This window comes from Mycobacterium sp. NGS49 (assembly GCF_059812565.1).
The window spans coordinates 1-113,993 of the sequence record NZ_JCALCX010000008.1 but is presented as its reverse complement, the minus strand read 5'-3'; the positions used below and the strand labels follow the sequence as shown (position 1 = coordinate 113,993).

At 63.6% G+C, this 113,993-nt stretch carries 111 protein-coding genes and 1 pseudogene (1 of these 112 running past the window's edge); 50 read left to right on the top strand and 62 right to left on the bottom strand.

Features of this window, described 5'->3' with window-relative positions:
• Both AC5Y7D_RS10445 and AC5Y7D_RS10440 read right to left on the bottom strand, forming a co-directional pair.
• Positions 1–305 carry the 5' portion of a MarR family winged helix-turn-helix transcriptional regulator gene (locus AC5Y7D_RS10445; protein ID WP_071321478.1) on the bottom strand. The gene continues 214 nt to the left of window position 1, outside the view, so 305 of the gene's 519 nt are visible here — the first part of the coding sequence; the start codon lies at positions 303–305; its stop codon lies off the left edge, out of view.
• A 196-nt stretch (positions 306–501) separates the two neighbouring features.
• The gene (locus AC5Y7D_RS10440) at positions 502–1,044 is read right to left on the bottom strand and encodes a cupin domain-containing protein (RefSeq protein WP_071321477.1); all 543 of its coding nucleotides are present in this window, start codon (positions 1,042–1,044) and stop codon (positions 502–504) included.
• Between the two features lie 600 nt (positions 1,045–1,644).
• Between AC5Y7D_RS10440 and AC5Y7D_RS10435 the strand changes: the two genes are divergently transcribed.
• Positions 1,645–2,289, top strand: a complete 645-nt coding sequence (locus tag AC5Y7D_RS10435) for a TetR/AcrR family transcriptional regulator (RefSeq protein WP_071321541.1) — start codon at positions 1,645–1,647, stop codon at positions 2,287–2,289.
• A gap of 264 nt (positions 2,290–2,553) precedes the next feature.
• Here the strand turns inward: AC5Y7D_RS10435 and AC5Y7D_RS10430 are convergent, their stop codons facing one another.
• The 8 genes from AC5Y7D_RS10430 to AC5Y7D_RS10395 all read right to left on the bottom strand — a co-directional run bounded on the left by AC5Y7D_RS10430 (position 2,554) and on the right by AC5Y7D_RS10395 (position 10,387).
• Positions 2,554–3,687, bottom strand: coding sequence for an NAD(P)H-dependent oxidoreductase (locus AC5Y7D_RS10430; protein WP_080691724.1), 1,134 nt, complete (start codon positions 3,685–3,687; stop codon positions 2,554–2,556).
• Positions 3,684–4,379, bottom strand: coding sequence for a dienelactone hydrolase family protein (locus AC5Y7D_RS10425; RefSeq protein WP_278804164.1), 696 nt, complete (start codon positions 4,377–4,379; stop codon positions 3,684–3,686). The genes AC5Y7D_RS10430 and AC5Y7D_RS10425 overlap by 4 nt, the downstream gene beginning before the upstream one ends.
• A 142-nt stretch (positions 4,380–4,521) precedes the next feature.
• A complete protein-coding gene (locus tag AC5Y7D_RS10420) occupies positions 4,522–6,024 on the bottom strand; it encodes an aldehyde dehydrogenase family protein (protein ID WP_158006312.1) in 1,503 nt (500 codons plus the stop codon).
• Between the two features lie 45 nt (positions 6,025–6,069).
• Positions 6,070–6,693 (bottom strand): isochorismatase family protein, encoded by a 624-nt coding sequence (locus AC5Y7D_RS10415; protein ID WP_033719519.1) that lies wholly within the window; start codon positions 6,691–6,693, stop codon positions 6,070–6,072.
• A 681-nt stretch (positions 6,694–7,374) separates the two neighbouring features.
• A complete protein-coding gene (locus AC5Y7D_RS10410; protein WP_095785941.1) occupies positions 7,375–8,181 on the bottom strand; it encodes an SDR family oxidoreductase in 807 nt (268 codons plus the stop codon).
• A 158-nt stretch (positions 8,182–8,339) separates the two neighbouring features.
• On the bottom strand, positions 8,340–9,041 hold the full coding sequence (locus AC5Y7D_RS10405; protein ID WP_033719518.1) for an SDR family NAD(P)-dependent oxidoreductase: 702 nt from the start codon (positions 9,039–9,041) through the stop codon (positions 8,340–8,342).
• On the bottom strand, positions 9,034–9,531 hold the full coding sequence (locus tag AC5Y7D_RS10400) for a nuclear transport factor 2 family protein (protein WP_170924394.1): 498 nt from the start codon (positions 9,529–9,531) through the stop codon (positions 9,034–9,036). The genes AC5Y7D_RS10405 and AC5Y7D_RS10400 overlap by 8 nt, the downstream gene beginning before the upstream one ends.
• Positions 9,532–9,541: 10 nt before the next feature.
• Positions 9,542–10,387: an SDR family NAD(P)-dependent oxidoreductase gene (locus tag AC5Y7D_RS10395; RefSeq protein WP_033719535.1), complete on the bottom strand. Its 846-nt coding sequence runs from the start codon at positions 10,385–10,387 to the stop codon at positions 9,542–9,544.
• Between the two features lie 99 nt (positions 10,388–10,486).
• On the opposite strand from AC5Y7D_RS10395, the gene AC5Y7D_RS10390 reads away from it, so the two are divergent.
• The 4 genes from AC5Y7D_RS10390 to AC5Y7D_RS10375 all read left to right on the top strand — a co-directional run bounded on the left by AC5Y7D_RS10390 (position 10,487) and on the right by AC5Y7D_RS10375 (position 14,904).
• Positions 10,487–11,410 (top strand): LysR family transcriptional regulator, encoded by a 924-nt coding sequence (locus tag AC5Y7D_RS10390; protein WP_033719515.1) that lies wholly within the window; start codon positions 10,487–10,489, stop codon positions 11,408–11,410.
• Between the two features lie 274 nt (positions 11,411–11,684).
• Positions 11,685–13,019, top strand: a complete 1,335-nt coding sequence (locus AC5Y7D_RS10385; RefSeq protein ID WP_033719514.1) for a cytochrome P450 — start codon at positions 11,685–11,687, stop codon at positions 13,017–13,019.
• Between the two features lie 137 nt (positions 13,020–13,156).
• Complete coding sequence (locus AC5Y7D_RS10380) at positions 13,157–13,936, top strand: enoyl-CoA hydratase/isomerase family protein (RefSeq protein ID WP_033719513.1); 780 nt, start codon at positions 13,157–13,159, stop codon at positions 13,934–13,936.
• A gap of 74 nt (positions 13,937–14,010) precedes the next feature.
• Complete coding sequence (locus AC5Y7D_RS10375; RefSeq protein WP_306255277.1) at positions 14,011–14,904, top strand: MBL fold metallo-hydrolase; 894 nt, start codon at positions 14,011–14,013, stop codon at positions 14,902–14,904.
• Between the two features lie 96 nt (positions 14,905–15,000).
• Here AC5Y7D_RS10375 and AC5Y7D_RS10370 read toward each other — a convergent pair whose 3' ends face one another.
• The 7 genes from AC5Y7D_RS10370 to AC5Y7D_RS10340 all read right to left on the bottom strand — a co-directional run bounded on the left by AC5Y7D_RS10370 (position 15,001) and on the right by AC5Y7D_RS10340 (position 21,427).
• Positions 15,001–15,210 (bottom strand): anti-sigma factor family protein, encoded by a 210-nt coding sequence (locus AC5Y7D_RS10370; protein WP_338396531.1) that lies wholly within the window; start codon positions 15,208–15,210, stop codon positions 15,001–15,003.
• A 29-nt stretch (positions 15,211–15,239) separates the two neighbouring features.
• A complete protein-coding gene (locus AC5Y7D_RS10365) occupies positions 15,240–15,863 on the bottom strand; it encodes an RNA polymerase sigma factor (RefSeq protein ID WP_033719511.1) in 624 nt (207 codons plus the stop codon).
• 287 nt (positions 15,864–16,150) lie between these two features.
• Positions 16,151–16,681 carry a hypothetical protein gene (locus tag AC5Y7D_RS10360; protein ID WP_129560190.1) on the bottom strand — a complete coding sequence of 177 codons (531 nt, stop codon included), beginning with the start codon at positions 16,679–16,681 and terminating at the stop codon, positions 16,151–16,153.
• Positions 16,682–16,903: 222 nt separating this feature from the next.
• Positions 16,904–17,905, bottom strand: a complete 1,002-nt coding sequence (locus tag AC5Y7D_RS10355; protein ID WP_033719509.1) for a saccharopine dehydrogenase family protein — start codon at positions 17,903–17,905, stop codon at positions 16,904–16,906.
• Complete coding sequence (locus tag AC5Y7D_RS10350; RefSeq protein WP_080691825.1) at positions 17,902–18,384, bottom strand: SRPBCC domain-containing protein; 483 nt, start codon at positions 18,382–18,384, stop codon at positions 17,902–17,904. The genes AC5Y7D_RS10355 and AC5Y7D_RS10350 overlap by 4 nt, the downstream gene beginning before the upstream one ends.
• Positions 18,381–19,388: a fumarylacetoacetate hydrolase family protein gene (locus AC5Y7D_RS10345; protein ID WP_075545910.1), complete on the bottom strand. Its 1,008-nt coding sequence runs from the start codon at positions 19,386–19,388 to the stop codon at positions 18,381–18,383. The genes AC5Y7D_RS10350 and AC5Y7D_RS10345 overlap by 4 nt, the downstream gene beginning before the upstream one ends.
• Positions 19,385–21,427, bottom strand: a complete 2,043-nt coding sequence (locus AC5Y7D_RS10340) for an oxidoreductase (protein ID WP_033719508.1) — start codon at positions 21,425–21,427, stop codon at positions 19,385–19,387. The genes AC5Y7D_RS10345 and AC5Y7D_RS10340 overlap by 4 nt, the downstream gene beginning before the upstream one ends.
• A gap of 63 nt (positions 21,428–21,490) precedes the next feature.
• Here AC5Y7D_RS10340 and AC5Y7D_RS10335 point away from each other — a divergent pair, with 63 nt between their 5' ends.
• The gene (locus tag AC5Y7D_RS10335) at positions 21,491–22,099 is read left to right on the top strand and encodes a TetR/AcrR family transcriptional regulator (RefSeq protein ID WP_033719507.1); all 609 of its coding nucleotides are present in this window, start codon (positions 21,491–21,493) and stop codon (positions 22,097–22,099) included.
• Positions 22,100–22,194: 95 nt separating this feature from the next.
• Here the strand turns inward: AC5Y7D_RS10335 and AC5Y7D_RS10330 are convergent, their stop codons facing one another.
• Complete coding sequence (locus AC5Y7D_RS10330; protein WP_033719506.1) at positions 22,195–22,707, bottom strand: YkgB family protein; 513 nt, start codon at positions 22,705–22,707, stop codon at positions 22,195–22,197.
• 408 nt (positions 22,708–23,115) lie between these two features.
• On the opposite strand from AC5Y7D_RS10330, the gene AC5Y7D_RS10325 reads away from it, so the two are divergent.
• Both AC5Y7D_RS10325 and AC5Y7D_RS10320 read left to right on the top strand, forming a co-directional pair.
• A complete protein-coding gene (locus tag AC5Y7D_RS10325; RefSeq protein ID WP_236723054.1) occupies positions 23,116–24,375 on the top strand; it encodes a molybdopterin-dependent oxidoreductase in 1,260 nt (419 codons plus the stop codon).
• A gap of 44 nt (positions 24,376–24,419) precedes the next feature.
• Positions 24,420–24,953, top strand: a complete 534-nt coding sequence (locus AC5Y7D_RS10320) for a hypothetical protein (protein WP_306420368.1) — start codon at positions 24,420–24,422, stop codon at positions 24,951–24,953.
• A gap of 152 nt (positions 24,954–25,105) precedes the next feature.
• Here AC5Y7D_RS10320 and AC5Y7D_RS10315 read toward each other — a convergent pair whose 3' ends face one another.
• Both AC5Y7D_RS10315 and AC5Y7D_RS10310 read right to left on the bottom strand, forming a co-directional pair.
• A complete protein-coding gene (locus AC5Y7D_RS10315) occupies positions 25,106–25,882 on the bottom strand; it encodes a DUF427 domain-containing protein (protein ID WP_033719530.1) in 777 nt (258 codons plus the stop codon).
• Between the two features lie 291 nt (positions 25,883–26,173).
• Positions 26,174–26,710 carry a carboxymuconolactone decarboxylase family protein gene (locus tag AC5Y7D_RS10310; protein WP_033719505.1) on the bottom strand — a complete coding sequence of 179 codons (537 nt, stop codon included), beginning with the start codon at positions 26,708–26,710 and terminating at the stop codon, positions 26,174–26,176.
• 101 nt (positions 26,711–26,811) lie between these two features.
• On the opposite strand from AC5Y7D_RS10310, the gene AC5Y7D_RS10305 reads away from it, so the two are divergent.
• From AC5Y7D_RS10305 to AC5Y7D_RS10290, 4 genes are all read left to right on the top strand, one after another.
• Positions 26,812–27,486 (top strand): RNA polymerase sigma factor, encoded by a 675-nt coding sequence (locus AC5Y7D_RS10305; RefSeq protein ID WP_225345393.1) that lies wholly within the window; start codon positions 26,812–26,814, stop codon positions 27,484–27,486.
• Positions 27,476–27,751, top strand: coding sequence for a zf-HC2 domain-containing protein (locus AC5Y7D_RS10300; RefSeq protein WP_033719504.1), 276 nt, complete (start codon positions 27,476–27,478; stop codon positions 27,749–27,751). Before AC5Y7D_RS10305 ends, AC5Y7D_RS10300 begins: the two co-directional genes overlap by 11 nt.
• Positions 27,752–28,108: 357 nt before the next feature.
• Positions 28,109–28,519 (top strand): YHS domain-containing (seleno)protein, encoded by a 411-nt coding sequence (locus tag AC5Y7D_RS10295; RefSeq protein WP_050594578.1) that lies wholly within the window; start codon positions 28,109–28,111, stop codon positions 28,517–28,519.
• Between the two features lie 270 nt (positions 28,520–28,789).
• Positions 28,790–29,371 (top strand): TetR/AcrR family transcriptional regulator, encoded by a 582-nt coding sequence (locus AC5Y7D_RS10290; RefSeq protein ID WP_050594270.1) that lies wholly within the window; start codon positions 28,790–28,792, stop codon positions 29,369–29,371.
• 3 nt (positions 29,372–29,374) lie between these two features.
• Here the strand turns inward: AC5Y7D_RS10290 and AC5Y7D_RS10285 are convergent, their stop codons facing one another.
• Positions 29,375–29,926, bottom strand: a complete 552-nt coding sequence (locus AC5Y7D_RS10285; RefSeq protein WP_075545908.1) for an Mpo1-like protein — start codon at positions 29,924–29,926, stop codon at positions 29,375–29,377.
• The gene (locus tag AC5Y7D_RS10280; RefSeq protein WP_080691824.1) at positions 29,923–30,831 is read right to left on the bottom strand and encodes an alpha/beta fold hydrolase; all 909 of its coding nucleotides are present in this window, start codon (positions 30,829–30,831) and stop codon (positions 29,923–29,925) included. The genes AC5Y7D_RS10285 and AC5Y7D_RS10280 overlap by 4 nt, the downstream gene beginning before the upstream one ends.
• 630 nt (positions 30,832–31,461) lie before the next feature.
• Here AC5Y7D_RS10280 and AC5Y7D_RS10275 point away from each other — a divergent pair.
• Together AC5Y7D_RS10275 and AC5Y7D_RS10270 are read left to right on the top strand one after the other, a co-directional pair.
• Positions 31,462–32,697: an IS256-like element IS1512 family transposase gene (locus tag AC5Y7D_RS10275; RefSeq protein ID WP_065140125.1), complete on the top strand. Its 1,236-nt coding sequence runs from the start codon at positions 31,462–31,464 to the stop codon at positions 32,695–32,697.
• Between the two features lie 126 nt (positions 32,698–32,823).
• Positions 32,824–33,291 (top strand): GNAT family N-acetyltransferase, encoded by a 468-nt coding sequence (locus tag AC5Y7D_RS10270; RefSeq protein ID WP_033719501.1) that lies wholly within the window; start codon positions 32,824–32,826, stop codon positions 33,289–33,291.
• A 185-nt stretch (positions 33,292–33,476) separates the two neighbouring features.
• Here the strand turns inward: AC5Y7D_RS10270 and AC5Y7D_RS10265 are convergent, their stop codons facing one another.
• Both AC5Y7D_RS10265 and mdlC read right to left on the bottom strand, forming a co-directional pair.
• A complete protein-coding gene (locus AC5Y7D_RS10265; protein ID WP_272896424.1) occupies positions 33,477–34,193 on the bottom strand; it encodes a superoxide dismutase in 717 nt (238 codons plus the stop codon).
• A 288-nt stretch (positions 34,194–34,481) separates the two neighbouring features.
• Complete coding sequence (mdlC, locus tag AC5Y7D_RS10260) at positions 34,482–36,074, bottom strand: benzoylformate decarboxylase (RefSeq protein WP_075545907.1); 1,593 nt, start codon at positions 36,072–36,074, stop codon at positions 34,482–34,484.
• A 589-nt stretch (positions 36,075–36,663) separates the two neighbouring features.
• Here mdlC and mtr point away from each other — a divergent pair.
• Together mtr and AC5Y7D_RS10250 are read left to right on the top strand one after the other, a co-directional pair.
• Entirely contained in the window at positions 36,664–38,043 is a 1,380-nt protein-coding gene (gene mtr / locus AC5Y7D_RS10255) for a mycothione reductase (RefSeq protein ID WP_033719500.1), read from the top strand.
• Positions 38,044–38,775: 732 nt separating this feature from the next.
• On the top strand, positions 38,776–39,585 hold the full coding sequence (locus AC5Y7D_RS10250; RefSeq protein WP_239988013.1) for an SDR family NAD(P)-dependent oxidoreductase: 810 nt from the start codon (positions 38,776–38,778) through the stop codon (positions 39,583–39,585).
• A 51-nt stretch (positions 39,586–39,636) separates the two neighbouring features.
• On the opposite strand, the gene AC5Y7D_RS10245 is transcribed toward AC5Y7D_RS10250, so the two are convergent.
• From AC5Y7D_RS10245 to AC5Y7D_RS10230, 4 genes are all read right to left on the bottom strand, one after another.
• Positions 39,637–40,146, bottom strand: a complete 510-nt coding sequence (locus AC5Y7D_RS10245) for a DoxX family membrane protein (protein WP_075545906.1) — start codon at positions 40,144–40,146, stop codon at positions 39,637–39,639.
• The gene (locus AC5Y7D_RS10240) at positions 40,143–40,580 is read right to left on the bottom strand and encodes a DM13 domain-containing protein (protein WP_033719498.1); all 438 of its coding nucleotides are present in this window, start codon (positions 40,578–40,580) and stop codon (positions 40,143–40,145) included. The genes AC5Y7D_RS10245 and AC5Y7D_RS10240 overlap by 4 nt, the downstream gene beginning before the upstream one ends.
• A 279-nt stretch (positions 40,581–40,859) precedes the next feature.
• Positions 40,860–42,071 (bottom strand): cation:proton antiporter, encoded by a 1,212-nt coding sequence (locus AC5Y7D_RS10235; protein WP_082275280.1) that lies wholly within the window; start codon positions 42,069–42,071, stop codon positions 40,860–40,862.
• A 998-nt stretch (positions 42,072–43,069) separates the two neighbouring features.
• Positions 43,070–43,528 carry a GNAT family N-acetyltransferase gene (locus AC5Y7D_RS10230; protein ID WP_033719524.1) on the bottom strand — a complete coding sequence of 153 codons (459 nt, stop codon included), beginning with the start codon at positions 43,526–43,528 and terminating at the stop codon, positions 43,070–43,072.
• A 758-nt stretch (positions 43,529–44,286) separates the two neighbouring features.
• On the opposite strand from AC5Y7D_RS10230, the gene AC5Y7D_RS10225 reads away from it, so the two are divergent.
• A complete protein-coding gene (locus tag AC5Y7D_RS10225) occupies positions 44,287–45,243 on the top strand; it encodes an SDR family NAD(P)-dependent oxidoreductase (RefSeq protein ID WP_033719497.1) in 957 nt (318 codons plus the stop codon).
• A 980-nt stretch (positions 45,244–46,223) separates the two neighbouring features.
• Here the strand turns inward: AC5Y7D_RS10225 and AC5Y7D_RS10220 are convergent.
• Entirely contained in the window at positions 46,224–46,859 is a 636-nt protein-coding gene (locus AC5Y7D_RS10220; RefSeq protein WP_033719496.1) for an FMN-dependent NADH-azoreductase, read from the bottom strand.
• A gap of 162 nt (positions 46,860–47,021) precedes the next feature.
• On the opposite strand from AC5Y7D_RS10220, the gene AC5Y7D_RS10215 reads away from it, so the two are divergent.
• From AC5Y7D_RS10215 to AC5Y7D_RS10205, 3 genes are all read left to right on the top strand, one after another.
• Positions 47,022–47,558: a nitroreductase/quinone reductase family protein gene (locus AC5Y7D_RS10215; protein ID WP_033719495.1), complete on the top strand. Its 537-nt coding sequence runs from the start codon at positions 47,022–47,024 to the stop codon at positions 47,556–47,558.
• 174 nt (positions 47,559–47,732) lie between these two features.
• A complete protein-coding gene (locus AC5Y7D_RS10210) occupies positions 47,733–48,092 on the top strand; it encodes an SDR family NAD(P)-dependent oxidoreductase (RefSeq protein ID WP_050594573.1) in 360 nt (119 codons plus the stop codon).
• 278 nt (positions 48,093–48,370) lie between these two features.
• Positions 48,371–49,536 (top strand): IS3 family transposase gene (locus AC5Y7D_RS10205; protein WP_095764036.1). Its coding sequence is split into 2 segments (ribosomal slippage): positions 48,371–48,655 and positions 48,658–49,536, totalling 1,164 coding nucleotides; the frame shifts between segments, so codons are not numbered across the junction.
• A gap of 166 nt (positions 49,537–49,702) precedes the next feature.
• Here the strand turns inward: AC5Y7D_RS10205 and AC5Y7D_RS10200 are convergent.
• Positions 49,703–50,188, bottom strand: a complete 486-nt coding sequence (locus AC5Y7D_RS10200; RefSeq protein WP_080691821.1) for a response regulator — start codon at positions 50,186–50,188, stop codon at positions 49,703–49,705.
• Positions 50,185–53,736 (bottom strand): GAF domain-containing protein, encoded by a 3,552-nt coding sequence (locus tag AC5Y7D_RS10195; RefSeq protein ID WP_158006309.1) that lies wholly within the window; start codon positions 53,734–53,736, stop codon positions 50,185–50,187. The genes AC5Y7D_RS10200 and AC5Y7D_RS10195 overlap by 4 nt, the downstream gene beginning before the upstream one ends.
• A gap of 244 nt (positions 53,737–53,980) precedes the next feature.
• On the opposite strand from AC5Y7D_RS10195, the gene AC5Y7D_RS10190 reads away from it, so the two are divergent.
• The gene (locus AC5Y7D_RS10190) at positions 53,981–54,619 is read left to right on the top strand and encodes a response regulator (protein WP_033719492.1); all 639 of its coding nucleotides are present in this window, start codon (positions 53,981–53,983) and stop codon (positions 54,617–54,619) included.
• A gap of 5 nt (positions 54,620–54,624) precedes the next feature.
• On the opposite strand, the gene AC5Y7D_RS10185 is transcribed toward AC5Y7D_RS10190, so the two are convergent.
• On the bottom strand, positions 54,625–55,290 hold the full coding sequence (locus AC5Y7D_RS10185) for an NAD(P)H-dependent oxidoreductase (protein ID WP_080691819.1): 666 nt from the start codon (positions 55,288–55,290) through the stop codon (positions 54,625–54,627).
• Positions 55,291–55,710: 420 nt separating this feature from the next.
• On the opposite strand from AC5Y7D_RS10185, the gene AC5Y7D_RS10180 reads away from it, so the two are divergent.
• Complete coding sequence (locus AC5Y7D_RS10180) at positions 55,711–56,361, top strand: cutinase family protein (RefSeq protein ID WP_370530926.1); 651 nt, start codon at positions 55,711–55,713, stop codon at positions 56,359–56,361.
• Positions 56,362–56,680: 319 nt separating this feature from the next.
• On the top strand, positions 56,681–57,367 hold the full coding sequence (locus AC5Y7D_RS10175; protein WP_306454607.1) for a methyltransferase domain-containing protein: 687 nt from the start codon (positions 56,681–56,683) through the stop codon (positions 57,365–57,367).
• A gap of 36 nt (positions 57,368–57,403) precedes the next feature.
• On the opposite strand, the gene AC5Y7D_RS10170 is transcribed toward AC5Y7D_RS10175, so the two are convergent.
• Together AC5Y7D_RS10170 and AC5Y7D_RS10165 are read right to left on the bottom strand one after the other, a co-directional pair.
• The gene (locus AC5Y7D_RS10170; RefSeq protein WP_075545901.1) at positions 57,404–59,266 is read right to left on the bottom strand and encodes an adenylate/guanylate cyclase domain-containing protein; all 1,863 of its coding nucleotides are present in this window, start codon (positions 59,264–59,266) and stop codon (positions 57,404–57,406) included.
• Positions 59,267–59,597: 331 nt separating this feature from the next.
• Complete coding sequence (locus AC5Y7D_RS10165; RefSeq protein WP_033718000.1) at positions 59,598–60,497, bottom strand: haloalkane dehalogenase; 900 nt, start codon at positions 60,495–60,497, stop codon at positions 59,598–59,600.
• A gap of 462 nt (positions 60,498–60,959) precedes the next feature.
• On the opposite strand from AC5Y7D_RS10165, the gene AC5Y7D_RS10160 reads away from it, so the two are divergent.
• Both AC5Y7D_RS10160 and AC5Y7D_RS10155 read left to right on the top strand, forming a co-directional pair.
• Positions 60,960–61,613 carry an STAS domain-containing protein gene (locus AC5Y7D_RS10160; protein ID WP_075545900.1) on the top strand — a complete coding sequence of 218 codons (654 nt, stop codon included), beginning with the start codon at positions 60,960–60,962 and terminating at the stop codon, positions 61,611–61,613.
• On the top strand, positions 61,610–62,221 hold the full coding sequence (locus AC5Y7D_RS10155; protein WP_033717999.1) for a TetR/AcrR family transcriptional regulator: 612 nt from the start codon (positions 61,610–61,612) through the stop codon (positions 62,219–62,221). Before AC5Y7D_RS10160 ends, AC5Y7D_RS10155 begins: the two co-directional genes overlap by 4 nt.
• An 862-nt stretch (positions 62,222–63,083) precedes the next feature.
• Here the strand turns inward: AC5Y7D_RS10155 and AC5Y7D_RS10150 are convergent.
• Positions 63,084–63,662 (bottom strand): TetR/AcrR family transcriptional regulator, encoded by a 579-nt coding sequence (locus tag AC5Y7D_RS10150; protein WP_080691729.1) that lies wholly within the window; start codon positions 63,660–63,662, stop codon positions 63,084–63,086.
• A 58-nt stretch (positions 63,663–63,720) separates the two neighbouring features.
• Between AC5Y7D_RS10150 and AC5Y7D_RS10145 the strand changes: the two genes are divergently transcribed.
• The 11 genes and pseudogenes from AC5Y7D_RS10145 (at position 63,721) to AC5Y7D_RS10095 (ending at position 71,140) form a co-directional block, all read left to right on the top strand.
• Complete coding sequence (locus AC5Y7D_RS10145) at positions 63,721–64,818, top strand: NmrA family NAD(P)-binding protein (protein WP_033717997.1); 1,098 nt, start codon at positions 63,721–63,723, stop codon at positions 64,816–64,818.
• Positions 64,819–64,823: 5 nt separating this feature from the next.
• Positions 64,824–64,952 (top strand): SRPBCC family protein, encoded by a 129-nt coding sequence (locus tag AC5Y7D_RS10140; protein ID WP_217809555.1) that lies wholly within the window; start codon positions 64,824–64,826, stop codon positions 64,950–64,952.
• A complete protein-coding gene (locus AC5Y7D_RS10135) occupies positions 64,949–65,335 on the top strand; it encodes a hypothetical protein (RefSeq protein WP_033717995.1) in 387 nt (128 codons plus the stop codon). The genes AC5Y7D_RS10140 and AC5Y7D_RS10135 overlap by 4 nt, the downstream gene beginning before the upstream one ends.
• Positions 65,336–65,369: 34 nt before the next feature.
• Positions 65,370–66,161: an SAM-dependent methyltransferase gene (locus AC5Y7D_RS10130; RefSeq protein WP_033717994.1), complete on the top strand. Its 792-nt coding sequence runs from the start codon at positions 65,370–65,372 to the stop codon at positions 66,159–66,161.
• Between the two features lie 49 nt (positions 66,162–66,210).
• Positions 66,211–67,242, top strand: a complete 1,032-nt coding sequence (locus AC5Y7D_RS10125) for an SDR family oxidoreductase (RefSeq protein WP_033717992.1) — start codon at positions 66,211–66,213, stop codon at positions 67,240–67,242.
• The gene (locus AC5Y7D_RS10120) at positions 67,239–67,496 is read left to right on the top strand and encodes a hypothetical protein (protein ID WP_033717990.1); all 258 of its coding nucleotides are present in this window, start codon (positions 67,239–67,241) and stop codon (positions 67,494–67,496) included. Before AC5Y7D_RS10125 ends, AC5Y7D_RS10120 begins: the two co-directional genes overlap by 4 nt.
• 314 nt (positions 67,497–67,810) lie before the next feature.
• Positions 67,811–68,653: an AraC family transcriptional regulator gene (locus AC5Y7D_RS10115; protein WP_075545899.1), complete on the top strand. Its 843-nt coding sequence runs from the start codon at positions 67,811–67,813 to the stop codon at positions 68,651–68,653.
• Between the two features lie 139 nt (positions 68,654–68,792).
• Positions 68,793–69,572 carry an SDR family NAD(P)-dependent oxidoreductase gene (locus tag AC5Y7D_RS10110; protein WP_033717987.1) on the top strand — a complete coding sequence of 260 codons (780 nt, stop codon included), beginning with the start codon at positions 68,793–68,795 and terminating at the stop codon, positions 69,570–69,572.
• 10 nt (positions 69,573–69,582) lie between these two features.
• Entirely contained in the window at positions 69,583–70,263 is a 681-nt protein-coding gene (locus AC5Y7D_RS10105; protein ID WP_033717985.1) for an NADPH-dependent F420 reductase, read from the top strand.
• Between the two features lie 141 nt (positions 70,264–70,404).
• A pseudogene (locus AC5Y7D_RS10100) lies at positions 70,405–70,644 on the top strand (putative quinol monooxygenase); the annotation flags it as partial.
• Positions 70,645–70,675: 31 nt separating this feature from the next.
• A complete protein-coding gene (locus AC5Y7D_RS10095) occupies positions 70,676–71,140 on the top strand; it encodes a DUF3237 domain-containing protein (protein ID WP_075545898.1) in 465 nt (154 codons plus the stop codon).
• 151 nt (positions 71,141–71,291) lie between these two features.
• Here AC5Y7D_RS10095 and AC5Y7D_RS10090 read toward each other — a convergent pair whose 3' ends face one another.
• The 6 genes from AC5Y7D_RS10090 to AC5Y7D_RS10065 all read right to left on the bottom strand — a co-directional run bounded on the left by AC5Y7D_RS10090 (position 71,292) and on the right by AC5Y7D_RS10065 (position 78,401).
• Positions 71,292–72,164: an NmrA family NAD(P)-binding protein gene (locus AC5Y7D_RS10090; RefSeq protein WP_071321539.1), complete on the bottom strand. Its 873-nt coding sequence runs from the start codon at positions 72,162–72,164 to the stop codon at positions 71,292–71,294.
• A 62-nt stretch (positions 72,165–72,226) separates the two neighbouring features.
• Entirely contained in the window at positions 72,227–72,484 is a 258-nt protein-coding gene (locus tag AC5Y7D_RS10085; protein WP_050594489.1) for a hypothetical protein, read from the bottom strand.
• Positions 72,388–73,092, bottom strand: a complete 705-nt coding sequence (locus tag AC5Y7D_RS10080) for a tyrosine-type recombinase/integrase (RefSeq protein WP_225345396.1) — start codon at positions 73,090–73,092, stop codon at positions 72,388–72,390. The genes AC5Y7D_RS10085 and AC5Y7D_RS10080 overlap by 97 nt, the downstream gene beginning before the upstream one ends.
• 437 nt (positions 73,093–73,529) lie before the next feature.
• Positions 73,530–74,333, bottom strand: a complete 804-nt coding sequence (locus tag AC5Y7D_RS10075) for a DUF1906 domain-containing protein (protein WP_499923644.1) — start codon at positions 74,331–74,333, stop codon at positions 73,530–73,532.
• 250 nt (positions 74,334–74,583) lie between these two features.
• On the bottom strand, positions 74,584–75,771 hold the full coding sequence (locus tag AC5Y7D_RS10070; RefSeq protein ID WP_499923643.1) for an LLM class flavin-dependent oxidoreductase: 1,188 nt from the start codon (positions 75,769–75,771) through the stop codon (positions 74,584–74,586).
• A gap of 17 nt (positions 75,772–75,788) precedes the next feature.
• Positions 75,789–78,401 (bottom strand): cation-translocating P-type ATPase, encoded by a 2,613-nt coding sequence (locus AC5Y7D_RS10065; protein ID WP_499923641.1) that lies wholly within the window; start codon positions 78,399–78,401, stop codon positions 75,789–75,791.
• 475 nt (positions 78,402–78,876) lie between these two features.
• On the opposite strand from AC5Y7D_RS10065, the gene AC5Y7D_RS10060 reads away from it, so the two are divergent.
• Positions 78,877–79,173: a hypothetical protein gene (locus AC5Y7D_RS10060; RefSeq protein WP_499923640.1), complete on the top strand. Its 297-nt coding sequence runs from the start codon at positions 78,877–78,879 to the stop codon at positions 79,171–79,173.
• A gap of 149 nt (positions 79,174–79,322) precedes the next feature.
• Positions 79,323–79,907, top strand: coding sequence for a hypothetical protein (locus tag AC5Y7D_RS10055; RefSeq protein WP_499923637.1), 585 nt, complete (start codon positions 79,323–79,325; stop codon positions 79,905–79,907).
• A 403-nt stretch (positions 79,908–80,310) separates the two neighbouring features.
• Here AC5Y7D_RS10055 and rnhA read toward each other — a convergent pair whose 3' ends face one another.
• The 7 genes from rnhA to AC5Y7D_RS10020 all read right to left on the bottom strand — a co-directional run bounded on the left by rnhA (position 80,311) and on the right by AC5Y7D_RS10020 (position 85,558).
• Complete coding sequence (gene rnhA / locus AC5Y7D_RS10050) at positions 80,311–80,862, bottom strand: ribonuclease HI (RefSeq protein WP_499923634.1); 552 nt, start codon at positions 80,860–80,862, stop codon at positions 80,311–80,313.
• 54 nt (positions 80,863–80,916) lie between these two features.
• Positions 80,917–82,443 carry an adenylate/guanylate cyclase domain-containing protein gene (locus tag AC5Y7D_RS10045; protein ID WP_499923632.1) on the bottom strand — a complete coding sequence of 509 codons (1,527 nt, stop codon included), beginning with the start codon at positions 82,441–82,443 and terminating at the stop codon, positions 80,917–80,919.
• Between the two features lie 58 nt (positions 82,444–82,501).
• Entirely contained in the window at positions 82,502–82,750 is a 249-nt protein-coding gene (locus AC5Y7D_RS10040; RefSeq protein WP_499923628.1) for a VOC family protein, read from the bottom strand.
• 34 nt (positions 82,751–82,784) lie between these two features.
• Positions 82,785–83,258, bottom strand: a complete 474-nt coding sequence (locus AC5Y7D_RS10035) for a hypothetical protein (protein WP_499923626.1) — start codon at positions 83,256–83,258, stop codon at positions 82,785–82,787.
• Between the two features lie 96 nt (positions 83,259–83,354).
• Positions 83,355–84,359 carry a glycoside hydrolase family 6 protein gene (locus AC5Y7D_RS10030; protein WP_499923624.1) on the bottom strand — a complete coding sequence of 335 codons (1,005 nt, stop codon included), beginning with the start codon at positions 84,357–84,359 and terminating at the stop codon, positions 83,355–83,357.
• 71 nt (positions 84,360–84,430) lie between these two features.
• Positions 84,431–84,760, bottom strand: coding sequence for a hypothetical protein (locus AC5Y7D_RS10025; protein WP_499923622.1), 330 nt, complete (start codon positions 84,758–84,760; stop codon positions 84,431–84,433).
• Between the two features lie 51 nt (positions 84,761–84,811).
• Positions 84,812–85,558, bottom strand: a complete 747-nt coding sequence (locus tag AC5Y7D_RS10020) for an alpha/beta fold hydrolase (protein WP_499923621.1) — start codon at positions 85,556–85,558, stop codon at positions 84,812–84,814.
• Between the two features lie 169 nt (positions 85,559–85,727).
• Between AC5Y7D_RS10020 and AC5Y7D_RS10015 the strand changes: the two genes are divergently transcribed.
• Positions 85,728–85,934 carry a long chain fatty acid-CoA synthetase Faa4p gene (locus AC5Y7D_RS10015; protein ID WP_499923620.1) on the top strand — a complete coding sequence of 69 codons (207 nt, stop codon included), beginning with the start codon at positions 85,728–85,730 and terminating at the stop codon, positions 85,932–85,934.
• A 41-nt stretch (positions 85,935–85,975) separates the two neighbouring features.
• Here AC5Y7D_RS10015 and AC5Y7D_RS10010 read toward each other — a convergent pair whose 3' ends face one another.
• Positions 85,976–88,411 (bottom strand): glycogen/starch/alpha-glucan phosphorylase, encoded by a 2,436-nt coding sequence (locus tag AC5Y7D_RS10010; RefSeq protein WP_499923884.1) that lies wholly within the window; start codon positions 88,409–88,411, stop codon positions 85,976–85,978.
• A gap of 210 nt (positions 88,412–88,621) precedes the next feature.
• Here AC5Y7D_RS10010 and AC5Y7D_RS10005 point away from each other — a divergent pair, with 210 nt between their 5' ends.
• Entirely contained in the window at positions 88,622–89,263 is a 642-nt protein-coding gene (locus tag AC5Y7D_RS10005; RefSeq protein ID WP_499923619.1) for a TetR/AcrR family transcriptional regulator, read from the top strand.
• Here AC5Y7D_RS10005 and helR read toward each other — a convergent pair.
• The 4 genes from helR to AC5Y7D_RS09985 form a co-directional block, all read right to left on the bottom strand.
• Positions 89,206–91,443: an RNA polymerase recycling motor ATPase HelR gene (gene helR, locus AC5Y7D_RS10000; RefSeq protein WP_499923617.1), complete on the bottom strand. Its 2,238-nt coding sequence runs from the start codon at positions 91,441–91,443 to the stop codon at positions 89,206–89,208. The two genes, AC5Y7D_RS10005 and helR, sit on opposite strands and share 58 nt — an antisense overlap.
• An 83-nt stretch (positions 91,444–91,526) precedes the next feature.
• Entirely contained in the window at positions 91,527–92,078 is a 552-nt protein-coding gene (locus tag AC5Y7D_RS09995) for a TetR/AcrR family transcriptional regulator (RefSeq protein WP_499923616.1), read from the bottom strand.
• Positions 92,075–92,398: a DMT family transporter gene (locus AC5Y7D_RS09990; protein WP_499923615.1), complete on the bottom strand. Its 324-nt coding sequence runs from the start codon at positions 92,396–92,398 to the stop codon at positions 92,075–92,077. Before AC5Y7D_RS09990 ends, AC5Y7D_RS09995 begins: the two co-directional genes overlap by 4 nt.
• Positions 92,399–92,471: 73 nt before the next feature.
• Positions 92,472–93,107, bottom strand: coding sequence for an HD domain-containing protein (locus AC5Y7D_RS09985; protein WP_499923614.1), 636 nt, complete (start codon positions 93,105–93,107; stop codon positions 92,472–92,474).
• A gap of 100 nt (positions 93,108–93,207) precedes the next feature.
• Between AC5Y7D_RS09985 and AC5Y7D_RS09980 the strand changes: the two genes are divergently transcribed.
• A complete protein-coding gene (locus AC5Y7D_RS09980) occupies positions 93,208–93,663 on the top strand; it encodes a DoxX family protein (RefSeq protein ID WP_499923613.1) in 456 nt (151 codons plus the stop codon).
• Here AC5Y7D_RS09980 and AC5Y7D_RS09975 read toward each other — a convergent pair.
• The 3 genes from AC5Y7D_RS09975 to AC5Y7D_RS09965 all read right to left on the bottom strand — a co-directional run bounded on the left by AC5Y7D_RS09975 (position 93,656) and on the right by AC5Y7D_RS09965 (position 95,578).
• Positions 93,656–94,384: a hypothetical protein gene (locus tag AC5Y7D_RS09975; RefSeq protein WP_499923612.1), complete on the bottom strand. Its 729-nt coding sequence runs from the start codon at positions 94,382–94,384 to the stop codon at positions 93,656–93,658. The two genes, AC5Y7D_RS09980 and AC5Y7D_RS09975, sit on opposite strands and share 8 nt — an antisense overlap.
• Positions 94,385–94,406: 22 nt before the next feature.
• Positions 94,407–95,237 (bottom strand): oxidoreductase, encoded by an 831-nt coding sequence (locus AC5Y7D_RS09970; RefSeq protein ID WP_499923610.1) that lies wholly within the window; start codon positions 95,235–95,237, stop codon positions 94,407–94,409.
• A gap of 71 nt (positions 95,238–95,308) precedes the next feature.
• A complete protein-coding gene (locus AC5Y7D_RS09965; protein WP_499923608.1) occupies positions 95,309–95,578 on the bottom strand; it encodes a hypothetical protein in 270 nt (89 codons plus the stop codon).
• A 208-nt stretch (positions 95,579–95,786) separates the two neighbouring features.
• Between AC5Y7D_RS09965 and AC5Y7D_RS09960 the strand changes: the two genes are divergently transcribed.
• Positions 95,787–96,440 carry an MspA family porin gene (locus tag AC5Y7D_RS09960; RefSeq protein ID WP_499923606.1) on the top strand — a complete coding sequence of 218 codons (654 nt, stop codon included), beginning with the start codon at positions 95,787–95,789 and terminating at the stop codon, positions 96,438–96,440.
• A gap of 9 nt (positions 96,441–96,449) precedes the next feature.
• On the opposite strand, the gene AC5Y7D_RS09955 is transcribed toward AC5Y7D_RS09960, so the two are convergent.
• The 4 genes from AC5Y7D_RS09955 to AC5Y7D_RS09940 all read right to left on the bottom strand — a co-directional run bounded on the left by AC5Y7D_RS09955 (position 96,450) and on the right by AC5Y7D_RS09940 (position 102,670).
• The gene (locus AC5Y7D_RS09955; RefSeq protein WP_499923605.1) at positions 96,450–97,115 is read right to left on the bottom strand and encodes a nitroreductase family protein; all 666 of its coding nucleotides are present in this window, start codon (positions 97,113–97,115) and stop codon (positions 96,450–96,452) included.
• A complete protein-coding gene (locus tag AC5Y7D_RS09950) occupies positions 97,102–98,631 on the bottom strand; it encodes an Hsp70 family protein (RefSeq protein WP_499923604.1) in 1,530 nt (509 codons plus the stop codon). The genes AC5Y7D_RS09955 and AC5Y7D_RS09950 overlap by 14 nt, the downstream gene beginning before the upstream one ends.
• 156 nt (positions 98,632–98,787) lie before the next feature.
• On the bottom strand, positions 98,788–101,031 hold the full coding sequence (locus AC5Y7D_RS09945; RefSeq protein ID WP_499923602.1) for a carbon starvation CstA family protein: 2,244 nt from the start codon (positions 101,029–101,031) through the stop codon (positions 98,788–98,790).
• A 115-nt stretch (positions 101,032–101,146) separates the two neighbouring features.
• Positions 101,147–102,670 carry an ATP-dependent DNA ligase gene (locus tag AC5Y7D_RS09940; protein ID WP_499923600.1) on the bottom strand — a complete coding sequence of 508 codons (1,524 nt, stop codon included), beginning with the start codon at positions 102,668–102,670 and terminating at the stop codon, positions 101,147–101,149.
• A gap of 112 nt (positions 102,671–102,782) precedes the next feature.
• On the opposite strand from AC5Y7D_RS09940, the gene AC5Y7D_RS09935 reads away from it, so the two are divergent.
• Positions 102,783–103,541, top strand: a complete 759-nt coding sequence (locus tag AC5Y7D_RS09935) for an SDR family NAD(P)-dependent oxidoreductase (RefSeq protein WP_499923882.1) — start codon at positions 102,783–102,785, stop codon at positions 103,539–103,541.
• Between the two features lie 79 nt (positions 103,542–103,620).
• On the top strand, positions 103,621–105,786 hold the full coding sequence (locus AC5Y7D_RS09930; RefSeq protein ID WP_499923599.1) for an acyl-CoA dehydrogenase family protein: 2,166 nt from the start codon (positions 103,621–103,623) through the stop codon (positions 105,784–105,786).
• A gap of 164 nt (positions 105,787–105,950) precedes the next feature.
• On the opposite strand, the gene AC5Y7D_RS09925 is transcribed toward AC5Y7D_RS09930, so the two are convergent.
• Positions 105,951–106,271 carry a Zn-ribbon domain-containing OB-fold protein gene (locus tag AC5Y7D_RS09925; RefSeq protein ID WP_499923880.1) on the bottom strand — a complete coding sequence of 107 codons (321 nt, stop codon included), beginning with the start codon at positions 106,269–106,271 and terminating at the stop codon, positions 105,951–105,953.
• Between the two features lie 101 nt (positions 106,272–106,372).
• Here AC5Y7D_RS09925 and AC5Y7D_RS09920 point away from each other — a divergent pair, with 101 nt between their 5' ends.
• From AC5Y7D_RS09920 to AC5Y7D_RS09910, 3 genes are all read left to right on the top strand, one after another.
• Positions 106,373–107,557, top strand: a complete 1,185-nt coding sequence (locus AC5Y7D_RS09920) for a thiolase family protein (RefSeq protein ID WP_499923598.1) — start codon at positions 106,373–106,375, stop codon at positions 107,555–107,557.
• Positions 107,558–107,564: 7 nt separating this feature from the next.
• Positions 107,565–109,019: a FadR/GntR family transcriptional regulator gene (locus AC5Y7D_RS09915; RefSeq protein WP_499923879.1), complete on the top strand. Its 1,455-nt coding sequence runs from the start codon at positions 107,565–107,567 to the stop codon at positions 109,017–109,019.
• A 114-nt stretch (positions 109,020–109,133) separates the two neighbouring features.
• A complete protein-coding gene (locus AC5Y7D_RS09910; protein ID WP_499923597.1) occupies positions 109,134–110,111 on the top strand; it encodes an anti-sigma factor RsbA family regulatory protein in 978 nt (325 codons plus the stop codon).
• A 722-nt stretch (positions 110,112–110,833) separates the two neighbouring features.
• Here AC5Y7D_RS09910 and AC5Y7D_RS09905 read toward each other — a convergent pair.
• Positions 110,834–110,989 (bottom strand): hypothetical protein, encoded by a 156-nt coding sequence (locus AC5Y7D_RS09905; protein ID WP_499923596.1) that lies wholly within the window; start codon positions 110,987–110,989, stop codon positions 110,834–110,836.
• Positions 110,990–111,290: 301 nt separating this feature from the next.
• On the opposite strand from AC5Y7D_RS09905, the gene AC5Y7D_RS09900 reads away from it, so the two are divergent.
• From AC5Y7D_RS09900 to AC5Y7D_RS09890, 3 genes are all read left to right on the top strand, one after another.
• Positions 111,291–111,797, top strand: a complete 507-nt coding sequence (locus tag AC5Y7D_RS09900; RefSeq protein ID WP_499923594.1) for a homocitrate synthase — start codon at positions 111,291–111,293, stop codon at positions 111,795–111,797.
• A 159-nt stretch (positions 111,798–111,956) separates the two neighbouring features.
• Positions 111,957–112,889 (top strand): LysR family transcriptional regulator, encoded by a 933-nt coding sequence (locus AC5Y7D_RS09895; protein WP_499923593.1) that lies wholly within the window; start codon positions 111,957–111,959, stop codon positions 112,887–112,889.
• A 678-nt stretch (positions 112,890–113,567) separates the two neighbouring features.
• A partial coding sequence (locus AC5Y7D_RS09890) for a PE family protein (protein WP_499923592.1) occupies positions 113,568–113,993 on the top strand: 426 nt, incomplete at its 3' end.

Genomic DNA, 113,993 nt, shown 5'->3' with positions numbered 1-113,993 from the left:
CCGCGCCCGTCGATGCAGTCGGCGGAGTCTCGTCGGACAAGTCCCGCCGCTTCCAGGCGCCCGACCACGCCGGTTAGCCCCGAGCGGGTAATCATGACCTGCTCGGCGAGCTGACTCATCCGTAGCCGCTGCCCGTCGGCTAGCGCGATATGGCGCAGAACGTCATAACTCGTCAAAGCCAATCCGTGCTGGTCTTCGAGTTCCTGACTCATCGCGGCCATGATCAGCTTATGAGTGCGAAGCAGTCCGCCCCAGGCCTGACTATCACTGGCGGACAACATGTTCAGGTCGTCGGCTGATGGCATGCCTGATCACATTACGCGGAGCAGCGGCTCACGAGCGGCAAAGTGCGCGAATGGTTCAGCGCGGTATCGCACGCTGCAGGCCATTGACGTTCATTGGCCTCACGCGGCAGCTGGGCCTCGACTGCGCGTGAATCACTCACGGACGCTGATCCTTAACGCTTTCCGGCCTATGGACTAGGCGACCTCGTGGGGTTGCTCATTGGCGACCGCTGCCGTCGAGAACGCGATCGCCTGGGCCAACTCCGGCCTTGGGCTGTGACCAGCTCTTGTCGGCCTGAGCGCACCAGTAGTTGTTGTAGAACAGTCGGAATACGTCCTCGCTCGGAGGCGGGAAGTCTTTGGGCGGCAGCTCTCGGGCCGCGGCGGGCGTTCCCGATCCCTTGACGACCTGTTCAAATCCCGCGGGTGTGTAGGCGTTGAGCACATGGCAATCGGTCATCGAGGTGAACACATGCACGGTGTTTCGCGGTATCCAGAGAGAATCGCCGGGCCCGGCGGTGAAGCGATCGTCGCCGACAGTGAAGTCAATTTTTCCTTCGAGCACGTAAAACCACTCATCGATGAAAGCGTGGACGTGGGGGATCGGGCCTGATCCTTCCCGCATGTACTGCTCGATGAGCGAGAAGCTGCCGCCGCTGTCTTCGCCGTCGACCAAGATGTACCAGACGATGTCGATGAGCCAGTAGGCGGGCGCGTTAGCGCGGCTTTTGGCGAAGGGTGCGCTGACCTGGGGAATCATATCTATTTACCTCAATATCCAGTAGTGCCACTCGACAGGTTCGACGCGGCAGGTGTAACGGCGCCGCACAACAAGTTCGGCTGCGAATTAGTTTAGATCAGCATTCGTCGCTGTCCTTGAGAGACTCGGAGGTCAATAGATCTGTCTTCCGATGCCGGCCTCAGCGACGGCTCCCGGCCGGTCCCCCAGTGCATGGGGAAACGCTCGCGCGGGGCGCGCCGTCCGACATATCACGAGCCAACTCGCGACGAAACCTGGTAGTCCCGCCAGCCTAAATATCTGCCCTGCTGCGTCAGGGTCACACTCATCAGCTAGTGGGTCCGAATCCCACCCGATCCCACGCGCGTCAAGAGCACGGTAAGCCGAATTAGTGACTTGGCATTCCAGCGGCCATCAGCGGTTCCACGAGCATGACTGTCACACACTGCGGCGCCCCTGCCGAGGGAGTGAACAGTCCTGTACTTTTGAAATGCGACCGCTTCGAGCATCCGCGGCGACGCTCGGTATGAGATCTTCGGACCGAGCCTCGTCAGGTCCGGGGATGCAGCGGTGAGCCGCGTCTGACTCGCCGACCCGCCATTAGGGATTATGGTAGTCCTGATGCCGAACGTTAGCCTCGCTAAGACCGCCCAGCTGCCTGCCACTGATCGTGGGCGTCGCAGTCGCGCGGCCATTATCGACGCCGCAGCGACCATAATGTACCAACGGGGTGTAAGTGCCGCCAGCCTCGATGACGTACTGGCCGCCGCGGGCTGTGGCAAGTCGCAGCTCTACCACTACTTCACGGATCGCTCGGAACTGGTGCAGGCGGTGATCGACCGCCAGCTCGAACTCATTCTCGCCAACCAGCCCGCTTTGAACAAAGTCGACTCGTGGGCAGGTCTGAGGCGTTGGGCCGACCAGATCCTTGACAAACATCGAGTTCCTGGTGGACCTTTCGCCTGCCCGCTAGGCTCCATGGCTGCCGAATTAAAGAACGACGAGGCCTATTTGCCAGCCCTTGACGCCGCATTTGATCGCTGGGAATCGGCTCTGGCGGCGGGCTTGGAGAAGATGCGTGAGCGCGGTCAGCTTCGCAAAAGCGCCGACCCGCACCGCCTTGCTGCTGCGCTACTCGCAGCGTTGCAGGGTGGAATGCTGTCCGCACGCGTTCACAACGACATCACTCCGCTTGAAGACGCGGTCGACAATGCCTTGCTGGCGCTGCGCCATAAGGCGGCGGCGCCGCGAATTGTCAAGCGCTAATGCCGACACTGCTCGGAGCGCACGGCCCTCGTCGACGTGCTCTCAGACGGTCTCGAACCTGTCAATACGGCTGTCAACTCTTCAAGTCGAGCCATGCACTCGAGCCGACACTGGCAGCAGAGGTGCAAGGCTCTAGCCACTGCTCCACCTCGATCACAACAACGTCAGACTCCCGACGGCAATAAGCTGCATGGGTGATTGCGACTCGCCCGGCGAAGGGAAGCTGCCACGTGGGTACCGCAGTCTGGGACTCGATAGGCGTCATCATCGCACGCTCTGCGATGCGCTTGCCCGTTGCTGATCAATTTCTGGTGGTGTGGCAAAGATCTGCATGCCCCAACGTGGCGCCAGATCGATGAGGCGTGCTAGGTCTTCGGCGGTGGGTGCCACGGTTTGAGTGCTGCCGTCGGGCATGGGTGTCCCCGCGGCTGCGAAGTAGCTTTCCACCCCGGCGGGGGCGGCGATTACGAATGTGCGTGCAGGATAGGCTGTTTCATTCTTGAATTGGTGGATGACGCCCAAGGGGGCGGCGACGAAGTCGCCGGCGGTTGCGTCTACGCGGGTGCGGTTGGCGCCGACGTAGAAGGTCAGCTCGCCTTCCAGGATGTAAAAGCCTTCATATTCACGCTCATGCAGATGCGGTGGGGGACCCCCGCCGGGTGGCACAAAGAATTCGAACGCCGCGTAGGCGCCTCCTGTGTTGTTTGCGGCGGCCTTGATGATGTAACTGTCACCGGCCATCGTGTAGCTAGGGCCTGTGCCGGCGCGGGCAATATGTGCGGTGGGCACCGCCACGCTGCTCATGTCGATGACAGGCTCCTGCTCGCCGAGTTTGTCGACCCACGCCGCGAGTCGATCCAGCAGCATCGTGATGAACCGACGAGTGGGTTCATCATGCAGGCTGCCGTCATCGCTGAATTTGTTTTTGGCGCTGTCGATCAGCACCTCGGGCTGGTTGACGGGCAGCATGTCAAGGTAGGACAACACCTGTCGCAGATGGAGCTGGGCCCGCCCGGATCCGGATCTGCCGGTAGATGCGCCGATTAAAGCGACCGGTTTGCCGGCCAATACGTGCTGCCCGGGAGGGGCGCCGATTGGCGTTCGTGACAACCAGTCCAACGCGTTCTTGATAGGTGCTGAGTAGGAATGGTTGTACTCGGGGGTGGCGATCAGCAGCGCGTCGGCGGCGGCTACCCGTTGTGCCAACCGCGTCACGGCAGGCAACAAGCCGGCGCTTTCGGTGTCTTCGTCGAACATCGGCATCGCAGCGAGACTTTCGATCTCGATTGTCATGCGCGTCGGAGCCAGTTCTTGGGCAGCCACCAACGCGGCGGTGTTGTAGGAAGCGCGACGCAGGCTACCGGAGAGTGCTAGGACGCGAATATTGCTTTCTGTCATGGTGATTCACTCACTTCGGGGCTGATCTGAAACTCGTGGGCGGTGAGGACTTCCGCGAAGAAGTCGAGCATGCGTTGCCAGGAGCGTGAGTCGGCCTGGGGATCGAGAACGGCTTCGGGGGTCCGTTCGGCGCCCAGCGATCCTTCGCCGGTGAAACTGTGTTTGGCGCCGCTATAGATGCCGATTTCCCAGTCAGCCTGAGCGGTGCGCATCTCATCGCGAAATGCGGAGACCTTTTCGAACGGCACGACAGGATCGTCGTCACCGGTTAAGACGAGGACTTTGGCGAGCAGATCACCTGGGAACGCGGGAAGGGGTGTGTCCAGCTCGCCATGGAAGCTGACCACGCCGCGCACCGGTGCCTGGTCGCGGGCTAGCTCGAGTACTGCGTTGCCGCCGAAGCAGTAGCCGATCGCAGCAACCCTGCTTGCGTCACATTCCGGTTGAGCGCACAACGCGTCAAGCGCTGCCCGGATGCGCCGCCGCAGGTATCGGCGGTCCGATCGGAAGGGTGTGACGACGGGGCGAGGGCCGGCGTCGAGATCGGTGATCGGGTAACCGAATACGTCAGCGGCCATCGTCGCGTAGCCCGAGGCCGCCAGCTTGTGCACGCGGTCTCGAATTGAGTCGGTGATGCCCAACCAGGCCGGCACCACTAATACGCCGGGGCGCGGTTCGTCTGCTGCCGGCACAAAATAACCGCGGAGACTCTCTTCGCGGTCGTGGTAATCCACCGGTCGACCTGACGCTGTCGTTGTCATCGGGGCTCCTGAGTCCTCGCGGTCACGCCGGGGTGTGGTTGCGGCGTGGGGCGGCTGGCAGTAATCGCCGGGATCAATGGCCGAACGGGACGTGACGTGCGCTCGGTGACAGCGTGACCCACTTGGTCTGGGTGTATTCGGCCCAATTGACCCGCGCGCCGTATCGGCCGCCGTTTCCGGATAACTTCACGCCGCCGAACGGCACGTAGGCGGCGTCGTCGACGGGCTTGTCGTTGATGTGCACCATGCCTGATTCGATGGCCAGCCCGACACGGCTCGCGCGCTGCGGGGATCCGTAGACCGCCGCCGACAAGCCGTATGGGGTGTCATTGGCCTTATCGATCGCTTCTGCGTCGGTGTCGAAGGCGGTGACAGCGGCAATCGGGCCGAAAATCTCCTCTTCCCAAGCGCGCATTCCCGGCGCCACCCCGGACAAAATGGTGGGCGGGAAGAAGGGGCCCCGCTTGGAGCCGCCTAAATGCAATGTTGCACCTTTGCTGACGGCGTCGGCGACGATTTCCTGCATGCGGTCGACCGCGCCGGGCAGCGTCATGGGGCCATACGATGCCTCGGGGTTGGCCCACGGGTCGTCGACGACCAACTTGGTCGCTTCGGCGGCCAGTGCTTCGATATACCGGTCATGCAGCGCGCGGTGCACGAGATGTCGGCCCGCGGCCATGCAGACTTGGCCCGAAAAATAAAACGATGCGTACAAGGCGGCCGAAATCATCTCGTCGAAGTTCTCGACATCGTCGAGAACCACGAACGGATTCTTGCCGCTGCCGCTGATGGAGACGTGCTTGAGGGTTCGGCTGGCCGCTTCGGCGACTCGTTCACCGGTGGCGGTGGAGCCGGTGAAGTGCACCATCGAGATCAACGGGTCGGTTTCGAACGCTTCGGCGTCGGCGCCTTCAGCAGGGATGCAGTGGAAGAGATTCTCGGGGAATCCGGCTTCTTCCAGGACGCGTGCGAAGACGAACCCGCTGGACATGATGGCTGTCTTATGAGGTTTCAGCAGCACAGCGTTGCCGGTAGCCAAAGCCGGTGCCACGTAGCGGGCGCCCAGGGTGAGCGGAACATTTGACGGAGTGATACCTGCAGTGACCCCGAACGGAATCTGCAACGCGTAGCTGTGGCGGTTGTCGCGGTCGGCGAGGATCTCACCGTGGCTCTGGGTTGGGTACGACGCGGCCTCAAGGAACTCGTCGGCGAGGAATTCGATCTCGAATCGGGCTTTCGATCGTGGTGCGCCGACCTCGCGTACCACCCACTCTGTGTACTCCTCAGCAAAGCTGCGCATCACTTGTTCGGCGCGAATGAACAAGCGGCGCTTCTCTTCTGGCGGGACACGTACCCACTCACGTTGCGCTTGGGCGGCCATGCGGGCCGCTTTGGATACGGTTTCGGCCGATCCCAATCCGACGGTGGCAAGTACCGCACCGGTCGCTGGCTCGACGACGTCGACCCGGCTATCGCCCTTAACCCACCCGCCGCTGTAAATCGCACCGTCCAGCATGTGTAGGTCGAAGAGCCTGGGTGTCGTTGTGGGCGCAGGGGAGTCCATAACTGAGGACATATGTTCATCCATCCGTTTCGTAGTGTGATTATTTCTGTGGCGGTTTCAGTCGCGCGCGGCGAGCTGATGGGTGATAAACCCGAAGTTGGGTACCCGTCGTGCGTATAGGTCCGCGAGCGGGGCGGCGAACTCGCCGCCCCAGTCGCTCAGAATTTCGGCGATCACCATGTTTGCGTTGGCGATCTTCACTCCGGCTTGACTCATCCGCAACATTGCTGCAGACAGCGCGTGGTGGTTGAGCGTGCCCGAGGCATCCATGACGGCATATACGTCATAGCCGTCACTAACGGCCCCGAGTGCCGGGAATGTCAGGCACACGTCGGCCGTCACACCGGCCATGACAAGTTTGGTTCGGCCGGTGATACGTACAGCCTCGACAAAAGCGGGATCCTGCCAGGCGTTGATTTTCAACCGGTCGATGACGGGCGCGGTTGGCAGGGCGGCAAGCAATTCCGGGAACAGCGGACCATTAGCTCCGTCTGGGTTGCTGGTCGTCAAGATGACCGGTAGCCGAAATGCGGCCGCCGATTCCGCCAACCACAGCGTCTGATTCTTCAGTTGTAGCGCTTCGACATCGGTCAAACCGAAATTCATTGTGCCGACTTGGTGGTCGATCAGGAGCAGCGCGCAATTGTCGGCCGTCAGGGTCTCGAAGAAACGCTCAATCATCTGCTGCCCTCATCGTTGGTTGCGGGGCACGCCCCGTTGATCGCCGACGAGCGCCGGCAGGGTGTTCATGGACGAGCCACCCCGTTTCTGTGGTGCAGTTCCGTCAGCGTGTGCCACGGCCCTCATGTACCCAGCGTGTCAGGGCGCGGCGCTGTGCCGCCATTCCGAAAGAGTTGGGTAGCGCGGTGATCGATCGGGTGAAGGCCACCCTGTCCGAAAGTACGGAAAACACGGTGCCGGACGGCGCCCTCCTAGGGGTTGGCCGCGCACAGGGGTCAGCGCGCGGTCCCGTCTGACGAGCAGGAAAAGCGGATCAAGACCGCACCGACCCATACGGCGGCACCATCTGAACGCCCCAGTACCGACGCTGGCCACGCACCCGGTTCGGGGTGGAGCATCTTGCGCGGATGGATTCGCACGCCATCACCGGACGCGGGTAGACGAGTCGGCGTACCAGCGTGATCGGCGCGACCTCGCGCCGATGAACTCGTCACGGGTGTAGACGGCGACTGAATACCATGACGCGGCACCTTGCTGTCGGCTGTTCAGCTTTCGGTTGCCGTTGACAGATGTTGATTCCAGCCGACCCAAGCCCGCCGCCTGCGGCGAAGGTAAACGGGAATCATCAAATCTTCTCGCAATGTCATGTCTGGTGCTTTGAGATTGCGGTGGGGTGGTGAGTCATCCCCAGCCGATCCAGCCGCCGTGGACTTCGACCACGATCCCGCTGGTGAAGCTGGCATCAGGAGAGGCTAGGTACACATATGCGGCGGCGAGTTCTTCGGGTTGTCCGATTCGGCCGGTAGCGGACATTTTTGGTGCGGCGTGCGGGAATGCTTGAGCCGTTTGCGGAGTGTTCAGCGCCACCTGGAACGGTGTCCAGATGGCGCCAGGGGCAACGGCGTTGACTCTGATGCCGCGGGGCCCCAGGTTGAGCGCAAGGGCTTTCGTGAAGGCATCGATTGCTCCCTTAGTTGCTGCGTAGTCGACGAAGTTGGCGGCGCCGTAGACACCGCCGACGCTGGACGTCGAGATGATCGCGTCGCCCACCGTCATGTGAGCGAGCGCGGCCTGCGCCAAGTGGAAACACGCCAGGATGTTGACGTCAAAAACGCGCCTCAGTTGTGCCTCGTCAATGTCTTCGAATCGTTGCCGCTCGCGCCCGTAGGCGGCGTTGTTGACGAGTATGTTGAGGCCTCCCAGAGCATCGGTTGTCTCATCTACGGCGTGTCGACAACCGTGGCGTGTGGCCAGGTCGACCTTGAGTGCAACGCAACGGCGACCCTCCTGCTCGATCAACGTCTTGGTCGTTGCGGCGTCTTCGTCGGCGATGTTGTAGGCGATCGCCACGTCGGCGCCCTCTTTGGCGTAGGCGATCGCGACCGCGCGACCGATGCCGCTGTCGCCGCCGGTGATCAGCGCCACTTTGCCGTCCAGCTTTCCCGCTGCCCGGTAATGGGCGAGGTCACTGATCGGACGGGGCGTCATTTCGGCCTCGATGCCTCAATAGGGTTGTGGATCAGGTTGAAAAGTGTTGGGGTCGGTGGGGTATCGGTCATTTTGAGCGCTCATCGGTCTTCCTCTCGTCGGTCGAAGAGTGCTTGTCGCCGCGTGTCTGCGCGTCGCGCGGTATGTCGTGCGGTGTGTCACCAGGGGATCGGTGCTGCGTCGCGGAAGAATCCGCCCGAGGGGCCGTCGTCGGGCAAGTCCACCGCCCACATGACACTGGCGGCGCCATCCTGTATGGACCGTCCGCCGCCACCGCCCATGTCTGTGGCCACCCATCCGGGGCAGACGGCGTTGACAAGCACGTTGCGATTGCGCAGGTCGGCGGCGAGTTTGACGGTCAACATGTTTAATGCGGCTTTGGTAACGCTGTAGATCGGTGTGGCGCCGCTGCCGGCCGTTTCGGTGAACGAGCCAGCGCCGCTGGATACATTGACTACTTTCGCGCCGCGGCGCAGCAACGGCGCCAGCGCTTGGGTGATGCGCCAGGCGCCGAACAAGTTCACTTCGATGTCGCGGTGCGCGCGTGCCATGTCCACGTCAACCGCGTGATTGTCGTCGTCGTAGTCGACACCGGCGTTGTTGATCAGCACGTCGATGTGACCGACCTCGGCACGCAGGTGTTCGGCGGCTCGCCGGACACTGGCGTCGTCGGCGACATCGAGCGCACACACCAGCACACGTCCGGGCGGACCTGCCAAGCGCCGTGCGGCGTCCTTGCCTTTGGCGGTGTCACGAGCGCCAAGGACTACGGTGCAACCGCGGCGCGCCAGTTCGCTAGCCAGTTGTAGGCCGATGCCTCGATTTGCGCCCGTGACCACGGCGACGCGGTGATCAGCCATCAGTGTGCTCCGGTGAGGACTCGGTGAGCCCGGAGCGGTCCCCCGTCTCCCAGATCGGGGTGATGACGCAGCCCGACAACTTCCACCCCTGCTCCCTGCGCGCGAACTGATAGCGGTAACGACCGCCCAGTGCCCACTTGCGGGTGTGCTCGCCGTCGCTGCGGCAGTGCATTGCAGCAAAGTTGACCCAACAGGTGGCGCGGTCACCGTCGATGTCGATGACGTGGTTCGTCACGACATGCTCGATGCCGTCGATCAGGCGATGGTCGCTGCGGACACGCTCGATCAGCGCGGTGGGATTCGCGGGCAAGACCTCGCCATTTAGTGCCCTGTAGTCAAAGTGCACCCGCTCATCGAGTTGACGGACCGCGCCCACGTAGTCGCGGGTATCGATGCAGAGCAGAAATCGGTGCAGCACGTCGCGGATTGTTGTGAGAGCCTCAACATCGCCGCACGGCCTGCGTTCCGCTGCACTTGCAAGCTCGTTCATCATCGTCCCTTCAGTCGTCGAAGGTAGTGTGGCGGGCTGCCTGTTCCCACTGCCGCAGTTCAGCTTCGACCGCGTGCAGGTGCTCCAGGATGCTGTCGACGGCATCAGAACCCAAGGGCAGCCGCAGGGGGGTGCGTTCGGCGTCGAGGGCGGCCACGATAGCAGCGGCGGCCTTGGCCGGATCACCTGGTTGCGTGCCGCCGCCGGTGGTGACGTAGTCGCGGGTGGGTCCAACGGTAGCGGCGTATTCGGTGATCGGCTGGGACAGATAAGCCGCGTTCGCGCCGAACAGATTGGTGCGAAACGCCCCTGGCTCGACGATCAGGAACCGCACTCCAAAGTCGACTTCTAGGGCCAACGTTTCCGTCAGTCCTTCCAAAGCGAACTTGGTGGCGCAGTAAGCGCCGAATCCGGGGCCGGGCACCTGGCCCCCGACCGACGACATTTGCACCACGGCGCCGCCGCCGCGGGCGCGCATGTGCGGTAACGCCGCCCTGGTCAGCGCGGCCGGAGCGAAGAAGTGCAGCTCGAACAACTCCCGCAGCTCGGCATCGGTGGTCTCTTCCAGCGCTCCCACTTGGGTACGCCCGGCATTGTTCACCAACACATCAAGGCGCCCGTATCGGGCAACGGCGTCATTGAGCGCCGCCACCGCCGCCGCAGTGTCAGCGACATCCACTCGCAGCGGCTCGACCTGATCCGGATGGGCGGCGACAAGATCATCGAGGCGGTCTACGTGGCGGCCCGCGGCGATCACCACATCACCGGCGGCGACGGCTGCCGACGCCAGCTGCCGGCCAAAGCCGCTGGTGGCACCGGTAATAAACCACACTCGCTGCGCGACTGGTGCAGTCATCATCATCAACTCCTTTAACCTTCGGCGTCTCAACCCTGGGATCTACCATCGGCGTGTGAGCGGGTAGCCGTCCAATATCTTCTGTGATAACCATCGGATATGGACGTGCACGTGCGGGACTTGCGTTACTTCGTCACTGTCGCGGAGCTGTTGCACTTCACCCGTGCTGCCGAGGCGTTGTTCATCAGCCAGCCCGCCCTGTCGAAACAAATCCGTACCCTCGAAACCCAGCTGCGCGCACCGCTTTTCGTACGCACCAAGCGCACAGTCGAACTGACCGCCGCCGGTGCCGCGCTGCTGCCCCATGCCCAACACATGCTGGCTGTCTGGGCGGATGCCGAACAGGCCGTGGGCGCCGCCGCGGTCAACCAGGACGCCACCCTGGTCGTCGGATTTTCGACCAGCGTGGGGCGCGGCCTGCTGCCCGCTATTCGGGCTCGCCTAGCCAACCACGCCCCCCATGCCCAAGTACGGATGCGCCAAATCCCTTGGGGCGACCCCACCGGCGGTCTAATGACTTCGGGCCATCAGCGCACCGACGCCGCCTTCGTCTGGCTCCCTCTACCCCGGCCGGAGTCCTATCAGTGGCTGCAGGTGGCCACCGAAGCCCGCATGGTCGCCCTGCCCCCCAAGCACCGCCTCGCCGACCGCGACACCATTGCCTTCACCGACCTGCTCGACGAGCCCTTCATCGCCCTGCCGCCCTCAAGTGGAGTATTGCGCGATTACTGGCTGGCTCTCGAGGCCCGTGACGGGCGTCCCGTGCGCATCGGCGCCGAAGCCGCCAGCACTGACGAAACCGTCGAAGCACTCAACGCTGGGCTGGGCGTGTGCCTACTTGCCGCTGGCAATGTCCCACTGATCGACCGCGACGGCGTCATCATCCGCCCCGTCACCGGACTGAGCCCGAGTCAGCTCGTCCTCGCCTGGCGCCGCAACGATGACAGACCCCTACTGCAGGCTTTACGCCGGGCGCTAGCAGAAGCGAATCTGGCAACCCGGGACCCTCTGTCCCACCAGTAGAGACTCTGAGAAACCAAATCCGTTGTCAGTGTCGCGCTTACAGGAGCCAGTTATGGTCGGGAGGAACGAGAGCCGGCGATCGCCGTGCGGCTGCTGAGTAGCGGTTGTGCCGGTGCGGCCGCGACCGCACTGCAGTTGTTGACCGTGCGTTCGGCGGCCACGCGCAGCTGACGTCAAGTCCAACGCCCGACACCCGGTCTTGCACCGTAATGTACCCGCCGGTACGATCTCGATCAGGGTGGTACTACGGTGTACCACGGATGGGACGGCGAGTATGCGCGACGTGGTGCCAGTCGCACCGGTTCGGCACACTACGTCCACGGCGAAGTTGCCGCCCGCCCTGCCATGGCCCAAATCGTTAGCGGGAATTGGCTTTTCGATATCGCGTCCTTGGACGCTCCGCCAGGGGGTGCGCCGCTGCGGCAACGTTTTTACTCTTGATATTCCCGTGTTTGGCAACACCGTTGTGGTAGCCGACCCCCTGCTCGCCAAACAGGTGTTCGCGGCGAGCACCGACGATCTCGTTAATATTCAGCCGAACCTGAGTCGAGTGCTAGGGCCGGGATCGGTGTTCGCCCTTGACCGCCAGCAGCACCGCGACCGCCGCAAACTCCTGACACCACCGTTTCACGGCAGGAGCATCAAAAGCTACCAGCGGATCATCGAGGAAGAGACGCTGCGAGAAGCGTCGCGCTGGCCGATCGGACAGGAGTTCCGAACACTGGAGCCGATGAACCGGCTCACCCTGAACGTGATTTTGCGCGCCGTATTCGGAGCCCAAGGCACCGAATTCGAAGAACTGCGGCGGCTCGTTCCTGGATGGGTCACGCTGGCCTCCCGGCTGGTGCTATTGCCGCGGCCGTCGAGCGGTTTAGCCCGCTACGGCCCGTGGGGGCGCCTGGCGCTAGCACGGCGCCAGCTTGACGAAATCATCTATCGATTGATTGAGAAAGCCAGAGCTGCAACAGATCTCGGCGAACGCAGCGACATCCTTGCATTGCTGTTGCGCAGCCGCTGCGACGACGGCTCAGCGATGTCTGACGCGGAGATCTGCGACGAGTTGCTCACGTTAGTGGGCGCGGGCCATGAGACAACGGCTTCGACGCTGGCCTGGGCCTTTGAGCGGCTGCGTCGACACCCGGCAATCGCCACAGCACTGGCTGCCGAAGCCGCCGGCGAGGGCAATCAGCTGCGGCAGGCAACAATTTGTGAGGTCCAGCGTGCGCGCACGGTCATCGATATGGCGGGTCGGCGTGTGGTGACTGCGATGTTCGAACTTGGCCAATGGCGCGTGCCGCAAGATTATTCGATCCTGATCAGTATCGCCTCGCTGCATGGGAACACCCGTGCTTTCTGTGAGCCTGACCGATTCGACCCCGACCGTTTCATCGGCGATCGTCCTTTGAACTTTGCCTGGTTGCCGTTTGGTGGTGGAACCCGACGCTGCGTCGGCGCAACATTCGCCAACTTCGAGATGGATGTCGTGTTGCGAACGGTGTTGCGCCACTTCATTCTCGACGCGACGACCGACCCAGGCGAGAAAATGCACTCGCGCGGCGTCGCGTACACACCGAAAGACGGCGGGCGCATCGTGCTGCAGCGCCGCTGATGTGCGGAACCGGCACGGCGTTACGCGGGATAAAGGCAGATCTATCGCGCCCACACACCCGCAAGAGCCGCGCTCGGGCAACCGCGGCCGTGACATGGTGTTAGCAGTGAAATTCCGAATGACCGCAAGGAAACAGGATGAGTTGGGATATCCGGCGCAGAGATCGCGTCGCGGTAGTGACGATGACAACCAATCTCGTCAACGCGCAGAACCGCGCGTTCTTCGCCGACCTACACGAGGCCTTCGACACTCTGGAACGCGACCACGCTAGCTCGCCGGTGGTGCTTACCGGAAGCGGTACGCGGTTCTCCGCAGGTCTGGATTTGGGGGAGCACTTCCCGCTGTTCGCAGGTGATCGCGCGCCCGTCGCGTCGTGGTTCGAGCAATATCGAGCCACGAACATGCGCGTGTTTACCTATCCACGCCCGGTGGTGGCGGCGCTCAACGGGCACGCCTTCGCGGGCGGCTTGATCACGGCGGCCGTCTGCGATTACCGGGTCGCCATCAGCGAGGGTGCACGATTCGGTCTCAACGAGGTGCCGATCGGAATCCCCATGCCGGCAGTATACGTCCGAATGCTTACTCACGCGTGGGGCGAGCCAGTGGCGTCACGTACCAGCCTGCTTGGCGAAACCTTCTCTCCTGCAGAAGCTTACGCGCTGGGGATGGTTGATGAGTTGGTGCCGGCCCACGCGCTGCTTGATCGCGCCGTCGAAGTGGCTGAACGGACTCCCGAGGACTGTCTCGAGCAGTACGCCTTCACCAAGCGGGCCTGTCAGGCCGCTGCGCTGCGTGACATCACCGAACTCGCTGATTCACTCGATGAAGACCTTCCCGACTACATGACCGCCGCGCCGGCCCGTCGGGCGCATCGGCGCTACTGGCAGCAACTCAAAGGCCGTCCCCCGTCATGGTAAGTCGCGCCGCTGAGTCGACGCTGCCACCCTGGACGATTTGGCAACGCCGGCCGTTCCCCGACACCAACCTGCTGTTGATCGCCGGTCGTGAGCCGGCGCTGGTCGACAGTGGCTTTATCGGCCACGCCAAGCAGACGGTCGCCTGGGCCAGTGCGCACAGTCGGCGCATTCGATGGGTCGTCAACACCCACTGGCATTCAGATCATGTCGGTGCGAACGCGCTCCTTCAGGCGATGGGAGCGGCGATCGCCGCCAGCACTCCCGACGCTGATGCGCTCGCCCGACGCGACCCGGGATGCTGCCAGGCGGAATACCTCGACCAGCCGGTCAGCCCCTACGTCGTCGACATGTCCTTGGAGGACAACGCAATCCTCAGGCTTGGCGACTGCGACTGGCAAGTCATCCGCACGCCTGGGCATACGCCGGGGCACCTGTGTCTGTGGCAGCCCGACGAGCGGCTCCTGGTAACCGGTGACGCGCTCTCTGATTACGACGTTGGCTGGGTCAATCTGGCGTTGGACGGACCCGATGCAGCCGAAACCGCTCTCACCTCACTGCATCGCATGACTGATCTGCGTCCGCGGGTGCTGCTGCCAGCGCACGGGCCGATTCCGTCCGACACGAGCGCCGCCCTAGCCGCAGCGCGCCGCCGAGCCCAGCGCCTCATCGACGATCCCGAAAACGCGGTGTGGTACGGTGCTCGCCGAATCTTCGCGTTCGCGTTGATGATTCACGACGGGATCGCGGTCAACGCGGTCGAGTCTTATCTGCATAAACGGTTGTGGCTGGTTGATGCGGCGCGCCTCTTGCGGACCACGCCGGAAGCTTTCGCAGCCGAGCTGATCGAGGCCATGCTGGCAAGCTCTGCCATCGTCTGCCGCAACGGTCTCCTGTACGCCGCCGCCGAATACACCCCGGTCGAGATGTTGCCGGTGGGCGTGCCCTTTCCCCGCTCTTGGCCGCCGTGAGGCGAGCTCTACCGCGAAGCCGTGCCAGCCAAGTTGGAAGATCAAGCAGACTCACGTATCTCAGCGTGTGTTCGGGTGTGCTGGGCGAGAAATCATTCAGTCGCGCAGTCCGCGCATTGCCGCCAGAAGCCTAGCGCGGAAGTCTGGGTCCAGTTCCTCCTCGGTGATGCGGCCTAGCGCGCCCACCGTCGCCCGAAATTGCTCAAGATAATGTCGACAACCCTCGCAGTCACCCAGGTGCGCATCAAAGCGGGCGCGGCGTCGAGCGTCGAGCCCGTCGTCGAGGTATTCAGAGACAAGCTCCACTAGCTCATTGCAGTTCATAGGCTCGCGCGTCATGGTTGTCCTACAAGATAGTCCTCGAGGCGCTGCCGAACGACCGCCCGCCCACGATGCAGCAGCACGCGCTGATTGGCAAGGCTGATGTCCAGGAGTTGACAGACCTCATCGGAGTCGAAGCCCAGCACATCGCGTAGTGCGACTACCAGCTTTTGCCGCTGCGGGAGTTCACTGAGTCCCTCATTGACCACCTGCAGCAACTCGCCGCCGAGTAACGAACCCTCAGGCGTGAGGGGAAACGGCGATGGATGCTCTTTCCAGTGCCCCGGAGTCGCATCCTCCGGGCCTTCAAAGCGCGTCGGGTCAACCGTGTGTGCTCGCTCCGACTTCTCGCTTTCGCGGCTTTCCGCCACGCCGCGTCGTTTGGCGAGATTGACCAAAATGGAATACAGCCAGGTCCGCAACGCCGATCGACCCTCGAAGCGGTCAATCCCTTTGAGCACGGCAATCCATGTCTCTTGAACGACGTCTTCGGCGACCTCGCGACTGGGAACATATGATTGCGCGATTCGTAACATCGGGCCGGTGTGCTGGTCCACCAGCCTGGTGAACGCCCAGTGCTCGCGGCGACGCAGCGCGTCGAGCAGCTCTGTGTCGTCGGTGGCCTGTCTTGCCGTCATGGCCAGTGACCTCCGCTGCCGGTAGTGAATCGGTGACGGGTGTCGAAAGACATCCCAATGTGTACTGGACAGTACAGCATCAGGCGGTGTGTGACGGGCCCTGGCATGAGCGCGCTTCGGTAGGTACCAAAAGGCGGTGCCACTCGATGGGTAACCGCTGACGAGTTCTCTGGGACTGTTTGTGGCCGTGTACCTGCAGCTGCTGAGCCACGCCGCGCGTCGGGGCCATCGCCGTCGCATCTCCGTCGGCAGGACAGGCGGTATGCGTCGCCTTGAGGGTCGACGAGTCAATTCCGATCCTGCGGAGCGAAGATCGCTTTCCGGGATCGGATGAGACCCGCAAGCATCAACGCGACGTAGCTGTAGGGCATGACGATGATCGGTTGCCCAGTGGCGGCAAAGAATCGGGTGGCGGCGAATGCGTCGTGAAGCCCGATCCACAACAAGCAGAAGGCCAGGAACCACCAGGCCCACCGCTGGCCGGCGCGCAGCCCGAACCGTGCGACCACGCTGACCGCGACGGCCGCGGCCGCGACGTTGACACCGCCGACCGATCCGGTCAATTCGGCCCACTGCTGAGCACCGTTTCCTGCGGCCGCAAGTCTGTTGAAGGTAAAACCCAAGCTGCTCAGGCCGGTCGGCCACGGAGCATCAGGGCGTGCCACGCCGAGCTGCGTGGTCACAAAAGTGATCAATCCCGCGGTGAACGGGATGGCGCCGGCGGCGAAATTCAGACGCCAACCGGGCACCACCTGTGCGCTGTGTGACGTCGTCGCATCAACGGGACTGTGGTCAATGAAATCGCGGGGCTGGGACACGGACGCTCCTTAAGTGTTCGGTGTTCTCTTCGTTGAGTGCACCGCAGTACGCAATGCGTTACACGTCCCATCTGCCGGACAGATCCTGCTCGCATGAGCTGGCTCCGTACGAGGTTGGTCATGTCTTCTAAGTGCGGCAGCGTAGGGATGACGGTCAGCGGTGACGAACTGGGAGCCAGCCAACCGTGACCGCGAGGTCGAACTCGGTTGCGGCGCATGCCGCTAAACGTCGACGCGCACTACCCTGTCGATCTCCAACGCAAGGTCGTACCCCCAGGCGCTGGCTGGTGTGTGCACGCCGGGGGGCGCGTCACCGGCCAGGATGCGCCGCATGCAGGCGGCGGCGGCTTTGGCGGTGAAGATGTACGCGTCGGGACCGCGTAGCACCGCGGTGGTTTGAGCGCCGCCGGTGCCAGTTGCTCGTGCCCACACCGCACTGCGACCTTGGGCCAAAGCCTCGTCGGTGGGGCCCTCGGGCAGGCGGCGGGCCACCGCGCGTAGTAGCCCGCCGTGGGGAATGCCTATCATCATCCGTACCGGGGTGGGGAAAGCCATGTAGGTGTCATAGGACGGAGCCGCCGGAACCGAGGCCACCAGGTCTGCGCGCCACGGGTTAGTGACAACAGTGGTCAGACCATCACCGTCGCCGAAATCGACTTTCATGCGTGCCCGGCCGGCCCGGCAGGCGACGAGGGCGCCGCTGCGCCTGCGCACACCCGGGCGGCGCAGCGAGCCGAGCACTACTTCGGCCGTTCCGCGCGACACTGCGCCCACCGTCTTCAATGCCACTTCAACCCGAACCGGTGGGCCCACCAAGGTTTCCGCGACGTAGGCGGCGAGGCAGTCCGAGGCCACGATGCCATACCCGGCGCCGGGCATCACCAGGACGCCGGCTGCGCGCGCCCGGTCGTTCCAGGCCGCTGCTGCCAGGTGCTCGTCGACCTCGCCGGCGAGATCAAGATAGGCCACGCCCGCGTCCACACAGCGGCGCAGCAACGGCGCTTGGGTCCGTCCAAAAGGGCCGGCGCAGTTGAGCAACGCCTGCGTAGCGGATAGGTCGAGGTCGTCCAATCCGCCGATCCGCACGTCGAGGCCCAGCGGATCGGCGACCGCGCGAAGGGCGTCTTCGCGCCGCCCACTGAGCACCGGCTGCAAGCCTTGCTCGGCGAAGGTGCGCGCCACCAGGCGCCCGGTGTAGCCGGTGGCGCCGTAGAGCAGGATCACGGCCGCCGCCCGCTTTCGGCGATGCGGGCGAGGTTGTCGACCCAGCGCTGGTGCATGCGCCGCATCGCCGGCGCCAGGACCGGACTGAGCAGCTTCGAGGCTGCTCCGCGTTGGGTCTCCTCGGTGCGGATGTCGGTACCGCCGTCGCTGCGGGCGGTCAGTACCCAGGCGTGATGGCCACGTGAACCCAAGCCGCTGCCCGTCCAGGCGAGCCGCTCCTGGGGTTCGTATTCGGTGATTTCGGTAGTGACCGGCGCGCCGAACGTCACCCAGGAAAAGCGGCTGCCCAGCTCGACGCCGGGCCACGGGCCGCCGCGGGAACGCATCCGCTTGGCGTTGCCGTAGTAGTCGTGCCAGCGGTCAGGTCGCACCAGCCATGCCCAGACCGCCTCGGGTGCGGCGCGGCTGGCTCCGAGGTTGGTCTCATGGATCGCGGCGCCGGCCGGTTCGTGGCCCGCGGGCCACTGGACAGTGCTCATTTCGTGCTCCCTCCAAAACGATTCGTCACAGTTCCGATCCGCGGCACGATGAGCTTGACTGTCGCGCCGGGCGGCGGTAACCGGCCCAGCTCAATTCCGCTACAACCGGCCAGGGTGCCGGTGGACAAGAGTTCACCCGCATACACCGTCTCGCCGGCGCACGCGCGGTGGAGGCACGCCTGCAGCGAGTGCGCGAAGTCATCGGCGCGACCGTGGCACCACTGTTGGCCATTGACTTCCACGGTCCCCGACAGCGAAGCAATATCGTCAACCACGTCGTCGGCGGTGAGCACCTCATTAGACATGGCAGTGGCAAACGACTTGCACTTATTCACCGGGCCGAGCGGGCTGCCCCGCACTTCCTCCCATTGGGTGTCACGCAGTGAGATGTCGTTGAGCAACACGAGTCCGCCGATCGCGTCGCGGCAGGCGCTGACGGTGGCGTCGCGGACCTGATGGCAGACCACGAAGCCCAGTTCCAGTTCGAAGTCCAGATCGTGGCCGTACGGGGGCACCGGGATGGGTGTTCCGTCGGGAACCAGCGCGCAATGGTTGCCTTGGTAGAGCAGTGGGGTGTGAAGCATCATGGGCCGCACCCGCAACCGGGGGATTGGGCGGCCCGCGAGGCGCTCGTACACGCCGGCCACGCGGGCCGCGCGTGGCGCGTAGCGTGCCAGCATGCCTCGGGCGACACCCTCGGAATGACTCGGTGAGAGCAGGAAGGGCCGCAGCGAGCGCGCGGAAAACGGCAGCCGTGAGCTCAGATCGGGCGTAAAACGCTGCGACGCAACGTGCTTGGCCAGCTCGCGTACCGCCGCGCGGGCCGGGGCACCGGCAGCAAGAAACGTCACCACGTCGCTCGAACAGGCACTCAGCACCGCACGCAGCGATGGAGACACCTCGGGGCGGGCCAGCGCGTCCGCGATCGGCAACCACCGCTCACGCGGCTCATCCCACGCCGCGACGGTGTCCCCGCCGGATCCGCCGACCACGCGCAGCCTCATAGCTTGCGGCCTTGGCGGTGCCCCTCGTAGACCGCCTCGTAGGTGCCGCGGGGTGCGACGGCGTCACCGATGGCCTCGAACGAGACCTCGCGTTCCCGCAGCGGTTGTGCGAGTGCGTCCTGGGAGTGACGCGCGGTGGCCATCACGATCCAGTCGGCAGTGACCTGCCGGGTTGTGCCGCCGGTAGGGTCATGCACCAGCGACAGTGTCACCTGCTTGCCGTCGATGCCGGTGATCCAGTGGTCGCGCACCATTTCGACACCGGCGGCATACAACTGGGGGTAAATCCACTCAAGGTAGACGTCGAGGATCGTCTCCATCCCCACCATCGGCCACCGCGTTACCAGCGACACCTGCGCGCCGCGCTGCGCGAGCAGCACGGCGGTCAGAGGGGCCACCACATCGGACTGATCGTCAACGACCACGACAGTGCCGTCGGGTGTCACGCTGCCCTCAGCTACCTCATCCCAGCCCGCGGTGCGGCCGCTCTGCCACCCCGGCACCGGCTGCCCGGTCCAACCCTGGAAGCCGTCGCGGGCGGCGCGCGAGCCGGTAGCCAGCACCACATGGTCGGGCTGCAGCTCGGCCAGCAGCTCGTCAAGGAGAGCGCCATCCACACGCACCCCGGTACGTATTTGCGCGCCGTTGCCGACGGCCTGCTCACCCAGCCAGGTACCGATGCGTCCGTACTCGGCGCGGGTGGGCAGCCGCGACTGCAGTAGCGCGTGACCGCCGACCTGGTCGGCGGCCTCCACGACGGTGACGGTGTGCCCGCGTGCCGCTGCTACCCGCGCGTACTCGAGGCCTGCGGGACCCGCCCCGATGACGAGCGCGCGGCGCGGCGCGTCGGCGCGACGGAGCGTGCCTCGACCCCATGCTGCTTCGCGGCCCATCGCCGGGTTGTAGACACACTGCACGCGACGGCCCTGCATCGCAGTCTTCCAGCACAGGTTGGCCGCGACGCAGCGGCGGATATCCTTTGGCCGGCCTTGTTCGGCCTTGGTGACCCAGTCCGGGTCGGCAAAGAGCTGGCGCCCCAAGCACACCGCGTCGCCGTGGCCCTCGACCAATAGCTGCTCGGCCACCCGCGGCTCGGTGATGCGTCCCACCATCAGGACCGGCTTCCCCGACACCGCCTTGATCGGGGAGGCCAAGTCGCGCTCCCAGCCCTGCTCGAAATGCATCGGGGTGTGGATGAATGCGTGGTGGACCCCGGCGGACACCGACACGTAGTCCACGTCGCAACGCTTTTCAAGTTCGCGTACCACCTCGACCACGTCGGGCGTCTCAAGGTCACCCGGCCAAAATGACGTGGAGTTGATCCGGTATCCGAGGAACGGCTGGTCGCCGACCGCGGAGCGCATCGCGTCCAAACAGCGGACCGGGAATTGCAGCCGGCGCTCAAAATCCCCGCCCCATGCGTCGTCGCGGTGGTTGTAGAGCGGGGACAGGAACTGCCATGGCAGGTAACCATGGGAGAGGTGGAATTCGACGCCGTCCAGGCCTGCGGCGACCGCCCGCGCCGCCGCCGCACCGAAAGCGTCGATGATCTCTTCGATCTCGCCATCGTCCATGGCCTTCGGCGTCATCGCCCCGGGAGTTTCGCCCAGCGGGATCTGCGACGGTGCGCGCGAGAACCACTCCGCGTCCGGGTCAAAACGGGTGTCCTGCTTGAACGCCAGCATCGATCGAACCCCGGTGTGCAGCAACTGAATTGCGAGCTTGGCGCCCTCGGCATGCACGGCCTCGGCCACCCGGGCCAACGGCGGGATCGCGCGATTGTCATACAGCGAGCCCACCGTGAGCGGCGCGGCCAAAGAGGACGGGTGAACGTGGGTGGCGCCGATGATGATCAACCCCACCCCGCCAGCGGCACGTTCGCGGTAATACGCCACCGCCTGATCGGTGAAGCGCCCCGACCACGGATCGTCGACCCAGGTGGGACAGGTCGGTGGGAAGACGACGCGGTTACGGATCTGGCTGTGGCGAATCCTCCACGGCGACAGCAACCTCGGGAACCCGGACTCCTTGACGACCATCCAATAATCGTTTACGAAACCAATAAAAGTGTCAAGATATTGTTGGGCTCTATACTCTGGCGTGTGTCAGCCTCCGAAGGGCAGCTGCGTGGGACGCGTGCACGCGATGCCATCGTGGATGCCGCCCGCCGTCAATTCCTTGAGGTGGGTTTTCGCCGCGCCTCCATCGAGTCAATCTCTGCGGCCGCCGGAGTCTCCCGCCCGACTGTCTACGCGCACTTCGCCTCCAAACAGGAGGTGTTTCGCACCATTGTCGCGCAACTGCATGACGACCGCATCCGCGCCATGGCCGATGCCGCCGTCCCCGACGCGCCAATCGCCGATCAGCTCTACGCCGTCCTGTCGGCGCGCTTTGCGCCGTTCGTGGCCCTGACCGCCTCGTCGCCCTATGGTGCAGAGCTACTCGACGAGAACAGTCGCACCTGCGGGGACATCACCCGTGACTCGCGTCAACGCTCCACGCGGCTGCTGCGTGAGCTCTTGGCCAACGCTGATCGTGCCGGAACCATCAACCTGAGCGACGTCGGTCTCACACCAGCGACCGCCGCCGACGTCATCTACGACGCCGCCCGAGGCGCCAAAGAAGACGCAACACTGACCGTGCAGGCCTACCGGCGCCAACTGAGCCGGCTGGTCACCGTCCTCGCCCGCGGCCTGGGTGCCGGCCGCTAACCACTTCGTTTGTGCCATGCGAGCGTTGACCGCAAGTTGTTGGCGCTGCCGAGCATTCGAGTGATATAGAACGGGCGGCCGACCATCGCCGTCGGTCACACAGTCTGTATCGACACCCTGGCCGATCGACGCTCCCAAGCGGCACGCAGCGCCTCACCCAGCGTCCACGTGGCCGCACCCAGCAGAGCAATGTCTTTGATCAGAAAGCCGCCGGTGTCGGTGAGCAACGGAACATATACAGACGAATTCTCGACCACGCCTGGGGTAGTAAACAAGAAACTGAGCGTCGACAGGAAAAGGAAGACGGCGATGGCACTGCCGGTGGCCGCGGCCCAGGCCGAGACCGGCCGGCTCGCGATCAGTACGGCGGCGGCGATCTCGATAGTGCCCAGCGCACTGGACAACCCCTGAAGGCTGAAGATGTTGTACAGCCAGCTCATCAGGGGTTGGTTGTTGATGAACAGACTGATTGCCTGGGCCTCCTGAATCGTGAACTTCTGTAAGCCGATCCAGGCCAGCGGAATGCACAGTCCGTAGCGCAATATGACTCCGCCGAGAGTGCTGATGACATCAGCAGCTTTTGCCAGGGGTGCGTGCGGAGTGTGCATCAGAACTCCATCCAAGAGGTTCGGTGAAAACGGGTCACCGGTTAGTGACCGCCAGAGTGCAGAGCGTTACACCGGTGCCAGACCCACGCCTGCAGCTGCCTATGGCTTCGAAGCCGCCGTGATCTGGTCGCAGTGACTCCGGGCAGAGGAGGCCAGAAAGTCGCCATCGATCTACAGGCTGCGGCGTAAGCGTACTGCACGGTACACTTCTGCTTGACGCAGTCAGAACGGTCGCCGACTACTGCCCAACACGAGATGAGGCTCGAGTCCGACGTGACGACCTCTACACCGCCCGAAGGCGATTCGACCGCTTCTCCAACTGGCCGCGCCGAGAATGGCGCTCCTTCATCGGCGCCAACTGGCGAACACGTCGAGGGATATGGCTTTCCCGCGGCGTTATGGCGGGCACTGGAAAAGCGTCCTCCGCCGGGTCTTTTGCTGATCAGGTGGCGCAGTCCACTACGGGGTCCGTGGCTGACATCGGTGTTCGGACTCATTCTGTTGGTCGTATTGCCTGTCGTCATCTTGACCGGTCTGCTGTCATACATTGCTTATGGCCCCCAATTTGGCCAGGCCATCCCGTTCGACGTGGGCCTACTCAAGCTGCCTACCTTCGACTGGCCCACCAGGCCGAGCTGGCTGTACCGCCTGACACAGGGCCTGCACGTCGGACTGGGGCTGATCATCATTCCCGTAGTTCTCGCCAAGTTATGGTCTGTGATCCCACGCCTTTTCAGCTGGCCTCCGGCGCGATCAATCGCCGCCATCCTCGAGCGCGTCTCGCTGCTGATGCTGGTGGGCGGAATACTGTTCGAGATCGTCACCGGCGTGTTGAACATCCAGTACGACTACATCTTCGGTTTCAGCTTCTACACCGCCCACTACTTCGGGGCTTGGGTCTTCATCGCCGGTTTCGTTGCCCATGTCAGCATCAAGTTCAGCAAAATGATGACCGGTCTACGCTCACGATCGATGCGAAGCGTCCTGGCAACCTCGAGAATTGACACGGTCCCGGAACCGTCCGATGAGGACGGACTGGTGGCGCGAAATCCCGATCCGGCGACTCTGAGTCGCCGCGGCATGCTGGCCGTCGTCGCCGGTGGGAGCGCGCTTGTCGGAGTGCTGAGCGCGGGCCAGACTATCGGGGGAGTCATGCGTCGCGCGGCGGTGCTGCTGCCACGAGGACGTAGCTACGGCACGGGCCCAACTGATTTCCAGATCAACCGCACCGCAGTTGCCGCAGGGATCGATTCGAGGTTTACCGGAGCAGACTGGCATCTGCGACTCGTCGGCGTTGGCGATATAGCACTGGATCGCACGCAGCTGGCGGCGATGCCGCACCACACGGTGAAACTGCCGATCGCTTGTGTCGAAGGGTGGTCGACAACGCAGGAATGGACGGGGATCCGGCTCGGCGACCTCGCGGCGGCGGTCGGACTTCCACGGCCTGGTTCTGCACTCGTGTCATCGCTGGAACGTTTCGGAAGCTTCAATCACGCTGTGCTGCAAAGTAATCAAATCGTGGACCCGCGATCGCTTCTGGCGTTCCAAGTCAACGGCGCCGACCTTTCGCTTGACCACGGTTATCCGGCACGAATCATTGTTCCGGCTCTTCCTGGTGTGCATTGCACCAAGTGGGTGTCTTCTATCGACTTCCGGACGACATGATGCGTTACCTGCTAGGTGTGGGACGACGACTGTACGGTGAGCGATTGCTGCACCTCATCGTGTTGCTCTCCGCGCTGGCACTTGGGGGTTACGCAGTATCAATCCTCGGCCTCGAAGAACTTTTCAACCGGAGAGTTTGGTGGCAGTCGATCGCTGTCTGGTTCGCTGTCGCCATCATCGCTCATGACTTGGTCCTGTTTCCGCTTTACGCGATGGCGGAACGCCTGATCCCTGCGAGATCATTACCGAATGGGGCCGTTCGTCATCGCTCGGTACGCGATATTTTGATCGTCAATTACATCCGCTTACCCACCGTGGCAAGCGGGTTGATCCTCTTGCTCTTCCTGCCTGGCATCATCGAACAAGGGGCGTCGACATATCAGATGGCGACAGGGCTGACTCAGGCGCCGTACTTCTCGCGTTGGTTGTTGCTGACTGCCGGGTTCTACCTCGTGAGCGCAATCTGTTTCGTAGTGCGGGTAGCGCTGACCAAGCCGGTCGCCGGCGAGAACGTTGAGGGCGACGATGTTCGGGTGCCGGTAAGTGCCGACGGCCGGCGAACCGACAATCCGCAATGAATTCCTCACTTCGCGCACCAACACGAGCATGTCATGTCTTTCGACGCACAGAAGGTCGAGTACTTACCTAAGCTACCGAAATAAATTGTTGCACAGAATATCTCATCGTTTATATGAAAGCACCGAGTTGAGGAGAGGGTTCGCGGCGTCAGTCACCCAAAGTGTGTGCTGGGTCGCGACAGCAGCGCTTGGTCGACGTAGATGTCTAGCTTCTCGTTGTAGAACGCGACCATCCCGGCGATTTCCACGACGGAGATCGTAGGATGCCGATATGTCCAGGCCAGATCCGGGTGAAGACGCTCTCCGATCTCCACCGACCAATAGCCTGAGGTGATCCCCTTATACGGACAAATGGTCTGTGTTGGACTGGGCTTCAGATGCGAGAAGTCGATGTCGGTGCGGTCAATATAGTAGCGAGTAGGTAAACCCGTCTCGAAAAGTAGTACAGGACACTCGGTTTCCGCCAGTAGGACATCGTCGAGTTCGATTCTGACGTGACGGTGCGAGCGTAGCGCATCCACCCGGACATACGGGCTGCGCGGGTGGCCGATGAGCGGTTGGTCCTCCTCGAACCAGTCGAGCGCGTCCCAGTCGAAGCGGAAACTCCCCGCGAGCGGACCGGTATCGTAAAGGCGCGCAGCAGACTTAACCGTGCGGTTGCCGTCTGCCAGCGAGAACAGCCGCGAGGACCCTAGCTGGAGTTTCTGGGTGTGCTGCTCGTCGACCAGGCACAACGTGTCGACGTCCTCGATAGGCACGTAGTACTGCGGGTAATACGCCACCTCCCAGACGTAGTGGGCCGCCTTCGTGTCGAATACCAGGATCCCGTTGAAGTAGCCACGAACCCGGCGTGGGACCGGTTCGATGCGCCCACGGTCGGCCGCCATCTGAGGGTAGTCCCGGTGCGGATTAGTGGATTCTGGAATCATCACAGCTCCTTCGGCTGGCTGGGAATGGTCGTGACGCGTTGATGGCATGGCGCAGAACCTCGGTACTCGAGACCGAACCCGCCGATGAAATATTCGTTGGACCACCTAGCGTTTGAATGCTTCGGGGTGCATCGCGGCCACTCAAGCGAGGCTGTTTTCAGACGAGATAACGGGCCTCACTTCGCGTCGGCTCTTCTTTCTGTACGTAATGGTACAGTGCTGGTCCTGACCCACAACGCCTCGGCTCGACGAAGCCTGCCAAGCAGATGCTTCGTCGAGCCGAGGCGACGATCACGCTGACACGACAGGGAAGTCGATGTCGGTGTGGGCGACATTGTTGAAGTAGTTGGTCAGGACATTGAGCCCTACGTGGCCAATCACTTCGGCGATCTCAGCGTCGCTTGCGCCGGCGTGACGTACGGCGGCAAGGGCAGAGTCATCGATCTGTCCGCGGTGTTCGTTGACAGTCACAGCAAACGTGAGAAGTGCTGCGGTCTTCGCGTCGTCGGCGTCGCCCTTGCGCGCTGCGGCCACCTGCTCAGCGCTGAGGCCGGCGACCTTCTGCCCGAGGTAGGTGTGCGCCGACAAGCAGTAGGAGCACGCGTTGGATTGGGCGATCGCGATGGCCAATCGTTCGCGGGTGGACCTGTCGAGCGTGCCGCGGTCGAGGCCGCCTGCCAGGCCCAAATAGCCGTGCAGCAGCGCGGGGCTGTGTGCCATCGCGCGGGTCAGGTTGGGGACTGCGCCCATGGCTTTCTTGACCGCGGATAGGGCCGCTGCTTGGTCGGGAGCCGCAGTGGCGTCGGTTACGAGGGGCAGGTTGCTCATGATGTTCTCCTTCAGCGGGTGAATCTTTCGGGAACCGCGGCGCAGTTGGCGCAGCGGATACTGTGTAGTGACGATCGTGTCCGATTCCGTTACAGCCGCAGATGAAGGAGTTCGATACCGAGGTGGTGGTCGAAACGCGGACGGTTCCTGACGATCGGTGGAAAACCGAGGCCGATCTGATTACGGCGCTGAAAGCCGGCGATGCACAAGCATTTAGCGCCCTTGTCGAAACCCTGCACGCTCCGTTGGTGCGGATGGCCAGCGTCTATGTTCACGCAGCGATGGCCGAGGACGCAGTGCAAGATGCATGGCTCTCGGTGGTGCGGTCCATCGGTAAGTTCGAAGGTCGCGCGAGCCTCCGCACGTGGATCGTGCGCGTCGTCCTCAACCGTGTGCGCAGCCTCGCGCGGGGTCAGTTCAATACGGTGCCGTACGCGACGGCCGGGCCCGAAACCGACGTGCGGCCGTCGGTTGATCCGGATCGAATGGCCCATCCTGAACTCGGAGCACACTACTGGCGTGATGTGCCTGGCCGGTGGGACCTTTTACCCGAGCAGCGGCTGATGTCGGCGGAGGTTCGTGCGGTGGTACTTGATGGGCTGCGCAGGCTGCCGAGTGCTCAACGTGAGGTGGTGTCGATGCGTGACATCGAGGGCTGGTCGAGCGAGGAGACATGCGAGGCGCTCGGCATATCAGCGGCGAACCAACGTGTGTTGTTGCACAGAGGCCGCGCCGTACTACGCAACTTGCTGGAGGTGTACCTCGATGAGCGCTGACGACGCCTTCATCGCTAACGACTTGCGCATTGCCTGCGCGGACGCCGTCGCGTTGGTCACTGATTATCTCGAAACGGCCCTAGTGGCAACAGACTTGGCTCGCTTCGAGCAGCACACGAGCCTGTGCGAAGCGTGCAGAGTGTACGTAGACCAAATTCGACGGACGATATGGATTACGCGAGCGGCGCGGCAGGAGTCGATCGAGATCCGTCCCACCAACTTCGACGCGCTGATGGACGAGTTTCGCCGACATAGTCACGACTAGCGAATGACGGCATGCGCAACTCACCCGAGTCAGTTGGCGGCCTGGTATATACGGCAGAAGCGCCGATAGATGACCCATCTGTCGAAGCGCTACCGGAGCGATTGACGCGGTTGCCGACCGATCGGCGATTTGCGGCTGACGAATCCCAGCGGCAAACACGATTCTCACAGCAACGCTTGAGTGGTTCACGAGAGGCCGTCGGTCGGCCCCCGGGAAAGTTGCCGTCACCGGAAGGCGACTGAAACTTTGTGGGTGAAGTTGCTCGATGGTTGTAACGGGGCGGGGGTCTTTGATGTCTAATCTCTGCTCGTCGCAGTTGGGCGGCGAGTCCGAACAAATGAACGGAGAAAGAGATCCATGTCCACCCACTCGCGCGCCCTCGTCAACATTGCCGGGGCCAGCGGCTTCGCTCTCGACGGCTTTGATCCGGTCGCTTTTGTCACTGACAACGAGCCCGTCAACGGTGATCCGAGCATCACCGCCGAGCATCACGGCGCGCGCTACATGTTTGCCACCAGCGCACACCAGCAGATGTTCAACGCCAACCCGGACAGGTACGTCCCACAGTTTGGCGGCTTCTGCGCATTCGGGGTCTCGGTGGGCGCCCTGTTCCCGGCCGACATCATCAACACCTGGGAGGTGCGGGACGGCAAACTCACGGTGATCTTGAACGCAGGCCTCCGCAGCGAGTTCGATAAGGATTATGACGGCAACCTGGCCAAGGCCGACGGAAACTGGCCCGGCCTAGTCGGCGAGCACGGCAAGTAAGCAGAGGTAACATCTGGCCGGGCTTGGCGGACGTTCGACATGCGAGGGTCTGCGGTCCGCCAAGTCCAGCCCCAGATGTCCTTCGCTCGGCCGAAACGATGGTTGCCCATGAGACAGTTGCCCACGAGACGGTTTAGGGCACGGGATAGGCCGGTCGTAGTCCATCGGCGGCCATCGATAGCGCTACCGTCATTGCTTGACCTGTGTGTTTGGCTTCCAGTCATAATCGACGCCAAGTTTTGACAACACTCGCAGACATTGTAGGGAGCCATGGCATCGTTTCAGCAATCTCAGCCCGCGCGGCGCGCCAGTGCTGAGCGCACGCGGCGTCGGCTCATCGAGGCCGGACTGCGCATGGCGGAAGTCACCGGCTTGAATGACATGAGCGTCAATGCTGTAGTCCAATACGCAGGCGTCTCAAAGGGAACATTTTTCCACCATTTCAGCGATCGTGGGGCATACCTCGTGTCGCTGCACCGTCACTTCCACGACGCAATGTTCGAGCAGGTGCGGTCCGTGGCGACGACGTTGCCCGCCGGCCCGGACCGTCTTAACCGGATGGCTACGGTGTATCTGGATTACTGCCTCGAGAATCACGGAGTGCGCGCATTGATCCTAGAAGCCCGCGGTTCGCTGGCGATCCAGGATGAGGTGCGAGCGCGTTCGAAGCTCAGCGCAGCGTTCGTCGCGACGGACTTTGCCGCCATGGGCTGGCCGGAGCCCCAGCGAGCGGCCGATTTGTGGGTCGCCGCTGCCGGCGAGTGCGCCCTAATCGAGTTGGAGGCAGGCGGACCCGACCTCGCGACTCGTCGAACACTGCAATATGCGTTCACGCTTCCTCGGCAGGAATGAAGTTCACAGATCCCGGCAAGGCGCGTGCTCAAGACGGTCAACGTCGGAGTCCTCGCCAGAGCTCGCGCTCGCTGAACACATAGCCGGATCACTCCGGCGCAGCGCGGGAAACACCTCGGCAACAATCATCACCGGACCAAGCAACAGATTTTCTGGCCGCCGGGTGAACTGCGGGGCCCTTCGTTCGAAGAATACATGTCCGACGAACTGGACCGCCCACCCAGCTACAAACGTGGCCGCGAAACTCGTTACAGCATAGGCTGTTTCGCACTGGGTCGCCATGGCGTCCGCTATTCCGCAGGAGATCGTGCTAAAGGCGAGGAAGCCTATTCCGGCACGCACAGACCAGCGCGTTACCACCAACGAGGCCGCTGCTACTGCGACGGCCGCCCCGTTGATCAACGTGGCTGCGCCGTGATCAGACATCCGTACCAGGCTGAGCATGCCCAGCGCCGAGATTGCGATCATGGGAATACCGATTGCATGCAACGCCCGATTGGCCGGTGAACGGTGAATCGATTCGTACGACGCCATGATTCTGTTGAAGTCCGTCATTGCCGTTCCTGTACCGTTTCGGCGATGAATTGAGCGAACTCTGCAGCGAATCGGTCGGGTTCCTCCATAAAGGCAGAATGACCCGCGTTAAACTGCGTGACCCGCCTGCGGCGGAACGTCTCAGCGGCGGCTCTGGAACGACGCCACGACACAAATCGGTCTCGTTGGGCCCACGCCAGCCACACCGGCGCCGCCACGTGGGGTGCCAGCGCCCGGAGATCGGCGTCAGGCTCGCCAAAACCGCGCCACGCGTCGGCCAGCAGAGGCGCAGCGGCGCTCCCGGCGCTGATGATGTTGCGACGTTGCTCCTTGGCCGCCGCACGCGGTAGGACGAGGCATCGATAATAAAAGCCGAAAGCTGCTGGGAACCATTTGGCTTCGCGCGCGCCCGCTTCGAAGAACCAGGCCATCAGCGAGGTGGCCAGCCGAGCGGTCCGATCGACCGGCGCCAGTCCACCGGCATTGCATAGCACGACCGCCGCGAACGCCTCGGGCACGGTTGCGGCGGCAATAAGCGCCGCCGCACCACCGATCGAGTTGCCAACAACGATCGGACGCGTCAATTGGAGCCGATCCACGACCGCCAGTGCAAGTTCGGCGAAGTGCTGGGGGCGCATGGGTCGGCCGTCGTCGGGTGAGTGGCCGTGCCCCGGCCAATCGACTGCCACGATTTCGAAGTGGTTGCCTAGACGGGAAGCCATAGACGCGAAGTCTCCGCTGCCGTGACCTATCGCGTGCAGACACAACACTGGTACGCCGTGACCCCACCGCTTGATGGCTACGGATGAGCCACAGGCGTCGATGATCTCGACTGGGCGCGCTGCGCCCACGGCAGCTTTCAGAGCAATGCCGGCTGCGAGTCCTCCGGAAGCGGGCCGCGCGCACCTGACCGACTGCCGATTCATAAAAATTCCTTCCCACGCGTTCCCTAAGTGACCGACCAGTCGGTCACTATTCCAGGTCCCGCAAGCTCGCGCAACTGGCCCGCTCCTGCTTTCGGGTCACGCCGGGGACGCCTAAAGGCGGTTCGCGGGGTTAACTCTTCCCGCTCGACGAGGGCAGGGGCGAGGCTCCGCTGTCGCCGCCGACCACGTAGTCATGCAGCCATCTGCGTCGGGTCGAAAGTGGAAGGCTTTGGTCGCCGCGTCGAGTCGGCGCCTGAATAGCACTGCGGGTATTTCGAGCACGGAAGCGTAACGGTGCTCGGCTGCCTGCAACGCTGGGCAGCAGCAATCAGTAATGCAAAGTTCCGGCCTCGGGAGGATGGCAACAGCAACAACGAGTTGTACTGTTGAGTCTAGTCTCTGCTTGCCGTCGATCGTCTCCATCGAAAGGAACATATTGCCCTCTGTAGCAAAGGAACACGCCGCTGCTGCGCAGCAGAGCGGACACGTTGTCGCGAGGTTGCGTCCACGAAAGTGGTGTACGAGTCGGGCCGTGAGGTGAGGACCGGCGTGTCGTAGCCGGCTAGTAAAGGGTCATCGCGTGATTCTTCGAGAGACCGACCAAAGTCACTAGAGCAAAGGATCGACGCGATGACCGCTGCCCACGATATCGACCTACCCGCACTGTTGGCTGAGCGACTCACCACCACCCACCCTGATGTGTTGCGCGAACTGCTGGCTACCTTCATCCACACGCTGATGGGCGCCGAGGCTGACGCGCTATGCGGCGCGGCCTACGGTCAGCGCAGCAGCGAGCGGACTAACTCTCGTAACGGTTATCGGCATCGCCAGTTCGATACCCGGGCAGGCAGTTTGGATCTGGCGATTCCCAAGCTGCGCCAGGGGTCCTACTTCCCGGACTGGCTGCTGGAACGCCGCAAACGCGCCGAGCGGGCCCTGACAACTGTGGTGGCCACCTGCTATCTGCTCGGGGTCTCGACCCGGCGGATGGACAAGCTGGTCGAGACCCTCGGGATTACCGGCTTGTCGAAGTCGCAGGTGTCGGTGATGGCCAAAGAACTCGACACTGCCGTGGAGGCTTTCCGCACTCGGCCTCTTGATGCCGGCCCGTATACGTTCATGGCCGCCGACGCTTTGGTACTCAAGGTCCGCGAGGCCGGCCGCGTGGTCAACGTGCACGCGCTGATCGCGGTGGGCGTCAACGCTGAGGGCTACCGCGAAATCCTGGGCATCGACGTCACCACCGCCGAAGACGGTGCGGGCTGGTTGACGTTTCTGCGCTCGTTGACCGCGCGCGGCCTGTCTGGGGTGGCGCTGGTCACCAGCGACGCCCATGCTGGACTGCTCTCAGCGATTGGGGCCACCTTGCCCGGGGCGTCCTGGCAGCGCTGCCGCACCCATTACGCCACCAACCTGATGGCCATCACCCCCAAGAGCTCCTGGCCCTGGGTCAAGACCCTGCTGCATTCGGTGTTCGATCAACCCGACGCCACTTCTGTTGCTGCACAATATGACCGGATCATCGACGCGCTTTCCGACAAGCTACCCAAGGTCGCTGATCACCTCGAAGCGGCCAGGTCCGACCTGCTGGCCTTCACGGCTTTTCCTAAGCAGATCTGGCGTCAGATCTGGTCCAACAACCCCCAGGAACGACTCAACAAAGAAATCCGCCGCCGCACCGATGTCGTCGGGATCTTCCCCGACCGCGATGCTCTAATCCGCCTCGTCGGCGCTGTGCTGGCCGAACAACACGACGAATGGGCCGAGTCACGGCGCTACCTGGGTCTCGACGTCCTCAGCAAATCCCGCCTGACCACCACCACACCAGCAGAACAGGAGGACAACCCCGCGGCACTAACCGCATAAGTCACGACATCGAAGAATCACACGACGACGTCGTACACCACGTCCCTGGACTTGACCTGTCGCGACTCGGCCTCCGAGATGGTTAGCGGCCGCGCCGACAAACTATGTGACACTTCGTTACTCACGATGAGCTCTCTAGTGCGCCCGATCCGGCGTGACGACGTTGCCCAAATCAAGCGCATTGTCGAGGCGGTCGGTCTGTTCCCGTCGACGATGCTCGAGAAGATGATCGAGCCCTACTTCACACGACCCGACAATCGGCAGATCTGGATTGGACACCAAGCCGGTCAATTTCTTGCTGGCTTTGCGTTCTGCGAACCCGAACGAATGACAACCGGTACGTGGAATGTCCTCGCAATCGGTGTCCTGCCGCAGCTTCACGGGCGAGGCATTGGCGCTGAACTCATGGGTCATCTCGAGCGGTCTCTCGCCGATGCTGGTGAACGCATTCTGCTAGTCGAGACATCATCGCTTCCGGAGTTTGAGCGTGCCCGCCGCTTCTACCGCACGCTCAATTACACTGAGGAAGCACGCATTCGCGAGTTTTACGACGACGGCGACGACAAGATCGTCTTCTACAAGCGCCTCGGCTGACGCCCATCAACGGGTAACTGGAGTGACTCGGGACAGCTACGCTCTGTGACTCCGCCCCACCGCTTCCGGCCGCGAGGACGATTTGGATGCCTCGGCGCGGTCGACCTAGTCTGAGAACTCACCCTTACTATCGTGTGTCTCGCCAACACCGCCCCAGCGCGAAGCAATGTCCTTCGGCGTCACCGTCAGAGTTGTTGTTTACCGGCGTTAAAGTTGTCCAGTCGGCGGGAAACGACGTCCCACGCCACAACATTCCACCAAGCGTCCAAATACTCGGCTCGGCGGTTCTGATATCGCAGGTAGTAGGCGTGCTCCCACACATCGCAAGCCAGCAAACCGGGTCGACCGTAGAGCAAGACGCTGTCCTGGTTAGGAAGCGTGAGGATCTCCAGCTTCTTGGTGCCGGGGTTGATCACGAGAAATGCCCAGCCCGAACCGAATTGCTTGGCCGCGGCGGTCGCGAATTGCTCCTTGAATGCGTCAAGACCGCCGAAGTCGCGCTTGAGTGCGTCGGCCAAAGCACCTTGCGGTGTCGTGTCGCGCGGTGGCCCGATCACCTTCCAGAAGAACTGATGGTTGGCGTGTCCACCACCTTGTTCGCGCACGGTCTGGCGGATCTCGTCTGGCACCTCATCGAGGCGGCGGAGCAGATCTTCGATGATCAGTCCGTGCAACTGTGGGTACGGGGCGATCGCGGCGTTGAGTTTGTCGACATAAGTTTGGTGATGCTTGTTGTGGTGCAGCTCCATCGTGGCTGCATCAATGTAGGGTTCCAACGCGTCGTAGCCGTAGGGCAACGGGGGCAGGACGTACCCGGTGAAAGCATCGGCTTGCGTTCCGCTCGACATGGGGTGAACTCCGTTCGTTGACGTCGGATTCCCAAATTTTTTCTGCGCCTGCATCTGCACGGCCAGATCAAGCGTGCGCCTGATGCCGCCAACCTGCCAGTGCCCGGACGGTCACAGCTGACCCCATCGATCGGTCTAACCGCGCGCTATCCAAAAGTTGTAGAGGAGGACCGCTGTGCTGTTGCACAGCTGAGCCGCACCTTACAACCGAAACCGGAGCCGAGACTGTTATCCAACGACACTGCGCACAGCTCGGCGAATCCGGTGCTTCCTCCCAGCTGTAAAACGCTGCGGGACAACCCAGCACGGAACGCATAAGGCTTGTGGCCAGAGCGTGCGTTGTCACGACAGAAGCGGTCGCAGGGTCGGATCGACCCTGACGCTCAACAGCATTGGCCCGTCAGCGGCAAGGGCTTGCTCGAACGCGGAGCGCAGCCCCGCGTACTGTTCCACCCGGATGCCGGGTACGCCGAATCCTTCGGCCAGCTTGACCAGGTCTACGCCGGGTGTGTCCAATCCCGGCTGGTCATGACCAACGCCGAGGTAATCGCCGGATTCCTTGAGAACGGCGTAACCTGCGTTGTCGAGGACTACCACGACTATGCGCGCCTGATGTTGGGCTGCCGTCCATAAAGCCTGCAACGTGTAGAGCATCGCTCCGTCACCGGTTGCGCAAATGACGCGGCGGTCAGGTTGCGCAAGTTGCACCCCTACCGCGGTGGGCAAGCCATTGCCGATACCGCCCACGCCGGCGTAGAAGAAACCTTGTGGCACGGTGATCGGCATTCGCATGTGCATTGCCGAGGCGTGAGAAGACGCCTCCAACACCACGGCACCATCTTTTGGTCGAAGTTCTTCCAGTAGAGCGAATAAGGCGTGCGGTTGTATCGGATCCCCCGTAGCCGGGGTTGGCATGTTGGGTGTTGTCTGCGGCCAGGTGGCAGTCGTTTCCGGCACCGCCTGGGCCAGGGTCGTAAGCGCTAACTTGACGTTGCCCAGCACAGCGTCGCCTGCGGGCGCGCGGGCGGCCTCTTCGGGATCATCGGTGAACAGCAATAAGTCGCTATCTTCGGGCAGGACCGGACCCATGCCTCCCATGTCGAAGTCGAAAACCGCTGCGCCGACCACGACTAGCAAGTCGTGATCCTCAAGCCAATGACGGAGCAGTTCCCGGTCAAACACCAAAGCACCGCGAAAGAGTCGATGGTTCTCGGGAAAAGCCGCACGACTCGCGGCCGGCGCGCCGTACACGGCGGCACGCAACTTTTCGGCAAGCGCGACCATCTCATCCCACGCTCCCGCTCGGTCAATCGCGGCCCCAGCGATCAAACAGGGGTTTCTGGCGGCCGCGATACGCCCTGCGGCTGACGCCAATGCCTGCGGGTCAGGCGCAACGCGGGTAGAGACCCGACGAATGACGAGTGGCAACGGGTCTGCTTCGCGCTCCCAATCATCTACCGGCAGCACCAGAAAGACAGGCCCCTGCGGCTCTTGACAGGCGATGTGGATCGCGCGCTGGAAGGCGGCGGGAATGTCCTGCGCGCGTTGAGGTTCGTAGGACCACTTCACATACGGCTTAGGCAGGTCGCGGGCGTCCCGGTTGTAAAAGCCCGGCTCGTAAAGGCACATATCACGGCGCTGCTGACCACAGGTGATGATCAGCGGCGTCTTGTTGTGAAACGCTGTCTTGAGATTGCCCATCGCGTTGCCCACACCTGGTGCATTGTGCAGATTCACAACCACCGGCATACCCGTCACACCCGCATAGCCGTCAGCCATACTTACGACGGCCGCTTCTTGCAGACCTAGGTAGTAGGTGAAATCCGCCGGAAAGTCGGTGAGAAAAGGCAACTCGGTGAACCCAGGATTTCCGAAGAATGTCGTCACTCCGTGGGCTCGCAGCATGTCGTAGGTCCGCTGGCGCACCGTCGGCATCAGAGGTCTCCTCAAACTCACGGGTCCGTCAACCTAGCGCATGCCCGTCGAGATGGCGAGGCCATCACGCGAGCCAACGCGGGCAGCGCGTTGCCGCACTGTACTGATCAGTCTAAGCTACCGTAGCGTATCGGTGGAACGTCCGAACTTCGCGCGCACCACAGAGATATACCGTGTGTCATTGGCCCGACCCCGCAGCCCGATGCAGGATCGTCGGCTTGAGATCGAAAGGTAGGCTGTGACAGCTCTCGCCGCGCGGTCGGTCGCCATGGCAGATCGCCGCGTCGGCCATGCAACAAGCAACGCGAGCATCCACATGCGACCAGTTTCTGCAGTCGGGCATGTCAAAGGGCTACGGCGGACGGATGGATCGGAACGGTGCCGATGAACCGCCCGGCATGCTCGAACGTGCTTCGGTCGGCTGAACGCGCGGAGTGCCGGCCAAACCCGCGTACGGTGTGGCTTTCGGATCCGCACCGGCAGTCCTGCTGCCGTGTGGACCGCTGGCTCGACGAACATCTCAGCAGGCTCAATGACGCCGACGCCTCGGTCCCGCTCGAGAGCCAGTCGGGGAAAGGGTGACGTATCGATGGAGACCTACGATCTCGCGATCATCGGAACCGGTTCGGGCAACAGTATTTACAACGAACACTATGCGGCCAAGCGGGTGGCGATCTGCGAGCAGGGCACCTTCGGCGGTACGTGTCTGAACGTCGGGTGCATTCCGACCAAGATGTTCGTCTACGCCGCCGAGGTGGCCAAAACGATCCGGGGTGCGGCCCGGTATGGCGTGGATGCGCATATCGACGGGGTGCGCTGGACGGACATCGTGTCGCGGGTGTTTGGGCGGATCGATCCGATCGGGCCCAGCGGCGAAGACTACCGCCGGTCGGCTCCCAACATCGACGTCTACCGCAGCCATACGCGTTTCGGGCCGGTCGCTGCCGATGGGCGTTATCTGCTGCGTACGAACGTCGGCGAGGAGTTCACCGCCGACCAGGTGGTGATCGCCGCAGGTTCGCGACCGACGGTTCCGCCGGCAATCACCGCCTCCGGGCTCAGATACCACACCAGCGACACCATCATGCGGATACCCGCGCTGCCCGAGCACCTGGTCATTGTCGGAAGTGGTTTCGTAGCGGCCGAGTTCGCCCATGTCTTCTCCGCCCTAGGTTCACGCGTGACACTGGTGGTCCGTGGCAGTTGCCTGCTGCGGCACTGCGATGACACCATCTGCGAACGGTTCACCCGCGTGGTGGCGGACAAGTGGGAACTGCGGACCCACCGCAATGTCGTTGGCGGACAGAATCGGGACTCGGGTGTGTCGCTGCAACTCGACGACGGAAGCATCCTGGATGCGGACGCGTTGCTGGTCGCAACAGGGAGGGTGTCCAATGCCGACCTGCTGGACGCAGAGCAGGCCGGAGTCGCCCTCGAGTACGGCCGCGTCGTCGTCGACAAATTTCAACGGACCTCCGCCCATGGGATTTTCGCACTCGGCGACGTGTCTTCGCCGTTTCAGCTCAAGCATGTCGCCAACCACGAGGCCCGTGTCGTGCAGCGAAATTTGCTCTGCGACTGGGATGACACGGGGTCGATGGCCGTCACCGATCACCGGTTCGTTCCGTCGGCGGTGTTCACCGATCCCCAGTTAGCCAGCGTCGGATTGACCGAAAACCAAGCCGTGGCAAACGGGTTCGACATCTTGGTCAAGATCCAGGACTATGGCGCTATCGCCTACGGGTGGGCGATGGAGGACACCACCGGACTCGTCAAGCTGATCGCCGAGCGCAGCACCGGCCAGCTGTTAGGCGCGCACTTCATGGGCTACCAGGCGTCCTCGCTGATTCAGCCGCTGATCCAGGCGATGAGCTTCGGCCTCACCGCCCACGAGATGGCCCGCGGCCAGTACTGGATCCACCCCGCGCTGCCCGAAGTGGTGGAGAACGCCCTACTGGGGCTGAGCTGACTCCCTCCCGGCACCCTGGGCGAATCCTAAAGTCTTGGATTGAAGGTCGGCTCGACTGCGTCATTGTCCAGCGGCAGGATGGTAGAGCGGCGCCGGCGTGTGCTGGTAATCCTCTGCGAGGATTGACAAGCCGCGGGCTGGCATCGAGCCGACCCAATAGCGCAACGCTGCCAACAAGCTCCGTGCAGTAGGTCGAGAACTGCTGGGGGATGCTGCGGTTTCCACGCTCCGTCCGCGAGGCCGCAGTGCCATGAGGCGCTGACGTCTGGCAGGCCGCCTACACCGACTCGCCGCCGGCCCCGTCTTCACCCGAGGCGATGCTGTCACCACATCCTCAGGAATCAGGAGAAGTATTGCGAGGGCGCCTGGAAACCAACTCGGACTGCTCAATTCTCCGCCGGAACCGACGGACCTGTCCGGATGGGCAGGGTCAAGCCCGGTTGTCTGACGGTGGCGGGGGCTCAACGTACAGGCGATGGTGCAGGCAGTGTTTGTGGGAAAGGCTGAAGTGGTGGCTGAACAGCGAAGGGCCTCGGGAGCACGCCGTTTCCAACACAGAGCCGAAGTCTGTGAACACACCACCGCGCGCGACTTCGGCGATCAGAAGGTGGCCACGCGTAGTGGCGGCCTTGCGTCTTTGCGCGATGGGTTCGGCACCTCTAGCGGTGGGTACGCAACGAAGCCAGAAGTCTTGCCTTGCGGAAGGATTCCACGAAAGTTGTTAACACGAAGGTGTCAGTCTTCGCCGATCTACAGGGAGTTCGAGCCATGTCGCATTCTGGACGGTTGACAGGAAAGCGTGCGTTGGTAACCGGTGGCGGCCGGGGTATCGGTGCCGCGATCGCGCGACGCTTAGCAAGCGAGGGTGCACGAGTCGCGGTCAATTACGTGCGTGATGCGGCCTCTGCTGAGGCATTGATCCGTGAGCTGGGCGGGGGTGATCGGGCGCTTGCGGTCCAGGGCGACGTAAGCGATGCTGCCCAGACCGCTGATCTGGTTGCTCAGGTAGTGGCGGCGTTCGGCGGGTTAGACCTGTTGGCTAGCAACGCTGGTGTCGAGCATTTCGGGCCTTTGGAATCAATTACGCCGGTCGATGTAGATCGAGTGTTTCACGTCAATGTTGCAGGGCAGCTTTTCGCGACCCAGGCGGCGGTCGCGGCGATGACGCAGGGCGGCCGCATCTTGCTCACCTCGTCGATCAGCGCTCGGATTGCGGTGTATCAGCACACGCTGTACGCAGCCAGTAAGGCCGCGGTTTCAGCGATGGTGCTGAATCTGGCGCCAGAACTGGCCGAACGCGGCATCGGCATCAATGCGATCGCCCCAGGAGGTACGAACACCGACATGGCAGCCAAGCACGCCGCAAGCTACACACCGCCAGTGCTGCGCGACTTGGCGCCCGAGGTCGTCGTTAAGTCAATGAATTCGCTGGGCCGATGGGCCGAGCCAGCTGAAATTGCCTCGGTCGCAGCATTTTTGCTCTCGGATGACGCGTCATACATCACAGGAGCAACCATCGACGCCGCGGGCGGCTGGATGTAGGGCGCGGCTATCGCATCAAGCCGGGGCATCACGCTTGGCATCGAAGGACCACTACAGCCAGCGTCGCAGTGGTCCTTCGATCAGTCGTTGCCCGCGCTGGCGACGATGCAATGTCCGTACCACTAATGATGTGGCGGACAGGCGCGTTGACTGAGCTGGCCACGCGATGACGATCACGGAAAGCGCTGCCATAATTGGATATTGAGCAATGAGCTGGTCGGAGCTCCAGTAGGAAAGTAGGGTCAGTATCGAGCCCATCGCCGCAGGCAAGCTGAGCACTCCGACAATCAGCGCGATTCCTAACGTGGTTTCGAGTAGCGGAATCATTACCCCGAACAAGCCTGCGTTGTCGCGAAGCACCGATTCCGAGAGAGCTGTGAAGTAGTCGGGGACCCTGCTATTGGCCTTCGCGCCGTCGACAACGAGCAAGATGTCGGCGCGACCAAAGTGTGCGCGATATTTGAACCAGCCCTCGTGCAGCCATAAGATGCCTAGCGCCGCCCTTGCCGCGCCGAAGGCGATCCATGCCAACAGCGCGGCAGGGCGTGCCTGAGAACTCATGAGAGCGTGGCGGCCCCGAAGGATGCCTTGGCCTTGTCGCAGTGAATCACTACGGTGGTGTACTTCGATTCGTCGAGGCCGCTGAGCGGGAATGTCTGCGAACTCTTGTCGAAAGCGACGCTGGCGATCACCTTGCCCGCGGCGACGGCGCTCTCGTCAGTGCCATTAGCCAGGTAGATGTGCAAATCCGGCCCTTCGTCGGAGGAAAAGTTCGACAACACGATCTGGCCGTCGGTCACTGTGACTTTGCCCGCAACCTGCTTACCGTTGAGCCCGGTGAATGTGCCTGAACGCGACGCGGCAGACCCCTGGGGAGCCGTCACGCTCGACTGGGATGACGAGCTCGATTGGCCCCCTTTGCTCGAGGAACTGCATCCACTTAACAGCAGGGCTACCGACAACAGTGCTGCGGAGATGAGTGCGGTCAATCGCATCGTGAAGTCCTTTCGGTGAGCGCCATAACGACAGCAGCCTATATGTACTTATCGGTACAGGGAAGCTTGTCGCCGAAATATCCTGCAACCGTGTGGGTGTGTGTGTGACATCGGTCAGGGTTCCCAACCATCAGGGCTCGCGGGCTGGCGGCGACACCGTGCCGCGACAGCTGTGATGAACGCGTGCTGTGCGATTTCGGAGCTGCGGTGTCGCGGCGCGCGGTGATTGAACGACCAGTAGGTGTATGTGTGCCTGGGGCCGCACCGAGCACCATTCGATCAGGGAGGTCGGTTTTGGTCGGCGCTCCCTGGTCGCCTGCGCAAGCGTCGACGTCGAGGGCCTGATTGGGGCAGGGCCAGCAGCCGCAGCGCTATCGGTGGAAATGTTAGGACGGACAACATCCCCGCGCCTGCAATGGCGGTGGATGTCGACCGAGACAATAAACCCATCTGCAGACCAACTTGGGCGGCTGTGAGAAGAAATGGCAGCGAAGTTGCCTGCAACAGGGCAGACGCGAGCAACTGAGTTTTGGATAACTCCTGCCAGAACACGACGACAGGCAGACCCCGCACCGCCAACAGTGCTGCGAGGAACAGAGCCATTTCCGCCAGGGTCGCGGGCTGCTGTGTCAAGCCTTCCACGTCGAGCGCCATTCCGCTGCGGATGAAGTAGACCGGCACGAGTAGTCCAAAGGCGATCGCTTCGATCTTGATGCGATAGAGCGGGTGGGCACGTTGGGGTTCGGGGTCGACGGTACGGACCAGCACCCCGGCCAAGAATGCGCCGAGGATCGATTCGAAGCCCAGACGTGCTGCCGCGAAGGCGATTCCCGTCACCACCAACACGGTAAGACGAATCCGGATTTGGGCGCTGGTATCAGCGAGCCGTTGAATGAGAAAGACGATGCGCGAAGCATGTCTGGCACCTGCTAGAACTGTGCCGACTCCGCCGACAAGGGTCAAGAGCAAACCGAGAAGGAGCAGTCGTCCGATGAGGGGGGTCGGCGATCCGGCCACCCCTAACGAGAACGCCACTACTGCTGCAACTTCGCCGGCGGACGCGCATGACACGGTGATGACGCCTACAGGTTGGCGGGCCACCGCAGCGTCTGCCAAGACGGGCACTACAACTCCGAGCGAGGTCGCCAGCAGGGCTATACCGACCAGAAGGCTGCCCTGACCGATCCTCGCATCCATCGTTACCATCGTCGCGGCGCTGAGCAGCATCGAGATGAGCAACGACATCATCACCTTGGGTCCGATCCTCGTCCTGAAGCGACGCACGTCGACTTCGAAGCCGGCCAAGAACAGTAGGAACGACAATCCCAACGTTCCCAGCGTGTTTACCAGTTCATCCGGCCTGGCCCAGCCGAGCGCCGCAGGACCAATCAAGATACCGGCTAGCATTTCCAGGACCGGTCCGGGCAGTCGCAACTTACCGGTCATGGTGTAGACGAATGGCACGACGGCCCCGAAAGCCAAGACGACCACCAGATTGCTCGATATCACAGACCCTACCTATGGCCTAGGGCAGCGGAGCTTCCGCCGTCAAGGGGTGAATACCAGCCTCGGTATTCACGACTGATGCAAAATTTTGACTACCACAACAACATCTTCGACCGCGAGACACATTGTACTGGTAGGTACATTTAGGCCGGCTGGTGAAATCCGGCTCGCCAGTGCTCGGCAAAAAGGTGGTCGCGCATTAGTCCGATCGAGTCGGCGCTACATGAGTCTGACGATCAGGTACCTGCAGGCGGCTTACGAACTTCACCAGCGATGTTGTAAAGCCCCAATTCGGCGGTGGCATGTGTCGCCACGATCGCGTCAACGGGCCGCTTTCGGATGATGTGCCGGGTTGTCCAAAGTCCGTTCTGCTTGGGGTCAGCCTCTGGTGTGCCGCCGGGCGCCCCGGCGCCGAGAGCCCTGCCGATATGGGCCGTAGCGATCGGACCATTTAGCACTACGCGAAACAAGAGCTCATCGAATGCGGTTGGCTGTCCGACCTCGACCGGGCTGAGCAGGCCGAGCCGACGGCAATTATCGAGTCCGTCTCGAGTAGAACGCAAACGGAGTTGCGCAACCGCCATCGGTGGAGGACGCGTATCGAGTCGGCCAACGCGATCTTCGAGTTCCAAGAGAACGTCCTAAAGCGCCAACGGCGTCACTCCGCGCTCGGCATACGCACTCCGAGGGAGCTCGAACTGCTCCTACAATCCACCGACCCCGTGGCGTAAAACCAAGTATGACAACACCGTTGAGCGTGAGCGCGGGATAGACCAAATTCTCCGGGGAAACCAGGACAACCAATCGGATCGTAAGCCGCGACTTTGCCGAAGCTATCGCAGCTAATGGCAAACGATTCGCCCGGCATGATTGGGTACATCACCTGCGCGTCGGAGAGGCCTCTAGCTGCACGCCGCAGCATCAACACCCTCCGGATCCGAAAGGTCTGTATGAAAAATAGATTTCGCGGACTGCGGCATGCCCTACCGGGTGAGGTCCCGGGTCAATACTTTTCGACCCTGGTCGGCAAAATTCCTCTTCGCGTAATAGCTGACAAGATGCGCGACGTCGTTGGCCTTCGGCACTACGACCACTTCGAGGGCCTGGCAACCGCGAGACCGAGCCCAATCGCAGCTGTCGTCAATGAGCGCGGTCGCGACTCCCGATCCCCTTGAGGCCGGTGCGACGAACAGATCCTCAAGTTCAGCGATAGCACCATATTCAAGCCCGAAGCTAAGGGTTGTGATGGCAAAGCCAACGATGTCGTGCTGCCGGCCCGCCACGGCGACGCGGGCGGCATGGCTGTGCAGCAGAAAGGCCAGGTTGTCACGGAGCTGTGAAACCGGCGTCGCAAATCCGTCTTCGAGGTAGAAGGCGGCAGCCAAGGTCAGCAGGCGCGTAAGCTCGGTCGAGCCCGCCGCGCGGATGTCGAAACCAGTCATCATGCGCCTCGCAAGGGTGTATGCCAGTCATATCCGCTATCGCGGCTCTGCCCGCCGCGCAAAGATGCTGCTTGACAACGGTAGTGCAGTTCACTGTGTACTGCGTACTGTGGCGGGAAGGAGGGGCCATAGCGGCATTTTCGCCGCAGAGCAGGCAGACATCCTGACGCGCCAACGAAGCTGATCTGACAAGTTATTACTGCAATGCGAACCCAGTCAATGTACCAAAGAGTACACTTAATGTGCCACCCGAACACGAGCAAATCGACCGACGATGCGCCGTGAAACTTTCTCGCGCACTGATTTGTTGGCGTTTCTTGCGTCCGCCCTCCGCAAGATGCGGTCCAGTGCACTGCTGCGTCGCCACTACCACGCCCGACCTCACCGCGGTTGTGGGGCGGCTCCGATGAGCATCGGCACTCAAGGGACGGGTCATCAGAGCATTACACCTCCGGGTTGATCGGGTTAATTGCCCCGTCACAGCCCGGGTCGACCAAGCAGAACAATTCTGATCCGCGGGATTCGTTGTGCAACAGCGACTCCGACTGAAGGAAGGCGTGAATTGCAGTGAGCGTAGACCTGTCTCATTCGGGCTGCCATCGCAGGTCCGGATTGAATTCCCTATCTCGCAATGATCGTCTTCGTCACGATGTGTCGGCTGTCACGTCCATGTGGGAAGCCCACCGACTGCGCCTCGCAGTGTACCAAAGCGTACAGTACAACTATGACCGTGCCGAGCTTGAAAGGATACGGGCGACGTGACGTCACATCTCGCAGCAGTACTAGTTACCGGGGCAAATACGGGATTGGGTAGGGAAGTGGCGCGAACGCTCGCTCGCGTCGACGGCGTCGAGCGCGTCTACGTCAGCTGTCGATCTGAGGAAAAGGCATACAAGGCCGCCGATAACCTGGGCCGGATAGCCGGCAGGCAGATCTATCAACCGCTGATGATGGATCTCACTGAACTTAGGTCGGTGACCGCTGCGATCGACGGCCTCGATGACTTTGTGGACGGCATTATCATGAATGCTGGCGGAACCGGGGGGCCGACGCCGAACGCGCGGACGACCGCAGGCGTTACTCACATCTTCGCGGCAAACGTGTTGGGACATGCCGCTTTGCTAGAGGGGCTGATGCAGCGCGGGGCGTTCGGCGGCACTGCCGTACTCGTCGGCAGCGAGGCGGCCCGCGGTGCGCCGAAGCTGCGTATCCCGAGACCGATTTTCCACGTGGGCTCTGCCGCCGAGTATTCATCCGTTGCCGACGGTTCTTTCTGGTCGCGTGGCGGCAGCGTGATGTCGGCATATGCCGCGGTCAAGCATGTCGGCGCCCTCTATATGAGCGCAATGGCGCGACGGCACCCAGAGTCGCGTCTGCTCACCGTCAGTCCCGGCAACACGGCGGGCACCGACGTCCTCCGGGATATGACGCCGATCGTGCGGCTGTTGATGGGCGGGTTGCTCATGCCTTTTGTCCTGCCTGCGTTCGGCATCGCGCACACGCTTCAGACTGGGACCCAGCGGTTGATCCGAGGGCTGATTGACGACGCACTGCTCAGCGGCGGGTTCTACGCGAGCCCGGCCAGCGCCCTGACCGGACCGCTAACTGATCAAGCCAAGATTATGCCCGACTTCGCAGACGAAGCACGCCAGGACGCCGCGATGGAGGCGATACACCGTTTCCTTTCGCCCTCGCCCACGGCGTCAGGTGTTTAGCCCCTGGACGCATCTGGACTGCATGCCGTCGCGCGGCTACGGGCGCAACGCTCGAGCCGCGCTTGGCGGCAACACGTGGACGCCAAGGCGTCGATCAACTCATCGTCTGAGCTTGGGCTGCCACGCGACGGCGACGGTGCTGTGCGGCAGTTTCAGGAGGCGATAGGTGATCCCGGGCTGAGCGTAATACCCTGCGGCCGAGTCACAGGCCGGCGAGTCCATGGCCTCTTGGAACGGCTGCGAAACACATCGGCTCCGTCATCAAGGCCTCCATGCGCAGTTTGTTCACGGCGGGTACCGGCAGCCGCGCCTAAAGGCCCGTCGCTGATCGGTTCTCTCCGAGCAGTTTGCGGCGCATTCCGGCGCGGAAGGAGTCTCCGGTGAGGTGAGGGGAAGGACTTTTGCGCGACGAAGACTTGCAACGAATTCCTAATCGTTGCAGCATGAACCGTCCGCGCTGCCCCATTGGCACCCGGCTGCAACCCGCTACTCCGGCCGCATCACGCGTTCGACCAAGAGTTGTCTGTAACATCTGAAATTGTTGAAGTCTTTTCTCTCGCGTATTCACCAGACGCACGCGAAGCGCAGCCCGCAGCGATTTGTCGTTCCTGAGATTGACTCCTGAACGTACACACCAAGACTTACCACCCGAATCCCACGGCGGCGACGAAATCCATTGCGACTAATATAAAGTCGTGCCAGTCGTTCTCGGTCGGCACTGGCAGCGTTTCCACGCCATCATTAGGCGTTGGTCACGTACCGTCGAAGTCGGGAATCCCCGAGGCTTTGGTCGGACTCGAGCTTGGGATGTAGAAGGCCTATCGAACTGTGATATCCCCTTGCGCCAACGCGGCTTACCGTGCTGTTCCGGAATCGTTGTTCGACGCGGTCGTCCGTGCTCTGGCGGACTTCGATCGAATATCGCTGCGTCAGAACCGAAGTCCTAGACGTCGATGACGCGAAACAATACGGGAATGTAATCAGACGCGGCCGTGGGCAGCTGCCAGCTCGACCGCTCGCTCACGGGCTCTGTCGAAGCCACCGTCGGGATCAGGGGTCAGCAACGAAGGTTGAAATCGCAGCTCGTCGATTTCTGTCACCCCCGCCTCGTTGAGCCACGCGCGCAGATGGGTCGAGTGGTGGTCAACGCCGAACGATGAGGGAACGCCCTGAGCGTAGACGCCTGAGGTCAGCACAAGTGTTGCGTGCTTGTTCTTCAGAAGTCCGTAGTAACCGGTCTCTGGGTTGAGTCCCCACAGGAGGCCGGGCTGGTGTATCAGGTCAATATAATGCTTGAGGCGGTACGGGACGCCGCCGTTCCACATCGGCGCGGCAATTAGGTAGCGGTCGGCAGAAATGAATCTGGCTGCCACTGCCACGATTTGATCCCATGCCGTCTGCTGCTTGTCGTTCTGGTTTTGCTCAGTGATGACGTTCATCTTGGCTGCCACCTTATCGCCGTCGAACGCCGGGAGATCGGTCTCCCAGAGTTCAAGAATATCGATGTTCAGGTCCGGGTTGTTCACCCGCAACGCATTGAGGTACGTCTGGGCGATCTGAATAGACTTTGACGCGTTCTTGCGCGGGGAGGCTTGCAAGAAAAGTAGATTCGACAAGAGTTCAACTCCGTTTCGGGTGTCCAGGATGCTGCACGGCAGCCACCAACACTCTGCAAAGTAGGCATACCAGAAAAGTACCGAAAGGTACAGTCACCGGTTGACGCGCGAACGCGATCGAGCATCTACCAGCTCGCGGCAACAAGACGTACCATTCTGCTCATGAGCGATCGGCTGTATGGCATCCCGCGAGTCGATCCCACTGCAAGGCCGGGTGTGATGCGGCGCGCTATCGGCCGGTTCATGTCCACGCACACGGGATCAGCGATCCACCGCAGGCTCTTGGCGCCGCTCGACAACCGTCTAGTTCGGCTTACTCACGGACGCGCACATTTCGCGAAAGGAGCCATCCCCCTTGTCTTGGTTCGCACGACCGGAGCTAAGTCGGGATTGTCGCGAGACGTGATGCTCACCTACTTCACCGATGAAGACGACGTCATCGTGATTGCCTCGAATTACGGCCAGGCCAGCCACCCGAGCTGGTACCACAACTTGCTCAAGAATGCGCAGTGCCAGGTGTTCGCCGATGGCCGTCCCGACCGGGGCGGCGACTTCATCGCCCGCGCGGCCGAGGGAGAGGACCGTAACCGCTTATACGCGCTTGCTGAGCGATATACATCAAATTTTTCGGCGTATGCCGCGAACACCGACGGACTTCGCGCTATCCCTGTACTTCGGCTCACTCCGCAAAGTTCCTGACCCGTAGATGGTTTCGCGAGCACGGCGGGGAGTCGGTGTTTGACTCCGCGGTGTCGAGGCCCGTTGCCGGTTCCTCATTGTTCGGATCTGACTCGGGCATGTCCGTAACGCCGGTTGAGGGCCTCGGCGTATCGAGGGTGGCAGTATTCAAACTGGCTCCGGTGGCTCTGCAACGTGGCCATCCCGCGACACGACCGAGGAGCCAAGCCGTGGCGGGCGTACGGCCAGTCCAAGCTGGCCAATTTGCACTTCGCGGTCGAGCTTCATCGACGTCTGACGGCCGTGGGTCTACCGGTGTCCAGCTTGGTGGCGCACCCCGGGTTGTCCAACACCGATCTGCAGACCGTGAGCGCGGCTCAGAGCGGCGGCTTCTCGCAGCGGTTTTTCAAGAACCTCGCCGGGGCGGCGGGCATGTCCGCAGCGAACGGCGCACGTCCCTTGCTGCGGGCGGCGACCGACCCGAAGGCCCGCAGCGGGCAACTTTACGCTCCTCGTTTCGTTAACAACGGAGCCGCCGTGCACACCGTCCGCTGATGGGGCGATCGCTGAACCGGCGAGCCGCGACCACACGCTGGGAGGTCTCTGAGCGCGAAACAGGCAATCGACTTCGACATCCAGGCAACCGCTAGGACACAGCGATAGGCTCTCGAAACAAGCCACGCGTCGATGAGGCCAGGCGCGCAGATCACTTCGTCGCAGATGCCTAACGCTGAGGGACTTCCCAGCTCACTACACCGCGGACGGGTCTGCTGCACGAATAGGTGACATCTGAGTTGGCTTGCCCAGCAGGGGCAGGCTGGAAGGATGTGTTTGTGCCCAGGCCTTACCCCCAGGAGTTCCGCGACGATGTCGTCCGGGTCGCCCGCAACCGTGAAGACGGCGTGACGATCGAGCAGATCGCGACCGACTTTGGTGTCCACCCGATGACGCTGACCAAGTGGATGCGCCAGGCCGACATCGACGAGGGCACCAAGCCCGGCAAGACCACCGGAGAGTCCGGTGAGCTGCGCGATGCTCGGCGCCGGATCAGGCTCTTGGAGCAGGAAAACGAAGTCCTGCGCCGGGCCGCGGCCTACTTGTCGCAGGCCAACCTTCCGGGAAAAGGCTCTACCCGCTCGTGAAAGAGCTCGCCGCCGACGGGATTCCCGTGGCGGTGACGTGCCGGGTCCTCAAGCTCGCTCGCCAACCGTATTACCGCTGGTTGACCCAGCCGGTCGCCGCCGCCGAACTCGTCGAGGCCTACCGCGCCAACGCCTTATTCGATGCGCACCGTGACGATCCGGAATTCGGCTACCGCTACCTCGTTGATGAGGCCCGCGACGCCGGCCAGGCCATGGCCGAGCGGACGGCGTGGCGGATCTGTTCGGGCAATGGCTGGTGGAGCGCGTTCGGCAAGCGCAAACGCGGAAAGAACGGCAAATCCGGTCCACCCGTTCACGACGATTTGGTGGGCCGCGATTTTACCGCTGATGCACCAAATCGATTGTGGCTCAGCGATATCACCGAACACCACACCGGCGAGGGAAAGCTTTACGTGTGTGCGATCAAGGATGTGTTCTCCAATCGTATCGTCGGCTACAGCATCGACTCCCGGATGAAATCCCGTCTGGCCGTCCAGGCTCTCAGCAGTGCGGTGGCCCGTCGTGGTGAGGTCGCCGGCTGCATATTGCACAGCGACCGCGGATCTCAGTTCAGGTCAAGCAAATTCGTGCATATGCTGGGTCGCTACGAGATGGTCGGATCCATGGGCCGCGTCGGGGCGGCCGGTGACAACGCCGCCATGGAGAGCTTCTTTTCCTTGCTGCAGAAGAACGTCTTGAACCGCCGCCGCTGGGACACCCGCGAGCAACTGCGCATCGCGATCGTCACCTGGATCGAACGGACCTACCACCGCCGGCGTCGCCAAGCCGGCCTCGGCCGGTTGACCCCCGTCGAATTCGAAGCCATCATGACCACACCGGCCAGTCAGGCCGCGTGACCGAAACTGTCACCTGATCGTGCAGCAGACCCGACGTTTTCAATCACTCTCTGGGAGGAAGGTCGCATGCTCACTCACCAGGCTCCGATCAACAGGGCCGACATGTCACGGGTTCTTGCGGCGGCGTGATTCTGCGATACGGGCTCTAAACCGCTCTAACCCTGGTTCAAGGTCCGGTCGGTTCTTCTCGCTGACCGTGCTTGTCGGCCGATGGTGTTGCGGCGCAACTCGATTCTCCCCACGCTGCGGTGGGCGGAATGGTTTCACCCGCAGCTACTCTGCGCAGGATCTGCAGAAGAACTTGTGGAGCAACATCTTTGAACAGGCACGCCTTCGCCCCGGCAGCCAGGACGCGCTGAATTTGATGGTCGGTGGCACTAGTCGTCAGCACGAGAATGCAGGCAGTCGGATCAGCCGCCAGCACGCGACAGACAACTTGCAAACCGTCAAGATGAGGCATACGTAAGTCGAGGACCAGCACGTGAGGCCGATGGCACAGGTAAGCGGTCAATGCGCCTTCGCCGTCGCTGCTTTCAGCAACCACGTCGGTGCCCCCGAGAGTTTCGAGAATACTTCGCAGGCTCTGCCGAAAAGCTACGTGATCATCAGCGAGCACTACCCTTAAGCACGCGTCGGCGTTGTCTGCGATCATGGCGGCGGCAGCGGGTAACTAACCGAAACTCGCGTTCCGTGCGGCTGCACCCGCGTCACGGTGAGAACGCCGCCGCCAGTCGCTGCTCGCTCGCGCATTGCACGCAAGCCTCCTCGTTCCCTGGCCTGCGAAATGATGTCCTCGGCAATCCCGGTGCCATCATCGTCGACAGTGACGGTGAGTTGACCCTGGGTAGCGCCGACGTGGACGACGATGGTGCGCGCGTCAGCATATTTGAGGGCATTCTGCAGCGATTCTTGCACGATCCGATAAGCGGAATCTTCCAGCGCGGGTGTCAGATGCAGAAGGGGACCGTGGGACTGCAACTGGCAGTCGATTTGACCGGTGATAGCGCAGTTGTCGACTAAGCGTGTCAATGCGGCGATCAGCCCGTCAGCCTCTAACGTCACCGAGCGCAGTGCGAAGACGGAGCGACGCGCTTCGCTGACCCCGTCGGCTGCCAGCGCTTCGATCCTGCGGAGGAAAAGGTGGCGGTGCGAGTCCTCGTCAGAAAGCAGTGCTGCGCGGGCCTGCATCAATATTGCCGTGAATCCCTGCGCGAGTCCGTCGTGAATCTCGCCGGCCACCCGGCCACGTTCGACGTCGAGAGCGGCGGTGCGGGCGTCTTCGGCCAATCGGGTCAGGCGCACCGCGAGCACGGCTTGTTGAGCTAGGACCTGCGCTACCTCGAGTGTGTTTTCATCGAGAGATAATTCAGCCGATTTGTCGAAACACAACCCGAGGAACCCGATAGCGGTGCCGCGATAGATCATCGGCACGTCAGCGACGTACCGGTGGCCCAACGCGCGATGAAATTGCAGCGCCTCCGGCCAATCGATTGGCGAAGGGTTGTCGTAGTCCATCCACAACACCTTCTTGTCGACGGCCATTGCGCCCCAGGCCGGATCATCCGCTGTCGACCGGGGAGCGCGGAACGCAGCGCCCAAAGGATCGGTAGCGACGTTGACAACTGCACCACGCATAATGAACGCTTCAGCACTCAGCGTCTGCTTTGCGGCGTCATGGATAAACACCGCTCCGCTCACGGCGCCGGCAGCGTTGATCGCCTCCATCAGCACGGCGGTCAGAAAGTCGGATAAGCCCTCGCCGGACGCGAGCTGGGCGGTTGAGCGGGTCAACGCGGCATTGGCCTGGGCCAAGGTATCAGCTCGCTGGCGGGCGGCGCTTTCTCTCTCCCGCAGTACCACGGCCTCTCGCGCCTTCGCCGCGGCCTGTTCGAGCGCTGCCACCAAACCGAGCTGATTGGCCAGCGCGCGCAGCAACGCACTGGTCCGCCTGTCAAACACTGGGCTGTGCACGAAACCGAGGCCGAGAATGCCGATCGTTCGGTCACCGTGGCGAAGCGGCACCATGGCCAGCGCCTGGTGGCCCTGGGCGTAATGCCAGGCGTTGCTCGGCGGCCAGAGCCGCGGCGCCAGCGCGTCGAGTTCTTCGGCTACCAATTGGTCATCCGACAGTGCGACGCCGGACGGAAAGTCAGACCACTGGCACGTCTGCCGGCACATGGGGTGAGCCCGATCGCTCTGAGGGTCCACCGGCTCGCCGTCGAGGAAAAGCAGCGGCATGGTGAGGCCCCTGTCGGGCTCTTCCAGCATCAGGGCGCTGCATTGTGCCCCAGCAATGTCACCGATCTCTTTGACCATGCGGGCCATGAGCACGTCGGTCGTTTCCTCCACAGTGGCGTGACTTAACGATCGACTCAAGACCGCATTGGCGCGGGCCAATTCGGCGGCCTGCTCGGCCGCGATAGCGGCCTCGCGATCACGCTCGGCCAGACGGTTGACTTGGATGGCGAGTGCGACTTGCTTGCCGAGCGTTTCCCCCAGGGCAACCTCCCCGGTGCTGAAGGGCTGCTGCTCATCGCGGTGCAACGTGATTGCAGCGCAACTAACGCCGTTAACCATCAACGGCACGTTAAGTTCCCACGCCCACCCGCGGCTGCGGCAGAAGTTGTGTAGTGCTGGCGACGCGGTCGCCTTGGTATGGTGCACGACACTGGGCGAACTGCGCCGTCGGTAGTCAACGCCTAGGTGCGCAGGCGACACGGTGAACCCGGACGCCATCTCACGAACAGTGGTCAAGTCGTCGCCGTTGAGGCTGGGTAGCTCATCCGGCCCGTAGACGACGCCGTGGTCGAGCCAGAAGCGCAGAAAGATGGTATCGGCAGGGTGCTCGAAGTAACCCGCACCGGACGCATTAAGGGCCTCGGCGACAATGCGCAAGGCCTTCGAGATGAAACCTTCAAGGCCGTCGAGGCTAGCTGTCGCGTCAACCAGACGCTGCAAGGCGACGTTGGCAACTTCCAGTTCTGCCGCCCGCGCCTGCGTCGCGGCCTCACGTTCGCGCGTCACCGCCAGCTCACGCTCGTGCTTGCCCGCCCGGATGAGCTGCACTGCCAATGCGGCTTGGTGGCCAAGAGACTGCAGCAGATCAAGTTCGTCTTGCGTGAGTTCGCGACGCCGAAGAAATGCAACGCCAAGAAACCCGGCAAAGCGGTCGCCGTAATGGAGAGGTGTCACCAACACCGTCTGCGAGCCGAAGCGACGGTGATACTCGACTGTTCCCGGCCAGAAGTTCTGGGGCTCGCGGTCAAGGTCGAAGTAACGGGGCGTGCGACGATCGCGGAGCACCTCGAAGCATCCCGCGCCGCTGGCCTGAATTGTTGCCGGAAATTGGAATCGCTCGGGTTCATTCTTGGCCACGCCCGCGACGGTAAACAGCTCGTCCTTGGCCTCGTCGTACAGCACAAGCTGACTGCCGTCCGCGTGTAGCCGTGAGGTCACCTCGACTGACAACGCATCCGAAAGTGTATCGAGATCGGAGCCACTAGAGAGTCGAAAGAGCAGGGCATTGAGTGACGCGTCATTAGGCGCCGGCTCGGCGGAATGGCCGGCGCCCTCGGCGTCGGTCGCCTGATCCCGAGAATTGCGCCGTAACTGACCACGTCGTGCGACGCGAGCCATGATGATCGCCGCCGACTGGAGAATCTGCCTTTCCGACGCGTCGCAGCGACGAGAAGTAGTATCGTCGAATCGTACCCACCCCCAATAGTTTTCGTTGACTTGGATGGGGCAACAAACCACGTATGCCACTTTCGCTTCCTTCAGCACACCGCGAAGTGTTTTGTCGGGTAGATCGCCGATCAACGCATCCAGAGGGTGGTCACTGTGGATCGATGCGTCGATCCATGGACGCATGTCGAGTAACGCCAACGAGTTACCGAGAGGTGTTCGGTCCCGGGCACCCCATCCGGCTAGGAGTTGCGGACGCGGTCGTGCTGCCCCACCTTGGTCATTGAGTTCGATGACGCAGGCTGAGGAAAATTCGCCCGCGTCAGCGATTGCTGCCAGGGCGTTCTGCAACGCCTCTTCTGTCGCGTCAGCCTCGGTCAGGACCGTAACGGCATCGCCGATCGCTGACCGCATCTTTGCTTGACGAAGTCTTGCCGCAGACAAGTCGGACGCTTGGCTGCGCGTGGGGCATTCGGTCGTGCCGCGAGTAGTTCCCTCGAAGGCGGTCTGTCTCACCACCGACATGGTATGTGCGGTGGCACGAAAACGCTGCTGGTCTTGGACCAAGTCTGGTCGTTGGTTGCGCCTGCGCCTAGAACTAAAGGTGAGGCAGACCCCAAATTGTCTCGGGTAGCACCAACGGGTAGACAAGTCGGGCCCGGCAGGGGAGCTTTAGTGAACTTGATGGTACAGTCCGAGGGAGTGGACGATGTCGGGTGGGGGACGAGCACACCGTCGCTAGGTTGCGGTAGACCGGAACATGAGTAATAGCGCGGCTCGGATTGCGGTGTTGTTGGCTGACGACCACGAGGTGGTTAGAGCTGGCGTAGCTTTTATGGTCAATCGCCAAGCTGACATGGAAGTGGTCGCCGAAGCAGCTAATGGGCACGAGGCGGTCGAAATGTATGCGGCCCGGCGTCCCGACGTTGCTCTCATTGATCTGCGGATGCCTGGCGTTGACGGGGTGGAGTGTGTTAGCCGGATCCGCGAAATTGATGCAGACGCGCGCGTGGTGATCCTCACGACGTTCGATGCCGAAGCCGACATTCAACTCGCTCTGCAAGCCGGGGCCAAAGGCTTTCTGCTAAAGGATGTCGCAGAAATCGAGTTGGTGCAGGGCATTCGAAGGGCGGCCGCAGGTCAGATGTGCGTTTCGCCCGCGGTGGCCACCAAGCTGGCCGAGCGGCTTCAGCGTGCGCAGCCCACGGCCCGCGAACTCGACGTGCTCAGGTTGATGGCGGAAGGAAAAACCAATCGGGAGATTGCCGGCGCCTTATTCATTGCCGAGAGCACCGTTAAGTTGCACGCCAACAACCTGTTTGCGAAGTTGGGGGCATCGACACGTACGGAAGCGATGCGGATCGCAATCAGACGGGGGCTAGTCCGTTTTCCCGACTGAATGTGTCAACGGCGCGAACCTTGCGCGCCGGCGTCACCGTCATGATCGGACCGGACGGAAAGGACTTCCCTTGATGGAAATCGTCCGCCCGCGTCGAAAAGCTGCCCATCAAGCGCGCGTCGCTTGAGGGCTTCGGCGATACGGCAGATTGCCGCCCCGTGGTGATAGACCGCGTCGAGCGCCTCTTCGGGCAACTCGTGAGGTTGCAGTGGTGTCATGTCGTCAGAAGTGACGCGGATGTGCGGGCCCCAATGCATTCCGGCAACGTCAAAACCTCGGGTGCATTTCGGGAATGGGACCATGACGCAGCCCATTGCTGCCAGATTGGCCAGCATGGACAGCTGCGCCATTTCGCATCCGCCACCAACGTTTCCGTGCCCGCCGCCAGTAGTGAACACGCCGCAAGCCCTGCCCACCATGTCGTCGTAAAACCACGAGGGCTCGCACAGTTCATCGATGAACTTCTTCATCGGCCAGCTCATTCCGCGTTGGTGCACCGGCGACCCCAAGATCAGGCCGTCAAGGTCACGAAAATCGCTGCGGTGACAGCTTGTGACTTGGCGGAGTCGAACATCGGCACCGGCAGCGCGCGCTCCCCGGGCCAGATGTTGACCGGCATAGGCGCAATGCCCATCAGAGGTGTCATAAGCGACGAGCAGTTGAATCGACATCGAGCTCCTCTCTATCGTCCGCCAAGGCCAACCCGAAACGGTTTCGTCATCGGTCGCGAAGCGGCACGCTCAGGGAATACCCAACTGTCATGTAGGAAACCGTGACCCACTGATTGCGCAGTCCCACGATCGGAGGCTGCTACGTAGTCGGCGAGTAGGGCCGTGCACCGGGGCGGATTCATGCTCGAAGTACCGATCGGTACAGTACTAGTTCGCGACGATCAACGGCCAGCGGGTCTTGCGCATGGACCGAAAGGAGCTCCGATGCATCAATGCAGCGTCGACCCCAACTGCGTGCGACACTGTCCTGTAGGAGAGCAAGTCGGGATCCTCAGGACTGCGGAGTCGAACCCCAAGCGGTCGTTGTGCCTGCGATGGACTACTGGATGCGGACTCCGATGGCCAGCCCTGCTGACAGCAGTGGTAGGGCTCGGGCTGCTTCTGCAGCCTCTTCCCGAGGCCCAGGCTGCACAGTGTCCTAATGTCGCTCTCGTGTTCGCGCGCGGCACCTTCGAGCCACCGGGGATAGGTGTTACAGGGGAGGCATTTCTCGACGCCCTCAGGACGCGCCTTGGTGGCTTGACAGTGGAACCCTATGCTGTCGATTACCCTGCATCACTGGATTTTTGGCGTGTTGCCGAAGGGGTTGTTGATGCAAGCCATGAAGTCGTCACCCTGGCGTCAGACTGTCCCGCCACCAGGATTGTGATGGGTGGATACTCGCAAGGCGCCGCCGTAGCGGTCTACACCACAACGGATGCTGTCCCAGCAGGTTACGTGCTTCCGGACGGGCTCGCCGGACCCCTACCGTCAGGAGTCGCGCAGCACGTCGCCGTGGTAGCACTATTCGGCAAACCACGGGACTCGTTTGTGCAGCTAATAGACGGCGGCGCGCCGCCCCTGACGATCGGTAACCTATTTGCAGCTAAGACCATTGACTTGTGTGCCCCCGCAGACCCAGTGTGTTCGCCAACAGGCACCGATCGCGCCGCCCACCGTGCTTACCCCGTCAACGGGATGACGAACCAAGCCGCCGACTTTGCGGCGCAAAGGCTTAACGTCACTCGCTGAAAACATCAATGAGCACCAGTCGTCCCAGCGATATGGCCGCAAACCGCCGATCCAGATGGTCGGCAATAGTGATCCGGCGACGCGAGCTTGGGATACATCGTCTGTGTGCTATCTGGTACAGTCAAATCCCCTACGATAGCTGGGCCGATGCTTGTATGCGCAGGAGGGTCAGGTTTACGCAGCATGTCGTCATGACCAGACAGATTTTGGCCTCTGAATGTGATCTGGTTGACAGCCTTATCTTTTCGACGGGTGCATCGTTGGTCGTCAAGTCCGCGACAGACTTTGCGTAACTTGGGCCAAACAAGTGGAAAGATCGATGACAGCTGACCTCAGTATGATTGGCACGATTGACGTCATTTATCGAGCCGCTGCCCAAGGTACGCGCTGTTGGGTGCGTAATGATCGTGGACAGGTACGGGAGCTTCCAATGGCGCGCTTCATGGGCTCGTCTGAAATCGCCGCTTCTGATCGTATTGTTGACGAACACGTTATTGCGTGTTGCTCGCAGCACCCAACACTTGACTTGGGCTGTGGACCAGGACGATTCACGGCTTCGCTGCATCACCGCGGATCGCCTGCACTCGGCGTCGACATGTCAGTCGCTGCCATCGAGCTGACGCGTTCGCGAGGAGGAGCGGCAATTTGCACCGACCTTTTCGGTCCGCTTCCAGCCGAGAGGTGCTGGCAGCAGGTGCTTTTGGTCGACGGGAACATCGGCATCGGTGGCAACCCTGTCCGAGTGCTACAGCGCGCCGCCGAGATGCTCGCACCGCAAGGGATTGTCATTGTCGAAGTCGATCCTCGCCCCTTAGCAGTTAGCCATGAAATGTTGCGCTGGGAGACTACAGACCACACCAGTCCATGGTTTCGGTGGTCGCGAGTGGGGGCAGGTGCTCTTGGGACCGTAGCCGACGCCGCGGGACTCCTCGTGACTGACGTACGCAGCATTCACTCGCGGATGATCGCCGTGCTTGCCGCCGTGGGAAGCACCGTCAAACACTAATTTGCACGCGCTGGCTTTGCGGTGTTCTTCTCGCGGTCAAGAGGATTCGACCGTGTGATCCAAATCGGCTATTCCAGTGGATTCACAACTCACTAGCCGAACAAATCCGACGGGTTCGGTAAAGCCCTTAAGTGCCACCGTCTCGCGGCGCTGGGTCACGGTGGATAACATCTCTCGCACCGCGGGATCGCAGGCAAGCGCTTGCGACAGTACGATGTCCCCACCCGCGCTCTGACCTTGCAGGCGCGCCGTCATGTTCACCGTGGAGCCGAAATAGTCGAGGCGGTCATTCAACGTCACCACGACGCTCGGTCCGGCATGAACGCCGATCTTCAACACCAGCGGCTCGGCGCCGGATGCTGCCGCGACGATCCGGTGCTGCATAGCCAACGCCGCCCGTACCGCTTGTGCGGGGTCGTCGAAGGACGCCATCACGGCGTCGCCGATCGTTTTCACGACCGCGCCATCGTGGTCCCGTACGACCTCGGCGAGTAATGTGAAGTGCTCGCGAACTAGGTTGTAGGCAGTGGCGTCGCCGACGCGTTCGTAGAGTTCCGTGGAGCCTCGCAGGTCGGTAAACAGCAGTGCCACCTGGCTGATGCCTGCATCATCGCCCGGTCGCAGCGTTGCCTCGGCGAACAGATCGCGGAAGACTTGCAAGGAAAGCACTTCCGGTGCAGTAAGTGTCTCGCGTGTCCAGGTCCGTTCCTCGATCAGCGCTGCCAACTCGAAGCCAGCGTCGTTGACGAACGTCACGGTCCCGGGCCGGTCGGTCGGCTCAGATGTCGCAAGCAACTCTGCACCGGTTGCAGTGATGTGCAAACCGGGAAAGGCGCCCGCTTCATAATCGACTTCGACAGCGTGGCCAGGGTGCAATGTGCGCAGCCGATAGGAACCGGCTGGCAGGTCAACGGGAACGGTGCGGCGCTCTCCCGGGCGTAGCAGGACTTGCACAGCCACATGCTCGGTGCTCATCGGGCCGGACAGGCAGAAGTCGCCTTCTGGCAGGGGACGTACCGTCGGCGACGGTGTAAAGGTCAGCTCGACATTACGTTCGAAGTCGCGATCGTAGTCGATGTTGCACGATGAACAATGCGCGCCGTGGGGTAGCTCGGCGAGTGTCGGAACGCTGGCCTTGGCCCCACGGCAGTTCGGGCACAACAGATCCCACCTCATGCCGAGCAGTCCGGCCCGCACACCGGCGAGACAGGCCTCGGTCGCCGCTCGCGGCGGCACCCCCAACTCGCCGGCCAGAACCTTTGGCCGCAGCCTGGCGAGATCGGCCGCCATGGCATTCAGCACCCGCTCGACGAGGCGGTCGCCGAGTCCGTTCCCATACGGGCTACTGTCGATGTCGCGGGCCATCGCGGTGGCCCGTTCACGTGCGCTCGGAGGCATTACCGGCTCCCGAAGCACGAACGGGGTCAGCCGCTCGGGTTCGGCGGCGCCGTGCGCGAACGTGACTGCCTCCAGGATCCGCCTTTTCACGTTCTTCCCGGCCTGCACGGCAAGTCGTGTGCCGAACAGTCGCCCCGCCAAGTTCAGCGGCTCCCACTCCAGGGTATAAGACACACGCGAACCGCCTCGGCCGTCCGGCTCGACATCGAAGACCGGGCCAAAGCGGCGGAATGGTCCCTTGCTGAACACTCGCCGCTGGCGAAAGTGTCGACCCGCGATCCATTCGTAGGGTTTTTCTTCCCACTCCTGCGCGAAACCCGCGGCTTTGGCCCGTCCGCGGCGCAGGATCGTGCCGTTGGGTTGCGGTGTTTCCTCGAGGGTGTACGGCGGCAGACCTAGCGCCTCGTTGAACCGCTTCGTGTCGGCCAGGACCGGCCAGAGTTCATCTGGCGGTAGGTCGAATGTCCAGGCCCACGAGCGACGCATCGACTCAAACTTCACGCTGCCCCCACCTCTGTGCGGTGTCCAAATGAGCAGGTACCCTCCTCAGCAACAAACCGGACCAGCCGGTTTCGCGCAGCATGCACGCGCCATCCAGGTTCTTTACTACGGTTCTGGCCACTGTCTAAACTCCGCCTGAACCGCGATCTGACGGTTCCTCCTAAACCAACCATCAGACCAAAACGTCAGTGCCACAACGTTTATCGCGCGCTGAGCGCCCAGGAAAAGCAACGGGTGAGTGCGGTAGCACAGGCAGTGCCAATCGACCTGAGTATCCATGAATGTCCGACCGCGTTGAGAGAAGTATGTCCACCGGCTCGCATAACGCTTGTCAATCGTGGACGAATTCGGCAATGACTTGGGCTAGTTGGGGTCCGCGATCTTCTTGGAGGAAGTGCCCGGCCCCGGAGATAGTGACCGGAGCAATATTTTTCGCGCCCGGAATGTGCTCGCGAAGGACCGCGTCAGCTCCCCGAGTGATGGGATCCTGGTCAGAGAATGCGCACAGGAAAGGCCGCGTGAAGCGGCCAAGCGCCGCCATCGCCGCGAGATTGGCCGGCGCGGCGGGATCGTCGGGCGAGGTGGGAACCAGCATCGGAAATTGGCGCGCCCCAGCCTTAAAGGAGTCACCGGGAAACGGCGCGTCGTATGCTGCAATGACGTCGGGAGTCAGATTCGTCGTACAGCCGCCGTTGACGATCCTGCCTGCATCGAAAGACGGTGTTTCTTGACTGTAGCGCTGCCATGCCAGAAAGGCCTTGCCCCGTTGTTCCCCCGTCGGTAGAAACGTGTTTGCGGCAACCACACGGCTAAAACGCTCGGGCTCCTCGCCGACGATTCGCAGGCCGATCAATCCACCCCAGTCTTGGCCTACTAACGTGATTTCGTCCAAGCCGATTGTGTCGAGGGCTTCTTTAACCCAATTGACGTGCGCCAGGTACGTGTAGTCCGAACGCATCGCGGGCTTGTCACTGCGGCCAAATCCCACGAGGTCCAGCGCCACCGCCCGCAATCCTGCGTCGACCAACACCGGAATCATGTGTCGGTATAAATATGACCATGATGGTTCGCCGTGCAACAACAAGATGGCCGGAGCGCGCCGCGGACCCTCGTCGAGGTAGTGCATTCTCAACGCCACGCCGTCGCCGCGGTCGACCGCAACGTAGTGAGGTGCAAACTCGTAATCCGGCAGCCCCTCGAAACGAGAATTCGGCGTTCGCAGGACACGCATGGACAAACATCCTTTCACCATCGCGTCGCGGATCGACCGGCCTCGACGTCCCAGCTTCGCCTACCACAGACTGTACCGGAAAGTACATCATGAGACGCGCAGGTCGCTCAAGCTGATCCTGCAAGTCTTGGAAACCGCAGCCCGCGTGCAGGCGGCCAAGCACACCGTTACTGTGCTCGCCGCGCGACCACAGGAAGTCGCCAAGCGAACCCGAGTGCGCTCGACATCCGCAAAACGAACACATCACCACCCCGCGCGCCTGTTTCAGGGTGTCAAAGACCAAGGCAGTCATACGATTACGGGTCAACACCGGTGTTGTCGGCCGCTCCGTCAGGCTAGCTGATGCCGCTGGCGCCTGTTACTGTTGCCGCAAGTTGAATTCGCAGCCCGATAGTCTTTTCCCGGCGCTCTGTTAGTTTTGCTGGATTTGTTGCGACACCGTGAACCGATAGGGCGTTTCTTGTGACCTTGCGCAGCAAAGTCGGCTCTCGTCGCATCCACCGCCATACCTTAATCGACTGCGCGGGGGCGCAGCTGGATGTTCCCGCGCGCAGCTTAGCCATCGTAGTGAGAGTCGATGGAGAGGTTGACGCCGCGAACACCGAGATTGTCGATCGCGAGGTCCTGCGCTTCGCGCGACTCGGGTCTCCACTCATTGTGGATTACTGCCGTGTGCAATTTCTGGAGATCGCCGGATTCCGAGCCCTCCTGAAGCTCGCTGACTTCCGACGTAAATCCCGTCTACAATTTAGCGTCATCGCCGGTTCAGCGATGCAACCGCCGCTGCGGGTCATCACCGATCACGGCTTGCCCCTCGCGGCATCCGTTCCTGAAGCACTGCAGCAGATCAACGACACGACTGCGACGCACCGCGAGTCTTTGACTGGCATGGTAGGTCAACGACAGCGAGGCGACGCGGCCTCTTCTGCGCAGCCAGTTGGACTATGTTGCGAAGAACGCTCCGAGGGCTGGCGAGCCGCTATTCAAGCGTCGAGTGCAGCGGCAGTTCGGTGCCTAGCGCGACGCTTCTCCGACGGCAGTGATACGGAGATCGAATTGCATGCCGGGATGAGCAGGTCAGTGTCAACAACCTCGGCTAGCCAGAGCATAGGGTGACTGCGCTGATGGGGGAGCAAGACGACCGCGAGCGGGTTATTGACGCCGCCTTCGATCTTTGCGAGAGATACGGCTTCGAGGCTACAACTCTGTGCGCGATTTCCGCCGGCGCCGAAGTGGCACCAGAGCAGCTTGCGCGTCACTTCGCCTCCAAGGATGCGATCGTGATGTCCGTCGTTTATTCGGTCTTAGAACGCATCGCCGCAGCGCTCGGGCAGGTTAGGCCCACGGCCAGTCCAGAAATTGCTCTTCTGGTCGCCACCACCGAGGTCTTGACCGCAATTATCGATGGGCGAGGCGTGATTACGCGAGAACGGATGCTGGCGATGGCTCATGTCGTCGCAACGAGTCCTAGGCTTGTGAGGCAAGCGTCAGCAGCTCGGAAGGAAGTTTTAGGCTGGGCACTTGCTGACAGGATGGGTGTTTGTATTGCTGATCGGCGCGTGCGTCGCGCGGTGACGATTTGGTCAGCGATCGCGGCTGGCGCTTATTTGAGCCGCGTCACCACCCCTTCCCATTACGATCCGCTCCGGGACAATCGATTGTCAGAGAAAATGTTCGAGGAGCTGGCTGGTACCTTCGCCGAAGTGATGGGCGACGATGTATGACGCGACAGCGGCGCGCCGTAGAACGGTAAGTTGAACGCCCACGCCTAGCCCAGTAATACCGGTTCCGCTAAATGAAGCACGAGCTGTAGGCGGTGTCACGGCACAGCGGGCGGCGACATGTGGGCCGCGCAGCCAATTACGCTGGCGGTGGTGGGACAATTCGGTCTCGACGGGATCGCCGTGCCCTCGGCGTAGAATTACGAGATCGCGATAAAGGCCAGGCCGACGGGCGTCATGGGCCGCGGAGTACGGTTCTGCCTGCATCAGCACGTGTATGTGACTCGACATACTTCGTGCTGGGTGCCGAATGGCACTGTGGTCACGAATTAACCGATATCAATGACCGCGGTGACAGGTGTGGATTAAACGCAAAGACCTCAAAGGACTTACATGTCAACGGCAACCGAGAACGGACCAGCGGGCGGCAAGGTGGTTTCAGAGGGCGGTCGCAACACTATCTCTAAGTTCTGAAGGGTCATTGACCCACGGCGCGGTGACCTCGACCGCGCCGACTGCCTCAGCACCTTCCGCAGTGCGCACCTCTACGAGCCCCGGTCCGCAGCCCTCGTGGCGGCGCCATGGCCACCATGATCGCTGGCTGCCACCGCCTTTACCCTCGGCGTTGCGCTGGTCACTTGGAACACTAACGACGTTGACAACCTCTGCCTGTGCGGCGACGGGGTGAAGGCGGCAGGCGGGTGTCCCATCGCGGGCCTGCATCGCCAATCCGGTGGCCCTCAGCGGTCATTGGCCGTGGATCCTATGCGCTGAACGGCAAGTCGCCCCCGTACGGGTCTTTGCCGCCTGCCGAGAAGTTGGAGCGGCTGGGCCACGGCCGTTTTGGAGTCAGCGGCCGTCGCGGTCACTCGACAGCAGCCGAGGCCGCCGCCAGGACTTCGGCGGCTAGGTCCGGGTCGCTGGCGCGGGCGATGACGACGGCGCCGACGAGCATGCTGAACTGTTGCAACGCGGCGGTACGGCGCTCCTCGGGTGCACCGTCCATGGTTGCGGCGAGGGCGTTGACGGTGTCCTCGACGCCGCGGCTGAAAGCCGCTTTGATCTGAGTTGTTCCGCGGCCGACGTCCATACCGAGCGCCGGGACCGGGCAACCGTTTCCGGGGTTGTGGACGTGCGTGTCGGAGAGGTACACGTCCCGCCAAGCCTGCACCGCGCCCGGTCCACCAGTTCTGAGTATCTCGGTGAACGTCGCGAAGGCCGTCTGCAGCGCGGTTTCCACGAGAGCGTCCTTGCTGGCGAAGTGCTTGTAGAACCCCCCATGGGTCAAGCCGGCGTCCTTCATCACCTCTCCGACGCTGGCACCGTCGATGCCGCGCTCGCGTAGCAGCCGGGACGCACTGGCCACGATCCGGGCGTGGCTCTTGTCCTTCTCCGCCTGGGACATCCGCATGTCCATCGACTCCCGTCTGATTCGGCTTGACATTTTGGAGTATAGACATAATCCTTATTGGATTACTACCAACATCTAAAAGGAGACTGCGATGGCGATCAAGCCTACGATCCTGGTCACCGGGGCGACCGGAAAGACCGGCGGGGCCGTGGTGAATGCCCTGCTCGCCCAGGGATTCCCGGTCCGTGCCATGGTCCGCAGCCTTGACGGGCGCGCCGAGGCACTACGGGGGGTGGGCGCCGAGTTGGCGGTGGCCGACCTGTTCGACCCGGATCAGCTGGTCGCCGCCATGCGGGGCGCCCAGCGCGCCTACTTCATGGCGCCCTTCCATCCGCATGCCTTGCAGAGTGCCGTCGCCTTCGCCGTGAGCGCACGCTACGCCGGCCTGGAGTCGATCGTGCAGATGAGCCAATGGACCTCTCATCGCAGCCACCCGGTCAACTTCACGCGGCAGACCTGGCTGATGGACCGGGTGTTCGCCGACCTGCCAGGGATCGCCCACACGATAGTCAACCCCGGTATGTTCGCCGACAACTTCCTGCGCACCATCGACTTTGCCGCTCTGCTCGGCATCTATCCGGTCCTCAGCGGTGACGCGAAGGCGGCACCGGTCTCCAATGAGGACATCGCCCGCACTGTCGTCGCGGTCCTGCGGGATCCCGGCCGTCACGTCGGCAAGACCTACCGCCCGACCGGCCCGGAGCTGTTGTCCGGCAAGCAGATGGCCGCTGTGGTGGCCGAGGCGGTGGGCCACCGTGTCATCCCGGTGTCGCTGCCCTATTCGCTGTTTACCAAGGTCGCCCGCCAGCAGCGTGTCGACCCCCTATCGGCGAGTGTGTACCTGCGCTACATCGGCGGCGACATGAAAGCCGGGGTGTTCGAATTCGAAGGCGGCGTGACCGAGACCCTCCAAGAGCTGACCGGCGCACCGGCCGAGAGCTTCCTGGCGACGGCACGCCGCTATTCGGCGATGCCGTTCGCCCGCCAGACCGCGGCGAACCGACTCGCGGCGATGGCGAAATTCATGGCCGTCCCGTTCCTGCCGGGCTACAACCTGCGCCGTCTGGATCGTCAGTGGGACCTGCCCATTCCCCCCAATCCGACACTGGGGATCCAGGACGCCCGCTGGCGCGAGGAGCACACCGCCATGATGAATTCCCGCCCGCTGCAGTCTGTACCCGCTAGCTGACAACGGTGACCACGCGCAGCCGCACGCCGACTCAGTCGATCAGCATCAACGCCACGCCGCACAAAGTGTGGGAATTCCTCACCCGTATTGAGACCATCGCCACCTGGTACGACGCCTGGGAACCGTCCTGGTGACCTCAGCTGCCGGAAAGACCGGCCCCCACACCGCCATGGCCCTGCTAGACAAAGGATTTCCGGTGCGGGCGATGGTGCATCACGACGATGCACGCGCCGCGGAATTACGCGACCGCGGCGGGGTGCAACGACTCACGGGACGAGCACCGAAATCCATGGAGACCATCGCCCGGCGTTGCCCGACCACCATGCCGGGCACCACCCGCGGACTCTCCGGTATGGCCAGTGCGATAACCACGCTGACCAAAGCAATGCCCGCTCCCGCTCCTAACACCGACCGGTATCTGCGAATGTTCCAGGACGGCAAGGAGATCGAAACGCTGGCCGTCGACTCGCCGACCTGGCATGCCACCCACAATCCGGACCGTCAACTGGCGCGGTGACCGGCCATTTTCATCACGAACGAGGAGCAAGAACATGACCTACACCGAAACAGGCGTGCAGCAGACCGTAGAGCGGCTACTCGCCGAAGCCGATCTGACCGGCCCACTGTCCCCGGAGCAGCTGAATTTCCTTGACCAGTACCACATCGGTGGTATGGCCGCCGTCGACCGCACGATCGGCCCGATGCACCTGACGGCGGCCGATCGGGTGCTGGATATCGGATCGGGTTTCGGCGGACCGGCCCGGCGGATCGCCGAATCGACGGGGGCCAGCGTGCACGGCGTCGACATCACCGCAGGCTATGTCGACACCGCCACGACGCTGACCCGCCGGTGCGGTCTGCACGACCGAGTCACGTTCGAACACAACCCTATCGAGGATCACCACCCCCAACGGCCCTACACCGCCGCGATCAGCATGCACGTCTGCATGAACATCGCCGACAAGCCCCGCTGGTACCGCGCGATCGCCGACCGACTCTGCGACGGCGATCAGTTCGGGATCTGGGACGTCGTCCGCATCACCGATGGCCCCGTGACCTTTCCGATGCCCTGGTCGATCGATGGCACCGACAGCCACCTCGACTCTCCCGAACAGGTGCAGACGGCGATCACCGGCGCTGGATTCGAGACTCTGGAGTGGGTCGATGAGTCCGGATGGGTTCGCGACTGGGTCACCCAGACCTTCGGTGCGGGGCTGCACCCCGGCCCCGGCATCCCGATGGTCATCGACGACGGATTCACCCGCACCGTCAACTTCGGGGCCGCCTTGGCCGCTGGCACCCTCGGTGTCTATCGCGGCTGCTTCACCAAAACCACACCCTGACAACAACTCCGCCGATTCCCGTCCCCAAAACCACGAAAGAATCACGACGATGACTACCAACGCTGCCGAACCAGTCAAGATCACCACTCAAACCAAGTTTCTCGTGGTAGGAGCCACCGGACACGTCGGCTCGAAAATCGCCATCCTTCTGGCGGACAAAGGATTCGACGTCACCGCACTGGTGCGCAGTGACGGGGCCAAGATCCGCGACCCGTACCACGGTGTCATCCGTTACGTCACAGGCGACCTCGCCGACGATGCGTCAATGGCCAAAGCCGTCGAGGGGATCGACGTCGTTGTCTCAACGGCCAACGGTGTTGTTCCGCAGAAGAAATCCGACAATGCTGCCAGCGTCAACGACCACGCCCTGGGATTCATCGAGATCTGCGAGAAGGCGGACGTCCAGCGCTTCGTCCAATCGTCGACCCCGAGCTATCCGCGGGAGCAGCGAGTACCCGAGTTGGCCGGCAAGCGCCGGCTCGAGCAGCGCCTCCAACAATCGCCCATGCAATCAGTCATCGTGCGCAACGCCGCGTTCATGGACGTCTTCCTGGTATTCGGCGGCTTCAAAGGGGCCGTCGACTCCTCTGCTCACGCCACCGTGCTCCGCAACCACGGCTTCACCAAATTCTGGGGATCCCTGACCGGGAACCTGGCCGAGAAGTACGGCTTCTTTCTGGCTCCCGGCGGCGCCTCGCACGGCACCCCGATCATCGCTACCCGCGATGTCGCCGAGATGATTACCGGCGCCGCACTTTATACCGGCAGCGAGGACCTCCTCATCGAAGCCAACGGACCGCAATGGCTGACCTGGCGGCAGATCGCCGACACCATCGCCGCCACGACCGGACGCAGCAAGGTGCGGATCATCCCGCTGCCGGCTGGGGTGGCCTGGCTCAATCAGACCCTCGCCCGACCATTCTCCCCCTCAGCTGCGAACATTTTCGCGCTCATGGGGTTCGTCGCCGAGTACCAGCCGCACTGGGACTCCGCACCCGTCGTTGAGCAACTCGGTCTGCCCCCTCAGTGGACACTCGCCGACTACCTCGACCACAACTGCGGCGCTCCTGCCAAACGATGACCGACGACGCCAATGGCGAAGAGGCCCGGTTCCGCTACGTCAACGTGGCGCAGTGGACCGATCAGGCGGCCTTCAGTCACGCACAAAGCGGAATGATGCGGCGTTTCGCCGACGAGTCACTGGATCGCGTCGGGTACTGGAAAACGTTGGGCATCAACATGAATGCTGCGACCTTCCACCCCGCACGGCGCTTTTATCCCCCCGCGTCGAGACCTTCACCGACACAGGGGACCACCAATCGACGGTCGATGTAGCAACCGCGCTGCGCAACGGGGACACCGGCAACTTCGAGCCTCAGCTGAACATGCTCACCGACGACTTCCAACTCTGGGCGCTTGCCGGCCCCTTGCGGGGAAAGAATATCGGCCGACAGGCGGCCGCCGAGAACTACGGGCTCATCTCCGGAGCCGCGGACACCCACATCACCCTGGAACAACCATCCTCCACACTCTGCGCGGCAAACCGATGAGCGGTGACAACACGCACCCGGTGCGACGCTCAATGATCTTGAGGTGATGCCGGCGGGGGCTCGGCGACCTGTTTGATCGACCGAGCGGATTATGGATGTGTGAATAGCCATCTTTTTGCCGGGGGAGTCGGTAATCCGTTTGCGGCGAGGGTCGTCACCGATGGTGTGGTAGTGGAGGAACGCGCGCAATTGAGCGGGCAATGTGAGCAGCAGAATTCGTCGGCGCATGTGTTTGTGCTGCAATCGATCCCCGTGGCGTCTGCGCGGCAGGTGTGGGTGGATTCGAGTCGCGAGGGGAGCATGTCGGCGGGCCAGATGTCGATTATGCCGGCGGGACTTCCCATGTTGTGGGAGTGGCAGGGTCCTGTCCAGGCACTGCACGTCTCAGTAAATCCGCGTGTGGCTGACCTACTGGCGGCCGACCGTCTAGGGCGTTCATATGTCGAGGTGCCTGCTCTGTGTCTGTTCGATGACCGGTTTGTTCGCCATCTGCTGGAGCTGCTGCGTATGGAGGCCGTGGCCGGTGCCGAACCGCTGCGATCTCAACACCTCATTCAGCGGCTCTTACTGCGGGTCGGCATTGGTTCTCGCAGAACCATGAAGCCACCCACCGGGGCACTGCGGCCGGACGGCGTGCGCGCGGTGACCGACTGGATTGAAGAAAACCTCGCCGACCCCATCTCGGTCATCGACCTTGCTGCTTTGGCTGGTGTGGAAGCATCCTGGTTTACCCGTCTGTTTTCGCGGGCCGTCGGGTGCTCCCCGTATCGCTACGTGTTGGAACGCCGTGTCCTGCGCGCCCAGATCGCCCTGCGCAGTGGGATGTCAGTCGCTGCAACGGCATCGCTGTGCGGGTTTGCCGACCAAGCGCATCTGAGCCGCCATTTTCGTCGGCAAGTCGGCGCCACCCCGGCTGCCTGGGCTCGGATCTCGCGCAACTGAAGCGCGAAACGTACAAGATCGTGGTGACTGTCATCGGGTATCAAAAGTGAGTGAGATATGGCATGCGCGGTCTCACCCGATGTGGTGAGCCATCGTGTTTTCCGGTCATCGTGTTCCACAACTGCGGCGGTGATATGCCGTGAGCAAGCCGCTGGACGGCAAGGTCGCAGTCGTTACGGGGGGCTCGCGGGGCATCGGTCGGGCTATCGCGCTGCGGCTAGCCGGCGACGGTGCGCTGGTTGCTATCAACTACATGTCCAACGCCGCCGCGGCCGAGGCGGTGGTTGCCGCCATCGCGGCCGCGGGCGGTGAAGCCTTCACCGTGCAGGCCGACCTGAGCTCATACGCCGGTATCCGTGCGTTGTTTGACACCTTAGACGGCGAGCTGACCTCCCGCCGTGACGATTCTGGCTTCGACATCCTGATCAACAACGCCGGCACCGGCCGGGCAGGGACCCCATCGGACACGTCGGAAGCCGACTTCGACGCGGTCTTTGCCACAAATGTCAAAGGACCGTTCTTCGTTACTCAGGCCGCCATCCCACGCTTACGCGATGCTGGCCGAGTCGTGTTCATTTCTTCCGGGCGGTCGAAACGCCCGCTGGTGTCTACCGCCGCCTACTGCATGGCCAAGGCGGCAGTGGACACCTTGGCAGTCATGCTCGCCGCCGAGCTGGGCCCGCGTGGCATCACGGTTAACGCATTGGCACCAGGATGGACGGTGACCGAGTTGAGCTCAGAATTTCTCGGCGACCCGCACAATCAGCAGGCCATCTCGGAGATCAGCGCGTTGCGGCGGTTAGGACAAGCCGACGACGTAGCCGCCGTGGCCGCGTTCCTGGCTTCTGACCAGGCGGCCTGGATTACCGGCCAATACATTGAGGCAAGCGGTGGATTCGACTTGGTCGCCACCAGATGAGGAATCCGTAGTGCGCATCGGTGTCGTCAACGCTGGCAACATCGGTCGGACATTAGCGCAGGCGTGGCTTCGCGCGGGTCATGATCTCCTGCTCGCCAAGGACGGATGCCAACGCAAGCTCGACGATTTTATCGTCGACCATCCGATCGCACGTCGCGGCACACCGGCTCAAGCTGTCGCCTTCGGCGATGTCGTGCTGTTCTCGGTGTACTGGCCGCGGCTACCCGCCGTGCTATCGGCGACCGGTCCGATCGCCGGCAAAATCGTCATCGACACCATGAACCCGCTGCGGGTCGACGAGCATTTCCAGCACAGCCACGATCTCGAGTTCATGGCCCGCTCGTCGACGACCGAAAAGCTGCAACGCGAATTGCCCGACGCTCGGGTGGTGAAAGCGTTCAGCACCATGCCCTCACAACTTCTCGACATTCGGCTCTGGCATGACACGCCCACCCCGCCGCCGGTGTTTCTGGCCGGCGACGATACTGCAGCCAAAGCGGTCGTGGCCACGCTGGCCCGCGATGCTGGCTTCACAGCACTTGATACCGGGCACGCGGCGGCCGCCCGCAGCATCGAGCAGCTCGGGGTATTGACCCACCAGGTCGGGAAACACAACTTCGGCGGCGAATATCAGAACCTGGCGCCGGCGATACTGCGTGCCGGCCCGGCCGTTGCTATCGGGGCGAAATGACGACAGAAAAGGACGCACCGCGATGAGTGAACACGACCAAGGCGACGACTTGCCGGCGCGCATACGGCGCAGCATCGGTGAAAACAGCCCTTTCGGACTCCAGACGATCGTGCGGGCGAAGACCAGCAAGCCGCAGACAGACTCGCCGAGGTCCTGCGAGCCGTGGCCGTCCCGTCACGCGCGGAACCGGGCAATCTTCTATACACCGTCAGCCGCGGCGAAGACGGCCTCACCTTCTACCTCCATGATCGGTGGGCCTCGATCGCCGCGGTCGCCGAGCATGAACAAAGCGCGCACTTTCGTTCGTCCATCAAAGAATTCGGCGCTCTCATCGATCCGGGCTCTGCGGTAATTGATGTCCTGAAGATCATCGATAATTAACTAACCGTCAGCGGTGGGAGGAGAGAAATCGATGCGTTTGACCTACGAATTTGAGTGGACCGTCGCGGCCGAACAGCCCTCCGACATAGGTCGACTCGACAACGGCGTGCTTCACCACCATGTACTTCCCTCGGCACGGCTCATCGGTGACCGATTGAACGCAAACAGCGTTCACCCCGGCACCGACCTGTTCCGCCAACTCGATGACGGCTACGCCGCCATCGACGTGCGCGTCCTGATGCAAACCGACGACGGAGCACTCATCCACGTCGCGTACCAAGGCTTCGTCGAACCCACCGAGGCCTTCTTACAGGCCGTCCAATCGCTCACACCAACCGAATTCACCGACCAATCGATTCGCACCACCTGGACGCTGACCACCGGCGATCCGCGCTACAACTGGGTCAACCGTGCAGTCTTTATCGGCGAAGGCCGTCTACTCCCCGCCGGCGACAACCGACTGGGCATGCAGCACAAGGTATACCGAGCCGCATAGACGAGCTCAGAAGCGTGTCGGACTTTCCTCAGGCCCGTGACACGGGTGTTTTGGTGAGGCGCGAAACGAATGATGCTCATATCTCGGGAGCACAGGCCCTGCGGAGTGGGTGGCCCGATCAACCGCGTTGGGGCGGAAGAGTTTTCAGATCCTAGGATTGAGCCTCGGAGTACGGGCTGGGCTGCCTCGCCAGCCAGCGCGACAGATCCTCTACGTCGTCGCCGAGGTCGCGAGTACGAGCGAAATCGGCGCGATAGGAAGGCGGATCGGAGAACCAACGAAACATAGCTCTGCCGTCGTCATCGTCGCCGAATACATCGAGCGGCAGCTCAACGAATGTGGCAGATTCACCAAACCGCTGAGCCACCAGGTTGGCGATCTGCTCGCCGCTAACTTCGTCGCCGGCAATCTCCACCGGCGCAGCGGCGGAGTCGCGGCGAACCAGTAGAGTCGCGGCCACGCTACCGATGTCGCGAACCGAAATCATCTGCAGCGGAACGTTTCCGGGCATGGCCATGCTGAACGCCAGCTTGCCATCCTTTCTATCGATCATCTCCAACAGGTTCTCCATGAAGAACGCCGGCCGGATGATGTTCGCGGGCACCGCGCCGATCAGAAACTCCTCGACCCGCCTCTTGCTCTCGAAATGGGGCACCCCGGACTTGCGCTCGGCACCACCAACCGAGCTGTACACGAGAAATGGTAGTTGGGCGGCGTGCGCCGCCTCGACGATAACTTTGCCGTGCGCGACCTCACCGTCGACGCCGCGCGGTCCCAACAAGCTCGTCATCGCGAAAGCGGCTCCGGCGCCCTCGAAGGCACGCCGGATGGAGTCCGGCGCATCCAACTCGGCCTCAACGACTTCCACTCCACGTCCGGCCAGCGCCCGCGCTGCAGCGCTGTCGACGCTGCGCGTAAGAGCGCGGACAGCCATCCCACGATCGACCAATGCGTCCACCGTTGCCGAACCCTGCTGGCCGGTCGCTCCAATGACCACGATGGGATCTTTACTGGTATTCGTCATGAAATCCCCCGCTATTTGCGTCTTGGTATTCGGCTGAGATGGCGTCGTGAGCGAACGCACTGTCACTGGGTGCTGCCCGGTTTGAGGTTCGCAGCGACGGCGAGATGATCGACCTGCTCGGGATCGGCGATGCACGGAAACATGATCAGCTCGTCGCAGCCCGCCGCGCTGAAGGCGCCGATGGCTTCGACCACCTCATCGCGGCTCTTCATCGCCCCCGAGATCACGTGCTTGGCATACTCACCGCTGAAGCCGTAATAGTGACCCAGGTAGGTCCTCGCGGCCACGGCGGCACCATCCCCGAGCGCGAAATAGCCCAATGCGACCAGCCGAGGCGAACCGTCTCGACCCGCCTCCTTCTACGCAGTTCGCACTCCGCGCGCGGTCTGAGCGAATTGCTCCACGTCGCCACCACCAGAAATCCACCCGCCCCCGAACTCGACGACCCGTCGATTCGTGGCGTCCCCCCGCCCCGATCAGCAGCGGAGGCCCACCTTCGTGGCGAAATATGGCCCATCCAAGTCGATAGCAGCGGCAGCTGCGCTTGGACGTCGGCGCCACCGCGATAGCACTCCAGAAGAGTGCGCACTGCGAAGGAATGACGCAGATCACCGACCCTCGGATGCGGCTGGCCGGTGGTGGTATGGATTCCGGCGGGACCGAGCAGATCGGCGAAGGTGTAGTCGATCGTGTTGACCACCAATCGGCCGCTGGCCGAGACGAAAAACGCTGACCACCCCTCGGTGCCGGCGGTGTGCTCTCGCAGCTGGCTGTAATCGCGCAGCACCGCAATTGTGGTGTGGTGCAGCAAGATCTGCCTGGATTTGTCGTATTTCGAGTTAGCGATGCGCACCACACCGGCGTCGAGGTCGACATGATCACGGTCCAGGCGTGCTGCTTCGCCAGCCCATGAACCGGCAACAACGATGACTTGCCCAGCATCAGCCCCCTTGTCGCATACATAGATTCGAGCGTGTTGCTACCCGTTGATAACGGGCGGGGCCACTAAGACGACGTTGTCTCAGATCGTCGCGCACGGCCTCGGCATCCCAGCCGGCCTTGTCCCAGTAGGTGCAGGTCGTCGGGGGTGGTGTCCGTGTGACAGGTGGCAGCACCCGCGGTGTTCGGCGATGGTCGAGTTATTTTTTCGGTCCAAGCCTGAGACCATCGCTGAAACAATGGAGACGTTGCGCTGTGTTGACGCCGTCAACGCGCCGAACCGAAAACCGCAGGTGACGAATTGCACTGAAATCGATCGAGTAAGGTCAAAGGCCCAGCTAGTGGGGTTGACGAGGACCAGATCCAGGGGTTCGAGTCCCCTTAGCTCCACCCATGTGATGAGTCGTCGGCTACGTCGTCCCCAGCTCAGCGATGCAGATGCCACTGACCGCAATCCGCGGCAAGGACATCGTTGACGTCGACCTCTTGTCCACCGACCTTCGGCCCTGGGTTTGACGCCGTACTGACCACGCGTTGGTAGAGAACCGCGGCTGGGTCGATCTTGCTGCCGGACCAGGCCTTGGTCTGCCAGGCCCAGCGGTGGCCGGGGGTCCGCGAACTTCCGATAACCCCGTCGGCGGCCGCCCATTGGCACACATCGATACCGCCGTAGACGCCGGTGCGCTGCACGCCCAGCACCGAATTGATTCCGCGAAACCACTTCAGCGCCACGTTGTTCCAGGTATCACGGTTGATGTCCTCGTCGATGGTGAAGAAGATCGGTGCACTTTGACCGCCACCTGCGGCGGTATGCAACTTCCACGCGGTGCGGGCATCGTCGACGCCGCCGGCGAACCCTCGTTTGAAGTCCGACTGCGCTGTCCCCCCCGGCTTGCCGTACTGGTAGTTGCTGACGATCATCAGCCCGGCAGCGGTCAGCTCTTCGGCGTAGGACCGGGTGATCGGCTTGGCGCCGAACGACGAGCCTGGACGCGACAGCGAGACGTAGTTGATGACCCCGGAGTAGCCGCCGGCTTTGATGTGCTCCGCTGGAATTTGGCGCATGGCGAAGTCGATCAGTTTGGGTGGGGAGGCGGCCGCCGCAGGAACGGCGGCGATCGCCGCTGACAGCCCCGGCAGCGCGGACAGAGCGACGGCGTAGCGCAAAACGTCACGACGGGCAATAGGGCGCGCTTGCCGTAGGCAAAAATTGATCGACAAGTCCTGCATCGCGTGATGTTAAGTACGTGACTGTTGTTAACAGAAGTGGCGTTTGACAGCTGATACCAAATTGGTCCGTGTCGTTCACCGGCCAGAGCCGCAGGTTCGCTTACCCTCGGCTCCACTCAGCGGCTAGCCAGAGCGATTGCTTCCCGCATGCCCCTGTGGGCCGGCAGCGTCCCAACGGGCGGTGTGGTGGCAGCCGAACGGGCGGATCCTTGTAGCCGGGCACGGTGGTTTCGGCTTCGCACATTGCCGGTCAAGTCGCTGTTCTCGCGCCAGGGGCGGACTCACCCGGCCCGTGAACTCGGCCTCTGTGTTCTTCGACCTGGCGCCATGCACTCGCACGAAGTGCTCGGGCTATCCGTCCGGTGGCCCACAGCCCGTAGAGGGCGGCATGTTTGGAGACCATGCCTGAGACGGGTGCGAGGACTACGTGGCGCAGGCCGGAGTTGCCGAATGCCCGCAGTTTGGCCACCACCAGTTCGGGAGTTCCCCACAATAGGGGTCCCTCGGCCATTAGGCCGGCCGGCACGGCGGCAATGGCCTCGTCCAGCGCCTGACGGCTGTAGTGGTCGGGCACGAAATCGACGAGTGCGTTGAAGTGTTCACCGAACGGGTGTACGGCGCCGGCTTGGCGCCACACGTGAGCGGGTGCCATGAGGCCCAGCGCACGGATGACCTTTGTCTCGAGCATCGCTCGCGCCTCCTGTTCGGTGGCGCCGAGCACCGTGAAGCGGTGCAGCGCGGGGGTGATCGCCGCGGGATTTCGCCCGGCTTCCTTGGCCGCGGCATGTACCGTCGCCAGCTTCGTTGCGTACTCGCACGGTGAGACCACTGCGGTCGGGTACCACCCGTCGCCGTACCGTCCGGTCAGTCGCAGCATGCGGGGGCCGTGGCCGGCGATCCAGATTTCTGGCACCCTGCCTCTGGCGGGTTTGAGATCCATGGTTGCCCGTTCAAGCCGAAAATGCTTACCCGAGAAGGTGATCGGCCCTTGGGTCGATAGGCACAACCGGATGATCTGCAGAGCCTCCTCTATGCGGGTGACCGGTTCGGAGGGGTCCAGCCCGTACGGGTCGATGTTCATCCGCTCGCCGGCACCGATGCCCAGGATCGGAGCGCGTTTGGTGAGATGTGACAGCGTCATCATGGCTTGTGCGATCAGCACGGGGTGGCGCCGTATCGGCTCGGTCACCCCCACGCCCAGGCGCATCCGACCCACCCGCGATGCCAGGTAGCCGAGTAGCACCTGGTAGTCGAAAAACTCATGTGGCGTGCGACGTTGCGCAGCGAGCCAGGTCAACTCCTGGTCCCAGAGAACGCTGGGGAAGACGTTCTGGAAGTGGTCGATGAGCATCACCGAGTCCAGTCGCATGGCCCGAGCCCCGAGGAGAAAGGCGCGGGTAGCGCTGAGCGGGGGTTGGGTACCCAGTTGAAGGCCCACCGATATTCCCGAGCTCGTCACGGTGGCCTGACCCGTTCGTCTCGCGGCTGCCTCGGTGTCGCAGCAACGTGCGTGGGGGAGCGCGCTTGTCGGCGTGCAGAGATGGTTTTGTAGATCTCGAACCAGACGACGCCGGCGAACCCGGCGATGATGGCCACGCCCCACTGGGCGAGTGTGATGGGGCCGAAGTTGAACGCTTGGCGCAGCCCCGGAACCGAAATGACTGCGACGAGAAGCAGCGCGGCCCCGCCCAGAATCCATTTCAGCATCGGGTTCTGACGCTGCTGGAAGGTTCGCCATACCGGCAGCCGCCATGAACGATTCACCAGGATCAGTGCCAGATTGCCCACGACGAGCGTAGCGAAGGTGACTGAGCGCACCACATCATCGGGTCGGTCGCTGAGCACCCCCCACAGGTACACCGCGACGGTTGCGGCCAGCACCGACAACCCTTGCAGCGCGGCGATGGCCAACACCCGCGCACCGAACATCGGCTCATGCAGCCCGCGCGGGGGCGCTTCCATGATGTTGGGATCGATCTGTTCGGCCTCGAAGACTACCGAGCAGGCGGGGTCGATGATGAGTTCGAGGAACGCTATCTGTACCGGTAGCAGGACAAGGGGCCAGTCGGCGACGAAGACGGGGATGAGCGACATGCCCACGATCGGCATGTGCACCGCGATGACGTAGGACATGGCTTTGCGCAGGTTGTCGAAGATGCCACGGCCCTGACGCACGCCACCCACGATCGAGGTGAAGTCGTCGTCGGTGATCACCAGTGCGGCCGATTCGCGGGCAACGTCGGTGCCGTGGGCGCCCATCGCGATGCCGATGTCGGCTGCTCGCAGTGCGGGAGCGTCGTTGACCCCGTCGCCGGTCATCCCGACCACTTCGCCGTTGGCCTGCAGCGCCCGGACAAGCTGAAGCTTCTGCTCGGGCACCATTCGCGCGAATACGCTCGTCCAACGAATACGCTCGGCCAGTTGGTCTTCGGGCATCGTGTGCAGTTCGGCGCCGGTGATGGCCCCGGCGGTGTGATCGAGACCGATTTCGCGGGCGATGGCCAGTGCGGTTCCGGGGTAGTCGCCGGTGATCATGATCGTTCGTATCGCTGCGCACCGGCATTCGGCGATGGCGTCGGCCACCCCGGGGCGAACCGGGTCATGTAGGCCGACCAACCCTAGGTATTCGAAATCGAAATCGTGCTGTTGTGCGGGTAGTGCGCTGTTGGTCGCGAATCGCGCGCACGCCACGGCCAGTACCCGCTGACCATCGGCAGTGGCGTTCTCCACGTGCGCGGTCATCGATGCGAGCTGTTCGGCGTCGAAGTGACAGAGGTCGGCGATCGCTTCTGGCGCGCCCTTGGCGGCGATCACATAGTGGTTCCGATCGGGTGAGCGCCACACATGCGAAAGAGCCAAGATTCTTTCGGAAAGCGGATACTCACGGACCAGTTCCCAATCGGCGTGCATGTGCGCGGTACCGGACAGATACTTCTCGCCGAGCTCCTTGAACGCTTTGTCCATAGGGTCGAACGGATCGATCGGGGAGGCGAGCACGCAGAATTCAGCAATGGTGTGAAACGGCTCCGGCATCGGTTGCCCATCACAGGTGAACGCCTGTCCGTCGACGATGAGTTGCCGCACCGTCATCTGGTTCAACGTCAAGGTCCCGGTCTTGTCCACGCACAAGACGGTCGCTGATCCAAGCGTCTCGACGACCGGGGGCCGGCGCGTGAGCACATGCTTGCGTGACATCCGCCAGGCTCCCAGCGCCATGAACACGGTCAGCACCACGGGAAACTCTTCGGGCAGCAGCGCCATCGCGGTCGCGATGCCGGCCAGCAGCCCGGCCAGCCAGTTCCCGCGGGTCAACCAGTAAACGACGACTACGCCGACCGCGGCGGCTATCCCGAAGAATGCCAGAATCCGCACCAAGCGGTCGATTTCGCGCTGCAAAGGGGTGCGCTGCGGCTCGATCGTTCGCAGTGCCGCGCCGATCTTGCCCAGCTCGGTGCCCGCCCCGGTGTCCTTGGCGACGGCCATGCCGTGCCCCTTGACCACGAGCGTGCCCGAGAAAACCCACGGCGTCGCATCCCCGCCCGCGCGCCCCATCGTCGCCGAGAGCGCCGCAGGCTCGATCGCCACCTTCCGCACCGGCACGGACTCACCGGTCAGCGCCGATTCGTCGACCGAGAAATTCGCGCAGTCCACCAACTCCGCGTCAGCGGGCACCCGATCGCCTTCAGCCAGCAGCAGCAGATCACCGCGCACCACATCCCTGCCTGCCACGCGCCGCTGAGCGCCGTCACGTACCACCAGCGCCCGCGGTGAGGAAAGATCCCGCAGCGCGGCCAACGCCCGTTCGGTCTTGTGTTCCTGATAAATCGAGATCGCGATAACGACGACTACGAAAGCCATCAACATCGCGCCGTCGAGTGGCTCGGCGAGCAGGAAGTTGACCGTGCCGGCACCGAGTAGAAGCAGCAGCATGGGTTGGCGGATCACATCCCATGTCTCGCGGAAAATGTTGCGCCGCTTCGCCGTCGGCAACTCGTTGGGCCCGTCGGCCGCCAGCCGACGCGCGGCCTGCTCCGACGTCAGCCCAACGACCGTGCTATCAAGCTCCATCGACAACGTGCCACCCGGTGCTCATCATTGCCTGGGTTCAACGGCGCACAGCTTTGGGGGCAGTTGCTCGGAGGGCTTCTCCATCCGGGCCGTTGGGCGGTGGCGCACAGCGGCGACCGCATAGTCAATCGCGGAGACCCTCGTAGCAGTCGACATGAGTTATCTCCTTCGCGCGAGGTGCTGAGCCAAATTAAGCCACTGCTGGACACGTCGAGCTAGTGCCGAAAGTCCCTGGCAGCGCGGCCATGTGAAGCTGGACTCGACGCTGCCGGCACGACCGCGGCCAACGCTGGCAGCCCAAATCCGGCCGGTTGAAACCTGAATCGCTGTGAACTAGGGACTTCGGGCCCTAGCGACCGCGCGCGGGGAAGCCCAGACTGACTTCGCGAGTTGCGCCAATCCTCCGCTGCGCCGGACGCCCGAGCGGCATCCATTCCAACGGTCGGTGACCTGAGCTAGTGAAAGGTAGAACACCGTGAAACGCGAAGTGTCCAAGTTTTTTTCCGGATCGTTTGCCGCGCTCGCGTACGTGCACGCCGCGTATGCGGTGGCTACGTCTCGCGGCATGATCAACGAGCCTGTCTTTCTCGGCAGACGTTGGGGTGTCGGGTACATGTGGACCGAAGCCGCTGTCTACTCTGCGGTCAGCTTAGGACTCGGATATGTCGGCTGGAGTTCCAAATCTCAAGTGCGGCTGCAGGAATCGGTAACATCTGTGCCCGACGGCAGGGCAAGCCGCCGGTGGGCGCAGATGACCGGTTTCAGCTCGTGAAACATTGACTCGTGTCGACGACCCGAGAATCGGCCCGGCTACTGCTCGACCAACTGCGCGACGAGCGCAGTCGCCGAGTTGTATTCGTATCGCACTGCCTACTGAACGAGAACACTCGGTACGCGGGTGGGGCTACCCGGCCCGGGGCGGTGGCCGAAATCGTCGATGAACTGATCGCTTCCGGCTACGGCATCCATCAGCTGCCTTGCCCGGAGCGGCTGGCTTGGGGCGGCGTGCTCAAACGCCACAGCCTTCGGCTTTACGATTCCACGGGCCGACCGCTGTATGTGATGCGGGGTGTTTTGCTGGGCGCATTCCTTTGGTGGACCAAGGTCATTTACAAGCGTCTCGCACGCCAGGTGGCGCGTGATGTGGCCGATTACCAACAGGCGGGTATCGAGGTCGCTGGCATCATCGGGATCGGCACCTCGCCGTCCTGCGGAGTCAAGACAACCCTTGACCTGCGGGCCTCGCTGGAGGTTGTGGCCGCGTGCCCGGCGGCGGCTCTAACACGGGATGTGATGAACGAGAGGGCCGTTCTGGGCTGCCGCCGCCCCGGCGAGGGTTTGTTCATCGCGGCGCTCGATCGGGAGTTCAAGCGCCGCCGACTGAGCGTGCCCGCCTTCGAGCATGACCTGGTCGCAGAGCTGCGCGGGAAGCCCCAGGCGGTGCTCTCAACGGCGACACCACGAACACTGGGTATCAGCCCGGATGCCGCAGTCGGGGCGGGCTAGGGCAGAGGGGTCACGGCGCGGATGGGCTGATGTATGTCGGCGCGTTGTGCGAGGCGTATCGAGCAGGCAGCCAGGAGCAAGCGGGAATGACCCGACGCCAGCCGCAGCGTCCGCATCAAGTCTGACCGTTGCCTGCGGTGGAATACCCCCGCGACGGAGAAGCGGTGAGGGCTGCACTAGGAGACTGTTTGTCGGCTTTCCTGGCTGCCCACGGAGCAACCACGGTCACTATCGAGATGGCGAACGAAACGCCCGCGCTGCATCCACGCGGCGGAAAGTTCCGGTAGGTCTACTCCGAGCTCACACTGCGGCCTCAACGCGCCGACGAGGCGAAAGAGTCGGCCCGCTTGGGGGACGGACCTGACGATCACCGTTGAGTGAACCGATCAGCATGCTCTGACTTTCAGAGCAAGCTGCCTCGGTGAGCCGGAGCTATGGTCATCGCCTCCTGCATACCCCGAGTCGCCAGCTGGTCAGCGAGTTCGTTGTCGGCGATTCCCGCGTGCCCCTTTACCCAGCGCCACTCGACACGGTGCCGCGCGCAGGCAGCTTGCAGCCTGCGCCACAGGTCGACGTTTTTCACTGGCTGCTTGGAGGCAGTCATCCATCCGTTGCGCTCCCAGCCGAGAACCCACTTCGTGATGCCGTTTCGGACGTAGGTGCTGTCGGTGTAGAGCTGGACCTCCACCGCGCGGGTGAGCGCCTCCAGAGCCATGATGGGCGCCGTCAGTTCCATCCGGTTGTTGCTGGTCTGACCGGGTTCGCCGCCGTACAGCTCGCGGACATGGTGGCGTTGGCGCAGCACCGCGCCCCACCCGCCGGGGCCGGGGTTGGGTCTGCAGCCACCGTCGGTATGGATGACAACGATGTTCCCCCCGCCGGTGAGCGCACCGGTAACCGGACGGCCCAAATGTCCCTCGTCCCGGACGAGCCCACGATCCGCGAAGTCGACCATGCGCCGAGAATAGGCACTGAGTCGCGCGATCGCTGGCGCGACGCGCAAGGGGCGTCAGGGCACCTCTCGCGCGTCGGCCGCCGGGTCGAGGCCGAGAACCTGCACCGGGGCTGCCTTTCCCTTCAATGCGTGGGATCCGCGGTCCACGAGTCCGGTCGGTCGGCGAACAAGGGCCTCGACGCTCTGTTGGGTGAGAAGGATTGCGTCGCCGGTGGTCTTGGTGAGCTGCTCGACCCGGGCGGCGACATTTACGGTGTCGCCGATCAGGGTGAACTCGAGTTTGCCGCCGCCCCCGATGGTGCCGGCAATCACCACACCGGTGTTGATGCCGATGCCGATCCGCAGCGTGCCGTCGAAACGTTCGGCGACCAGACGGTGAATGCGCACAGCAGCATCGACAGCGGCGTCGGCATGATCGGCGAGGTCGTTAGGGGCGCCGAAGACAGCCAGCGCGCCGTCGCCCAGGAACTTGTTGACGTGCCCCCCGGCATCGACGACAGCAGGCACGACGATCTCGAACAAGGCGTTGAGCCGGGATACCGTGTCCTCTGCGCTGTTTGCCTCGGCGAACGGAGTGAAGTCGCGGATGTCGACGAACATCACGGTCACCCGACGGCGCTCCCCGGTGAACACATCGTCACCCTGCTCCAGCAGTCGCGCGGCCAGGGCCGGGTCGACATAGGTTCCGAACGCCCCCTGCAGTCGTTGCCGCTCAGCCAACCCGGCCTGCATACGGTTGAACGACGCCGCGAGCGCGCCGAGGTCGTCGTCTTGAACCACCGGCAGACGTTGGCTGTAGTCGCCGGCCGCAACGCGTTTCGTTCCGTCGGCGAGATCCTCGATGGGTTTCAGGGCGGGGGAGAAGGAGGCGAAGACCGTGATCGGTACACCGAATCCCAGGGTCAACGCGAACCCGATCACCAGCCAAAGCGCGGGAACCTGATTGGCCCGGTCCAATACAGCGGTGAACATCGCGCCCGAGACAGCGAAGGCAGACGCGACCCCGAGCATCGACAGGTTCGTCCAGGCGGCGAACGTAGGGCGAGACCGCGGCAGGGTGTCCCCGATTGCCGTGCCACCGGCGAGCGCAACCCTTACCGGGCGCAGCGGGGCCTCCGCCAGGCTGTGCACCCCGACCGCGTGGCAGGTCGGCCCAAAAACGGCACCCAAGATCCCATACTGGCCAAGCCGCGATCCGGTCGCGCCGGCAATGACACCGACAGTGACCGCCAAAACGCCGGCCACGACGGCGACGACGGCCAATGCCCGAGGGGCGCCCCGGCGAGACCACACATACGTGGCCTCCAGAGCGCCCGCCCGATCGACCTCCTGTCCCGCAGCCCATCGACCGACAAGCCGCCACGCGCCCAGGCCGGGCAGAACCAGCGCGTACATCAGCACCAGCACCGCGACCACGGTGACACCGGCCGACTCGATGTAGCGACTCGATTTCTCGAAAGCCACGATGATGAACGACAGGACCAGGTAGACCGGGAGCGCGACAGGGAAACCGATCGCGCAGATCATCCACGAGTACTTCGATCTGTGGTGATCCCAGGCCCACTGCCAGACACGGTCCATTCCGCGAGACTAGAGGGCTGAGGCTTGTCATCCGCGTCTGTACGCGAATGCCCACCGTTCATCGCTGTTCAGCGACGCCCGTTTGTCCGGGTCGCCAGAGCTGTACCGTGCTGGACGCGCCGCCGGGCAATTCGATGATTTCGATGGGCCCGACCGCTTGCAGTTCCACGTCGAACACGACATCCATGCCCAGCACGTCGGTGTAGGAGGTGTCGATGTCAGAAACGCCAACGGAGATGTGCGAGAAATTCTGCACTGCGACGGCAGTCGGCTGGCCCGTGAATGCTTCCGTTCCAGACAATGTCACCCGGCCGGGAGGTAAGGGCCGGTTCAATGCTCGATCAGTGCTGCAACCGGATGCCGATACTGGTCAGGGCGTTGCTCAGATCATCGCAGGAACGCGCGGCCGGGGGCGAGGGGTCCGGGACGGTGACCCGGTCGCTATCGCGGGTAACCCACCGTCGATTACCCCCACCTCGGGAGAAATCGACGTATCCGGCTGCCTGCAGCGCGAGCAGAACCGAGGTGGTCAGCAGCGCGCCGCCAAAGACCATGACAGAGAAAGAAATTCCGCGTCGGGTTGCGACGATCGCGTCACATTGATCCCGGTAGTCACTGATCTCGTACGGTGCACCGAAGTTGTGGTGAAGATCGTGATTGATGGTGTCCTCGCGTGCCGCACGGGTGTGGTCGGGGTGAAGTCCCGTACCGCACCCTATCGGCGTTTCGCTGCGATCGACCACTTGCAGCGACAGCGGCAGGGTCAGCCCGAAGAGCGACCCGAGCACCGCCGCCGCGCCTATGACACCCAGCACCCACCTCACCGTGCAGCCCTCCACTCCTGCATAGCGGCTATTACACGTGTGTTTACCCGGTGCCGGGTTTTTTACGCATGCTGACTGAAGGCGGTGTTACTGACCCGCCCTGCGAGCCAGGTCGATCGCGAACTGGTTCACGAAGGTGCCCGCCGGCGGATCGCCTTTGTCGCAGGTTCCGTCGGATTCACCGGGACGCTTGATCCACAAGTAGGCGTCGGCGTGCGCCCCCGCGGTAGCTGCGGTGGGCGGAGTGCCCAGGGCCCGGCCGCTGGGGTTGCACCAGTTCAGCGCGGAGTCCGGCGCCGGCCCGGCCCCGTTGCGGGACGTGTCGATCACATAGTGCGAACCGTTCGTGAGCCCCGAAATCGCCTCGCCATAACCGATTTCGTCCTGGGTGGTGAAGAAATTGGCCGTGTTGAGGCTGAAGCCGCGAGCACGTCCGACGCCGGCCTGATTGAGCCTGCCGGCCATGTCCTCGGCACTGTGCCAGCGCAGGTGACCACCGTCGACGTACACGGCTGCGTTCGGATCACGCGTCAGCGTCTCGACCGCGTAGCGAATCAAGTCATAGCGCTCCTGGCGTTGGTCACCCGACAGGCAGTCGGCCATGGCGAGCGCATCCGGTTCGACGATGACAGCCGCCGGCGATGAGCCCAGGTCTGCGGCGATGCCGTCGATCCAGCCGCGGTATTCCCCGGCCGAACCGAAACCCCCCGCGGCGAAGCTGCCGCAGTCGCGGTGCGGGATTCCGTAGAGGGTGAACACCGGCAGGGCGCCGGCGGCCGCCGCGTCGCCGGCGTACTTCGCGACCGTGGCCGCCGACGAGCCCGGCACGACCCAGTACGCCTGCGGGGTGTTGGCGATAGCGGTCAGCTCGGGACTCGGCGGTTCGGCATGCTGGGCGGCGCGCATGGCCGCGGAGTTGGGGTTGACGTAGAAGGGCATGCCGGCCAGTGGGTTGCCGTCGGCGGCCAACCGCACCGCCGGGGCGCGACCGGCTTGCACCGGCTCTGCAACAAAACCTAGGCCGGCAACGGCCGCGAGTGTGAGAAAGGGGGAGATCCATCGCGCGAGGGGACCAGCAGCTGAGAACATCACCCCGAGAAATTAGCGTTCCGGAGTGGCGGGCGCCAACCCGGTACCGCGGTCAGGCAGGCGGGGGCGCGGCTTTACTTACCCTGCTGGCGCGTCGATTCTCGAACCGCCTCCGCCGCATCCCGGAAAATCTGTCCGAAGTCCGGCACCCGGGCGCGCGCGGCCGGCAACGGCGCCGTCGAACGCTGTACCTCGGGAAGGTCAAGAACCAGCCACGCGCCGAACTGGTGGGGCTGCACACGCAGCAGCAGGGTCTCCAGTTCGTCTTCCAGCACCACGGGGACGGTCACGAACTCGCCGGGCTCAGCCTTGTCCAGGCGGCGCCGCACATCGGTGACATCGGCGTCCTCGGCAAGGCGCCATCGAAGCTCCTGTCCGGTTCGGTGGGCCGGCGAATAGAGCACGAGATATTTCCCCACGAAACGAAGCCTAGGGCCTGTACGCCAGCTAAGCGCTTAGTCCAGCGAATCCCAGAACTCGGTCAGGGCCGCCGCACCGCGCGCCGGATCCTGCACCATCCACCAGTGCCCGAGCCCCTCCAGCACCGCCGTGCGGGCCCCGGCTCGTTCGGCAGCGCGGCGCCGCGTCTGGTCACCCCCGATGTAGGGGTCCTCGCTGGCCAGCAACGACAGGCCGGGCCGTACCGAGGCGTTCTCGAGCGCCCGGCCGGCTTCGGCCATCGCCGGTTGACGGGCCGAGCGGTAGAGCGCCAAGATGGCCCGGCCCATCGCCGCATCCTGCTCCCGCGCGATCGCGGTAGCGATGTCGGACGAGATGCCCAGCGCCACCATCTGCCCGGCGCGGTTCTCGATACTTCCGCCCAGCATGGTGTCGACAAGCTGCTCGCCCTCGCCGGGCGTCTGCCAGACCTGGGCCAGGTCATGCCACACGTAGTCGGGGTCGTACAAGCCGACGGCGTCGCTGGCCCAGCTCCGGACCAGCTCCGGCCGGTGCATCACGACATTCATCACGTGCCCCCCGCCCCAGTCGTGGCCGACGAGGTCGATCGCACCGTCGATCCGCTCCAGCTCGTCTTCGAGCCAGTCGCGGTAGGCGAGGTAGGTCGCGGGAAAGTCGTCGGGCAGGGGGGCGCCGAATCCGGGCGGGGACAGCCGCAGCACGTCCTCGCGCCCGAGGGCGTCGACCAGCGGACCCCAGATGGCATCGGTCTCGGGATTGCCATGCACCAAAACGATCGGCACGATCTGGTCCTTTCAGCAGCGAGGGGCCGCGGCGGAGCGTCCGATTAGGTTTTACTCCGCAGGCCCACTAGTCTTGCGCGCGGTCCGTCATCGACTCAGGAACACACCTATGCCTCTTCAGCCCACTCTGCGCCGCCCGCATTCGGTGCGCAGGGGTCGTACACAGCGTATGAACTGCGTAACGGTTGGCCAGTGCTTCGACATCGACATCACTCGGGACGCGGACGGGTGGTTGATCCGGATACCCGAGGTGGACGGGATCGCCCGCGCCGGCCGGCGGGCGGCGGTCGAGCTTGCGGCCCGGCAATGCATCGCACGCAAGACCGGCATCCCGATCGGTTACGTCGCGGTGTGGGTCGCGAAAGAGACCGGTTAGGGCCGATTGGCTTTCACCGCTGGGACCACTGCGCCTCGGCGTCAGATCTTGACCGTCAGCGGCCAGACTTTCCAGATGTCTTCGCAGTATTCGGCGATCGCGCGGTCCGAGGAGAACTTGCCGCTGCGTGCGGTGTTGAGGATCGACATCGTCGTCCACGCATCCCGGTCCTGCCACGCCGCGCTGACTCGCTCTTGGCACGCCACGTAGGACGCGAAGTCGGCGCACACCAGGAACGGGTCGTGGTAGCGCAGGTTTTCCAGCAGCGGCCCAAACACTTCCGGATCGCCGTGCGAGAACGTCCCTCCGGCAATCAGATTGAGCACCGCGCTGAGTTCTTCGTTGCTGTCGATGTAGTCCGCCGGGCGGTAGCCGCCTGATTTCAGCGCCTCGACCTCCGCAACGGTCAGCCCGAACAGGAAGAAGTTCTCCGGCCCCGCCTCTTCACGTATCTCGACGTTGGCCCCATCGAGCGTGCCGACCGTCAGCGCCCCGTTGATCATGAACTTCATGTTCCCGGTGCCCGACGCTTCCTTGCCTGCGGTGGAAATCTGCTCGGACACATTGGCGGCCGGATAGATCAGGTGCGCGTTCTGCACGTTGAAGTTCGGTATGAAGGCGACTTTCAGACACTGGTTGACCTCGGGGTCATGGTTGATCGTCTCGGCCACGGCGTTGATCAGCTTGATGATGCGCTTGGCCAGGAAGTAGCCCGGTGCCGCCTTGCCGCCGAAGATGAAGGCACGCGGTGGAATTGACAGCCCGGGGTTCTGCTTGAGCCGGTAGTAGAGCGCAATGATGTGCAACACGTTGAGGTGCTGGCGCTTGTACTCGTGAATGCGCTTGACCTGGATGTCGAAAATCCATTCCGGGTTCAATTCCACTCCCGTGGCCGAACTCACGAAGGACGCCAGGCGGGCCTTGTTGTTGCGCTTGATGTCCCGCCACTGCTCACGGAATGAGGAGTCGTCGACGAACTGCTCCAGTCCGCGCAGCCGGTCCAGATCGGTGAGCCAGCCATCGCCGATCGTGCGGTCCAGCAATTCCCGCAGGCCGGGGTTGGCCAGCGCCAGGAAACGGCGCGGCGTCACACCGTTCGTCTTGTTGCTGAACCGCTCCGGCCACATCTCGTAGAAGTCTTTGAGCACACTGTTTTTCAGCAGCTCGGTGTGCAGCGCTGCGACACCGTTGACGGCGTGGCTGCCCACGGTGGCCAGGTGTGCCATTCGGACGTTCTTACCGCCGTCCTCGCCGATCAGTGACATTCGCCGGACCCGGTCCGCGTCGCCGAGGAACCGGATGCGCACCTCGTCGAGGAACCGGCCATTGATCTCGTAGATGATCTCCAGATGACGCGGCAGCGACTGGCCGAACATCTCCAGCGGCCAGGTCTCCAGCGCCTCGGGAAGCAAGGTGTGGTTGGTGTAGGCGAAGGTCGCGACCGTGATGTCCCAGGCCTCCTCCCAGTCCAGGTGGCGCTCGTCGACCAGCAGCCTCATCAACTCCGCGACCCCGATCGACGGGTGAGTGTCGTTGAGCTGCAGCGCAAATCGCTGTGGGAGTTCACGCACCGAGGCGTCGGCCAGGTCATCCATCACGTGCAGCACGTGCTGCAGCGAACACGACACGAAGAAGTGCTGCTGCAGCAGGCGTAGTCGCTTGCCTGACTCCGGCTCGTCATTGGGGTACAGCACCTTGGTGACCGTCTCCGAGGTGACCTCGTCCTCGACCGCCTTGTAGTAGTCGCCGGTGTTGAAGGCGTCCAGCGCGAACGACTTGACCGCGCGGGCGCTCCACAGCGTCAGCACATTGCAGGTGTTGACGCCGTAGCCCTGGATGGGCGTGTCGTAGGCGACGCCTTTGAGCATCAATCCCGGCACCCACCGCGCACGTTCGCGGCCGGCGTCATCGGTGTAGTGCTCGACGTGGCCACCCCATTTGACCAGATAGTTCACGTCGGGTTTAGCTATCTCCCAAGGGTTTCCGCTGTCCAGCCAGTTGTCGGTCTGCTCGACCTGCCAGCCGTCGTGGATCTCCTGATCGAAGATGCCGAACTCATAGCGGATGCCGAAGCCGATCGCAGGACGTTCCAGCGTGGCCAGCGAATCCAGGTAGCACGCGGCGAGCCTGCCCAGGCCACCGTTGCCCAGGCCGGGCTCCTCCTCGCAGGCCAGCACCTCGTCGTAGTTCTGTCCCATCGCCGACAGCGCTGCCTTGGCGGCCCGGGTGAGGCGCAGGTTCAACAGGTTGTTGCCGAGCTGCGGGCCCATCAGGAACTCGGCCGACAGGTAGCAGGTCACCTTGCGGCCCAGGTCGAGCGATACCTGCGTCGAGGCAACCCGCCGGTCCTGCATACGGTCGCGCACGGCCAGCGCGAGCGCGCGGTAGTAGTGCTCTGGTCGAAGCACCGCCGCCGGGAGGCCGATCGAATAACGCAGATGATCGGTGATCGCGCGTTGCAGCGCAGCCGCACCCATCCCGGTCCGGGAGTGTTCGATGAGTTCCGCCCGACTGGGGCCGGTGGCCGGAATTTCGTCGGAGGGTGTCTGATCAAGATCAGTCATCGCGGGTCCTGTTCCTAGGAAAGTCTGGCGGCGATGTTTCCACACCGGGCAGACAAATGCGTGACGAAAAATGAACGGCAGCCCACCGCGCGGTTTCGACCGTTCGTGGAGTCTCACACTACGATGAAATATATGGCGAAGAAGGCGGTCACCCCTGGGCCGCGCGACGAGCGCGGTGTGCTGCAGGCGCGAATCCTCAACTCCGCCAGGCAGGAATTCGCCACCCACGGCTGGGCCGGGACCACCATCCGCGCCGTCGCACGTGCTGCTGACGTCGACCCGGCCCTGGTGTATCACTACTTCGGTTCCAAGGAGCGCCTGCTCGACGCGGCCACCGACCCGCCGGCCAGATGGCTGGAAACCGTGGCCCAGACGTGGGCTACCCCGCGCGACGAACTGGGCGTCCGCCTGGTGCGTACGGTGCTCGGCGCCTGGTCAGACGACGAGATCGGCCCGGTACTGCGGGCCGTCGTGCTGACCGCCGCGCATGACGAACGCACCCGGGAGAAGTTGCGCATGGTGGTGGAGCGCAGCCTGATCGGCGGATCAACGCTGGGTACCGACGAGACCGATCGGCTCCGGCGCAGCGGCCTGATCGCCAGTCAACTGATCGGCTTAGCCCTGGTTCGATACATCTGGCAGATCGAGCCCGTGGCCTCCATGTCGGAAGAGCAGGTACTCGCCGCCATCGCACCGAACATCCAGCGCTACATCGACGACGACCTGGGTGCCAAGCCGCTCAGCACCGGCGGCAGCGGCTCCTGATGCAGGACGCCGAGGCGCTGCGTGGCGCGGGTGAGGGCGACGTAGAGTTCGGCGGCGCCGCGCGGGCCATCGGCCAGGATGCGTTGCGGATCCACCACCAGGACGGCGTCGAACTCCAGGCCCTTGGTCGCCGAGGGGGCCACCGCACCCGAAATCTCCGGCGGTCCGATCACGACGCTGGTGCCTTCGCGCGCGGCTTCGTCATCGACGAATTCTTTGATGGCGGAGGCGAGTTGGCCCGGTTCGACCTGCCGGGACCACGGCCGCACCCCGCAGGCGCGGACCGACTCAGGCGGCAGCACACCGGGGGCGAACTCGGCGAGCAGTGCGCCGGCGACGGCCATGATCTCGGCCGGCGTGCGGTAGTTCACCGTCAGCGACCGGTAGACCCAGCGGCCGGGCACATACGGTCGCAGCATCGCGTCCCAGGACATCGCTCCGGCCGATGACCGTCGTTGCGCGAGATCGCCGACCACCGTGAAGGACCGGGCCGGGCACCGTCGCATCAGCACCCGCCAGTCCATTTCGGACAGCTCCTGGGCTTCATCGACCACCACGTGCCGGTATGTCCAACTGCGGTCGGCCGCAGCGCGTTCCGCCAAGTCGCGCAGGTCGCGCTCAACGAACCTCTCGGCCAGGTCCTCGCCGTGGAGCAGGTCCTGGGCCAGCAGTTGGTCCTCGTCGTCCATCAGGTCCTCGCGGCTGACCATGAGGTCGAGCACACCGGCGGCATAGGCCGCCTCTTCGGCCTGCTCCCGTTCGACAGTCCTTCTGGCGACTTCCTCGGCTTCCTTGTTCACGCCCAGCAGGTCCACCAGTTCGTCCAGCAGCGGCACATCGGACACCGTCCACGCGTCACCGATCTCGCGCCGCAGCGCCGGATCGGCGCCTGCCGCGCGCAGCCTCTCGGGGGACTCGAACAGCGAGGACAAGAGCGCCGCCGGGGTCAGGATCGGCCACAGCTGGTCGAGCGCGGCGGCGAATGCTGCGTTGTCGGCGAGCTCCTCGATCAGCTCCTCGCGAAGCTTCTCCCATGCGGCTCGATCCGAGCGGGTCAGCCAGCCCCGGCCGATCTTGCCGATCGCTCGCTCCGTCAGCACCCACGTGACGATGTCGGTGAACGCGGCGCGGGCGGCGTTATGCGGCAGCCCACTGGCGCGCGCCTCCTCCCTGGCCCACTGTGCTGTCTCGGCGTCGATCTGCAAGGTGACATCGGAGAGCTTGATGAGCAGCGGATCTTCAGGCAGCCGTTGGTGATCGGCTATGGAGGCCGCGAGTACATCGAGAATGTCGAGTGATCCTTTCAGGCGTGCCGCATTCGGTTCATCCTCTTCGGTGATGTGCAGGCCGGGCACCAGATCGCCGACGGTCATGAACACCACGGTGGATTCGCCCAGCGATGGCAGCACGTGACTGATGTGGTCCAGGAACGCCGGATTCGGCCCGATCACGAGAACGCCGTGGCGCTCCATTCGCTCGCGCTGCGTGTACAGGAGGTAGGCGATGCGGTGTAGTGCGACCACCGTCTTGCCGGTACCGGGGCCGCCCTCGATCACCAGCACACCGGAGTGATCGAGCCGGATGATTGCGTCCTGTTCGGCCTGGATCGTCGCCACGATGTCGCGCATCCCGTCACCGCGCGGCGCCTCGATCGCGGCGAGCAGGGCTGCGTCGCTTGAACTTTCGCAATGGTCGTGCTCGTCGGGGCGACCCAGGACTTCGTCGGTGAAGTCGACGACGCGGCGCCCGCGGGTGTGGAATTGGCGGCGCCGCCGGATGCCCTCCGGGTTGGCTGCGGTGGCCGTGTAGAACGGACGGGCTGCCGGTGCCCGCCAATCGAGCAACAACGGTTGGTAATCGTTGTCCTCGTCGAGCAGGCCGATGCGTCCGATATAGGACCGGTTGCCGGTGACACCGTCCAGGCGGCCGAAACACAACCCGTCGTCGGCGATATCCAATCGCTTGATCCGGCGGCCCAGCGCGCGCAACTCGACATCGCGGTCCATAGGTGTTTCGCCGTCACCGCGTAAAGCGTTGCGGTACCGCGACTTCGCTTCAGCCCGTTCCTCGTCGAGCCGCGCATATAGCCCGGTGACGTAGTCCTGCTCGAAGTCCAATTCCGCGTCGTATCCCGTGACAGATCCCTGCGGATCAGTCGATTCGCGCAATTCAGCCCCCATTTCGCCTCTTGAACTCCAAGCCCCGGCGTCCGGCCAGCAATTGTGCGGCATGACCCGGCCCTTGCCGCAAGTCCCGGTAGCCGTTATAGGGTGAGAAGAGCAGTGATGGCTTCGGTCAGCGCATCGGTGCTCAGCGCAGTGCCCGTCGCCAGCGGATGCAGCATTGCGCCGTCGAGGAACACCGCGATGGCGTCGGCGGCCCGACGCCCGACACGCGGCGCCAGCAACGCCACCACACCTTCGTTCCACAGCCGCGCCAGCGGCCGCAGTTCAGAGTGATAACTTGCCGCCAGATACAGCTCGTTGAGCGTCCTATACCGGTCGTGGTCGGCCAGGTACTCGGCGGTGAGCCGGGCCAGGGCAGCCGGTAGTTCGCTGCCGGCGTCCAATTCGCGCCGCCAATGCTCCAAGTACTCGGCCGAGGTGGTGGCCGCGTGGGCGAGCGCCGCTTCCCGCAGTTCGCCGAGGTCGCTGAAATAGTAGGTCGTTGAACCCACCGGGACATCCGCTTCGGCCGCCACCAGCCGGTGCGTCAGGCGGCCGAGCCCATGCCGGGCGATCACCCGGCCGGCCGCTTCGACGATCGCCTGCCGGCGACCCGCCGGGTCGCGCGGACGGCGTTCGGCCGGACTCAATGGGCACCGCCGAGATTGAGCGTGACCACTCCCGCAACGATCAGGCCGACACCGATCACCTTCGCCGCGGACAAGGGTGATCCCAGAAACGCCACGGCGATGAATACGATCGCGGCCGTACCGATCGCCGACCACAACGCGTACGCGACATCGGTGTGCATTCCCCGCGCGATCGACATGGCCAGCAGCGCGAATGACACGGCGTAACCGAGCAGACAAACCGCCGTGGGCCAGAGTCGCGTGAATCCGTCAGTGCCCTTGAGCAGGCTGGTCGCCACGACCTCCACGAAGATTGCGCCGAAAAGCAACAGATAAGCCACGGTAACCCTCCTTGTGTACACATGTACATGTACAAATGTACATGAAGGGATCGGCGTTGGCGCTATGAGGCGATCACTCACCCCACCGGCCGAGCGCGGCCATCTGCTCCAGTCGCGTGGTGCCGCCCTCGCGACGTTCGCGTAACACCTCCCCGGCCATGGTGTACGGAAGCGCCGCTTCGGGACTGCGCTGAGCCTGGGCGACGATGGCGTCGGTCAGCGCTTTCGCCATGGAAAGACGTGGGTAACGGTCGTGAATGGCCGCGGCCGCGTCGTCGTCGACGAATTCGGCATTGAGGCCGAAATCGATGGCCACGCCACCGTTGACCAGATAGCAGATCGGGCCGCGGCGCTGGGCTATTCCGAACGAACTGTGCAACGCGATCGCTTCCCATACCGCATCCACCACCGCGCGGTCGCAGCCATGCTCGGTCAGCAGGGTTGCGGCGAGGTCCGCACCCTCGATCTCGAAGCGCTCCTTGCCGGCAGCGGCGGTGCCGGCACCGAGATCGTGCAGGACGCAGCCCAGCAACAGGGTCTCGCTGTCGAAATCGGAGCCTGACCGTAAACCTTCGTGCGCCGCCAGCGATTCGCCGAACAGATAACTGCGTACGCTATGGTTGAACACCGCTGCCGACTCGGTGGATCGGGCGAATTCTATTGCCGCGCGCGCTACCTCGGAGTCAATCAAGTCTGGGATGGTGTGCATGTTTCCGACGGTAAGGGGCGGGGCCGCAGCACGGTGAGTGGCGTTATGGACATGGATCCCACAATTTCGGCCAGGACCGGGGGATCGTAACGTGAAGGATATGACGAACACTCTCGACCGCCGCCTGGCCGGCTCGTCGCCGGCAGTGCTGAGCCTGTTCCGGTTGGTCTACGGCTTTCTCTTTGCCGGCTACGGCTCGATGATCCTTTTCGACTGGCCCGTGTCGTCGGGGCAGGTGATTGGAATCGGTGACTGGCCGGGCTGGTACGCCGGGGTGATCGAACTCGTTACCGGGCTGTTGATCGCGGTCGGACTGTTCACCCGGGCCGTCGCCTTCGTCGCTTCCGGCCAGATGGCGGTCGCATACTTCTGGATGCATCAACCACTGACCCTGTGGCCGATCTCGAACCCGCCCGACGGCAACGGCGGGACTCCGGCGATTCTGTTCTGCTTCGGCTTCTTCCTGTTGATTTTCCTGGGCCCGGGCCGCTATGCGGTGGATGCGCTTTTGTCGAAGTCGCGCCTGCGACGGGATCATTCGACGCGACTCAGATGATTCCGCCCGCACGCTCGCTGCAATATGTCCGCTTCGGCCGCGGAAATGTGACGGTGCGCGTGCCCGACGGGCAGGCGGTGGTGTCGACTCTGTCGTCCAGCCGGGTGCGGATCCGGACTACCGCGCCGCCGGCCGCACAACTGGCCACGCGGATCGTCTCGCCGTTGTGATCGGATGAATAGCAATGGTCCACAAGAAGATTCGGGATGAAACAGCGACGAGAACCGTCATGCTCCACGGAGAGGTAGGAGCTGCTTTCGAGCCTGCCGTCCGGGCAGTTCCCGGCGGAGTCCACCTCGGCGGCATACTCCAGCACTGCGTCGGGGTTGCGGCAGCTGGTGGACTTCCAGTGCCGCTTGTCCAGGATTTCGTTGGTGAAGCAGTCACCCACCGCCAGGCGCGAACTGCGTCCGGCGACCAGGGCCACCGTGCCGACGACACCGAGTGCACTCAGCGTGAGAAACACGCTGCCGGTGACGATCAGACTCCCGCCGGACCTGCGTGGTCGCTGCGGCATCGGCTGGTAGTACCCGGGGTAACCGGGGAACCCGGTGGGATAGCCCGGTGGGTAACCGATCGGAGGCCGGGGGCGGGCCGCCGAACGCCTTCGCAACCCGATGATCAACAGCGCCAACCCCACGGCGGCGAAGACGAGCGCAACGAAGCCGGCCGCCGCCAAGGCCGTTGCACCGCCGGCATCGGCCAAATAGGTGACGATCATGACGCCCTCGGTCGCATGCGCCTCAGGTCGCCAGGTTGGTGCTGGTGGTGAGGTCTTCCCAGGCCGAGATCTCGCCGGCCCGACGTTCGGCGATGTGACGATAGGAGAACAGGGCGTCCCCGCCGAGCAGCAGGAAGGCTGGGGGCTCGTCGGATTCGACTGCGGTGATGATGGCCCGGGCCGCCTTGACGGGGTCACCTATCTGAGTGCCGTGCATCGTGTCGTTCTCTTTGCGCCGGCGGCCGGCGGTGTCGGCGTAGTCGTCGATGACGGCAGCCGACTGCGTCAGCGAACGTCCCGCGAAATCGGTTCGGAAGGCGCCGGGTTCGATGACGGTGACCGAAATGCCCAGCGGCGCAAGCTCGCCCCGCAACGCCCCGCTCATGCCCTCGACGGCGGCTTTGGCCGCCGAGTAGTAGCCCGATCCCACCGGTGTCAGCTGAACGCCGATCGAGGACATGTTCACGATCGCACCGCAGCGGCGCTCCCGCATGCCCGGCAGCACCGCCTTGATCATCGAGACGGTGCCGAAGAAGTGAGTTTCGAACAAGGCGCGCACATCCGCGTCGTCGCCCTCTTCGATGGCGGCGCGATACCCGTAGCCCGCGTTGTTCACCAGGACGTCGATGCCGCCGAATCGCTCGGTGGCCTGCTGCACGGCCTTGGTGATCTGCTCAGGCTCGGTGACATCCAGGGCCACGGCCAGTACCCGATCCGCGGTGGTGTCGGCCAGGCCGGTCACCGTCGCGACATCGCGTGCGGTGGCGACGACGTTGTGGTTGGCCATTACCGCAGCCTCGGCCAGGGCGCGGCCGAGGCCGGTCGAACAACCCGTGATGAGCCAGGTGGACACCGGGGAACTTCCTCCCGTCGAAGGCGTTGGAGCCAGCAGGCGGAACGGAGTCGTAGCTTGCCCTGATCGACCTAGAATCCCATCTTCTGACACCGGACGTGTGCGTTCTGACAGTACATTCCGCTACTGGTCCAGTCTTGCGGGCCAACGCCGTGCTCCTTCGCGGGCCGCTCCAGGGGACCCCCAGCCAATCCAGGAGCGACGATGATCAGCAGATCGTCGAGGATTGGCGGGTCGCCGTCGTCGTCGGGGTCGGCGCGAGCGACGCCGCAGCTACCCAGCAGCCCGGTCACCGCGATCAGGATGGCCAAAAGCGCCGAAGCCCATCTGTGGCGTGTCATAGGTTGCCCTCCCGGACGATCGGGCCGCATTGCTTGCGAGTTTACTCGCCACGCGTTCGTGCAGGCGCGTGCACATCGCAAATGAGCTACAAACGCACAACAACTCCGAGTTGCGCAATGCGGCGCAGTCGTGAGCTGGGTGCCGGTGCATACCGTGGGGGTCGTGATGCGGATTCCCGCGGTGGTTCGCCGTGCCGCGCTAATCGCTATGTGCGTCTCAACGCTGACGACGGCGCCGGCGAACGCGCAACCCGACGCCGAGCCTGTGTCCGGTGCGGCACAGTCGGCCGACGGGTTCGTGCCGCCCGGGACGCCGGCGCGGATCAGTACCCCCGACGGGTGGACTTTGGCACTAGGCGCCAAGGACGAAAGACAGGTGCCCGTCCCGGCTCTGATCACGGCAGTGTCGTCGCGAGAATACCTTTCCAGCGGTGTGTTCGTCGCTTCGCTATCCGGGCCGGAACCACCGCACGGCGTCTTGGAGGTGGGTTATGAGATTGGCTGCGGCATCGATATGAGCACGGCCAACGGCGTCACCCAGACCCAGGGCGGTGGCATCTCCCCTTCGATCGGCGCCGAGCTGCCGCTGGGGCCTGGTCAGCCTCCGCTTCTCGTGCCGGTGATCACCCCGTCATACAACGGTCTGGTCAGCGTGGGGCTCAAACCCGGGTTCGTCGTCGTGGTGCCGGTGGTCAGGAAAGAGTTCAAGGGCCCCAACCCCTGGGTAATGGTCAGCGACTTCCACATCAAGATCGACGGGTGCGTCGGCCAGTCCTTCATCCGCTCCTATTCGACCCTCACCCGCATCACCGACGAATCCGACGTGGTGTTGTCCTACGTCGGCACCACCAAAACCGTTTGAGAATTGCCATCAGCCGGCAAATGCAGTTCCGTCGTAGCGTTCCTGCGTGACGAACTCAGGAACGGCCCGGCGCCGCAGCGTGGTCAGCTGGCGCAGTGGCCTGCCGAGCGGTACCACCGCCGCCACGGCGTGCCCGTCAGGAATCCCCAGCAGCCCGCGGACCGCGTCTTCTCGTGGAATGGCCATCGTGGTGATGGTGCCGCCGTACCCTTCGTTGCGCGCTGCCAACAAGATGCCCCACACCAGTGGATACACCGACGCGCCGCCGGCGAGGCCGACTCGCTGCAACTCCTGATCCAATGCGGCCACCACATTCAGGTCCACGGAGACAACCAGGACGACCGGGGCGTTGATCAGCGGGGTCCCGAACGTCTCCGGAACCTCGGTGTCGTCGATGACGTGCTGCGGCACGGCACTGGGATGCAAGGAATTCCAAGGGTTTTCGCCGGCCTTCAGCTGGGCGAAATAACGACGGGCCGCGGTGGTGCCCAATTCTGCGAGTCGCCGGCGAGCAGTGGGGTCGCGAACCACGGTGATATGCGCACCCTGCCGGTTACCTCCGCTGGGGGCGAATCTGGCGTTGTCGAAGATGCGGTACAGGACGTCGTCGGGCAGGGGATCGTCGGTGAACTCCCGCGCCGCGAAGGTGCTCCGCAGGACGTCATAGAACTCCATGGCCCCGCCGTTCCAGCCGGAAGGTGCGCCGGATGCCGGTTGGTTCGGTGGTGAGGGTCACCTCCACCGCGCCGGTAGGTCCCACGGTGTAGACCTCCTCGACGTCGGGCCCCTCCTGCCAGCGGCCCACCGGTTGGCGCCCCAGGTCATCGCGGTCGCTCAGGGCCGGGTCGAACGGGAACAGCACCGGATCGTAGGGCGTGACGTCGCCATCGGGTCGTCCGTTGACCACGCGGCTGCATTCCACGAACCGGAAATGCCCGATGTTGTGCGCCGCCCGGTACCTCCGGCTGACCACCAACGGGGTGCGGCCGTCGGCGGGCAGGGCTGCGTCTTTGGGCACGATCGGGTCGAAGACGACGTCCGTGCCGGCGTGCGCCTCCCGGAAGACTCCGAAATGCCGTGAAAAGCGTTCGGACAGAACGAAACCGGATTCGGTATCCAGGAAGACCGCAAGCCCGATGGCTGTCGCGGCGAAGGGGTGGGGCGAGCGCTTGACCCGCTTGTCGCCGAAGCTCGCGCGCAGCATGCGCGAAACGATGGGAAAGCTGCCCGCACCGCCCACCACATAGATGCCCGCCACTTCCGACCAGGGGACGTCCCTGCCGTCCCCGACCGGGTCGTGCAGGACACGCGAAAGAAGCTCCGTGGTCTTGTCGACGAGCGGCGCACACGCCGCGTAGACATCGTCGACCGGACACGAGAACGGAGGCCGGTCTACACCGTCGACCACCGCGAGGTCCACCAGGAAACGCCGGGTCTGCGGCCCCACGGCCTCCTTTCGGGTGGCGCATTCCTCGAGCAGCAGCTCGTGGGACCCGCCGGTCAGTCTCGGTAGTTGCGAGTCGGCCAGGACCAACTGTGCGATGGCTTCGTCGAAATCGTCGCCGCCCAGGCGTTGAATCCCCTCGCTGACCACGACCTCATTGACGTGCCCGGCCATCTTCAACAGCGAGGCGTCGAACGTGCCGCCGCCCAGGTCGTAGATCAGGACGTACTCGCGCTTGGCGGTGATCGTCGAGCGGTAGCGGTGGGCGTACTCCAGTCCCGCGGCGGACGGCTCGTTCAACAGCGCGACGACCTCGAAACCGGCCGCAGCGAAGGCATCGAGCGTGATAAAACGTTGCGCGCTAGACGAATTGGCGGGAACGCTGATCGCCGCCTGGACCGCCTCACCGCGGGCGGCGCCGGCGTTCGAGCGCTGGAGGAGGTCGCTCTTCAGTTGAGCCAGAAAGCCGGTGAGCAGGTCGGCCAATCGGTATTCGCGGCCGGCCAGCTGCACCGTGCTCTGCGGACCTGCGTCGTTGAGCAGCCGCTTGAACGACCGGAGCACCTCCCAGCCGGGTTCGTGGCGCACGGCGGCGGCATCGAGGCCGAAGCGCAACTCGCCGCCGGGGTTGGCCGCTATCACCGACGGCCACGCGTCGACGCCGTCGTAGGCCACCACCGGGTAGTTGCCCCGGTCGACGACCGCAGCAACGGTGTGGGTGGTGCCGAAGTCGATACCGACTCTCATCCCGCACAATTCTAGGGCCCGGCAAAGCAGTTCGGCACCACCCGGTCACCAGCGCGCCGTGCCGGGCGTGGTGGCGCGCCGCAGAATTGTTCCTGGCCGGCCCGCGGGACGGGAACGCACCTGGCAGTCGTGCAGGGGCCGCTCGCAAGTCGACGTTCAGGTATCGGTCGACAGCTTGACTCTTGTCGCCCTCGCGTCCCATTGACGCTGGACGTCTCGCTCGGCTGGCGTGGGAATCAATCCGGCGGGCGCGAATCGCCGGGAGTTCATCTCAGCGTCCTCGCTCAAGGGCTTACCCGAACCTCGAATAACGCTGAGCGACACAATGACTCCGGATACCACCACCACGACGACGACCGCGGCGAAGACGACCGACAAGGTGCCCTGCACCAACGCGTTGCGGATAACGTCGTCGAGCTGACGCGCGTCGGTCGCCGAACCGAATGCCGTCTTGCCCGCCTGCCTGGCAGCCGAGTACTGGAAGTACTGCGTCCAGTAACCGACCTTCGGGTCCCCGGAGAAGATCTTCTGCCATGAGGCGGTGAGGGTGACCGAAAGATCCCACAACAGCGGAACACCGGGGATCCAGGCCCATTTCAGGTGGCCCTTCTTGATGACGATCACCGTGATGACGGTCAGCGCAATCCCGGCGAGCAGCTGGTTGGCTATACCGAACAACGGAAACAGCGAGTTGATGCCACCCAGCGGGTCTGTCACCCCGAGCAGCAGCGTGCTGCCCCACGCCGCAACCACGATCAGGCTGCACAGCCAGACGCCGGGGCGCCAGCTGGGGTTGCGGAACCTGTGCATGGCGGCGCCCAGGTTGCCGAGTGCGTCGGAAACCATGAAACGCGTGACCCTGGTGCCGGCGTCGACGGTGGTCAGGATGAACAGCGCCTCGAACATGATCGCGAAGTGGTACCAGAACGCCTTGAGGCCGGTGCCGCCGAACACCCGGTGCAGGATCTCGGACATGCCGAAGGCCAGGGTCGGTGCTCCGCCGGTGCGCGAGACGATCGTCTTCTCGCCGACGCCGGCGGCGGCCTGGTTGATCTGGTCGGCGGTCATCGGCGCCCCGGTCAAGCCAAGCCCGTTGACGTACCGCGCGGCGGTGGCCGCGGTGTCGTGGGTCTGCGGCGACGGAGCATTGATCGCAAAGTACAAGTGCTGGTCCAGAATCGACGCCGTGAGCAGTGCGATGACGGCGACGAACGACTCGGTGATCATCCCGCCGTAGCCGATCAGGCGCATCTGGCCTTCCTTCTCGAGCAGCTTCGGCGTCGTACCGGAGCACACGAGTGAGTGGAATCCCGACAGCGCACCGCACGCGATGGTGATGAACAGGAACGGGAACAATGACCCGGCGAACACCGGGCCGTCGCCGCTGATGGCGAACCGCGAGACGGAGGGTGCCTCCAGGACCGGATGGGCCACGCACACGCCGATCGCGAGAAGCGCGATGGTGCCCACCTTCATGAACGTCGACAGATAATCACGCGGGGCAAGCAACAGCCACACCGGCAGTACCGAGGCCGCCAGTCCGTAGCCGATCAGAAGCCAGGCCAGCGTGACCGGCGACAGGGTGAACCACCTTGCGCCCCAGGATGTTCGGGCAACCCAGTCACCGGAGATCACGGCCAGCAGGAGTAGTCCCACCCCGATCACCGACACCTCCGATATCTGTCCCGGACGCAAGAAGCGAAGGTAGCAGCCCATGAAGAGGGCAATCGGGATGGTCATGGCGATCGAGAAGACGCCCCATGGGCTTTCCGCCAGGGCGCGCACGACGATCAGCGCCAGCACCGCGATCAGGATGGTCATGATCACCGGTATGCCGACCAGAGCTGCGGTCCCGGCGATGGCGCCGAGCTCGTCGCGAACCATCTGGCCCAACGAACGGCCGCGTCTGCGGGTGGAGATCCACAACGTGAGGTAGTCCTGCACACATCCGCCGAGTACCGCGCCGACGACTATCCAGATGCTGCTGGGCAGGTAACCCATCTGGGTGGCCAGTACCGGCCCGACCAGCGGACCGGCGCCGGCGATCGCGGCGAAATGGTGGCCGAACACCACCCGCCGGTCGGTCGGTACGTAGTCGGTGCCGTCGTCGCACATTTCCGCCGGGGTCGCGAGATCGTCACGGGGGCGCACGATCTTGGTTTCGATGAAGCGGGCGTAGAACCGGAACGCGATGACGTAGGTGCAGGCCGCCGCGACCACCACCCACACCGCGTTCACGGTTTCGCCGCGGACGAAGGCGATGATCCCCCAGGCGATGGCGCCGATGACGGCGATCAGGCCGAATACCACCTTGTGTCTGAGGCTGATCGGCGAGCGGTCGAGGATTGCGACGGGCGGCAGGTCCGGGTCGGTGCGGATATAGCTGATATCGCCGTCCAACCGAACTCCCTTCCAGCGCCCGTCCGCGAGTGTGAATCTACCGACGCTCGACACGGCGTGTCTCGTCGTCCATTCCACAGTCGGCTGAGGACTTGGCGGGCGCGCGGCGCGGGGGTCAGTACATGGCGCGAACCGCGTCGATGGTGTCGGCCTCGGCGGGGCTCTTGTCGTCGCGGTAGCGCACTACCCGGGCGAACCGCAGCGCCACACCGCCGGGGTAGCGCGACGACGCCTGCACACCGTCCAGGGCGATCTCCACCACCTGCTCGGGCCTGACCTGCACGACGTATCCGTCCGTGCCGTCGACAGCGAGCTCGGTGAACCGCTGGGTCTGCCAGTCCAGCATGGTGTCGGTCATGCCTTTAAAGGTCTTGCCCACCATCACGAACTGGCCGGATTCCGGGTCACGCGCGCCGAGATGGATGTTCGACAGCTTCCCGCGACGCCGTCCCGAGCCCCACTCCACGGCGAGCACCACCAGGTCGAGGGTGTGCACGGGCTTGACCTTCAGCCAACCCGCCCCGCGGCGTCCGGCCTGGTAGGGCGCTTCGGGCGCCTTGGCCATCACCCCTTCATGCCCGGCGGCCAGCGTCGCGTCCAGAAACGCTGCCGCGTCCGCCGCATCGGAGGTGACCAGCCGATCAACCCGGTGCCCGGCCGGCACCAGCGCGTCCAGCGCGGCCAGCCGTTCGGTGGTCGGCTCATCCAGCAGGTCGGTGCCGTCTCGGTGCAGGATGTCGAAGAAGAACACCGAAAGAGGTTGCCGGTCGCGCGCGGCGGCCACATCCACGGATCGACCGAATCGGGACGCGGTGACCTGGAAGCGGTGCGGACGGTTGTCCGGGCGCAGCGCGATCGCCTCGCCGTCGGCGATCAGTTCGGTCACCGGCAGGGCCAGCGTGGCCTCGACCACCTCGGGCAGCCGCGCGGTGACGTCGTCGAGGCTGCGGGTGTAGACCGTGACATCCTGCCCTCGACGGTGGATCTGCACCCGCGCGCCGTCCAGCTTCGCTTCGAAAATCGTTGTGCCGTGGTGACTTTCGAGTGCACCGGCGACGTCGGTCGCGGTCTGCGCCAGCATCGGGCCGACCGGCCGGCCGACCTGCAGCGTGAACGCGTCCAGCGATCCGCCGGTCAAAGCCGCCGCCGCGACGGCCGGCAGGTCCCCGCCCAGCATCGTCGCCCGTTGCACCGCGGCGGCTGGGAGCCCGGCGGCCTTGGCCACGGCGTCGCTCATGATGCCGATCAGCGCGCCCTGGCGCAGTTCGCCGCCGAGCAGCCGCAGCAGGAAGGTCTGCTCGGTGTCGGTCGCGGCAGCGAACAGTCCGGCGATCAGGGCTGCGCGCCGCGCCTGGGCCCCCTTGCCCGAGACGGCGCCGATCTCGGTGAAGGTCGCGTTCACCCGAGCCACGGTCAGCGTCGGATCCGGTGCGGGCGGCGGAAGGGACCGCAACGAGGCCCAGCCGACGCCGATCTGGCGTTGCCGCAGCTCGCCGGACAGCCACGACACCACCGTCGCGACCAGCACGGGATCGGCGGCGGTACCGCGCAACAGGTCGGCGATGAGGGCGACTTTGCTCAGCCGCGACGAGGTGGCGCCCACCTTGAGCGAGGTGCTTGCTACGTCGATGAGGAGCACGGTTTCGAGCTTGGCATGGCTCGGTGACAAGGCGTCGGGCCGGGCACGCTAGCGTGACGGGTTAACGTTACAAATTGCAGGCGATGTGACAACCCAGATATTGGAGGTTCGGGTGGAGATCAGCGGAAAGAATGTCGTCGTGATCGGCGGCGCCTCGGGGATGGGACGGGCCAGCGCGGAACTTCTGCACGAGCGGGGCGCCCGGGTCGCGATACTCGACCGGGAGAGTTCGGACGGCAAGTCGGTGGCCGAGGGTGTCGACGGCAAGTTCTATCCGGTCGACGTCACCGACTTCGCCGGCACCGAGCAGGCGCTGCAGTCCGCCGTCGACGATCTCGGTGGCCTGCACGTCACGGTGACGACCGCCGGCGGCGGCATCGCCAAGCGGACCATGACCAAGTCCGGCCCGCACGACCTCGAGTCCTTCCAATCCGTCATCGACCTCAACCTGATCGCCACCTTCAACATCAGCCGGCTGGCGGCCGCGCACATGGCCAAGAACGACCCCGAAGATGAGGAGCGTGGCGTCATCATCAACACCGCGTCGATCGCGGCGTTCGAGGGCCAGATCGGGCAGGTCGCCTACACCGCCGCGAAGGCCGGCATCGCGGGCATGTGCCTGACCATGGCACGCGACCTCGGCTCGCTCGGGATCCGGGTCCTGGCAATAGCGCCGAGCCTTTTCGCCACGGGATTGACCCAGGGCATCCCGGACGAATTCGCCGCGGCCCTCACCAAGGACGCCGCCTTCCCCAAGCGACTCGGCCGGCCCGAGGAATACGCCAAACTGGTCGCCGCCATCGTGGACAATCCGATGCTCAACGGTCAGTGCCTGCGCCTGGACGCGGGGCAGCGGTTCGCGCCCAGGTAGCACCCCGGCCGGGGCGGGCCACCCGCAGCGCATTGAGTACACTCTTTAGGGAATCAGCAGCGCCGCGAGGAGGACCCGCATGGGTATCGCACTGACCGACGACCACCGCGAACTCGCCGAGGTAGCCCGCGGGTTCCTGACCTCGCAGAAGGCTCGGGCAGCGGCACGGTCACTGCTCGACGCGCCGGAGGAGGCGCGGCCCGCGTTCTGGCAGGGCATCGTCGAACTCGGCTGGCTCGGCCTGCACATCGGCGAAGAGCACGGCGGATCCGGTTACGGCCTGCCGGAATTGGTGGTGGTGATCGAAGAACTCGGCCGCGCCGTGGCGCCGGGGCCGTTCGTGCCGACGGTGATCGCTTCTTCGGTGATCGCGTACGACGGCACCGCCGATCAGCAGACGCGGCTGTTGCCGGGGCTGATCGACGGAACCGTCACCGCCGGCGTCGGTTTGGTTGGCGGCGTGCGGGTTTCCGACGGTGTCGCCGACGGCGACGCCGGGGTCGTGCTGGGTGCGGGGCTGGCTGACGTGCTCGTGCTCGCCGCCGGCGACGATGTGCTCGTGCTGGACCGCGGCCGGTCCGGCATCTCCATCGAGGTGCCGGAGAACCTCGATCCGACCCGACGCTCCGGACGCGTACGCCTGGACCACGTGCCGGTGACCGACGACGACATCCTGTCCGGCGCGGCCGCGTCGGCTCTGGCCCGGGCGCGGACGCTGCTGGCGGCCGAAGCGGTGGGCGGTGCGACCGACTGCGTCGAATCGGCGGTCGAGTATGCCAAGGTGCGCAAGCAGTTCGGCCGCACCATCGCCACTTTCCAAGCGGTGAAACACCATTGCGCCAACATGCTGGTGGCGGCCGAGTCCGCGCTGGCCGCCGTGTGGGACGCCGCCCGTGCGGCGTCGGAGGATGAAGATCAGTTCCGGCTGGTGTCGGCAGTGGCCGCCACGCTGGCGTTCCCCGCCTACGCGCGCAATGCGGAACTCAACATCCAGGTGCACGGCGGCATCGGATTCACCTGGGAGCACGACGCGCACCTGCACCTGCGGCGCGCTTTGGTGACGTCGGCTCTGCTCGGCGGCAACGCGCCGGCCCGCGATGTCTTCGACCTGACCGCGGCCGGTGTGGTCCGGGAGAACAGCCTCGACCTCCCGCCGGAAGCCGAGGAATTACGCACCCAGATCCGGGCCGACGCGGCCGAACTCGCCGCCCTGGACAAGCAGGCGCAGCGCGACAGGCTGATCGCAACGGGCTACGTGATGCCGCACTGGCCCAAGCCGTGGGGCCGTGCCGCCGACGCGGTGGAGCAGCTCGTCATCGAGGAGGAGTTCCGCGCAGCGGGCATCAAGCGCCCCGACTACGGGATTACCGGGTGGGTCATTCTCACGCTGATCCAGCACGGAACTGATTGGCAGATCGAACGATTCGTGGAGAAGGCGCTGCGCAAGGACGAGATCTGGTGCCAGTTGTTCTCCGAACCGGAGGCGGGCTCGGATGCCGCGTCGGTCAAGACCCGGGCCACCCGGGTGGACGGCGGCTGGAAGATCAACGGGCAGAAGGTGTGGACGAGTGGCGCGCAGTACTGCGCGCGCGGCCTGGCCACGGTCCGCACCGACCCGGAGGCGCCCAAGCATGCCGGCATCACCACTGTCATCGTGGACATGAAGGCCCCCGAGGTGGAGGTGCGTCCGCTACGGCAGATCACCGGTGGCGCGGAGTTCAACGAGGTGTTCTTCAACGACCTGTTCGTGCCCGACGAGGACGTGGTGGGTGCGCCCAACTCCGGGTGGACGGTGGCGCGGGCGACCCTGGGCAACGAGCGGGTCAGCATCGGCGGCAGCGGCTCGTTCTATGAGGGGCTGGCGGGCGAACTGGTGAAGCAGGCGCAGCGGCGTTCGGACCAGTTGGCGGGCGCGGTGATTCGGGTCGGAACCTATCTGGCCGAGGAGAACGCGCTGCGACTGCTGAACCTGCGCCGCGCGGCCCGCAGCGTGGAGGGCACAGGCCCCGGCCCGGAGGGCAATGTCACCAAGCTGAAGCTTGCCGACCACATGATCGAGGGTGCGGCCATTTCGACGGCCCTCGCCGGGCCCGAGACCGCCCTGCTGGACGGACCCGCTGCGCTGGCCGGGCGCATGGTGATGGGTGCGCGCGGCATGGCGATAGCCGGCGGCACCTCGGAGGTGACCCGCAATCAGATCGCCGAGCGGATTTTGGGCATGCCGCGCGACCCGCTGATCAACTGAGGCCGGGCCCCGCGAGCCGGACCCCACGAGCCGGGCCCCGCGAGCCGGGCCCCGCGAGCCGGGCCCCGCGAGCAGACGCGAAATCGCATCAGAGTCCAAGATTTTGTGCGATTTTGCGTCTGCTCGCGCAGCGATGGCGCAGCTATGGCGCAGCTAGGGCGCAGCTATGGCGCCGGGGCGAACAGGGGGGCGCCGGCGCTGCCCCGCTCCGGCCTGATGGCGACGGGCATTCCGCAAGCCACCGAATCCGGTTCGCAGTCAACGATATTGGCGGCGACCCGGAGTCCGTCCTGTTCGATAAGTTCGACCAGCGCGATGACGTACGGGGTAGGGATCTCGGGATTGTAGGGATGATGATTCACCGTGTAGGTGAACACCGTGCCGTATCCGGACACCGGCTTGGCTTCCAGCGGCCCGCCGCAGTCGCGGCATTGGCCGACCGCGGGATGCACCCAGTACGCGCACTTTGCGCAGTGCTCGATCATCAGTGCGGAAGTCGAGTCGGCCGACACGACCAATACAGTACACTCAATTCGAGCAGTTTCGGGTCTGGCGTGTCGCGTGATTTCTTCTACGGGCGGTGCAGATGAAGTACTTCGAAAAAGACGCCATCGTCTCCGGCATCGGTATCTCGCGGATCGGACGCCGCACCGGGATTCCCGGACGGGATCTGACGATGGAGGCCGTGCGCAGCGCCATCGACGACGCCGGACTGCACGCGGCCAACGTCGATGGCATCGCGACGCTTGGCGACACGCCGGCCGCAGAGGTCAACGCCGACCTGCATATCGATGCGGCCGACTGCGGCAGCGGGTTCGGCACGGGGGGTCTGCTGAGCCCGGTGATGTCGGCGTGCCGCGCGGTCGCCGAGCGACGTGCTCACCATGTGGTGGTGTACCGCACCATCCAGATGCTGGGCGGCACCGTCCTGCAGGACAAAGATGCGCCCGCTCCGCCTCTTGCCCGCATGTTCGATGCACCCGAAGGCGAGCGGCCTGCCGTCGGCGCAATGGACGACATCAACGATCTGGTTGCCGCGCATGCCTATTCCGCGGCCAACTGGCTGGCGCTGAACTGCCGGCGGCACATGGAACTGTACGGAACCACCAAGGAGCAGCTGGGCTGGATCGCCCTCAACGGCCGTCGCAACGCCGCGCTGAATCCCCTTGCGGTCTACCGAGACCCGATGACGATGGCGGACTATCTGGCGGCCCGGCCGGTGTCGACGCCGTTCGGGCTGCTGGATTGCGACGTGCCCATCGACGGCTCGGTCGCCGTAGTCGTTTCCCACGCCGAATACGCCGAGGACTGCCCGCACCGCCCCGTCCGAGTCGAGGCGATCGGCGGTTCCGACGGCGCCGGAGGATGGTTCCACCGCAAGGATTACCCGAAGATGGCGATGTCGGATGCCGCGGCCCAGATGTGGTCACGGACGGTGCTGACGCCGGCCGACCTCGACATCGCGCAGCTCTATGACGGGTTCACCTATCTCACCCTCGCATGGCTGGAGGCGCTCGGAGTGTGCGGCGACGGCGAGGCCGGCCCATTCGTGGAGGGCGGTGGCAGCATCGCCAGGGATGGTCGGCTGCCGCTCAACACCTACGGCGGTCAACTTTCGGCAGGTCGCATGCACGGGTACTGGGCGCTGCACGAGGGGTGCCTGCAGTTGCGCGGCGAGGCGGGGGAGCGTCAGGTGGACCAGCGCCCCGAGGTCGGTGTGGTTTCGGTGGGTGGTGGTCCCGTCGCGGGATGCATGCTGCTCACATGCTGAGCCGGTGGTGACCGCGGAACCGGACGCGGTCCGGGAGGATAAGCGAGCCGCACAGATCGCCCGCCGTATCGAGGAGGACATTGTCCGTCGCGGGTGGGCGGTCGGGGAGTCGCTAGGCTCCGAAGCCGCGCTTCAACAACGTTATGGCGCAAGCCGTTCGGTGCTCCGTGAAGCCGTCCGCCTGGTCGAACATCATCAGGTGGCCCGAATGCGGCGCGGACCCAACGGCGGGTTGCTCATCTGTGCGCCCGACGCCGGCCCGGCGACCCGCGCAGTGGTGATCTACCTCGAATACCTGGGAACGACACTGGGCGATCTGCTCAACGCGCGTCTGGTACTCGAGCCGCTGGCGGCGGCGCTGGCCGCCGAGCACATCGACGAGGCCGGAATCGGCCGGCTGCGTTCGGTATTGCACGCCGAGGAAAAGTGGCGGCCGGGCCTGCCGGCGCCGCGGGACGAATTCCACATCGCGCTGGCGGAGCAATCGAAAAACCCGGTGCTACAACTGTTCATCGATGTCTTGATGAGACTCACCAAACGTTATGCGCGCGCCTCGCGAACGAAGTCCGCCGATGAGGCGGCCAATGCGGCACACAGGATGCGCGGTGCGCACGCGGACATCGTCGCCGCCGTCACCGCCGGTGATGCGGCCCGGGCCAAGACGCTCAGCGAACGCCACGTGGAGCGGGTGACGGCCTGGCTGCAGCAACACCGGGGCCCGGCGGGTCGGCCCGGCTCCGCCGGCCACCGTCGCCCGCTCGTCTCCGAAGCGCCGCGCGGCAAGCTCGCCGAGGTGTTGGCGGCCAACATCGCCGACGACATCGCCGCCAGCGGCTGGCAGGTCGGCTCGGTATTCGGCACCGAAACGGCGTTACTGGAACGCTACCGGGTGAGCCGGGCGGCACTGCGGGAAGCGGTGCGCTTGCTCGAATTTCACGCGGTCGCGCATATGCGCCGGGGACCCGGTGGTGGTTTGGTGGTCGCCAGGCCGCGGGTCCAGGCCAGCATTGACACGATTGCGCTCTACCTGCAGTACCGCAAACCGAGCCGCGACGACCTGCGCTGCGTGCGCGATGCCATCGAGATCGACAATGTGGCACGCGTCGTGAAACGGCGCACCGATCCGGATGTGGCGGCCTTCCTCGACCCGCACGGCTGGTCCGGTGTTGTCGGAGAAGCCGGGGATGATGCTCGCCACGTGGCCGTCGAGGAGTTCCGCTTTCACATCGGTCTGGCGCAGCTCGCCGGCAACGCGATGCTCGACCTGTTCTTGCGCATCATCATCGAACTGTTCCGTCGGCATTGGTCCACTACCGGGCATACCCACCCGACGTCGACGGACGTGCTCGCCGTCGCGACCGCTCACCTGCGCATCCTCGAAGCGATCAGTTCCGGTGACGACAGCTTGGCCCGCTACCGCATCCGGCGGCACTTGGACGCCGCGGCATCGTGGTGGCTGTAATTGCGACACGCACAACGGCAGGGGCGCGCATAGCAAAGCCTGCGACTGGGTACAGGGATACTCAAGTGATAGTCGGCACAGCGGCGTGCTGACATGCATTGAGTGGGGGTCTCGATGACCACGAGCACGGACATCAGGCCTTTGGGCTCGGTCAGGGGCTGTGTTCATTCGGCGCTTTTCTATCAATCCGAACGCGAATGTCTGGATTTCGTGGTCCGATTCGCCGCCGACGGATTCGCCGTGGACGAGCCGGTATTGGTTGCGGTGCCCCGAGACAGGTTGGCGATGCTGGGCCCGGCGCTCGGCGCCGCGCGCGTCGGGTCACAGGCCGAACTGCGGCTGATCGACGTCACCGAAGTTGCGCGAAACCCCAGCCGGTTCTCGGCGATGGAAAGCGCGTTCGCCGAGAAGCATTCGGCACAAAGGGTGCGGATCGTGAGCCAACTGGTGTGGCCAGGGCGCACCACCGACGAGTGCTTGGCCTGCATGGAGCACGAGGCCCTGATCAACGGCGTGCTGAAGAACCAGAACATGAGAAGGCTGTGCCTCTACGACGCGACCCATCTGCCGGACGACGTGCTGGCGGACGCGTGCAGCACTCACCCGTTGCTGTGGAAAGGCGGGGACGCACAGCACAGCGAAGGCTACGCTCCCGACACGGTCCTGGCGCGCTGCAACAAGCCGATCCCGCCCAACCCGGGTGCCGTGACCTACACGGTCCGGCGCAGCGCGGACCTGCGTCCGGCGCGGTCGTTCGCTGCCGACTACGCAGGCTGGGTCGGACTGTCCGCGGACGGTTTGGACGACCTGCAGCTGATCGCCACCGAATTGGCGACCAACAGCCTGCAATACGCCGGCGGTTGCTGCCAGCTCGCCTTCTGGCGGCACCATGAGCATCTGGTGTGCGAGGCCCGCGACGGCGGTCGGATACAAGACCCGTTCGTGGCACTCAAGCGTCCCGGTGCGGGCGGCACCGCCAGTCGCGGTCTGTTCCTCGTCAATGCGATGGCCGATTTGGTACGCACGCACACCACCGCAGAGGGCACCACCATTCAGGCGTATCTGCGGTTGAACCCGTCGCAGAACTTCTGAGTATTAACTCGGAACTTCTGGTTGGACCGTCACCGGCGGCGGCACGGGAGTCGGGGCCTTCATAGTGCAGCCGGCCGACGCCGCGGCGAAGACAGCGACCAACACGGCGCCGACGATCTTTGCGGTCCGCATCTTTGCACCTGGCATCATCATCTGCCCTTCCTCGGTGAAGGAAATGCACGGGCGGCGTTCCGGCCATGCGTGTTTCCTGCGTCACATTAGCGCGTTCGGTCCGCGCGGGGAATATGCAAAGAGGAAGAAGAGATCCATTGCACGCCAAGCGAAGACGTACCCCGGACAGGCGTCAACCCGCCCGGTACGAGTCAGAGCAGCAGCGTTGTCTGGCCGGCTACTGCGAGATGCCCGAGCTGGGCAACTCTGGCACGCGCGGTGAGTCCATTTGATTGCTGCAGCCGACGGCGAACAGTGCGAACGCCGCGAAAATCAAGGCTCCGACCGCTTGGACGGTCTTCCGTTTGGTGCGCATTGTGCTGGCCCTTCCTCGCCGTGCAGCGGCGTGCTTTGGTGTGCAAGGTAGTGCCAGTGATGCTAACGCTGCGTCGCGACTAGCGGATGGTTTCTCGGCGATCGGCCGGAAATTCGAGAAAATACATGCTGAGGGGAATGAGCGATGCCATGTCCGGTACGTGAGCCCGCTGGGAACCGACTGCGTGCGCAGCGGTTCCCAGCGGGTTCCCCCGACGTTCTTGAGGGCGCTTTGACTAACCGGTAGGGGTCTGGCCGCCGCCGACGCTGCCGCCGACGGACCCCGCGGTTTGTGCCGCACAACCCGCTGAGGCCAAGGCGAATGCGGCCGCCAACACCGCAACCGCGACCTTGAGCGTCTGAATTCCCTTGCCGTATTTCCGTGGGTTCACCAGCTACACCCTTCGTTCGCAGATTCACACCTATTCGCGATTCGCATCGCTATCAGGATGCTAGCGCCGGCAATGCAGGTCCCGAGCAGTTTTGTGGTGAAATCGGGCATCTGCATTCACGTCACGCGGAAATGCAGTTGCGCAGCAGGTAGCACCCCGTCTACTGTCTCGGCTCGTGCGTCTTTATCTGCGTGTCGTAGTAGCCGGCACCCGCAGCGGGGTCTGATCCAGACCGACCCCCCGCTGTGGGTCGGAAGCAACTACCGTCGGTCGCTCCTTCGAGCCAGAGAAGACCGGCGCAATGACCATCCTCAGCCAAGAGCTCCATCAGCTCGGTGCCGCCGACACTGCCGAAGCGTGGTTCGCGCGCCACTTCGGTGTGGCGCTACCGCGCGGGCTGCGCGAAATGGCCGATGCCATGACGTGGGAGCGGTTTGTCGCCACCTATGGCTGCACCGCCGGCCCGGTGCGACTGGGGCACTGGTCATGCGTTGACGCCGGCCGGCCAGCCAGCCGGATGGGTCCGGAGCCGCGGCGATTTCGCGCCGTGATCGCCGTCGGCGATCGCATTGACACATCGATTGCTGCCGCCGCGGGCGAAGTCGCGGCGCTCACCGCAATGTTGCATGGCCGCGGTATTCGCTTGGAAATACTCAGATTTCACCAGATGTGCTCGGGGGACACCACGGCGACATTCGTTCGGGGTACCAACGGTGCAGGCGCGCAATGGGCGATGGGGTGGGCGCAGGATGCAAAACAGTCCGCGCTGCGCGCGGTGACTGCGTGCGTCAACCGGTTGTTCACCTGATCAGGGCTTGACGCAACATATGCGAATATGCATAATTATTGCATTATGCAATTGTTGCACCTAGGCGCAGACTCTGGACGAAGGGTCTCCGTCGTTATCCGGTCGTCTCAGACTGCGGGTGCTCACGACGGTCCGCTCGATGGGGTGCCTGGTTGATCGATGCTTAATCTGCGTCATCTGAGTTACTTCGTAACCGTTGTCGAGGCCGGCAGCTTTTCGCGAGCGGCCCAGAAGATCTATGTGGCGCAGCCGTCCCTGAGTCAGCAGATCGCTTCGCTGGAGTCCGAGCTCGGCGTGACTTTGCTGCTGCGAAGCACGCGCGGTGTTCGCCCGACTGTCCAGGGTGAGGTCCTGTACCGGGAGGCATTAGATATCCTGCGGCGGGTCGAGGCCCTTCCGATGTTGCTCAGGGACTCCGCGGCTGAACCCGTCGGCAGTGTAGTTCTCGGCATGTCGACCGCGATGGCGTCCATTTTTGCCACAGACATCCTCAAAGAGTGCGCGCAGGAACTGCCGCAGGTGCGGATAATGCTGAAGAGCGTCGACAGCGAAACGATTGCGGCGATGATTGCCGACCGCGTCATGGATCTGGGCGTCTTGTTCGAAGTTGACCCGTTGCCTCGGTTGGTCAGGCGGAAGTTGTACCGGCAGCGGTTATACCTATTCGCCGCTCGCAGCGAGATGATCGAAAAGCCGGCTGAAGTGATCCTCGCCGAAAACGACATCGTGTGTCCGCCTGCTTCGAACATTCTGCGTCAAGGGCTGGAGAGGGCGCTGGCCGCGCGGGGCCTGTCTTTCAACCCGCAGACCGAGGCGATGACGTATTCGGACATTATTTCCGCGGTTCGTACCGGTTCTCGAATCACGTTGCTGCCCAGGGGCGAACTTGACGTGACCACCCAGGGACTGGCGAATCCGGTCGCTCTGGAACCCCCGCTCTACCTGACGGGTTCGATAGTGTCGTCTGACGAGCACCCGTTGTCTCGGTCCGCTGAAGCGGTCGCTGAGATCGTCGAGAGCGTCATCGTCAGACGCGTCGCCAAACGCGACCTTACTGGTGCCGAACTCGTGGCGCGCTGTGCCCGGACGTAGCGTACTCGCCACCGCGACCCTGCCAACCGCAATCGGCGACTCTCGGCGGCTCTGCTAGATAGGCCGCCTTGCTCCGGGATTCCCAGCGGTTGCCGGACTGTGTTGCCGTACCTGTGGAGTGCGTCTTTCAGTCGCTGTACCGTCTGCGGAACGTTGTGCGGGGTCGGGCGGATACCAGTCGTCTGCGGCCATAACTTTTTCCAATACGCCGACGCGATATAGGTATTTCCGTCGGTTGGTCGGGCCGTGTTCTCGTTGAGTCTCGACAGGACTTGACAGCTCACACAGGGAATCCAATGGCCGACATGATCGATCTCGTGGCGATCCCCTGCGGCGCACTCGGCTATGGGTATCCGCAGAGATCACTGCAGGCTCGGTGGGGCCGGTCTGTTCCGCCACCGGGCAGAAGTACTTCGAAGCCGTCGAGGCCGGGTGTCCACAGCTGGTGCGGGCGGCGGCGACCAAAGCGCCAATCGACCTTACTGGCTACGGAATTGCTGGTGGTGACCGCGATTTCGACTGGATGGTTGAAGTCGCTGGAGCAGTGTCCTTCGCGCTTGGTGTCTCAACGGCACAACATTCCGTTGAGTCGGGTGCGATCACCCGCAGGCCCTGTCGTTACCAACCTATGCACAGTGAATCGCTCGAAGCTTTCCTAGCCCCTCCGAAAGGAACGTTGTGTCGCACGTCGCCGCTTCCATTGAAATGCTCATGTCCGGGGCTGCTGAACTCGAACGCATTGGCACTGGCCTGGCGGCGGCCAATGCTTCGGCTGCGGGGAGCACCACTGCTTTTTCACCTCCCGGCGCCGATTCAGTTTCTAGGGAAATAGCGCAGCTGTTTGCTTCGCACGGAGTTGAGTACCAAACGCTTAGTTCTCGCGCGCAACTGTTTCACGAGGAGTTCGTTCGACTCTTGAATAAGACGGCGGGAAGCTACGCCGACGCCGAAGAAACGAATGCTGCCCAGGCGGCTGCTCAGTTGGGGCCCGACCGGAACGTTAGTGCAGTGCCGTCCGAAGGTGCCACGGCACCTGGCGCCAGCCGACCGTCGGTTGGCCCGCGTCCGGGCGACGGGGCTGCTCCGCAGACCGCGCCGACCGGC

Excerpts from the sequence above, each read along its gene's own strand:
- AC5Y7D_RS10440 (WP_071321477.1), bottom strand. The coding sequence starts at position 1,044 with ATGATTCCCCAGGTCAGCGCACCCTTCGCCAAAAGCCGCGCTAACGCG.
- AC5Y7D_RS10435 (WP_071321541.1), top strand. The coding sequence starts at position 1,645 with ATGCCGAACGTTAGCCTCGCTAAGACCGCCCAGCTGCCTGCCACTGAT.
- AC5Y7D_RS10430 (WP_080691724.1), bottom strand. The coding sequence starts at position 3,687 with ATGACAGAAAGCAATATTCGCGTCCTAGCACTCTCCGGTAGCCTGCGT.
- AC5Y7D_RS10420 (WP_158006312.1), bottom strand. The coding sequence starts at position 6,024 with ATGTCCTCAGTTATGGACTCCCCTGCGCCCACAACGACACCCAGGCTC.
- AC5Y7D_RS10415 (WP_033719519.1), bottom strand. The coding sequence starts at position 6,693 with ATGATTGAGCGTTTCTTCGAGACCCTGACGGCCGACAATTGCGCGCTG.
- AC5Y7D_RS10410 (WP_095785941.1), bottom strand. The coding sequence starts at position 8,181 with ATGACGCCCCGTCCGATCAGTGACCTCGCCCATTACCGGGCAGCGGGA.
- AC5Y7D_RS10405 (WP_033719518.1), bottom strand. The coding sequence starts at position 9,041 with ATGGCTGATCACCGCGTCGCCGTGGTCACGGGCGCAAATCGAGGCATC.
- AC5Y7D_RS10400 (WP_170924394.1), bottom strand. The coding sequence starts at position 9,531 with ATGAACGAGCTTGCAAGTGCAGCGGAACGCAGGCCGTGCGGCGATGTT.
- AC5Y7D_RS10395 (WP_033719535.1), bottom strand. The coding sequence starts at position 10,387 with ATGACTGCACCAGTCGCGCAGCGAGTGTGGTTTATTACCGGTGCCACC.
- AC5Y7D_RS10390 (WP_033719515.1), top strand. The coding sequence starts at position 10,487 with ATGGACGTGCACGTGCGGGACTTGCGTTACTTCGTCACTGTCGCGGAG.
- AC5Y7D_RS10385 (WP_033719514.1), top strand. The coding sequence starts at position 11,685 with ATGCGCGACGTGGTGCCAGTCGCACCGGTTCGGCACACTACGTCCACG.
- AC5Y7D_RS10380 (WP_033719513.1), top strand. The coding sequence starts at position 13,157 with ATGAGTTGGGATATCCGGCGCAGAGATCGCGTCGCGGTAGTGACGATG.
- AC5Y7D_RS10365 (WP_033719511.1), bottom strand. The coding sequence starts at position 15,863 with ATGACGGCAAGACAGGCCACCGACGACACAGAGCTGCTCGACGCGCTG.
- AC5Y7D_RS10350 (WP_080691825.1), bottom strand. The coding sequence starts at position 18,384 with ATGAGCACTGTCCAGTGGCCCGCGGGCCACGAACCGGCCGGCGCCGCG.
- AC5Y7D_RS10345 (WP_075545910.1), bottom strand. The coding sequence starts at position 19,388 with ATGAGGCTGCGCGTGGTCGGCGGATCCGGCGGGGACACCGTCGCGGCG.
- AC5Y7D_RS10340 (WP_033719508.1), bottom strand. The coding sequence starts at position 21,427 with ATGGTCGTCAAGGAGTCCGGGTTCCCGAGGTTGCTGTCGCCGTGGAGG.
- AC5Y7D_RS10330 (WP_033719506.1), bottom strand. The coding sequence starts at position 22,707 with ATGCACACTCCGCACGCACCCCTGGCAAAAGCTGCTGATGTCATCAGC.
- AC5Y7D_RS10315 (WP_033719530.1), bottom strand. The coding sequence starts at position 25,882 with ATGATTCCAGAATCCACTAATCCGCACCGGGACTACCCTCAGATGGCG.
- AC5Y7D_RS10310 (WP_033719505.1), bottom strand. The coding sequence starts at position 26,710 with ATGAGCAACCTGCCCCTCGTAACCGACGCCACTGCGGCTCCCGACCAA.
- AC5Y7D_RS10305 (WP_225345393.1), top strand. The coding sequence starts at position 26,812 with ATGAAGGAGTTCGATACCGAGGTGGTGGTCGAAACGCGGACGGTTCCT.
- AC5Y7D_RS10300 (WP_033719504.1), top strand. The coding sequence starts at position 27,476 with ATGAGCGCTGACGACGCCTTCATCGCTAACGACTTGCGCATTGCCTGC.
- AC5Y7D_RS10295 (WP_050594578.1), top strand. The coding sequence starts at position 28,109 with ATGTCCACCCACTCGCGCGCCCTCGTCAACATTGCCGGGGCCAGCGGC.
- AC5Y7D_RS10290 (WP_050594270.1), top strand. The coding sequence starts at position 28,790 with ATGGCATCGTTTCAGCAATCTCAGCCCGCGCGGCGCGCCAGTGCTGAG.
- AC5Y7D_RS10285 (WP_075545908.1), bottom strand. The coding sequence starts at position 29,926 with ATGACGGACTTCAACAGAATCATGGCGTCGTACGAATCGATTCACCGT.
- AC5Y7D_RS10280 (WP_080691824.1), bottom strand. The coding sequence starts at position 30,831 with ATGAATCGGCAGTCGGTCAGGTGCGCGCGGCCCGCTTCCGGAGGACTC.
- AC5Y7D_RS10275 (WP_065140125.1), top strand. The coding sequence starts at position 31,462 with ATGACCGCTGCCCACGATATCGACCTACCCGCACTGTTGGCTGAGCGA.
- AC5Y7D_RS10270 (WP_033719501.1), top strand. The coding sequence starts at position 32,824 with ATGAGCTCTCTAGTGCGCCCGATCCGGCGTGACGACGTTGCCCAAATC.
- AC5Y7D_RS10265 (WP_272896424.1), bottom strand. The coding sequence starts at position 34,193 with ATGCAGGCGCAGAAAAAATTTGGGAATCCGACGTCAACGAACGGAGTT.
- mdlC (WP_075545907.1), bottom strand. The coding sequence starts at position 36,074 with ATGCCGACGGTGCGCCAGCGGACCTACGACATGCTGCGAGCCCACGGA.
- mtr (WP_033719500.1), top strand. The coding sequence starts at position 36,664 with ATGGAGACCTACGATCTCGCGATCATCGGAACCGGTTCGGGCAACAGT.
- AC5Y7D_RS10245 (WP_075545906.1), bottom strand. The coding sequence starts at position 40,146 with ATGAGTTCTCAGGCACGCCCTGCCGCGCTGTTGGCATGGATCGCCTTC.
- AC5Y7D_RS10240 (WP_033719498.1), bottom strand. The coding sequence starts at position 40,580 with ATGCGATTGACCGCACTCATCTCCGCAGCACTGTTGTCGGTAGCCCTG.
- AC5Y7D_RS10230 (WP_033719524.1), bottom strand. The coding sequence starts at position 43,528 with ATGACTGGTTTCGACATCCGCGCGGCGGGCTCGACCGAGCTTACGCGC.
- AC5Y7D_RS10215 (WP_033719495.1), top strand. The coding sequence starts at position 47,022 with ATGAGCGATCGGCTGTATGGCATCCCGCGAGTCGATCCCACTGCAAGG.
- AC5Y7D_RS10200 (WP_080691821.1), bottom strand. The coding sequence starts at position 50,188 with ATGATCGCAGACAACGCCGACGCGTGCTTAAGGGTAGTGCTCGCTGAT.
- AC5Y7D_RS10190 (WP_033719492.1), top strand. The coding sequence starts at position 53,981 with ATGAGTAATAGCGCGGCTCGGATTGCGGTGTTGTTGGCTGACGACCAC.
- AC5Y7D_RS10185 (WP_080691819.1), bottom strand. The coding sequence starts at position 55,290 with ATGTCGATTCAACTGCTCGTCGCTTATGACACCTCTGATGGGCATTGC.
- AC5Y7D_RS10175 (WP_306454607.1), top strand. The coding sequence starts at position 56,681 with ATGACAGCTGACCTCAGTATGATTGGCACGATTGACGTCATTTATCGA.
- AC5Y7D_RS10165 (WP_033718000.1), bottom strand. The coding sequence starts at position 60,497 with ATGCGTGTCCTGCGAACGCCGAATTCTCGTTTCGAGGGGCTGCCGGAT.
- AC5Y7D_RS10150 (WP_080691729.1), bottom strand. The coding sequence starts at position 63,662 with ATGTCAAGCCGAATCAGACGGGAGTCGATGGACATGCGGATGTCCCAG.
- AC5Y7D_RS10145 (WP_033717997.1), top strand. The coding sequence starts at position 63,721 with ATGGCGATCAAGCCTACGATCCTGGTCACCGGGGCGACCGGAAAGACC.
- AC5Y7D_RS10130 (WP_033717994.1), top strand. The coding sequence starts at position 65,370 with ATGACCTACACCGAAACAGGCGTGCAGCAGACCGTAGAGCGGCTACTC.
- AC5Y7D_RS10125 (WP_033717992.1), top strand. The coding sequence starts at position 66,211 with ATGACTACCAACGCTGCCGAACCAGTCAAGATCACCACTCAAACCAAG.
- AC5Y7D_RS10120 (WP_033717990.1), top strand. The coding sequence starts at position 67,239 with ATGACCGACGACGCCAATGGCGAAGAGGCCCGGTTCCGCTACGTCAAC.
- AC5Y7D_RS10095 (WP_075545898.1), top strand. The coding sequence starts at position 70,676 with ATGCGTTTGACCTACGAATTTGAGTGGACCGTCGCGGCCGAACAGCCC.
- AC5Y7D_RS10090 (WP_071321539.1), bottom strand. The coding sequence starts at position 72,164 with ATGACGAATACCAGTAAAGATCCCATCGTGGTCATTGGAGCGACCGGC.
- AC5Y7D_RS10075 (WP_499923644.1), bottom strand. The coding sequence starts at position 74,333 with ATGCAGGACTTGTCGATCAATTTTTGCCTACGGCAAGCGCGCCCTATT.
- AC5Y7D_RS10065 (WP_499923641.1), bottom strand. The coding sequence starts at position 78,401 with ATGGAGCTTGATAGCACGGTCGTTGGGCTGACGTCGGAGCAGGCCGCG.
- rnhA (WP_499923634.1), bottom strand. The coding sequence starts at position 80,862 with ATGGTCGACTTCGCGGATCGTGGGCTCGTCCGGGACGAGGGACATTTG.
- AC5Y7D_RS10045 (WP_499923632.1), bottom strand. The coding sequence starts at position 82,443 with ATGGACCGTGTCTGGCAGTGGGCCTGGGATCACCACAGATCGAAGTAC.
- AC5Y7D_RS10015 (WP_499923620.1), top strand. The coding sequence starts at position 85,728 with ATGAACTGCGTAACGGTTGGCCAGTGCTTCGACATCGACATCACTCGG.
- AC5Y7D_RS10010 (WP_499923884.1), bottom strand. The coding sequence starts at position 88,411 with ATGGGTGCGGCTGCGCTGCAACGCGCGATCACCGATCATCTGCGTTAT.
- AC5Y7D_RS10005 (WP_499923619.1), top strand. The coding sequence starts at position 88,622 with ATGAAATATATGGCGAAGAAGGCGGTCACCCCTGGGCCGCGCGACGAG.
- helR (WP_499923617.1), bottom strand. The coding sequence starts at position 91,443 with ATGGGGGCTGAATTGCGCGAATCGACTGATCCGCAGGGATCTGTCACG.
- AC5Y7D_RS09985 (WP_499923614.1), bottom strand. The coding sequence starts at position 93,107 with ATGCACACCATCCCAGACTTGATTGACTCCGAGGTAGCGCGCGCGGCA.
- AC5Y7D_RS09980 (WP_499923613.1), top strand. The coding sequence starts at position 93,208 with ATGACGAACACTCTCGACCGCCGCCTGGCCGGCTCGTCGCCGGCAGTG.
- AC5Y7D_RS09975 (WP_499923612.1), bottom strand. The coding sequence starts at position 94,384 with ATGATCGTCACCTATTTGGCCGATGCCGGCGGTGCAACGGCCTTGGCG.
- AC5Y7D_RS09965 (WP_499923608.1), bottom strand. The coding sequence starts at position 95,578 with ATGACACGCCACAGATGGGCTTCGGCGCTTTTGGCCATCCTGATCGCG.
- AC5Y7D_RS09960 (WP_499923606.1), top strand. The coding sequence starts at position 95,787 with ATGTGCGTCTCAACGCTGACGACGGCGCCGGCGAACGCGCAACCCGAC.
- AC5Y7D_RS09955 (WP_499923605.1), bottom strand. The coding sequence starts at position 97,115 with ATGGAGTTCTATGACGTCCTGCGGAGCACCTTCGCGGCGCGGGAGTTC.
- AC5Y7D_RS09950 (WP_499923604.1), bottom strand. The coding sequence starts at position 98,631 with ATGAGAGTCGGTATCGACTTCGGCACCACCCACACCGTTGCTGCGGTC.
- AC5Y7D_RS09930 (WP_499923599.1), top strand. The coding sequence starts at position 103,621 with ATGGGTATCGCACTGACCGACGACCACCGCGAACTCGCCGAGGTAGCC.
- AC5Y7D_RS09925 (WP_499923880.1), bottom strand. The coding sequence starts at position 106,271 with ATGATCGAGCACTGCGCAAAGTGCGCGTACTGGGTGCATCCCGCGGTC.
- AC5Y7D_RS09920 (WP_499923598.1), top strand. The coding sequence starts at position 106,373 with ATGAAGTACTTCGAAAAAGACGCCATCGTCTCCGGCATCGGTATCTCG.
- AC5Y7D_RS09910 (WP_499923597.1), top strand. The coding sequence starts at position 109,134 with ATGACCACGAGCACGGACATCAGGCCTTTGGGCTCGGTCAGGGGCTGT.
- AC5Y7D_RS09900 (WP_499923594.1), top strand. The coding sequence starts at position 111,291 with ATGACCATCCTCAGCCAAGAGCTCCATCAGCTCGGTGCCGCCGACACT.
- AC5Y7D_RS09895 (WP_499923593.1), top strand. The coding sequence starts at position 111,957 with ATGCTTAATCTGCGTCATCTGAGTTACTTCGTAACCGTTGTCGAGGCC.